The 115,343-nt window shown below is 58.5% G+C and carries 100 protein-coding genes and 1 tRNA gene (2 of these 101 running past the window's edge); 57 read left to right on the top strand and 44 right to left on the bottom strand.

From position 1 onward, the window contains the following. A protein-coding gene (locus FEZ62_RS10285) for a hypothetical protein (RefSeq protein ID WP_197737960.1) crosses the window boundary here: on the bottom strand, nucleotides 1–160 show its beginning. Its footprint begins 527 nt before the window's first position; 160 of the gene's 687 nt are visible here — the first part of the coding sequence; the start codon lies at nucleotides 158–160; the stop codon falls past the left edge of the window. A 1,048-nt stretch (nucleotides 161–1,208) separates the two neighbouring features. Here FEZ62_RS10285 and FEZ62_RS10280 point away from each other — a divergent pair. From FEZ62_RS10280 to adeC, 9 genes are all read left to right on the top strand, one after another. Next, complete coding sequence (locus FEZ62_RS10280) at nucleotides 1,209–2,405, top strand: glycine betaine/L-proline ABC transporter ATP-binding protein (protein WP_150547743.1); 1,197 nt, start codon at nucleotides 1,209–1,211, stop codon at nucleotides 2,403–2,405. Between the two features lies 1 nt (nucleotide 2,406). Beyond that, entirely contained in the window at nucleotides 2,407–3,288 is an 882-nt protein-coding gene (locus tag FEZ62_RS10275; protein WP_172927563.1) for a proline/glycine betaine ABC transporter permease, read from the top strand. Between the two features lie 29 nt (nucleotides 3,289–3,317). Beyond that, nucleotides 3,318–4,262, top strand: a complete 945-nt coding sequence (locus tag FEZ62_RS10270) for a choline ABC transporter substrate-binding protein (RefSeq protein WP_069898210.1) — start codon at nucleotides 3,318–3,320, stop codon at nucleotides 4,260–4,262. 186 nt (nucleotides 4,263–4,448) lie between these two features. Beyond that, nucleotides 4,449–5,312 (top strand): glycine betaine ABC transporter substrate-binding protein, encoded by an 864-nt coding sequence (locus tag FEZ62_RS10265; protein WP_069898211.1) that lies wholly within the window; start codon nucleotides 4,449–4,451, stop codon nucleotides 5,310–5,312. A gap of 483 nt (nucleotides 5,313–5,795) precedes the next feature. Continuing rightward, entirely contained in the window at nucleotides 5,796–6,794 is a 999-nt protein-coding gene (locus FEZ62_RS10260; RefSeq protein ID WP_090509319.1) for an HAD family hydrolase, read from the top strand. A 128-nt stretch (nucleotides 6,795–6,922) separates the two neighbouring features. Then, nucleotides 6,923–8,593 (top strand): arylsulfatase, encoded by a 1,671-nt coding sequence (locus FEZ62_RS10255; RefSeq protein ID WP_242454921.1) that lies wholly within the window; start codon nucleotides 6,923–6,925, stop codon nucleotides 8,591–8,593. A gap of 383 nt (nucleotides 8,594–8,976) precedes the next feature. Continuing rightward, the gene (locus FEZ62_RS10250; protein ID WP_172927562.1) at nucleotides 8,977–10,155 is read left to right on the top strand and encodes an efflux RND transporter periplasmic adaptor subunit; all 1,179 of its coding nucleotides are present in this window, start codon (nucleotides 8,977–8,979) and stop codon (nucleotides 10,153–10,155) included. 12 nt (nucleotides 10,156–10,167) lie between these two features. Further along, nucleotides 10,168–13,302: an efflux RND transporter permease subunit gene (locus tag FEZ62_RS10245; protein WP_172927561.1), complete on the top strand. Its 3,135-nt coding sequence runs from the start codon at nucleotides 10,168–10,170 to the stop codon at nucleotides 13,300–13,302. Then, nucleotides 13,299–14,735 (top strand): AdeC/AdeK/OprM family multidrug efflux complex outer membrane factor, encoded by a 1,437-nt coding sequence (adeC, locus tag FEZ62_RS10240; protein WP_172927560.1) that lies wholly within the window; start codon nucleotides 13,299–13,301, stop codon nucleotides 14,733–14,735. Before FEZ62_RS10245 ends, adeC begins: the two co-directional genes overlap by 4 nt. A gap of 55 nt (nucleotides 14,736–14,790) precedes the next feature. Here the strand turns inward: adeC and FEZ62_RS10235 are convergent, their stop codons facing one another. Continuing rightward, the gene (locus FEZ62_RS10235) at nucleotides 14,791–15,381 is read right to left on the bottom strand and encodes an NAD(P)H-dependent oxidoreductase (protein ID WP_172927559.1); all 591 of its coding nucleotides are present in this window, start codon (nucleotides 15,379–15,381) and stop codon (nucleotides 14,791–14,793) included. A gap of 158 nt (nucleotides 15,382–15,539) precedes the next feature. Between FEZ62_RS10235 and FEZ62_RS10230 the strand changes: the two genes are divergently transcribed. The 9 genes from FEZ62_RS10230 (at nucleotide 15,540) to FEZ62_RS10190 (ending at nucleotide 27,087) form a co-directional block, all read left to right on the top strand. Next, nucleotides 15,540–15,839 (top strand): putative quinol monooxygenase, encoded by a 300-nt coding sequence (locus tag FEZ62_RS10230; RefSeq protein ID WP_172927558.1) that lies wholly within the window; start codon nucleotides 15,540–15,542, stop codon nucleotides 15,837–15,839. 136 nt (nucleotides 15,840–15,975) lie between these two features. Next, on the top strand, nucleotides 15,976–16,578 hold the full coding sequence (gene betI, locus FEZ62_RS10225; RefSeq protein ID WP_069898218.1) for a transcriptional regulator BetI: 603 nt from the start codon (nucleotides 15,976–15,978) through the stop codon (nucleotides 16,576–16,578). Between the two features lie 207 nt (nucleotides 16,579–16,785). After that, a complete protein-coding gene (gene betB, locus FEZ62_RS10220) occupies nucleotides 16,786–18,258 on the top strand; it encodes a betaine-aldehyde dehydrogenase (RefSeq protein WP_069898219.1) in 1,473 nt (490 codons plus the stop codon). A gap of 170 nt (nucleotides 18,259–18,428) precedes the next feature. After that, nucleotides 18,429–20,111: a choline dehydrogenase gene (gene betA / locus FEZ62_RS10215; protein WP_172927557.1), complete on the top strand. Its 1,683-nt coding sequence runs from the start codon at nucleotides 18,429–18,431 to the stop codon at nucleotides 20,109–20,111. A gap of 244 nt (nucleotides 20,112–20,355) precedes the next feature. Then, complete coding sequence (gene mdtD, locus FEZ62_RS10210; RefSeq protein WP_172927556.1) at nucleotides 20,356–21,765, top strand: multidrug transporter subunit MdtD; 1,410 nt, start codon at nucleotides 20,356–20,358, stop codon at nucleotides 21,763–21,765. Nucleotides 21,766–21,895: 130 nt separating this feature from the next. Continuing rightward, nucleotides 21,896–23,275: an ATP-dependent RNA helicase DbpA gene (gene dbpA / locus FEZ62_RS10205; RefSeq protein WP_069898222.1), complete on the top strand. Its 1,380-nt coding sequence runs from the start codon at nucleotides 21,896–21,898 to the stop codon at nucleotides 23,273–23,275. Between the two features lie 111 nt (nucleotides 23,276–23,386). Next, nucleotides 23,387–23,839 carry a DUF302 domain-containing protein gene (locus FEZ62_RS10200; RefSeq protein WP_345940437.1) on the top strand — a complete coding sequence of 151 codons (453 nt, stop codon included), beginning with the start codon at nucleotides 23,387–23,389 and terminating at the stop codon, nucleotides 23,837–23,839. Nucleotides 23,840–23,963: 124 nt separating this feature from the next. Then, entirely contained in the window at nucleotides 23,964–25,148 is a 1,185-nt protein-coding gene (locus tag FEZ62_RS10195) for an aminoacetone oxidase family FAD-binding enzyme (RefSeq protein WP_172927555.1), read from the top strand. A 97-nt stretch (nucleotides 25,149–25,245) separates the two neighbouring features. Next, nucleotides 25,246–27,087: an SLC13 family permease gene (locus FEZ62_RS10190; RefSeq protein WP_172927554.1), complete on the top strand. Its 1,842-nt coding sequence runs from the start codon at nucleotides 25,246–25,248 to the stop codon at nucleotides 27,085–27,087. A gap of 18 nt (nucleotides 27,088–27,105) precedes the next feature. Here the strand turns inward: FEZ62_RS10190 and FEZ62_RS10185 are convergent, their stop codons facing one another. From FEZ62_RS10185 to FEZ62_RS10165, 5 genes are all read right to left on the bottom strand, one after another. After that, the gene (locus tag FEZ62_RS10185; RefSeq protein ID WP_172927553.1) at nucleotides 27,106–27,765 is read right to left on the bottom strand and encodes a protocatechuate 3,4-dioxygenase; all 660 of its coding nucleotides are present in this window, start codon (nucleotides 27,763–27,765) and stop codon (nucleotides 27,106–27,108) included. Between the two features lie 43 nt (nucleotides 27,766–27,808). Beyond that, nucleotides 27,809–28,930, bottom strand: a complete 1,122-nt coding sequence (ald, locus tag FEZ62_RS10180) for an alanine dehydrogenase (RefSeq protein WP_150547755.1) — start codon at nucleotides 28,928–28,930, stop codon at nucleotides 27,809–27,811. A 188-nt stretch (nucleotides 28,931–29,118) separates the two neighbouring features. After that, nucleotides 29,119–29,808: a glutathione S-transferase N-terminal domain-containing protein gene (locus FEZ62_RS10175; RefSeq protein WP_172927552.1), complete on the bottom strand. Its 690-nt coding sequence runs from the start codon at nucleotides 29,806–29,808 to the stop codon at nucleotides 29,119–29,121. A 17-nt stretch (nucleotides 29,809–29,825) separates the two neighbouring features. Then, a complete protein-coding gene (locus FEZ62_RS10170; RefSeq protein WP_172927551.1) occupies nucleotides 29,826–30,506 on the bottom strand; it encodes a glutathione S-transferase family protein in 681 nt (226 codons plus the stop codon). A gap of 30 nt (nucleotides 30,507–30,536) precedes the next feature. Beyond that, nucleotides 30,537–31,070: a TetR/AcrR family transcriptional regulator gene (locus FEZ62_RS10165; protein ID WP_172927550.1), complete on the bottom strand. Its 534-nt coding sequence runs from the start codon at nucleotides 31,068–31,070 to the stop codon at nucleotides 30,537–30,539. Nucleotides 31,071–31,276: 206 nt separating this feature from the next. On the opposite strand from FEZ62_RS10165, the gene yccS reads away from it, so the two are divergent. After that, nucleotides 31,277–33,466 (top strand): YccS family putative transporter, encoded by a 2,190-nt coding sequence (yccS, locus tag FEZ62_RS10160; protein ID WP_172927549.1) that lies wholly within the window; start codon nucleotides 31,277–31,279, stop codon nucleotides 33,464–33,466. A 10-nt stretch (nucleotides 33,467–33,476) separates the two neighbouring features. Here the strand turns inward: yccS and FEZ62_RS10155 are convergent, their stop codons facing one another. Then, nucleotides 33,477–33,707, bottom strand: a complete 231-nt coding sequence (locus tag FEZ62_RS10155) for a hypothetical protein (protein ID WP_172927548.1) — start codon at nucleotides 33,705–33,707, stop codon at nucleotides 33,477–33,479. 145 nt (nucleotides 33,708–33,852) lie between these two features. Between FEZ62_RS10155 and FEZ62_RS10150 the strand changes: the two genes are divergently transcribed. From FEZ62_RS10150 to FEZ62_RS10135, 4 genes are all read left to right on the top strand, one after another. Then, entirely contained in the window at nucleotides 33,853–34,341 is a 489-nt protein-coding gene (locus FEZ62_RS10150) for a GreA/GreB family elongation factor (protein ID WP_172927547.1), read from the top strand. 87 nt (nucleotides 34,342–34,428) lie between these two features. After that, nucleotides 34,429–34,662: a DUF2789 domain-containing protein gene (locus FEZ62_RS10145; protein WP_069898233.1), complete on the top strand. Its 234-nt coding sequence runs from the start codon at nucleotides 34,429–34,431 to the stop codon at nucleotides 34,660–34,662. Between the two features lie 107 nt (nucleotides 34,663–34,769). Continuing rightward, the gene (locus FEZ62_RS10140; protein ID WP_172927546.1) at nucleotides 34,770–35,549 is read left to right on the top strand and encodes a DUF2092 domain-containing protein; all 780 of its coding nucleotides are present in this window, start codon (nucleotides 34,770–34,772) and stop codon (nucleotides 35,547–35,549) included. Next, entirely contained in the window at nucleotides 35,546–36,124 is a 579-nt protein-coding gene (locus FEZ62_RS10135; RefSeq protein ID WP_172927545.1) for a hypothetical protein, read from the top strand. Before FEZ62_RS10140 ends, FEZ62_RS10135 begins: the two co-directional genes overlap by 4 nt. 56 nt (nucleotides 36,125–36,180) lie before the next feature. Here the strand turns inward: FEZ62_RS10135 and FEZ62_RS10130 are convergent, their stop codons facing one another. The 7 genes from FEZ62_RS10130 to FEZ62_RS10100 form a co-directional block, all read right to left on the bottom strand. Continuing rightward, nucleotides 36,181–36,687, bottom strand: coding sequence for a M48 family metallopeptidase (locus tag FEZ62_RS10130; protein ID WP_069898236.1), 507 nt, complete (start codon nucleotides 36,685–36,687; stop codon nucleotides 36,181–36,183). A gap of 46 nt (nucleotides 36,688–36,733) precedes the next feature. Then, nucleotides 36,734–37,834, bottom strand: a complete 1,101-nt coding sequence (locus FEZ62_RS10125) for a PQQ-dependent sugar dehydrogenase (protein ID WP_172927544.1) — start codon at nucleotides 37,832–37,834, stop codon at nucleotides 36,734–36,736. Further along, entirely contained in the window at nucleotides 37,818–38,297 is a 480-nt protein-coding gene (locus FEZ62_RS10120) for a hypothetical protein (RefSeq protein WP_172927543.1), read from the bottom strand. The genes FEZ62_RS10125 and FEZ62_RS10120 overlap by 17 nt, the downstream gene beginning before the upstream one ends. A gap of 146 nt (nucleotides 38,298–38,443) precedes the next feature. Next, entirely contained in the window at nucleotides 38,444–40,357 is a 1,914-nt protein-coding gene (gene speA / locus FEZ62_RS10115) for an arginine decarboxylase (protein WP_069898239.1), read from the bottom strand. Between the two features lie 139 nt (nucleotides 40,358–40,496). Then, nucleotides 40,497–40,868, bottom strand: a complete 372-nt coding sequence (locus FEZ62_RS10110; RefSeq protein WP_090509249.1) for a translation initiation factor Sui1 — start codon at nucleotides 40,866–40,868, stop codon at nucleotides 40,497–40,499. Between the two features lie 373 nt (nucleotides 40,869–41,241). After that, entirely contained in the window at nucleotides 41,242–41,781 is a 540-nt protein-coding gene (locus FEZ62_RS10105; protein ID WP_172927542.1) for an NUDIX hydrolase, read from the bottom strand. 3 nt (nucleotides 41,782–41,784) lie between these two features. Further along, nucleotides 41,785–42,858: a DUF2333 family protein gene (locus tag FEZ62_RS10100; RefSeq protein ID WP_069898555.1), complete on the bottom strand. Its 1,074-nt coding sequence runs from the start codon at nucleotides 42,856–42,858 to the stop codon at nucleotides 41,785–41,787. Between the two features lie 381 nt (nucleotides 42,859–43,239). On the opposite strand from FEZ62_RS10100, the gene FEZ62_RS10095 reads away from it, so the two are divergent. The 23 genes from FEZ62_RS10095 (at nucleotide 43,240) to ureC (ending at nucleotide 70,153) form a co-directional block, all read left to right on the top strand. Then, entirely contained in the window at nucleotides 43,240–45,204 is a 1,965-nt protein-coding gene (locus FEZ62_RS10095) for a methyl-accepting chemotaxis protein (RefSeq protein ID WP_172927541.1), read from the top strand. A gap of 223 nt (nucleotides 45,205–45,427) precedes the next feature. Next, a complete protein-coding gene (locus tag FEZ62_RS10090; RefSeq protein ID WP_172927540.1) occupies nucleotides 45,428–47,209 on the top strand; it encodes a protein-disulfide reductase DsbD in 1,782 nt (593 codons plus the stop codon). A 125-nt stretch (nucleotides 47,210–47,334) separates the two neighbouring features. Continuing rightward, nucleotides 47,335–47,784, top strand: coding sequence for a type II 3-dehydroquinate dehydratase (gene aroQ, locus FEZ62_RS10085; RefSeq protein ID WP_069898244.1), 450 nt, complete (start codon nucleotides 47,335–47,337; stop codon nucleotides 47,782–47,784). A 21-nt stretch (nucleotides 47,785–47,805) separates the two neighbouring features. Further along, nucleotides 47,806–48,270: an acetyl-CoA carboxylase biotin carboxyl carrier protein gene (gene accB, locus FEZ62_RS10080; protein WP_172927539.1), complete on the top strand. Its 465-nt coding sequence runs from the start codon at nucleotides 47,806–47,808 to the stop codon at nucleotides 48,268–48,270. A 17-nt stretch (nucleotides 48,271–48,287) separates the two neighbouring features. Next, a complete protein-coding gene (gene accC / locus FEZ62_RS10075; RefSeq protein ID WP_172927538.1) occupies nucleotides 48,288–49,637 on the top strand; it encodes an acetyl-CoA carboxylase biotin carboxylase subunit in 1,350 nt (449 codons plus the stop codon). Nucleotides 49,638–49,789: 152 nt separating this feature from the next. Then, nucleotides 49,790–50,668, top strand: coding sequence for a 50S ribosomal protein L11 methyltransferase (gene prmA / locus FEZ62_RS10070; protein ID WP_172927537.1), 879 nt, complete (start codon nucleotides 49,790–49,792; stop codon nucleotides 50,666–50,668). A gap of 67 nt (nucleotides 50,669–50,735) precedes the next feature. Further along, entirely contained in the window at nucleotides 50,736–52,010 is a 1,275-nt protein-coding gene (locus tag FEZ62_RS10065) for a DUF3426 domain-containing protein (RefSeq protein ID WP_172927536.1), read from the top strand. Nucleotides 52,011–52,189: 179 nt separating this feature from the next. After that, nucleotides 52,190–53,188 (top strand): tRNA dihydrouridine synthase DusB, encoded by a 999-nt coding sequence (gene dusB / locus FEZ62_RS10060; protein WP_069898249.1) that lies wholly within the window; start codon nucleotides 52,190–52,192, stop codon nucleotides 53,186–53,188. Beyond that, the gene (gene fis, locus FEZ62_RS10055) at nucleotides 53,185–53,505 is read left to right on the top strand and encodes a DNA-binding transcriptional regulator Fis (protein ID WP_069898250.1); all 321 of its coding nucleotides are present in this window, start codon (nucleotides 53,185–53,187) and stop codon (nucleotides 53,503–53,505) included. The genes dusB and fis overlap by 4 nt, the downstream gene beginning before the upstream one ends. A gap of 71 nt (nucleotides 53,506–53,576) precedes the next feature. Continuing rightward, the gene (purH, locus tag FEZ62_RS10050) at nucleotides 53,577–55,184 is read left to right on the top strand and encodes a bifunctional phosphoribosylaminoimidazolecarboxamide formyltransferase/IMP cyclohydrolase (RefSeq protein ID WP_069898251.1); all 1,608 of its coding nucleotides are present in this window, start codon (nucleotides 53,577–53,579) and stop codon (nucleotides 55,182–55,184) included. A gap of 278 nt (nucleotides 55,185–55,462) precedes the next feature. After that, on the top strand, nucleotides 55,463–56,752 hold the full coding sequence (gene purD / locus FEZ62_RS10045; RefSeq protein ID WP_069898252.1) for a phosphoribosylamine--glycine ligase: 1,290 nt from the start codon (nucleotides 55,463–55,465) through the stop codon (nucleotides 56,750–56,752). A gap of 197 nt (nucleotides 56,753–56,949) precedes the next feature. Further along, on the top strand, nucleotides 56,950–59,616 hold the full coding sequence (locus tag FEZ62_RS10040; protein WP_172927594.1) for a hybrid sensor histidine kinase/response regulator: 2,667 nt from the start codon (nucleotides 56,950–56,952) through the stop codon (nucleotides 59,614–59,616). A gap of 110 nt (nucleotides 59,617–59,726) precedes the next feature. Further along, on the top strand, nucleotides 59,727–60,323 hold the full coding sequence (locus FEZ62_RS10035; protein ID WP_069898254.1) for a MarC family protein: 597 nt from the start codon (nucleotides 59,727–59,729) through the stop codon (nucleotides 60,321–60,323). A gap of 221 nt (nucleotides 60,324–60,544) precedes the next feature. Beyond that, nucleotides 60,545–61,813 (top strand): urea ABC transporter substrate-binding protein, encoded by a 1,269-nt coding sequence (gene urtA / locus FEZ62_RS10030; protein WP_172927535.1) that lies wholly within the window; start codon nucleotides 60,545–60,547, stop codon nucleotides 61,811–61,813. A gap of 146 nt (nucleotides 61,814–61,959) precedes the next feature. After that, nucleotides 61,960–63,534 (top strand): urea ABC transporter permease subunit UrtB, encoded by a 1,575-nt coding sequence (gene urtB, locus FEZ62_RS10025; protein ID WP_172927534.1) that lies wholly within the window; start codon nucleotides 61,960–61,962, stop codon nucleotides 63,532–63,534. Next, nucleotides 63,534–64,625, top strand: a complete 1,092-nt coding sequence (gene urtC / locus FEZ62_RS10020) for an urea ABC transporter permease subunit UrtC (protein ID WP_069898257.1) — start codon at nucleotides 63,534–63,536, stop codon at nucleotides 64,623–64,625. The genes urtB and urtC overlap by 1 nt, the downstream gene beginning before the upstream one ends. Further along, nucleotides 64,622–65,473 (top strand): urea ABC transporter ATP-binding protein UrtD, encoded by an 852-nt coding sequence (gene urtD, locus FEZ62_RS10015; RefSeq protein ID WP_069898258.1) that lies wholly within the window; start codon nucleotides 64,622–64,624, stop codon nucleotides 65,471–65,473. The genes urtC and urtD overlap by 4 nt, the downstream gene beginning before the upstream one ends. A gap of 37 nt (nucleotides 65,474–65,510) precedes the next feature. Then, nucleotides 65,511–66,209 (top strand): urea ABC transporter ATP-binding subunit UrtE, encoded by a 699-nt coding sequence (gene urtE, locus FEZ62_RS10010; protein WP_150547768.1) that lies wholly within the window; start codon nucleotides 65,511–65,513, stop codon nucleotides 66,207–66,209. 135 nt (nucleotides 66,210–66,344) lie between these two features. Further along, nucleotides 66,345–67,196, top strand: a complete 852-nt coding sequence (locus tag FEZ62_RS10005; RefSeq protein ID WP_172927533.1) for an urease accessory protein UreD — start codon at nucleotides 66,345–66,347, stop codon at nucleotides 67,194–67,196. A gap of 48 nt (nucleotides 67,197–67,244) precedes the next feature. Continuing rightward, nucleotides 67,245–67,547 carry an urease subunit gamma gene (gene ureA / locus FEZ62_RS10000; RefSeq protein WP_172927532.1) on the top strand — a complete coding sequence of 101 codons (303 nt, stop codon included), beginning with the start codon at nucleotides 67,245–67,247 and terminating at the stop codon, nucleotides 67,545–67,547. A gap of 8 nt (nucleotides 67,548–67,555) precedes the next feature. Continuing rightward, complete coding sequence (locus FEZ62_RS09995) at nucleotides 67,556–68,056, top strand: GNAT family N-acetyltransferase (protein ID WP_069898556.1); 501 nt, start codon at nucleotides 67,556–67,558, stop codon at nucleotides 68,054–68,056. Nucleotides 68,057–68,061: 5 nt separating this feature from the next. Further along, nucleotides 68,062–68,367 carry an urease subunit beta gene (locus tag FEZ62_RS09990; protein WP_069898262.1) on the top strand — a complete coding sequence of 102 codons (306 nt, stop codon included), beginning with the start codon at nucleotides 68,062–68,064 and terminating at the stop codon, nucleotides 68,365–68,367. An 85-nt stretch (nucleotides 68,368–68,452) separates the two neighbouring features. Further along, nucleotides 68,453–70,153, top strand: coding sequence for an urease subunit alpha (gene ureC / locus FEZ62_RS09985; protein ID WP_069898263.1), 1,701 nt, complete (start codon nucleotides 68,453–68,455; stop codon nucleotides 70,151–70,153). 132 nt (nucleotides 70,154–70,285) lie between these two features. Here ureC and FEZ62_RS09980 read toward each other — a convergent pair whose 3' ends face one another. The 3 genes from FEZ62_RS09980 to FEZ62_RS09970 all read right to left on the bottom strand — a co-directional run bounded on the left by FEZ62_RS09980 (nucleotide 70,286) and on the right by FEZ62_RS09970 (nucleotide 72,351). After that, nucleotides 70,286–70,552: a DksA/TraR family C4-type zinc finger protein gene (locus FEZ62_RS09980; protein ID WP_069898264.1), complete on the bottom strand. Its 267-nt coding sequence runs from the start codon at nucleotides 70,550–70,552 to the stop codon at nucleotides 70,286–70,288. An 85-nt stretch (nucleotides 70,553–70,637) separates the two neighbouring features. Further along, nucleotides 70,638–71,501, bottom strand: coding sequence for an isocitrate lyase/phosphoenolpyruvate mutase family protein (locus FEZ62_RS09975; protein ID WP_172927593.1), 864 nt, complete (start codon nucleotides 71,499–71,501; stop codon nucleotides 70,638–70,640). 124 nt (nucleotides 71,502–71,625) lie between these two features. Then, nucleotides 71,626–72,351, bottom strand: a complete 726-nt coding sequence (locus tag FEZ62_RS09970; RefSeq protein ID WP_239655506.1) for an ABC transporter substrate-binding protein — start codon at nucleotides 72,349–72,351, stop codon at nucleotides 71,626–71,628. Nucleotides 72,352–72,612: 261 nt separating this feature from the next. Between FEZ62_RS09970 and FEZ62_RS09965 the strand changes: the two genes are divergently transcribed. The 3 genes from FEZ62_RS09965 (at nucleotide 72,613) to FEZ62_RS09955 (ending at nucleotide 75,188) form a co-directional block, all read left to right on the top strand. Continuing rightward, entirely contained in the window at nucleotides 72,613–73,335 is a 723-nt protein-coding gene (locus FEZ62_RS09965; protein WP_069898266.1) for a VC0807 family protein, read from the top strand. Between the two features lie 61 nt (nucleotides 73,336–73,396). Continuing rightward, entirely contained in the window at nucleotides 73,397–73,831 is a 435-nt protein-coding gene (locus tag FEZ62_RS09960) for a VTT domain-containing protein (RefSeq protein ID WP_172927592.1), read from the top strand. 91 nt (nucleotides 73,832–73,922) lie between these two features. Further along, complete coding sequence (locus tag FEZ62_RS09955; protein ID WP_172927531.1) at nucleotides 73,923–75,188, top strand: Hsp70 family protein; 1,266 nt, start codon at nucleotides 73,923–73,925, stop codon at nucleotides 75,186–75,188. Between the two features lie 107 nt (nucleotides 75,189–75,295). Here FEZ62_RS09955 and FEZ62_RS09950 read toward each other — a convergent pair whose 3' ends face one another. The 9 genes from FEZ62_RS09950 to rnr all read right to left on the bottom strand — a co-directional run bounded on the left by FEZ62_RS09950 (nucleotide 75,296) and on the right by rnr (nucleotide 87,693). After that, nucleotides 75,296–77,587, bottom strand: coding sequence for a YgiQ family radical SAM protein (locus FEZ62_RS09950; RefSeq protein WP_172927530.1), 2,292 nt, complete (start codon nucleotides 77,585–77,587; stop codon nucleotides 75,296–75,298). A 1,704-nt stretch (nucleotides 77,588–79,291) separates the two neighbouring features. Further along, the gene (gene alr / locus FEZ62_RS09945; RefSeq protein WP_172927529.1) at nucleotides 79,292–80,374 is read right to left on the bottom strand and encodes an alanine racemase; all 1,083 of its coding nucleotides are present in this window, start codon (nucleotides 80,372–80,374) and stop codon (nucleotides 79,292–79,294) included. A gap of 98 nt (nucleotides 80,375–80,472) precedes the next feature. Further along, nucleotides 80,473–81,867 carry a replicative DNA helicase gene (dnaB, locus tag FEZ62_RS09940; protein WP_069898269.1) on the bottom strand — a complete coding sequence of 465 codons (1,395 nt, stop codon included), beginning with the start codon at nucleotides 81,865–81,867 and terminating at the stop codon, nucleotides 80,473–80,475. Nucleotides 81,868–81,986: 119 nt separating this feature from the next. Next, a complete protein-coding gene (gene rplI, locus FEZ62_RS09935; RefSeq protein WP_069898270.1) occupies nucleotides 81,987–82,433 on the bottom strand; it encodes a 50S ribosomal protein L9 in 447 nt (148 codons plus the stop codon). A gap of 21 nt (nucleotides 82,434–82,454) precedes the next feature. Then, nucleotides 82,455–83,348, bottom strand: a complete 894-nt coding sequence (locus tag FEZ62_RS09930; protein WP_069898271.1) for a hypothetical protein — start codon at nucleotides 83,346–83,348, stop codon at nucleotides 82,455–82,457. Between the two features lie 35 nt (nucleotides 83,349–83,383). Beyond that, the gene (rpsR, locus tag FEZ62_RS09925; protein ID WP_003246847.1) at nucleotides 83,384–83,614 is read right to left on the bottom strand and encodes a 30S ribosomal protein S18; all 231 of its coding nucleotides are present in this window, start codon (nucleotides 83,612–83,614) and stop codon (nucleotides 83,384–83,386) included. A gap of 28 nt (nucleotides 83,615–83,642) precedes the next feature. Next, entirely contained in the window at nucleotides 83,643–84,065 is a 423-nt protein-coding gene (rpsF, locus tag FEZ62_RS09920) for a 30S ribosomal protein S6 (protein ID WP_069898272.1), read from the bottom strand. A 335-nt stretch (nucleotides 84,066–84,400) separates the two neighbouring features. Continuing rightward, nucleotides 84,401–85,147: a 23S rRNA (guanosine(2251)-2'-O)-methyltransferase RlmB gene (gene rlmB, locus FEZ62_RS09915; protein WP_069898273.1), complete on the bottom strand. Its 747-nt coding sequence runs from the start codon at nucleotides 85,145–85,147 to the stop codon at nucleotides 84,401–84,403. Then, the gene (rnr, locus tag FEZ62_RS09910; RefSeq protein WP_069898274.1) at nucleotides 85,144–87,693 is read right to left on the bottom strand and encodes a ribonuclease R; all 2,550 of its coding nucleotides are present in this window, start codon (nucleotides 87,691–87,693) and stop codon (nucleotides 85,144–85,146) included. The genes rlmB and rnr overlap by 4 nt, the downstream gene beginning before the upstream one ends. A 207-nt stretch (nucleotides 87,694–87,900) precedes the next feature. Here rnr and FEZ62_RS09905 point away from each other — a divergent pair. After that, nucleotides 87,901–87,987, top strand: a tRNA-Leu gene (locus FEZ62_RS09905). Nucleotides 87,988–88,159: 172 nt separating this feature from the next. Here FEZ62_RS09905 and FEZ62_RS09900 read toward each other — a convergent pair. The 13 genes from FEZ62_RS09900 to FEZ62_RS09840 form a co-directional block, all read right to left on the bottom strand. Further along, nucleotides 88,160–90,094 carry a methyl-accepting chemotaxis protein gene (locus tag FEZ62_RS09900; protein WP_172927528.1) on the bottom strand — a complete coding sequence of 645 codons (1,935 nt, stop codon included), beginning with the start codon at nucleotides 90,092–90,094 and terminating at the stop codon, nucleotides 88,160–88,162. 295 nt (nucleotides 90,095–90,389) lie between these two features. Then, nucleotides 90,390–91,685, bottom strand: a complete 1,296-nt coding sequence (locus FEZ62_RS09895; protein WP_069898276.1) for an adenylosuccinate synthase — start codon at nucleotides 91,683–91,685, stop codon at nucleotides 90,390–90,392. 91 nt (nucleotides 91,686–91,776) lie between these two features. Then, on the bottom strand, nucleotides 91,777–92,964 hold the full coding sequence (locus tag FEZ62_RS09890; RefSeq protein ID WP_069898277.1) for an ATP phosphoribosyltransferase regulatory subunit: 1,188 nt from the start codon (nucleotides 92,962–92,964) through the stop codon (nucleotides 91,777–91,779). Nucleotides 92,965–93,001: 37 nt separating this feature from the next. Then, the gene (locus FEZ62_RS09885; protein WP_069898278.1) at nucleotides 93,002–93,187 is read right to left on the bottom strand and encodes a DUF2065 domain-containing protein; all 186 of its coding nucleotides are present in this window, start codon (nucleotides 93,185–93,187) and stop codon (nucleotides 93,002–93,004) included. A gap of 107 nt (nucleotides 93,188–93,294) precedes the next feature. After that, entirely contained in the window at nucleotides 93,295–94,164 is an 870-nt protein-coding gene (gene hflC / locus FEZ62_RS09880) for a protease modulator HflC (RefSeq protein WP_069898279.1), read from the bottom strand. After that, the gene (gene hflK / locus FEZ62_RS09875) at nucleotides 94,164–95,330 is read right to left on the bottom strand and encodes an FtsH protease activity modulator HflK (RefSeq protein ID WP_069898280.1); all 1,167 of its coding nucleotides are present in this window, start codon (nucleotides 95,328–95,330) and stop codon (nucleotides 94,164–94,166) included. Before hflK ends, hflC begins: the two co-directional genes overlap by 1 nt. 97 nt (nucleotides 95,331–95,427) lie before the next feature. Next, on the bottom strand, nucleotides 95,428–96,729 hold the full coding sequence (gene hflX / locus FEZ62_RS09870; protein ID WP_069898281.1) for a ribosome rescue GTPase HflX: 1,302 nt from the start codon (nucleotides 96,727–96,729) through the stop codon (nucleotides 95,428–95,430). A gap of 14 nt (nucleotides 96,730–96,743) precedes the next feature. Further along, nucleotides 96,744–97,004 carry an RNA chaperone Hfq gene (gene hfq, locus FEZ62_RS09865; RefSeq protein WP_069898282.1) on the bottom strand — a complete coding sequence of 87 codons (261 nt, stop codon included), beginning with the start codon at nucleotides 97,002–97,004 and terminating at the stop codon, nucleotides 96,744–96,746. 98 nt (nucleotides 97,005–97,102) lie between these two features. Next, nucleotides 97,103–98,077: a tRNA (adenosine(37)-N6)-dimethylallyltransferase MiaA gene (gene miaA / locus FEZ62_RS09860; RefSeq protein ID WP_090510354.1), complete on the bottom strand. Its 975-nt coding sequence runs from the start codon at nucleotides 98,075–98,077 to the stop codon at nucleotides 97,103–97,105. A 42-nt stretch (nucleotides 98,078–98,119) separates the two neighbouring features. Further along, nucleotides 98,120–100,003: a DNA mismatch repair endonuclease MutL gene (gene mutL, locus FEZ62_RS09855; protein ID WP_090510351.1), complete on the bottom strand. Its 1,884-nt coding sequence runs from the start codon at nucleotides 100,001–100,003 to the stop codon at nucleotides 98,120–98,122. Further along, a complete protein-coding gene (locus FEZ62_RS09850; RefSeq protein WP_242454938.1) occupies nucleotides 100,000–101,370 on the bottom strand; it encodes an N-acetylmuramoyl-L-alanine amidase in 1,371 nt (456 codons plus the stop codon). The genes mutL and FEZ62_RS09850 overlap by 4 nt, the downstream gene beginning before the upstream one ends. A 61-nt stretch (nucleotides 101,371–101,431) precedes the next feature. Continuing rightward, complete coding sequence (tsaE, locus tag FEZ62_RS09845; protein ID WP_069898285.1) at nucleotides 101,432–101,905, bottom strand: tRNA (adenosine(37)-N6)-threonylcarbamoyltransferase complex ATPase subunit type 1 TsaE; 474 nt, start codon at nucleotides 101,903–101,905, stop codon at nucleotides 101,432–101,434. Then, on the bottom strand, nucleotides 101,898–103,391 hold the full coding sequence (locus FEZ62_RS09840; RefSeq protein ID WP_172927526.1) for an NAD(P)H-hydrate dehydratase: 1,494 nt from the start codon (nucleotides 103,389–103,391) through the stop codon (nucleotides 101,898–101,900). Before FEZ62_RS09840 ends, tsaE begins: the two co-directional genes overlap by 8 nt. A gap of 198 nt (nucleotides 103,392–103,589) precedes the next feature. Here FEZ62_RS09840 and queG point away from each other — a divergent pair, with 198 nt between their 5' ends. Beyond that, nucleotides 103,590–104,669: a tRNA epoxyqueuosine(34) reductase QueG gene (gene queG, locus FEZ62_RS09835; protein WP_069898287.1), complete on the top strand. Its 1,080-nt coding sequence runs from the start codon at nucleotides 103,590–103,592 to the stop codon at nucleotides 104,667–104,669. Here the strand turns inward: queG and orn are convergent. Both orn and FEZ62_RS09825 read right to left on the bottom strand, forming a co-directional pair. After that, a complete protein-coding gene (orn, locus tag FEZ62_RS09830; RefSeq protein ID WP_069898288.1) occupies nucleotides 104,659–105,201 on the bottom strand; it encodes an oligoribonuclease in 543 nt (180 codons plus the stop codon). The genes queG and orn overlap by 11 nt on opposite strands. A 28-nt stretch (nucleotides 105,202–105,229) precedes the next feature. Beyond that, nucleotides 105,230–106,033, bottom strand: a complete 804-nt coding sequence (locus FEZ62_RS09825) for a class I SAM-dependent methyltransferase (protein WP_172927525.1) — start codon at nucleotides 106,031–106,033, stop codon at nucleotides 105,230–105,232. A gap of 115 nt (nucleotides 106,034–106,148) precedes the next feature. On the opposite strand from FEZ62_RS09825, the gene rsgA reads away from it, so the two are divergent. Continuing rightward, nucleotides 106,149–107,180, top strand: a complete 1,032-nt coding sequence (gene rsgA, locus FEZ62_RS09820; protein WP_090510337.1) for a small ribosomal subunit biogenesis GTPase RsgA — start codon at nucleotides 106,149–106,151, stop codon at nucleotides 107,178–107,180. Between the two features lie 29 nt (nucleotides 107,181–107,209). On the opposite strand, the gene motB is transcribed toward rsgA, so the two are convergent. Beyond that, nucleotides 107,210–108,232, bottom strand: a complete 1,023-nt coding sequence (gene motB, locus FEZ62_RS09815; protein ID WP_172927524.1) for a flagellar motor protein MotB — start codon at nucleotides 108,230–108,232, stop codon at nucleotides 107,210–107,212. Nucleotides 108,233–108,242: 10 nt separating this feature from the next. Further along, nucleotides 108,243–109,094, bottom strand: a complete 852-nt coding sequence (motA, locus tag FEZ62_RS09810; RefSeq protein WP_172927523.1) for a flagellar motor stator protein MotA — start codon at nucleotides 109,092–109,094, stop codon at nucleotides 108,243–108,245. A 270-nt stretch (nucleotides 109,095–109,364) separates the two neighbouring features. Between motA and FEZ62_RS09805 the strand changes: the two genes are divergently transcribed. From FEZ62_RS09805 to FEZ62_RS09785, 5 genes are all read left to right on the top strand, one after another. Then, on the top strand, nucleotides 109,365–110,876 hold the full coding sequence (locus tag FEZ62_RS09805; RefSeq protein WP_172927522.1) for an HDOD domain-containing protein: 1,512 nt from the start codon (nucleotides 109,365–109,367) through the stop codon (nucleotides 110,874–110,876). 45 nt (nucleotides 110,877–110,921) lie between these two features. Beyond that, a complete protein-coding gene (locus FEZ62_RS09800; protein ID WP_172927521.1) occupies nucleotides 110,922–111,737 on the top strand; it encodes a rhodanese-like domain-containing protein in 816 nt (271 codons plus the stop codon). A 62-nt stretch (nucleotides 111,738–111,799) separates the two neighbouring features. Continuing rightward, the gene (gene asd / locus FEZ62_RS09795; RefSeq protein WP_172927520.1) at nucleotides 111,800–112,651 is read left to right on the top strand and encodes an archaetidylserine decarboxylase; all 852 of its coding nucleotides are present in this window, start codon (nucleotides 111,800–111,802) and stop codon (nucleotides 112,649–112,651) included. A gap of 171 nt (nucleotides 112,652–112,822) precedes the next feature. Beyond that, nucleotides 112,823–114,616, top strand: a complete 1,794-nt coding sequence (locus tag FEZ62_RS09790) for a molecular chaperone (protein ID WP_172927591.1) — start codon at nucleotides 112,823–112,825, stop codon at nucleotides 114,614–114,616. Nucleotides 114,617–114,677: 61 nt separating this feature from the next. Next, nucleotides 114,678–115,343: the beginning of an EAL domain-containing protein gene (locus FEZ62_RS09785; protein ID WP_172927519.1), read on the top strand. The gene runs 1,404 nt beyond the window's last position; only the first 666 of its 2,070 coding nucleotides appear in the window; its start codon is at nucleotides 114,678–114,680; the stop codon falls past the right edge of the window.

Raw genomic sequence — 115,343 nt, 5'->3', positions numbered from 1 at the left:
CGCTGGCATTGATCTTCTTCACCGGATCGAGACTCAGCGAACCGGAAATCTTCAGCTCGTCGGTGTAACCAAAGCCTATTTGAGTGACAACCTTGGTCGGGTCTTCCGCCAGCTTCTGGCTCTGCACCTCCTTGCTGTTTTGCGAGTTAGCCCAGCACACAGAGCTACTCAGCAAAAGAGCGGCCGCTGGGATTGCGCGACTACGGAAAAAATCACAGAGCATGAGTAACTGGCCTTGTACGGGTTGATCTTCTGAGGTGCAGTAACAGCGCGCATGAATAAACTAGCACTTACTCACTGTAGGCGATGATTCGCAACGAACTTGAGCATTGAGTAAACCATGCATGCTGAAATCGAGCTCAAGCGACGCCTTTTTGCTGTTCAAAAAACAACCAAACAGATAGAAATGGCTACAGCGATCTATCCGAAAAAGTCATCGGATTTTTTACCTTCAGTTGGCCTAAGCAGCAGCTATGTTTTTTGTTCGGTCATTCAATAAAAAACCCTGAAAAGTGCTGTCGAATACCCTTCGAATCGAAAAAAATTCAGTTTTTTTCGATTCCGCCGCAGCCCCCGTGAGACCTAGCCTTAGCCGTTCGCAAAGGCTGAAATCCACAGCCGGCGCGGCTTACAGCCTTAGACCCGAGCGCAAAAAGTCTGTTAAGGTTCTACCCGGCAGACATTTTGTCAGGGCCCAACACGTCGGATTTGCATGCGGGAAAACGCAGCAATTTGCAGACAATTTAGTCGAGTCAGCCGTTTTCGATCTGGTCATTTTTTATACAGCCAGACATTGGGTGTAAAAACGCCCAAATCGAAAATCAGCGAGCGCTGACCGTCCCACCGAACTCCCGTTCGGAATGTAAATGGGACGAAATTTTGAAGGTATGAACCCCAGGATGGGGTGCACATTCACCGATGGATTGAGCTTGATAATACTGCCATAGGGTTTGCATAGCGGTTTGCAAAGACACGAGATACGAATGCTGCAACTACATGTTTTCACAACGCCCATACCCCGACAGGGAGCATGGCGCAGTTCTGATGGCGTGGCTGCAGCGACGGGTATCCCGGCACTGCAAAACGCGTCGCAATCCCATGAATACAGTTAACCCAACAGACACTAACAGTCGGCATCGCTCGCAGACGCCTCGGCGTAGTGCGGGCAGCGATAACTGATTTGGATGTCTACTGAAGGGGAACCTCCCATGCAGTCTGGAAAAATCGTTGTCAAAAATCTCTACAAGGTTTTTGGCCAGAATGAACAAGAAGCAATCGAACTGCTCAAGCAAGGCTGGAGCAAAGACAAGATTCTTGCTGAAAAAGAATCAGTCATTGGTGTGAGCGATGTGTCGTTCAGCGTTGAGGAAGGCGAGATATTTGTCCTCATGGGCCTGTCAGGGTCGGGCAAATCAACCTTGATCCGCCTGATCAACCGCCTTGTTGAACCCTCTGCCGGCGATGTTTTCATCGACGGTCAGAACGTCGCAAAACTGCCCAAGGCCGATCTTATCGAGCTGCGCCGTCGCGACATGAGCATGGTCTTTCAGTCCTTTGCTTTGATGCCTTCGCGTACCGTCCTCGACAACGCCGCCTTTGGCCTCGAAGTCGCCGGTGTGGGCCGCAAGGAGCGCGAAGAGCGCGCCATGGAAGTGCTTGAGCAAGTGGGTCTGGCAACCTTTGCCAACAAGCATCCGCACGAGCTTTCCGGTGGTATGCAACAACGTGTCGGCTTGGCGCGTGCATTAACAGTCAATCCGTCGATGATCATCATGGACGAAGCCTTCTCGGCCCTCGACCCGCTCAAGCGCCGCGAGATGCAAGACGTACTGCTAGAGCTGCAAAAGACTCATCGCCGCACCATCATCTTCGTCTCGCACGACATCGAAGAGGCCATGCGCATCGGTAACCGCATCGGCATCATGGAAGGCGGCAAGCTGGTTCAGGTCGGTACGCCACAAGAGTTGGTCGACAACCCGGCCAACGAATATGTGCGTAACTTCTTCGATACGGTCGACACCAGCCGCTATCTCACAGCCGGTCAACTGATGGCTGATAACGTGCCACTGTTCGTGCATAACGGCGAAGCGCCGAACGCGCAGATGGTCAGCGAAGAGCTACAAGCGCAAGACCAGCATTACGCGTTTATCGTTGACCAAGAGAACAACTTCCAAGGTTCGATCAGCCTGGAAACCATCGCTTTGCTGGATGACCAAAACCAGCAACAACGCCTCGAAAACGATCTGCTCATGCAAATCGAGCCGCTGCAGGCCGACTTGCCACTGGAGCAGGTTATCGAGCGTCTGGTCGATAGCGACGGACCCGTGCCGGTTGTCGATGAAGACGGCCATTACTCCGGTGCAATCAGCAAGGGCAGCCTGCTGAGCCGCCTGCAAGGAGAATGACATGAGCGATAAAAAACTCGACCTGGGTAGCTGGGTAAACGATTCGGTTCAGCATTTGCTGGACAACTACAGCGGTGCGTTCGACAGCATCGGTCATATAGTGAGCAGCTTTTCCGAAGGCATTGAAGCCATTCTGATGTTCCCGCCTGCGTGGCTGCTGATCAGCATTTTTGTCGCGCTGGGCCTGTGGCGCATTGGTCTGCGTTTCGCGATTTTCACCGCGGTGGCGTTTGTACTTATCGTGCTGACCGGCTTCTGGGAGCAGACCGTGGTCACCCTCGGGCTGACCTTCTCGGCCACGCTGATCAGCCTGATTCTGGGTATTCCACTGGGTATCTGGGCGGCGCGCAGCGAGCGCGTGGCGATGGTTATCCGACCGATCCTCGACTTCATGCAGACCATGCCGGCGTTCGTCTATCTGATCCCTGCCGCCATGCTGTTCGGCCTTGGCCGTGTACCGGGCATTATCGCCACGGTGATCTTCGCCATGCCGCCTGCTGTGCGTCTCACCAGCCTGGGTATTCGTCAGGTCAACAAAGAGATTGTCGAAGCTGGGCAGTCGTTCGGCTGTAACGGCCGGCAGTTACTGTTCAAGGTGCAGCTGCCGAATGCCATGCCGTCGATCATGGCCGGTGTAAACCAAACTATCATGATGGCTCTGTCGATGGTGATTATCGCCTCGATGGTCGGCGCCGGTGGCTTGGGTAACGACGTTCTCGCCAGTATTCAGCGTCTGGATATCGGCCTTGGCTTTGAAAGCGGCATGGCCGTTGTGCTGCTGGCGATCATTCTCGACCGCATCACCGAAAGCTTTGGTACGCCACAAACCGCCAATCGCGGCCGCCTGTTCAATTGGGTAAGCGCAAAACTACAACGCCAATAAATTGCCCGACCAATACGATGGAGCACCCCATGAAAAAATTTAAAACACTCGCCGCCGTCGCTCTTATGAGCGGCGCCCTCGCCCAGAACGCAATGGCCGCCGAGCCGCAGAGCTGCGAGAAAGTCAGCTTCGCGGAAATCGGCTGGGCTGACATCTCGGCCACCACCGGCGTCGCCATGACCCTGAGCGAAGGCCTTGGCTACAAGACCCGTAAAGTAATGGCTTCGGTGCCAATCGCTTTCACCGGCGTGAAGAAGGGACAGATTGATGTGTTCCTTGGCTACTGGGCGCCCTCGATGGACGCGGTAATCGAACCGTTCCTCAAGGATGACGGCGTTAAAGTACTGCCCAAGGCCAACCTTGAAGGCGCCAAGTACACCCTTGCCGTGCCGACTTATGCGGCCGAAGCTGGCCTGAAAAGCTTTCAGGACATCGCCAAGTTCAAGGATCAGCTTAACGGCAAGATCTACGGCATTGAGCCGGGCAACGACGGCAACCTGCTGATCGAGAAAATGATCAAGAACGACCAATACGGTCTGGGAGACTTCCGCATGGTCGAGTCCAGCGAAGCGGGCATGCTGGTTCAGGTGCAACGCGCCGTGAAGAAAAAGCAGCCAGTGGTTTTCCTGGGCTGGGCACCGCACCCGATGAACACCCAATATGACCTCACCTATCTGGAAGGCGGTGATGACGTATTCGGTCCGGACTTCGGCGCAGCCAAGGTCTACACCGTTGTAGCGCCTGACTATGAAGCCCGCTGCCCGAACGTTGGCAAGCTGCTCAACAATCTGCAGTTCTCGGTCGAGATCGAAAGCCAGCTGATGGAAAAAGTGCTCGACAAGCAGGACCCGAAGAAAGTCGCCAAAGAATGGATCAAGGCCAACCCGGAAGCTCTCGACAAGTGGCTGGCGGGCGTCACCACATTTGACGGCAAAGACGGCGCTGCTGCCGTGAAGAAATACGTAGGCCTGTAAGCCTGCTTCATCACTCGGGCGCTTTCGATGCAACCATCGTCAGCGTCCGACGTGTTCGCAAACCCGCCGGGTTTGCCTGCCTGTATGGTCATTCTTTTTGCCGCCGTTGAGCCTTCAACCGGCCTGCAAACAATTCACATCGAACACCCACAACACACTGCCACTCACACTGACGGAGCATATTCCATGGGTAAACTTAAACAACTTTGCATGCAGGGCCTGGGCGTAGCAGCACTGGCCATCGGCCTAAGTGCAACAGCCTTCGCCGCAGACGAAAAGCCAGAGCTGAACATCGGCTACGTAAACGGCTGGGATGACAGCATCGCCGTGAGCAACGTGGCCGCAGAGGTACTGCGCAGCAAGCTCGGCTACGACGTTACACTCAAGGCGGTTGAGCCTGCGATTATGTGGCAGGGCGTGGCCCGTGGCGACCTCGACGTGACCCTGTCAGCCTGGCTTCCAGTCACTCACGGCGAGTACTACAAGCGCTTCAAGGACAAGGTTGAAGTGCTCGGCACCAACTATGAAGGCGCCAAGATTGGCCTGATCGTGCCGGAATACTTCGCGGCCAAAAGCATTGAAGACCTCAACGCTCACAGCGAAGAAATCAACGGCAACATCACCGGCATCGACGCAGGCGCTGGCGTAATGCGTCGCACCGAAGATGCAATCAAGGAGTACAACCTCGACCTCAACCTGCTGCCAAGCTCAGGCCCAGGCATGGCAATCGCCCTGGCCCGCGCTGAAAAGGCGCAGAAGCCTATCGTGGTCACCGGCTGGATTCCGCACTGGATGTTCGCCAAGTGGAAACTGCGCTTCCTCGAAGACCCGAAGAACGTCTTCGGCGATGCCGAGCATGTCGACACTGTTGCCAACCCCAAGCTGGCCAGCAAAGCACCTGACGCCGCAGCGTTCCTCAAGAACATCTCCTGGAGCGGCGAAGAAGTCGGCAGCGTGATGCTCGCCATCCGTGACGGCGCCAAGCCTGCCGAGGCGGCTAAAGCCTGGGTTGAAGCCAACCCGGAGCGTGTTGCCGAATGGTTGAAGTGAGTGCGCATGCGGGGTCATTCAATGGCTGATTTCCTGCTGTAATCCGCCAGAGAATCTTGCCGCCAGCGACTCAGGCAATGCCTTGCACAACGCCCCTTGATGAGGGGCGTTGTGCTGTCTGGAGAAAGTTAAATGGCGCACCTGTTCGGAAATTACGCACAACCCCGCTGACGTATAGTGCCCCGCGCAAGGCCCGCCTCTCAGCGTGTTTCGATATAGGCAGGCACATCACGCAGTGAACTCGGTTGGCGACAACATTTCTCTGCCGCATCAGCCCTTTAGCGGATAGCTAATTGAGGCTGATAACCCAGCAAATCGGCTTGCTATTCGCGGGGCAGCTACTAATGTTGTAGCAAAATGACCTGTAAAAACAGGCATCAATCGCTTGCTCATTCGCGCTTGAAAACTACTGATCGAATCTCGGCTGAGGCTGCGGTTTACACATAAACAATCCCCAAAATCGGTTACATCAGGATCGCCTATATGAATCGTTTCGCCTCTGTGTTTCAGCTTCGCTTTGTCGTGTCGCTGTTGTTGGTACTGCCGTTACTGGCTCAGGCAGCTGAGCCGTTGCCTTCCTGGAATGAGGGCCCGTCACGCAAAGCTATAGAAACCTTTGTTCAGGCGGTGACGGAAGATGGCAGCAAGGACTTTGTACCGCCAGCCGAACGCATTGCCGTGTTCGATAACGACGGCACACTATGGAGCGAACAGCCGATGTACTTCCAACTGCTGTTTGCGCTTGCCGAAGTGAAACGCATGGCGCCAGAGCACCCGGAGTGGAAGCAACAACAGCCGTTCAAGGCAGTGCTGGAGGATGACCAGAAAACGCTGGCCGCTGGCGGCATGGACAGCCTCAAGGAAATTCTGGTAACGACCCACACCGGCATCAGCACAGAGGACTTTGATAAGAATGCAAAACGCTGGCTGGCAAGTGCCAAGCATCCAAAGTCCGGCAAACCCTACAGCGAGATGGTCTACCAGCCGATGCTGGAACTGCTTGCGTACCTGCGTGACAACGGCTTCAAAACCTACATCGTTTCCGGTGGCGAGGTGGAGTTCATGCGCGCCTTCGCCGAAGAGGTTTATGGCATTCCGCCAGAGCAGATTATCGGCACCACATTCGCCACCGAGTTTCAGGACCAGGATGGCCAACTGTCGATCCTGCGTCAGCCCAAGCTATTACACAATGACGATGGCCCGGGCAAGCCGGTGAGCATCCAGTCGATTATTGGTCGCCGTCCGATTATGGCGTTCGGCAACTCCGATGGTGACCTGCAAATGCTGCAGTGGACAGCGGCTGGCACCGGCAAGCGCTTTGCTGGCTTGGTGCACCACACCGATGCTGAGCGCGAGTGGGCTTACGACCGCGACAGCAAGATTGGCAAGCTGAACAAGGCGCTGGATGAAGCCAAGGCGCACGACTGGACAGTGGTCGACATGGCCACCGAATGGAAGCGAATTTACCCGTTCGACAAGTAATCCGCAGCCTCGGTGCCAGAGCCCGTGTAAATCTCTGGCACCGCCTTGCAATGGCCCCAATGTTTACTAGATTCAACCTGCTGAAATTGCAGCAAGTATTCGACTTAGGTCATGAGGGAGTTTGGGTAATGAGTATTAAAAAACCGCAACTCGGCAGGTTCGCCTTGTCGATGATGTTGCTGGGTTCGGCATGGCTGGGCATGGTTGCGCCTTCGATGGCGGCCGATCAACCCGCTTCCGACAGTTCCCAGAAAAAGCCCAACATCGTGGTCATCTGGGGTGACGACATCGGCATGTGGAACGTGGGTGCTTACACCCACGGGATGATGGGCCACACCCCGAACATTGACTCGATTGCCAAGAACGGCATGATTTTCACCGACCATTACGGGCAGCCAAGTTGCACCGCTGGCCGCGCCGCGTTCATCACCGGGCAAATGCCCGTGCGAACTGGTATGACAACCATTGGGATTCCAGGCTCCAAGCGCGGCATTCAGGCCAGCGACCCGACCCTGGCCGAGGTCATGAAATCCCAGGGTTATGCCACCGCTCAGTTCGGCAAGAACCACTTGGGCGACCGCAACGAGTTCCTGCCGACAGTGCACGGCTTCGATGAATGGTTTGGCAACCTTTATCACCTCAATGCTGAGGAAGAACCGGAGCAACTCGATTACCCGGGCCAAAAAAACCCTGACTACCTGAAAAAATACGGCCCTCGCGGTGTTCTACACACCTGGGCAACTGATACCGATGACCCAACCGAAGACCCTAAATTCGGCCGCGTCGGCAAACAGAAAATCGAAGACACCGGTCCTCTGACTCGCAAACGGATGGAGACCATTGACCAAGAAGTGACCGACGAAACCCTCAAGTACATGGACCGGGTGGGTAAAGGCGATAAGCCGTTCTTCCTCTGGTTCAACTCCACTGCAATCCACATCTGGTCGCACCCGCGAAAGGAATTTATCCAGAGAGCGGTGGATGAAGGCCGCGCCGAAGAAGATCTGGTTCGCGCCAGAATGCTTGAACACGACGATCAGGTCGGCATGATCCTGCAAAAGATCAAAGACCTGGGCATTGAAGACAACACCATCGTGGTCTACAGCACCGATAACGGTAATGAGTTCATGTATTACCCAGATGGTGGCTACGCCCCGTTCCGTGGCGAGAAAGGCACAACATGGGAAGGTGGTGTACGGGTTCCAGCGCTGATCAAATGGCCGGGGCATATCCCAGCAGGGCGTGAAGGCAACGGTATCCAGAGCCATGAAGACCTGTTCGTTTCACTGGCAGCAGCAGCAGGCTTGCCGAAGCTGAAAGATGATCTGCTCAGCGGCTACAAAATGAACGGCACCAACTACAAGGTGCATCTCGATGGCTACAACAACCTCGACTACTGGACAGGCAAATCTGACAAGTCGGCACGCCGTGAGATCTTCTACTACGACGAAACCGATTTGATGGCCGTTCGCGTAGATGCCTGGAAGATGCACATCGGGGTCAAACATAACGGTATCTGGTTCGACGAGAAGTCTTTCCCAAGCGTGCCATATATCGTGAACCTGCTGATGGATCCGATGGAGAAGGTCACCCCGGACTCCGAGGAATTTGGTTACGCCGGCCGTAAGTTCGTTGGCCAGAAACTTTGGGCACCTACAGCCGCAGTGCCTTTCATGGCGGCGCACCTGAAGAGCCTTTCGGACTACCCGCCGAGCCAGGGTGCTGACACGCTCAGCATGAAGAAAGCCATTGATGGTGCCATGCAAAAAATGCAAAACATTCGTGGTAGCAGCAACTGATACACCTTTGAAACAATAAAAATGCCGCCGATTGGGCGGCATTTTTTATGCCTGAACACAACACACATAGGGCATGCAGGGCCCTTGGCTCGACATGAGCAAGCCCCGAAAAAGTCAGGATTCTGTAAACATGGTTGACGTAGTCAACAATATGGCCAGAATAATCGCCGATCACTAGTTGAAGACACTATTTTGGCTGGCGAATTTGCCGCCCCGGAGCATCTGAACCCATTGCGCCAACCACGAAAGCATTGATCGCGAGATCATGACGCTTGCCCTCGCCCGTTGAGAGCCGTTAACACTTGCCTTTCGCTACGTTGGAGTTCGTGACTGCGTCAGACCTTGCACCGGGCTTGCCGAACCCATGCAACGGAGAGCAGTTCATGCAGCGCACCTTCAGACCCCTTTTCCTGTTCACTCTGATTGCGCTCGGCGTGACGCTTGGTGGCTGCGACGAGACTAGCGAACCAGCGCAAAAAGGCGCCCAGCAAGTCGGCATCGTCACCCTCAAGGCGCAACCTTTCGAACAAAAGGTAGAACTGCCGGGGCGTACCGCCGCCATGCGCAGCGCTGAAGTTCGCCCGCAAGTCGATGGCATTATCCAAAAGCGTCTGTTCGAAGAAGGCCGTGATGTAAAGGCCGGTCAGGTGCTGTACCAGATCGACCCGGCCACTTATCAGGCCGCCCTGAAAAGCGCACAAGCCACGCTGGTGTCGAGCCAGGCCAAGGCCAAGCGCTACCAGTTGCTGGTCGAAAGCCAGGCGGTGAGCCGTCAGGATTACGAAGAGGCCCGCGCCGCCAGCCTTGAGGCAGAAGCGGCAGCCGAACAGGCCCGGATCAACCTGCGTTACAGCAAGATATCGGCGCCTATCAGCGGGCGCATCGGGCGCTCGGCAATCACCGAAGGCGCACTGGTCACCAACGGCCAGAGCAACAGCCTGGCGACTATCCAGCAACTCGACCCGATTTACGTCGACGTCACTCAGTCAATTAAAGACCAACTGGCGCTGCGCACGGCGCTGGCCAACGGCGAGCTGGAAAAAGCCGGCAAGAATCAGGCACAAGCTGAGCTGCTGTTGCCAGACGGCAGTGTTTACGAGCATCCGGGCACGTTGCAATTCGCCGAGGTCTCGGTGGATGAAACCACCGGTTCCGTGACCTTGCGGGCCATCTTCCCCAACCCGGACCGCCTGCTTCTGCCCGGTATGTTCGTGCACACGCGCCTGATCAGTGGTGTGCGCAAGCAAGCCATTCTGGCACCGCAACAGGGCATCACACGGGACAACAAGGGCGAGCCGGTGGCAATGCTGGTCGATGCCGACAACAAGGTCGTGCGCCGCTCCATCACCACGCACAGCACCTCCGGCAACAAGTGGCTGGTAAGTGCCGGCCTCAAGGATGGCGACCGCCTGATCACCGAGGGTTTGCAGTACATTCGCCCCGGCGACACGGTCGATCCGGTTCCCGCGCAGAACGTCAAAGAAAGCCTGCAAACGACTCCCGAGGCTGAATCTGAAGCCGAACCTGCATCCCTGCCGGCAGCTGCCGCTGACCCTCAATAAGGAGCGGCACGTATGTCTCGTTTTTTCATCGACAGGCCGATCTTTGCTTGGGTAATCGCGCTGATGATCATGCTGGTCGGCAGCCTGGCCATCCTCAATCTGCCGATCAACCAATACCCGAACATTGCCGCGCCGGCCATTGGCATCAGCGTCAACTACCCCGGCGCGTCTGCGCAAACCGTGCAGGATACGGTGGTGCAGGTGATCGAGCAGCAACTCAACGGGCTCGACAATCTGCGCTATATCTCATCGGAGAGTAACTCCGATGGCAGCATGAGCATTACCGCGACCTTCGATCAGGGCACCGATGCCGACACCGCGCAGGTGCAGGTGCAAAACAAGCTACAACTGGCTACCCCGCTGCTGCCGCAAGAAGTGCAGCAGCAAGGCATTCGGGTGACCAAGGCGGTGCGTAACTTCCTGATGATTGTGGGTGTGGTTTCGAAAGACGGCAGCATGGATCGTAACGATCTGGCCGACTATATCGTCACCAATATTCAAGACCCGCTGCTGCGCGCCAAGGGCGTGGGCGACTTCCAGATTTTCGGTGCGCAGTACGCCATGCGGATCTGGCTCAACCCGGAAAGCCTGAACAACTACCAACTGACGCCAGTCGACGTCAAAACCGCGATTCAGGCGCAGAACGTTCAGGTTTCATCGGGCCAGCTGGGCCAGTTACCGGCACAGGCCGGCCAGCAACTGAACGCCACCATCATCGGCAAAACGCGCCTGCAAACGCCTGAGCAATTCGAAAACATTCTGATCAAGGTCAACACGGACGGCTCGCAGGTTCGCCTCGGCGATGTCGCCAAGGTTGAGCTTGGCGGCGAAAACTACAGCACCTCGGCCGAATACAACGGCAAGCAGGCTGCGGGTATGGCGATCAAACTGGCGACGGGTGCCAACGCGCTGGAAACCTCGGCCGCTATTCGCAGCACCCTCAAAGACCTTGAACCGTTCTTCCCCGAAGGCCTGGAAATCGTTTACCCCAACGACACCACGCCGGTGATTGCCGGCTCCATCGAGGAAGTGATTTACACCCTCATGGAAGCCATCGTGCTGGTGTTCTGCGTGATGTACCTGTTCCTGCAGAATTTCCGCGCCACATTAATCCCGACGCTGGCAGTGCCGGTGGTGCTGCTGGGCACGTTTGCGGTGCTCGATGCATTCGGTTTCAGCATCAATACCCTGACCATGTTCGGCATGGTGCTGGCGATTGGCTTGTTGGTGGACGATGCCATCGTGGTGGTAGAAAACGTCGAGCGGGTAATGGCAGAAGACAAGCTCTCGCCACTCGAAGCAACGCGCAAATCGATGGGTCAGATTCAGGGCGCTCTGGTCGGCATTGCGCTGGTGTTGTCGGCGGTGTTCTTGCCAATGGCATTCTTCGGCGGCTCCACCGGGGTTATCTACCGCCAGTTCTCGATCACCATTGTCGCCGCCATGACCCTTTCAGTGCTGGTGGCGCTGATCTTCACGCCAGCGCTGTGCGCCACAATGCTCAAGCCGATAAACGGCGAGGTTCATACCAAGCGCGGTTTCTTTGGCTGGTTCAACCGCACCTTCGAGCGCGGCGTGAGCGGCTATGAGCGCAGCGTGGGCGGGATTCTCAAGCACAAGCTGCCATACCTGATTCTGTACGGCCTGATCCTGTGCATCATGGCCTGGATGTTCAGCCGCATCCCGACCGCGTTCCTGCCAGAAGAAGATCAGGGTTCGTTCTACGCGCAGGTGCAAACACCGTCCGGTTCAAGTACCGCGCGCACCAAGGAAATTGTCGATCAGGTGCGTGATTACCTGCTAGATGAGGAAGGCGATATTGTCGAGTCGGTGTTCAGCGTTACCGGCTTCAACTTCGCCGGTCGCGGGCAAAGCTCGGGCATGGCGTTTGTCACCTTGAAGCCTTGGGATGAACGGCCGGGCGAGGTGAACAGCGTATTCAGCCTGGTCGACCGTGCGCAGCAGCGCTTCCGCACGATCACCGATGCGATGGTTTTCGCCTTTGCACCGCCCGCGATCCGCGAGTTGGGCAACGCCAGTGGTTTTGACATGTACCTGCAAGACCGCGCAGGTGTCGGCCATGAAGTGATGAACGAGGCCCGCGATCAGCTACTCAAAATGGCCCGGGAAAACCCCAAGCTGAGCGGTGTGCGGGCCAACGGCCTGCGCGATGAGCCGCAGTATCAATTGCTCATCGACGACGAGCGCGCCCGCGCTCTGGGCCTGAGCCTGAGTGACATCAACGACACGTTGTCGATTGCCTGGGGCTCCAGCTACGTGAACGACTTTATCGACAAAGGCCGGGTGAAAAAGGTCTACCTGCAAGGCGAAGCTGCGGCGCGGATGGCCCCCGAAGACCTGAACAAATGGTACGTGCGCAACAGCGAGGGCAAGATGGTGCCGTTCAGCGCATTCGCCGGCGGCACATGGATTTCCGGCTCACCGAAACTGCAACGCTACAACGGGGTTTCGGCGATGGAAATCCTCGGCTCACCCGCCGAGGGCTACAGCACCGGCGATGCGATGCAGGCAATGGAAGAAATGGCCGCAGAACTGCCCAAAGGCGTCGGTTATTCATGGACCGGCATCTCCTTCGAGGAACGTCTTTCGGGCTCGCAAGCGCCCGCGCTGTATGCCTTGTCGATGATATTCGTGTTCCTCTGCCTCGCGGCGCTCTACGAGAGCTGGACAATTCCGCTGGCGGTGTTGCTGGTGGTGCCACTGGGGATTGTCGGCGCACTGCTGGCCACCAGCATGCGCGGGCTGTCTAACGATGTTTTCTTCCAGGTGGGCCTGCTCACCACAATTGGTCTGGCAGCCAAGAACGCGATTCTGATTATCGAGTTCGCCAAAGAGCTGCACGACAGCGGCAAAAGCCTGGTCGACTCTGCACTTGAAGCCTGCCGGATGCGTTTACGCCCGATCATCATGACCTCGCTGGCCTTCATTCTCGGCGTGGTGCCTTTGGCCATCTCTTCCGGCGCAGGCGCTGGCAGCCAGCATGCCATCGGTACCGGGGTTATTGGCGGGATGCTCAGCGCAACCGTGCTGGCGATTTTCTGGGTGCCGTTGTTCTTCGTGTTGATCACCTCGTGGTTCAAACCGAAAGAAAAACCCGCGCCTGTGCAAACCGAGGTGCAGCCATGAACAAGTTTGCCTTGAGCGTGCTGACACTGGCGTTGATCAGCGGTTGCTCGATGAACCCTGAATACAGCCAGCCGGCGGCGCCGGTAGATAACGCCTGGCCAGCGGCAGACAGCTATCCGTCGGGCACATCGACTCAGGCGGCGGAATTGGGCGACTGGCGCGGATTTTTCAAGGACCCGGCGCTGGTCAAACTGATTGATAACGCGCTGAACAATAACCGCGACCTGCGCGTGGCAGCGCTGAATGTCGAGTCTTATCAGGCGCAGTACCGGATTCAGCGCTCGCAGCTGTATCCGCAGCTCGACGCCAACGGCTCAGGCACGCGCCAGCGTTTGCCGGACGGAATCAACCAGTCGGGCGAGAGTTCGATCAGCAGCCAGTACAGCGCCACGCTGGGTGTGAGTGCATGGGAACTGGACTTCTTCGGTCGCCTGCGCAGCCTCAATCAGGCCGCGCTGGAGCAGTACTTTGCGACTATTGAGGCGCAACAAGGCGTACGTATCAGCCTGATCGCCAGTGTTGCCAACGCCTGGTTCACGCTTGAGGCCGACCGCCTCCAGCTTGATCTGACCGAGCAGACGCTGACTGCGTATCAGCGCAGCTATGACCTGACCAAACGCAGTGTCGACGCCGGAGCCGCCTCGGCAATCGACTTGAGCCAGGCGAAAACCGCGCTCGACGGCGCCAAGGTTGCGCGCGCGCAATATCGGCGTTTAGTGGCGCAGGATCAAAACGCCCTCGCGGTATTACTCGGCGGCCCGATCCCGCAAGACTTGCCAGCCAGCTTGCCGCTCACCGACTCCCTGCTCACCGAAGTGCCTGCCGGGCTGCCCTCGCAATTGCTGCAACGACGTCCGGATATTCTCCAGACCGAGCACCAGCTAAAGGCCGCCAATGCCAACATCGGCGCGGCGCGGGCCGCATTCTTCCCGAGCATCAGCCTGACCGCCAATGCCGGCAGCATGAGTTCGTCGCTGTCCGATTTGCTCCAGAGCGGCACCGGCACCTGGTTGTTCCAACCTGAAATCAACCTGCCGATCTTCACCGCCGGGCGCTTGCAAGCGTCGCTGGATGTCGCGGAGATCGAGAAGAACAGCCAAATTGCGCAGTACGAAAAGGCCATTCAGCAGGCCTTTCAGGAAGTCTCGGATGGGCTCACCGCGCGTCAGACCTATCGCGAACAACTCGATGCCCAGCAACAATTGCTGAGCACCACCGAGCAGTATTACACCTTGGCCGAGCGACGTTATCGCGGCGGCGTAGACAGTTATCTGGTCCTGCTCGACGCTCAGCGACAGTTGTTTCAGGTGCGCCAAGACCTGATCAACGACCGGCTCGCGCAACTTTCGAGCGAGGTCAATCTGTACAAGGCGCTCGGCGGTGGCTGGCAACCGGGCAGCGAACAGGCGGACGGTTCAAGGCCGGGCGACTGATTCCCGCGCAACCAAAAAACGCAGCCTCGGCTGCGTTTTTTGGTTTAACCACTGTTTATGCGTTTAGCGCAAAAACGTCCAGCAGGTGCTGGGTGTAGCGCGCGCAATCGGCTTCGATGGCGGGCACTTTCATCACATCGTTGCAGATGAAAGTCGGCAGTGCGCTCATGCCGAGAAACTCGTTGGCCTTGTGAAACGGCAAGTACACCGCGTCCACCCCGGCACCGGCAAAGAAGTCCGACGGGTCATCGAATGCTTGCGCCGGTGCATTCCAGGTCAGCGACAACATGTATTGTTTGCCTTGCAACAAACCACCGCTGCCGTACTTCTGCGAGCTGTCGGAACGCGTGCGGCCGTCGTTGGCGTAGAGGCTGCCGTGGCCTGCAGTGAACACTTCATCGACGTACTTTTTCACGGTCCAGGGTGCGCCCATCCACCAGCCCGGCATTTGGTAGACGATGACGTCGGCCCAGAGAAATTTCTCAACTTCCGCCTGAACATCGTAACCGTCGTCTATGCGCGTGGTTTTCACGTCGAAACCGGCATGGTCGAGCACTTGCAAGGCGGTCTCATGCAGCGTGGCGTTATAACGACCATCGGAGTGGGCGAACTGCTTGCCGCCGTCGAGCAGGAGTATTTTTTTCATGACTGTGCATCCTTGAATTTTCAATGGTGCGCAGCCTATCGCCCGCAACAGGCTCGAAACAGCCCATGACCGGCAAATGATATTTGCTTAAAAATCACGAATACACACCAAACTATTGCCTTATTGTTGCCTCCCCGCTAACCAACCCGAGGCTCGACATGATCTTTACCGCCACTGCCTATACCCGCCCTGAACGCGCCGACGACTTCGCCGAACTGTTTGGCGCCTTCGTTCAACCCAGCCGCGAAGAGCCTGGCTGCATCGAATATCACATGCTCCGCGATCAAGCCGACCCGAGCATTTTCACCTTCTTCGAAATCTGGCGATCGGAGGCCGATCTTGAGGTACACAAGGCCTTGGCGCACATGCAGGCATTTCATGAAAAACGCATGGAATACCTGCTTCGCGACTTTGAGATCCGCCAGTTCGATGCGGTCGTCAAAAGCCCGCATCGTTGATGTTCAGGGCGCTTGCGTAGCGCTGGGAGTCGGGTAATTTGCTCACCCGGCGGATAATATTGATTGATCGTTCAACAATAATCGGCCTAGACTTTGAGCTTTACCCGCCGCCCTGTTCAATACATCCGGAGTGATAATGCCCAAGGTTGGAATGCAGCCAATACGCCGCTCACAATTGATCAACGCCACGCTCAAGGCGGTTGATCAAGTTGGCATGAGCGATGCCAGTATTGCCTATATCGCCAGGTTAGCCGGTGTTTCCAACGGCATTATCAGCCACTACTTTCAGGACAAGAATGGCCTGCTCGAAGCCACCATGCGTCACCTGATGCTGGCCCTGAGCGATGGCGTTCGCGAGCGCCGCGCTGCGCTCAAGGACAGCAGCCCGCGCGCTCATTTGCGCGCCATCATAGACGGTAACTTTGATGAGACGCAGGTGAACGGCCCGGCCATGAAAACCTGGCTGGCATTCTGGGCATTCAGCATGCACCAACCCTCGTTGCAGCGCTTGCAGCGGGTCAATGACCGGCGCCTCTACTCCAATCTCTGCGGCCAGTTCCGTCGCGTGCTGCCGCAAGACCGTGCCCGCGTCGCGGCCCGTGGCATGGCTGCTTTGATTGATGGCCTGTGGCTGCGCGGTGCATTGTCTGGTGCCCGGTTCGACATCAAATTAGCCCTGAAAATCGCCTACGACTACCTCGACACACAAATCGGTTTTATCGAGCCGGCCAAGGTTTAACCCGTCGCAAACGGCTTTTCTGACCAACGCGAGCAAATTCCTCAACCCCCCATTCCCACTGGCTTCGTGGCGGGATTAGGCATGTCCGGGTCTTTTTATTGATTGATCGTTCAATATAAATCCCGTAGTCTGGGTGGACCTTTCCGGCACCAGCGGCTTAGCTAAACCTCCATTAAGCCCCCGCCACCGCGACAAGAGGACAACTCCATGGCCCGATTCGAAGAACAGCAACTCTACATAGGCGGCGAATATGTCGCAGCCAGCAGCGGCGCTACTTTCGAGAGCATCAACCCGGCAAACGGAGAAGTTCTGGCGAACGTGCAATGCGCCAACAGCGCCGATGTCGAGCGCGCCGTTGAGTCGGCCAAGGCCGGGCAAAAGGTCTGGGCGGCGATGACCGCCATGCAGCGTTCGCGCATTTTGCGCCGCGCTGTGGATATTCTGCGTGAGCGCAACGATGAGCTGGCAGCGCTGGAAACCCTCGACACCGGCAAGCCGCTTTCAGAAACCCTTTACGTCGATATCGTCACCGGTGCCGATGTACTCGAATACTACGCCGGCCTGATCCCGGCGATTGAAGGCGAGCAGATTCCACTGCGCGACACTTCATTCGTTTACACCCGCCGCGAGCCACTCGGGGTTGTGGCCGGTATTGGCGCGTGGAACTACCCGATCCAGATTGCCCTGTGGAAATCCGCACCGGCGCTGGCTGCCGGTAACGCGATGATCTTCAAGCCCAGCGAAGTGACCTCGCTAACCGCGCTTAAACTGGCTGAAATCTACACCGAAGCCGGTGTACCCGCTGGCGTGTTCAACGTGGTGACCGGCACGGGCGCCGAGGTTGGCCAGTTACTCACCGAGCATCCGGGCATTGAAAAGGTTTCCTTCACCGGCGGCACCGCCACCGGCAAGAAAGTGATGGCCAGCGCGTCCAGCTCCTCCATGAAAGAAGTGACCATGGAATTGGGCGGCAAGTCGCCGCTGATTATCTTTGCCGACGCCGACCTCGAACGCGCGGCCGACATCGCCATGATGGCCAACTTTTACAGCTCCGGTCAGGTCTGCACCAACGGCACCCGCGTGTTCATCCCGCGTGAACTGCAGGGCCGCTTCGAGGCGCTGATCAGCGAGCGCGTGCAGCGCATTCGCATCGGCAGCCCGGAAGATGAGAACACCAACTTCGGCCCGCTGGTCAGCTTCGCCCATATGCAACGCGTACTCGGCTACATCGAGCTGGGCCGCGAGCAAGGCGCGCGCTTGCTGTGCGGCGGTGGGCGCATCACCGAAGCTGAATTCGCCAACGGTGCCTACGTCGCGCCGACCGTGTTCACCGATTGCAGCGACGACATGACCATCACCCAGGATGAGATCTTCGGCCCGGTCATGAGCATTCTGGTTTATGACACGGAAGAGGAAGTAATCCGCCGCGCCAATGCCACCCATTACGGTTTGGCAGCAGGCGTGGTAACAAGCGATTTGAACCGCGCGCACCGGGTTATTCATCAACTCGAAGCCGGTATCTGCTGGATCAATACCTGGGGCGAGTCCGCCGCCGAGATGCCGGTTGGCGGCTACAAGCAGTCCGGAGTCGGCCGTGAGAACGGCTTGAGCACGCTGGCTCATTACACTCGAATCAAATCGGTACAGGTTGAGTTGGGCGACTACGCCTCGGTGTTCTAGAACGCTGCGCCAAGGGCTGCATCCGAACCTGCCGGGCCACTCGCGCACTGACGCGCTTGGCCGCGCAGGCTGCCTTTGGATTTATCGCCAGTAGCTGCGTGCGACGCAAGACGCAGCCGAATTGATATCGCCAGAGCCCGGCTGTGAGTTGGGCCAAAGCAGGTCAAAACATGATTGAGAAATACGATTACATCATCATCGGTGCCGGCTCTGCCGGTAACGTGCTCGCCACCCGCCTGACCGAAGACAGCGACGTTAACGTGCTGCTGCTCGAAGCCGGTGGCCCGGATTATCGCTTCGATTTCCGCACCCAAATGCCCGCCGCGCTGGCGTATCCATTGCAAGGCCGTCGCTACAACTGGGCTTACGAGACCGACCCGGAACCGTACATGAACAACCGCCGCATGGAATGCGGGCGCGGCAAAGGCCTCGGCGGCTCGTCGCTGATCAACGGCATGTGCTACATCCGTGGCAATGCTATGGACTACGACGGCTGGGCCAAAGCGCCAGGCCTTGAGGACTGGAGTTATCTGGATTGCCTGCCGTATTTTCGCAAGGCTGAAACCCGCGATATCGGCGCCAACAATTACCACGGCGGCGATGGCCCGGTCAGCGTAACCACGCCCAAGGCCGGCAATAACCCGCTGTTTCACGCCATGATCGAGGCCGGCATGCAAGCCGGGTATCCGCGCACCGATGACCTCAACGGTTATCAGCAGGAAGGCTTTGGCCCGATGGACCGCACCGTAACGCCGAAAGGCCGGCGCGCCAGCACCGCACGCGGTTATCTCGATCAGGCACGCGGGCGCAGCAATCTGACCATCGTCACGCACGCCCTTACCGACCGGATATTATTCAACGCTAAACGCGCGGTCGGTGTGGCGTATCTGCAAGGCGACAGCAATGAGCCCACCATCGTGCATGCGCGGCGCGAAGTGCTGTTGTGCAGTGGCGCGATTGCTTCACCGCAAATACTTCAGCGTTCCGGTGTGGGCGCGGCCGAGCTGATTCGCGAGCTTGATGTCGAGTTGGTGCACGACCTGCCGGGTGTCGGTGAAAACCTGCAGGACCACCTTGAGATGTACCTGCAATACGCCTGCAAGCAGCCGGTGTCGCTGTATCCGGCGCTGCAATGGTGGAACCAGCCGAAGATCGGCGCTGAGTGGATGTTCCTCGGCAAAGGCGTCGGCGCCAGCAATCAGTTCGAGGCCGGCGGTTTCATCCGCTCGCGTCCCGAGTTTGAGTGGCCGAATATTCAGTACCACTTCTTGCCGGTGGCGATTAATTACAACGGCAGCAATGCAGTCAAGGAACACGGTTTTCAGGCGCACGTCGGTTCCATGCGTTCGCCGAGCAGGGGTCGCGTGCGGGCCAAGTCGAAAGACCCGCGCCAGCACCCGAGCATTCTCTTCAATTACATGTCGCACGAACAGGATTGGCAGGAGTTTCGCGACGGTATCCGCATCACCCGCGAGATCATGTCGCAAGTGGCGCTCGATCCGTATCGCGGCCGCGAGCTGAGCCCTGGCGTGAACGTGAACAGCGACGCTGAACTGGACGAATTTGTCCGTCAGCATGCCGAAACCGCATTTCACCCTTCATGCACCTGCAAGATGGGCACAGACGACATGGCCGTGGTCGACGGCGAAGGCCGCGTGCATGGTCTGGACGGTTTGCGCGTGATCGATGCCTCGATCATGCCGCTGATCACCACCGGCAACCTCAACGCGCCAACGATCATGATCGCCGAGAAAATCGCCGACAAGATCCGTGGTCGTGCGCCCCTGCCGCGCAGCACCGCGCCGTATTACGTGGCCAACGGCGCCGCCGTACGCGGCCCGTCAATGCGCTAGTCGGCCTGGCGAAACGCATTGTTCGCCCGCCAAAGCTGCGGACTCCACCCCATTAAAAGGTGGAATCCGCAACGCAGTTTGCCCATGAAACCGGTCAAACCAAGGCGCCTTGAATGCCCTACCCGGTTGGCAGCCACGGCGCGTAACGGGCTCTGGCACGCAGTTTTATGGGGCCAGCCGCAGGCAAAAAACACCATGATGGATTAAAGTTGCTGGCACGCCCTCGCCAGTAATCGACCCCATCATGCTTGATGCCCGCACCGCCAAGATGCTGCCCTGGATCGTCGCGATTGCATTCTTCATGCAAACCCTCGACGGTACGATTCTCAATACTGCACTGCCAAGCATGGCGGCGGATCTGCAAGAGAATCCGCTGCGCATGCAATCGGTGGTGATTGCCTACATGCTCACCGTGGCGGTACTGATTCCGGCCTCGGGCTGGATCGCCGACCGCTTCGGCACACGGCGCATCTTCTTCGGCGCAATCCTGCTGTTCACCCTCGGTTCCCTGCTCTGCGCGCTCTCGCCATCGCTGAATATGCTGGTCGGCGCGCGGGTGATTCAGGGCCTTGGCGGCGCCTTGATGATGCCCGTCGGGCGCTTAGTGGTGTTGCGTGCCTATCCGCGCACAGAGCTGGTGCGGATCATGAGTTTCATTACCGTGCCGGCGCTGCTCGGCCCACTGATTGGCCCGACACTGGGCGGCTGGCTGGTTGAATACACCAGCTGGCACTGGATATTTCTCATCAACATCCCGGTCGGCATATTGGGTTGCTGGGCGGCGTGGAAGGTCATGCCGGATCTGCGCGGCGCCGAGCGTACCCGTTTCGACCTGCCGGGCTTTTGCCTGTTTGGCGCGGCCATGTTGCTGATCAGCATTGCTCTCGAAGGCCTCGGTGAGATGCACCTGCCACACGTTCGCGTGTTGATGTTGCTGCTCGGCGGCATCGCGTGCCTGGCCGTGTATTGGTTACGTGCCGGGCATACCGAGAACGCCTTGTTCCACCCGCGCCTGTTCAACACCCGCTCGTTTGCCGTGGGCATTCTCGGCAATCTGTTTGCCCGCCTGGGCAGCGGCGCGTTGCCGTTCCTCACGCCTTTGCTGCTGCAGGTAGCGATGGGTTACTCACCGGCGCAGGCCGGCATGAGCATGATCCCGCTGGCATTGGCGGCGATGCTGGTCAAACCGCTGGCCAATCCACTGATCAACCGCCTCGGTTATCGCCGCGTACTCACCACCAACACCTTGCTGCTGGGTTTGCTGATTGCCAGCATGGCGTTGATTGATAACGACAGCTCGCGGATTCAGCTTCTGGTGCAACTGTTTCTGATTGGCGCGGTGAACTCGCTGCAATTCACCGCCATGAATGCTGTGACCCTGATTGATCTGCCCGACGCCGACGCCAGCAGCGGCAATGGCCTGCTCTCGGTAGTGGCGCAGTTGTCGATGAGTTTCGGGGTGGCGGCGGCGGCCGCATTGCTGGGCGGTTTCACGCTGGACAATGAGGACAGCGCAGACGGCGTACTCAGGGCTTTCCATGCCACGTATCTGTGTATCGGCGGTTTGTCGATGCTCGCCGCGGCGCTGTTTCTGCAACTGCCACGGCGCGGCAGCCGTCATCGCAAGAAGGACATACCGGACGTAGACGACTGAGCAGCGGCGAGGCGCTGTCGGATTACGGCCACTTTTAGCGATCAAAGGCGCCCATTACCCCACAGGTTGGCGCAAGTTACGCCGCGCCACCTGCTACACTGCGCGCCATTCCGTTCTGCAGGTCTTTACCGTGACTAACACCGCTTTTTCTTCACTGCCGCTGTCTGATGCCATGCTGGCCAACCTTGAATCCCTCGGCTACGCCGAAATGACCCCGATTCAGGCGCAAAGCCTGCCGGTGATCCTCAAGGGTATGGACCTGATCGCTCAGGCCAAGACCGGCAGTGGTAAAACGGCCGCCTTTGGTATTGGCCTGCTCAACCCGCTCAACCCGCGCTTTTTCGGCTGTCAGGCACTGGTCATGTGCCCGACCCGCGAATTGGCCGATCAGGTTGCCAAGGAAATCCGCCGGCTGGCGCGCAGTGCCGACAACATCAAGGTGCTGACCCTGTGCGGCGGCGTGCCCTTTGGCCCGCAGATCGGCTCGCTGGAGCACGGCGCGCAGATCATCGTCGGCACGCCGGGGCGCATCCAGCAGCATCTGGCCAAAGGCACACTGAAACTCGACGGTCTGAATACTCTGGTTCTCGACGAAGCCGATCGCATGCTCGACATGGGTTTCTACGACAGCATCGCCGAAATCATCAGCCACACCCCGGACCGCCGTCAGACGTTGCTGTTCTCGGCCACCTACCCGAGCAGCATCAAGCAGCTTTCGGCATCGTTCATGCGCGACCCGCAGCGAGTTAAAGCCGAGGCCATGCACGACGACACGCAAATCGAACAGCGCTTCTACGAAATTTCCCCGGAAGAGCGCATGGACGCCGTGGTCAAAGTGCTTGCCAGCGCTCGCCCGGAGTCTGCGGTGGCGTTCTGCTTCACCAAGCAACAGTGCCAGGAAGTGGTCGAGCACCTGACCGCCAACGGCATTTCTGCCGGCGCGTTGAACGGCGACCTTGAGCAGAAAGACCGCGACCAGATTCTGGCGATGTTTGCCAACCGCAGCCTGTCGGTTCTGGTGGCCACCGATGTGGCGGCGCGAGGTCTGGATATCGACGCACTCGACATGGTGATCAACGTCGAGCTGGCGCGTGACTCGGAAACCCACATTCACCGCGTAGGCCGTACCGGTCGTGCGGGCGCCAAAGGGGTTGCCGTCAGCCTGGTAGCGCCGCCAGAAGCGCATCGCGCTCAGGCGGTGGAAAAGCTCCAGCAGGGTGCGCTGACCTGGCATCCGCTGAGCAGCCTCAAGCCGATGGCAGGCGAGCCGTTGCAGCCGCCGATGATCACCCTGTGCATTGGCGCCGGGCGCAAAGACAAACTGCGCCCCGGTGACATTCTCGGCGCCCTGACTGGCGATGCCGGAATTCCGGGCTCGGCCGTCGGCAAGATTGCGATCTTCGACTTCCAGGCCTATGTCGCGGTCGAACGCAGCGCTGCCAAGCAAGCGCTCAGCCGCCTCAACAGCGGCAAGATCAAAGGCCGCACGTTGCGCGTTCGCGCCCTCTGAGCGCTAACCGCTCCGGCCGATTGTTTGATCCAGCCTATGCGCTGAAACAATCGGCCGCTTTACGGCTCTACTAAGCTAATGGCCTTGCCATATCAACCTTAGGAGCCAAACGTGAATCTGATTAAAACCCTCTCAACTGTTGCACTGTTGGCGCTCGCCTCCTTGAGCTACGCCGCAGACGGCCTGACGGCCCTGAAAAGCCCACACAGTGTCGACGAGACCCTGCAACGCATCGAGCAATCACTCGCCAAGCGCGAGCTGAAAGTGTTCGCCAATATCGACCACAGCGCCGGCGCAAAAAGCATCGGGCAAACCTTGCGGCCAACCCGCCTGCTGATATTCGGCAACCCCAAGGGCGGTACGCCGCTGATGCAGTGTGCGCAAACCAGCGGGATCGATCTGCCGCTGAAAATGCTGGTCTGGGAGGATGAGGCAAAACAGGTTTGGGTGGGTTACAACGACCCGGCCTATATCGGCAAGCGCCATGATGCGGGCGATTGCGCCGTGATTCCCAAACTGGAGAAAGCCCTGCAGGGCATCGCCGCTGAAGCCACTGCATCCTGATAATCGCAATCGCGACTGCGCACACACAGCGCGCAGCAGTTTTGCAGAGGATTACCTAACCTTCGGGTAAACTGCGCGCTTGTGCGCCGGCGATTCGGCGCTGCGTCGTGTTGAGGGAAATGCTGTGCTCGCTGCAAATGTCGTGATCATCGGTGCCGGTGCTGCCGGTTTAATGTGCGCCCTGACAGCCGCTGGCCGTGGCCGCAGCGTGCTGCTGCTGGATCACGCCAACAAGGCCGGCAAGAAAATCCTCATGTCCGGCGGCGGTCGCTGCAACTTCACCAACATGTATTGCGAGCCAGAGAACTTTCTCTCCACCAATCCGCACTTCTGCAAATCTGCTCTGGCGCGTTATACCCAGTGGGATTTCATCGGTTTGGTCGGCAAGCACGGCGTGCCGTATCACGAGAAAAAACTCGGCCAGCTGTTTTGCGACAACAAATCGAGTGACATTCTCGCCATGCTCCTCGCCGAGTGCGATGAAGCCGGCGTGGACCTGCGTCTTGAAACCTCGGTCGAACAAATCGACAAAACCGACGCGGGCTACACATTGCTCACCAGCGCTGGCAAAGTCAGTTGCGAGTCACTGGTGATTGCCACGGGCGGCCTGTCGATTCCAACACTGGGCGCCACCGGCTTCGGTTATCAGGTGGCCCGCCAGTTCGGCCACAGCATACTGCCGACCCGCGCCGGCCTGGTGCCGTTCACGATTACCGACCCGCAGCTGAAAACCCTGTGCACGGAATTATCCGGCACCTCGGTTGAAGATTGTCTGGTGAGCTGCAACGGCACCACGTTCCGCGAGAACATCCTGTTTACTCACCGCGGCCTGAGTGGCCCGGCGATTTTGCAGATTTCATCGTTCTGGCAGCCGGGCGATACCGTACACATCGACCTGCTGCCGCACATTGACCTGCCCGAATGGCTGGTCACCCAGCAGCAGGAACGCCCCAACAGCGAATTGAAAACCCTGCTCAGCGAATTGCTGACCAAGAAGATGGTCACCCTGCTGGCAGACAACTGGTTCAGCAACAAACCCATGAAGCAGTACACGCCTGCCGAGCTGAAACAGATCGCCAGCAAGTTCTCGGACTGGCAACTGGTGCCTGCAGGCACGGAAGGCTATCGCACCGCCGAAGTAACGCTGGGCGGGGTTGATAGCCACGAAATCTCGTCAAAAACTATGGAGTCGCTAAAGTCTCCGGGGCTGTATTTCATCGGTGAAGTACTGGATGTTACCGGCCATCTTGGCGGGTTCAACTTCCAATGGGCCTGGGCTTCCGGATACGCCGCTGCGCAATACGCGTGAGGCGTCTCGGAACCAACTCACACATTTAGGTTACTTAAGCAGTAGGACTACTGTGTTTGCATCAATGATGTTTCCTCAGACAAGGAAAGCAACCTGAATGACCCAAGACCAAGGCCTGATTTTCGCCATTTTGGCGGCCACAATCGGATTGTTTATATGGGGCCGCTGGCGACATGACATTGTCGCACTCGCCTCCTTGCTCGCCTGCGTAATCACCGGCCTGGTCCCAGAACAGGATGCGTTCGCAGGCTTTGGCCATCCCGCCGTGATTACCGTAGCCTGCGTGTTGGTGCTCAGCTACGGCCTGCAAACAACCGGCGCCATTGATGCTCTGGCGCAGCGCGTGCTGCCGAAAAATCTCGGCCCGGTGATGGCCATCGCCTCACTCACGGCGCTTGGTGCGCTGCTCTCGGCGTTCATGAACAACGTCGGTGCGCTGGCGTTACTCATGCCCATTGCGCTGCAAATCGCCAAGAAGCAAGACCTGCCGCCCGGACGCATCCTCATGCCGCTGGCCTTCGGTACCATTCTCGGCGGCATGACCACGCTGATCGGTACGCCGCCCAACCTGATTGTTTCAAGCTTTCGGGCCAAGACCGATGCCGGCCACTTTGCCATGTTTGATTTCAGCCCGGTTGGGGTCACCGTGGCGCTCAGCGGCGTGCTGTTCATCGCCCTGATCGGCTGGCGACTGGTGCCGAAACGTCAGGTCGGCAACGCCGCCAGTTTCGACACCGGCACCTACCTCACCGAAGCGCGGGTCAAGGAAGGCGGCAAAGCCGATGGCAAAACCCTGCGCGAAATAGAACAGTTGCTTGAGGAGGCCGATGCACAGGTGGTCGCCATGGTGCGCAATGCCTTGCGCCTGTCCGCGCCCAACCCCCGGCGCATCCTGCAAGCCGATGACGTTCTGGTAATCGAGGCAGACCCCGAGGCTCTTGGCTCGGTGCTGAGCAATCTCGGTTTGGGGCTGGAAGCCAAGATTGAAGCCGAGGCCAAGGCCGAAGAAGACGAAAAAGCCAAAAAGACCGAACCGAAAAAAACCGAGAAAGACGACAGCGAGAAGAAAGACAGCAACGGCGATGAGAGCAGCATGCTCGAAATGCTGGTTCGCCCCGACTCAACCCTGATCGGCCGCTCGGCACAAAGCATTCACCTGCGCAGCCGTCACTCACTTAACCTGCTGGCGATCTCCAGAGAAAGCCATCGTTCGGTCAAACGTTTGCGTTCAACCCTGATTCAAAGTGGCGACGTGCTGCTGATTCAAGGCCTGGCAGAGGACGCCGCCGAGTTCGCCAGTGAATACTCCTGCGTGCCGCTGGCCGATCGCTCAATCAGCATTCCCGACCCCGGCAAGGCCACACTGGCGCTTTGCGTCATGCTGTTGTCGATTATTGCGGCAGCATTCGGCCTGCTCTCTGCGGCCGTGGCATTCGCGCTTGGCGTGCTGGTTTACATGGTGATGCGGGTCATTCCGCTGCGCTCGCTGTACACCTCAATCGACTGGCCAGTGATTGTTTTGCTCGCGGCAATGATTCCGGTCGCAGGCGCCATGTCCGCAACGGGTGCGGCCGACCTGATCGCCAGAGAGTTGATGGAAACAGTCGCCCGGGGCCAACCGATTGCGGTGCTGGCACTGATTCTGGTGATCAGCATGACGCTCTCGGATTTCATGAACAACGCAGCTACTGCGGCGGTGATGTGCCAGATTGCCCTGAGTGCGGCCAATCAGCTGGGGGTTAATCCGGACTCGATGCTGATGGCGGTGGCGATTGGCGCGTCATGCTCATTCCTGACGCCGATTGGCCACCAGAACAACACGCTGATTCTCAGTCCCGGTGGCTTTCGCTTTGGCGATTACTGGCGGCTGGGTTTACCAATGGAGATACTTGTGGCGCTGATTAGCATACCCATGCTGCTGTGGGTTTGGCCGCTGTAAGCCGGCGTAACGTCTGGGCTAGGATCGATGCGCAGCCAGCGCGGTTGGCGGCGCATTGAGGCCAAGCACGATATCGAACCTGGCGACTTGCTTCTCAACTTTGGCGCCCGCGACCGGCACAAAAGGCACGATCAGTTTTTCGCGCCGGGCAGGACTGCTCAGTGCATTAAGTTGCGGGTCGCTGGCATTGTGCCGTTCACCGCGGATATAGCATTGCGTCACGAAACGTGGCTTGCCGGCCACACTCACGGCGATATTAATGTGCGGCGCACGCGTGCCGACTGCACCGGGGCGCACGGTTACAAAACTGTATTGGCCGTTGCTGTCGGTAATGGCCTGCCCGTAGCCCTGAAAATTTTCATCGCGTCCATGATGCTCATTGAAGTAATGGCCGCCGGCATCGGCCTGCCAGATTTCGACCTGAGCGCCCGCAACTGGCTCGCCCTGCGCATCGACAATTTGCCCGAATAGCTCGACCACAACACCGCTGGCCGCTTGCGTGTGCATGCGCACCTGGGTGAGATCATTGTCGCGGTCTTCGGGTAACTGCACCGGATAAAACGCCACGGATGCCTGCGCGGGGGTTGGCGCGCTGACCGCCCAAGCGGCAGGCGCCAGCAGAAAGCAGCTGCTGGCGATGGCAGTAACCCACAAGCGCTGGCGACCGAGGCACGGCATACAAAGCTCCCTGAGCAAGACGTACCTTCAGTTTAGCCACAGATCAAAGATGCTCCAGCACACTGGTTGCAGACTTATAGGCAAGGCCATGCGCCTGCGCAACGCTGTCGCAGGTGATAACGCCCCGGGCCACGTTCAAGCCGTTGCACAGATGGGCGTCGCTCTCCAGCGCTGAGCGGGTGCCCTTCTCGGCCAGGGCAATGACAAATGGCAGCGTTGCATTATTCAACGCCAGCGTTGAAGTCCGCGCCACAGCGCCCGGCATGTTGGCGACGCAATAGTGCACCACCTCATCCACCACGTAAGTCGGTTTGTCGTGAGTGGTGGCCTTGGAGGTTTCGGCACAGCCGCCCTGATCAATCGCCACATCCACCAACACCGAACCTGGCAACATGCTGCTGACCATCTCCGCCGTCACCAGTTTTGGCGCCGCGGCGCCAGGAATCAATACACCGCCGATTACCAGATCGGCTGCCAATACTTGCTGGCGCACCACGCTGCGTGTTGAGTAGAGCGTGGTGATGCGATTGCCATACAGCGAATCCAGCCGGCGCAGTGCATCGACGCTCTTATCCAGCACCGTGACATCAGCGCCGAGGCCGACGGCCATCGCCAGTGCATGACTGCCAACCACTCCACCGCCCAGTATCACCACCTTGCCCGGCGCGACGCCTGGCACGCCACCGAGCAACACGCCGCGCCCGCCTTTGGCTTTTTCCAGACAACTGGCACCGGCCTGAATCGACATGCGCCCGGCAACCTCAGACATCGGCGCCAGCAAGGGCAACCGTCCGTGATTGTCGGTGACCGTTTCGTAGGCAATGCAGGTGGCGCCGCTGGCGATCAGGTCATCGGTTTGCGCCCGGTCCGGTGCCAGATGCAGGTAGGTAAACAGGGTGTGATCGGGCCGGAGCATGGCGCGTTCAGCGGCTAACGGTTCCTTGACCTTAACCACCAGAGAGGCCGATTCGAACACAGCCTGAGCGCTGCTGGATATTTGCGCGCCTGCCGCAATGTAATCCTCATCGCTGAAACCTATCTCGGCACCGGCGCGGGTTTCGATAAAAACCTCATGGCCCAATGCAGTGAGTTCGGCTACCGAATGCGGCGTGAGGCCGACACGGTATTCATGGTTTTTTATTTCTTTGGGTACGCCGATGCGCATAGCCACCTCCAAGCAGTCAGGGAGAACGGGTTGCCATCCATTCAGTCTAGAAAACCCGCTGCCTGTACCAACCTGAATAGTCGGACTTTTTCAGGGATATCACCTGAATCGAACGAATTTTCGCCAATCCAGAAACAAAAAAGGCGCCGAGCACTGTGTCTCGACGCCTTGATCGTATCGCGTAGGGCTTAGCTGCCTTGCCCGAACAGTAACTTGCGCGCCTCGGGAGTGAGCAGCGCCTGCGCATCCGGATTAACTTCCAGCGCCATCGCGTAAGCGCGTTGAACCGCAGGGCGTGCAGCCATGCGTTCAAGCCAAAGCGCCATGTTCGGGAAGTCTTCAATGCGCTGTTTTTGCCCTTCCCAGACTCGCGCCCACGGATAAATAGCCATGTCGGCGATTGAATAATCACCGGCAACATACTCGCGGCCATCCAACTGGCGATCCAGTACGCCGTATAAACGCGCCGTTTCCTTCACGTAGCGCTCAATAGCATACGGCACGGGCTCGGGCGCATAGCGATTGAAATGGTGATTCTGCCCGGCCATGGGGCCTAAACCGCCCATTTGCCAATGCAGCCATTGCAACACCTGCATCCGCGAACGCACAGCCGTTGGCAGAAACTGCCCCGACTTATCGGCAAGGTACTCAAGGATCGCGCCCGACTCGAACAGCGCAAGCGGCTCGCCGCCATCAGCGGGCTGGTGGTCGACAATCGCCGGGATGCGGTTGTTCGGGGCAATCTTCAAGAACTCTGGCGCAAACTGCTCGCCCTTGCCGATATGAATCGGGCATACCCGATAGTCGAGCCCTGCCTCCTCAAGGAAAATACTCACCTTGTGGCCGTTTGGCGTCGTCCAATAATAAAGGTCGATCATCGCAGGGCTCCGTTGTATCAGGCGGCGCGGACAACCGGGCCATGTTGAGTTTCATAATCCTTGAGGATGCGCTGGAACCAGGCGTCCACGGCCGAGCCAGACTCCCAGGGCTGCTCGCCCAAACACCAGGCCCAGAAGAACAGGCCGGCAATCAGGTAATCAGTGCCCGCTGGCGTTTCGCCATCCAGATACGGCTGGTCTTTAAGCCACCCTTCAAGCGGTGCAGCGGCTTTGCCGAATGCGTCAATTCCAGCTTCGCGGTCGGCAAAATCTTCCAATGTAGTGCCCAGGGCCTTTTCACGGCTGGTGCGGAAATATTCTTTGTCGGCTTCGTCGATGCAGGCGAATACACGCGGCACCAGAATCTTCAGCAACGGCATGCGCAGTGCGCCGAAAATCAGGCGCTCCAGAAGACGTGCCCGGTTGGCTGAAACAGCATCACCGAGCAGCGGCTTTTGCGGATACTGCGCATCGAGGTAGCTGAAAATTGCCATGCTGTCGTTCACAGCGGTTTCGCCGTCACGGATGACCGGCACCGCTTTCTGACCGGAAAACTCAATCGGCTGTTTATCGGTAAAGCGCAGCGGCTGGCTGGTGAAAGGCAGGTCCTTGTGCGCCAGCGCCAATCTCACTCGCCAGCAGTACGGTGAAAACAAATGCTCGGGGTTGGCACCGCGTAGTTCGAATAACTCAATCATCATCGTTCCCTGTAATGGTTCAAGGTGGTATTAGCGCAAGGTGCTCATGACCGTTGCGACGGTGGACTCGATGCTCGCGGCCGGTAACCCTGACTTGACCTGGGTACGTAAACCGCTCATCACGCATTGCAAATAGCGCCCAAGGGCGCGGGTGTCGGCGCCCGGAGCCAACTCGCCAGCGGCTTGAGCGCGCTCCAGTGCAGCACTGAATACCTGACAAAAGCCTTCGGTGGCCGCTTGCACCTGGCTCAAGACCTGTGGCTCGCTGAGCGAGAACTCATTGGCCACATTAACCAGCATGCAGCCACGCGGGACGCCATCAAGGCCTTCGTCATCAAGCACACCGAGCAGGCGACTGCGGATGTACTCAAGTGGCGAATCCGCCTCCTCCAGCAACGTCAGCAACATTTGCTGGCGTTGGCCGCAGTAATGGCTGAACGCAGCCTCAAACCAGGCCAGCTTGCTGGGGTAGGTTTGATAGAGACTGCTTTTCGACAAGCCGGTCGCGCTAAGCAGGTCTTGCAGGGAAGTGGCTTCATAGCCACGCTGCCAAAAGACCTGCATGGCACTCTCAAGGGCCTGCTCGGGGCAAAATGATTTGGGGCGTCCACGGTTCATGGATCTATTTATGAACCGAGCGGTTCCAAATTGCAACCCCCGAACAAACAGCGCGCCCTCAAACAATTGTTTTCAATCACCGGCAACAGGTCGTAGCACCGCGCCTAGCTGATCCGCTAATCTTTAACGACTCATGTCTGCAAGGCCAGTCGATGCCCAGCACCTCACTTCGTCATTCGCTTCGCCGCCTCTGGGCACTGGAAAAATTTGGCTACAGCTTGCGGGTGTTCATTGCCCTCGCCGGCGGCTTGATCCTTTGCTGGAGTCAGGGCTGGATGGAGGCGCTGATCCCGGTTTTTCTCGGGGTGATCGCCAGCGCGCTGGCAGAAACCGATGACAGCTGGAGTGGCCGCCTGCGGGCGCTGCTGGTCACCCTCGCCTGCTTCACGGCCGCGGCCTACGCGATAGAACTGTTATTTCCCTACCCTTGGTTATTTGTCAGTGCGCTGGCGGTTTCCGCCTTCTGCCTGACCATGCTCGGCGCTCTGGGCGAGCGCTATGCAACGCTGGGCCAGGCCACGTTGATTCTCTCGGTTTACAGCATGATCAGCGTCGAGCAGCGCGGCGTGTCTGATCACTTCAGCTTGCAGCCGCTGATTCTGGTGGCCGCCGCCGCGTGGTACGGCTTGCTCTCGGTTCTCTGGCATGCCCTGTTTGCCAATCAGCCCGTGCAGCAGAGCCTTGCCCGGTTGTTCCGCGAGCTGGGCCAGTACCTCAAGCTCAAGGCCGCGCTGTTCGAGCCATTACGCCAGCTCGATGTCGAAGAGCGCAGGCTGGCACTGGCCAAGCAGAACGGCAAGGTTGTCGCCGCACTGAATGCGACCAAGGAAATAATCCTACACCGCGTTGGCAGCGGTCGGCCCGGCGTTAAAGTCAGCCGCTACCTGAAGCTGTATTTCCTGGCGCAGGATATTCACGAGCGCGCCAGCTCATCGCACTACCCGTACACCCAACTGGCCGACGCATTTTTTCACAGCGACGTACTGTTTCGCTGTCAGCGCCTGCTGCGTTTGCATGGCGAAGCGTGCCAGCGGCTGGCTCAGGCCATTGAGCTGCGCCAGCCTTACGAGTTTCGCGCGCTGTGCTCCGAGGCGCTGGAAGACCTGCATCAGTCGCTCGACTACCTGCGCCAGCAGAACAACCCGCAGTGGCGGCACCTGCTGCGCTCACTTAAGGCGCTCACAGGCAACCTCGGCACGCTGGACCAACTGCTGAGCAACGCCAGCAATCCCGATGCACTGGCCGAAGAGCAGGACAGCAGCCTGTTCGACCGCGAGCCGCAATCGTTCAAGGATGTCTGGGAGCGACTGCGCCAACAACTCACCCCGACCGCCCTGCTGTTTCGCCATGCGCTGCGCTTATCCATTGCACTGGCGGTGGGTTACGGCATTCTGCAATGGATTCACCCGACCAAGGGCTACTGGATTCTTCTGACCACGCTGTTCGTCTGCCAACCCAACTACGGAGCAACCCGACGCAAACTGGTGCAGCGTGTGTGGGGCACCGTGTTGGGCCTGGTCATTGGATGGGCGCTGTTCGACCTGTTCCCTTCGCAGGAAGTACAGGCCCTGTTTGCAGTGGTCGCCGGTGTGGCCTTCTTCGCCACACGAAGCACGCGTTACACGATGGCCACAGCGGCGATCACATTACTGGTGCTGTTCTGCTTCAACCAGACCGGCGACAGCTACGGGCTGTTCGTTCCACGATTGGTGGACACACTGATCGGCGGTTTGATTGCCGGCCTGGCGGTGATGCTGATTCTGCCCGACTGGCAAGGCAGGCGTTTGAGCAGCGTGGTGGCTAACACGCTGACCTGCAACAGCGTGTACCTGCGCCAGATTATTACCCAGTACGCACAGGGCAAACGCGACGACCTGAATTACCGGCTGGCCCGGCGCAATGCGCACAACGCCGATGCGGCGCTGTCCACAACGCTGGCCAATATGCTGATGGAGCCGGGGCATTTTCGTAAGGATGCCGACATCGGCTTCCGCTTTCTGGTGCTGTCGCACACCCTGCTCAGTTATCTCTCCGGGCTCGGCGCGCATCGTGGCGAATCGTTACTGGCACCCGAACAGACTCACCTGCTTGATGACGCCTCAAGCATTGCCGATTCGCTTGAGGAGATTGCCGGTCACTTGCGCGCCAAGACCCGCGTGCCGATCCACAGCGATAGCGAGGAGCAATTGGCGCAAAGCCTTGAGCAGGTCAGCGAAGACCTCGATGACCAACAGCGTCTGGTGCAAACCCAGCTGGCCTTGATCTGCCGTCAGCTCGGGCCGCTGCGCACCCTGGCCGCGCATTTGCTCAAGCCCCCCAAGAATCAAGCTGCCGAAACCTGAGCCGCTGGGCTCAGGCCTGTTCTGCAGCAGGCAGTTGGTGCCGGCGGCGAATGGTCAGGTCGATTTTCAGGCAGATGCCGGTGAGCAGCAAAAAAGCCACAGCTAGATTGCCGCGTGTAAATTCGATACCCAATGTGCTGCCGATCCACCGCGCAAACGCATCCGGATTGCTTGCCAGCAAAGCACCAACCGGCACCACCACACACAGAAACATGAATCCAATGGCGCGAAGAAATGACATGGGAACCCTCATTGTTGTTTTCTGCCAGCATGCGATGCCTGGCCAATCAGGCAAACTAGACCTTGGTACAAAGCGCAGCCTCCACAGCGCAGCGAGCCGCCACACTTTCAGTTAACCTGCGCGCCTGCCCAGCCGATACGAAATCATGACCTTCAACAAGAGCACTCTGCAAGACCTGGTAATCAGCCACCTTGGCGCTGAACTGCAACGCGCCGAACAGGCCGCCGTGACTGCGCACGAAACCGCCACGCATGAAGAAAACAAAGCCGAAAACAAGTACGACACCCTCGGTCTGGAGGCAGCGTATCTGGCCAGTGGGCAAGCACGACGGGTGGCCGAAATACGCCAGAACATTCTCACCTGGCGCCAACTGAAACCCCGCGATTTCAGCGATGCGCGCGGCGTCGAGCTTGGCTCAATAGTGTGTCTGGCCAATATGGATGACGTACACACGCTACTGTTCATCGGCCCCGATGGCGCCAGCATGAAGTTGCACCATGAAGGCCACAGCGTGCAGGTCATCAGCGCCAATGCGCCGCTGGCCAAGGCCGCACTGGGCAAACTGCCGGGCACTGAAATCAGCATCAATCTGGGCGGCAAACTGCAGCAGTTCGAGCTGCTGTGGGTGCAATAAATCGGGTGCTTGCCACTGTATCAGGGAACTTGCGCTAGGGTGATAACACCAATATAGGTATTACCCCACATTGCAAAGGAATCTCTCATGGACGCGCCCACCCACGATCTCTCCTCCCTGTTCAAACAACTGGGCCTCGATGATGACCCCGCCAGCATTGATGCTTTTGTTAAAGCGCACGCCCCGCTGGCAGACGACACCGAACTGGCCGATGCCAGTTTCTGGAGCGCCTCCCAAGCTGCATTTTTACGCGAGGAAATCCGCGAAGACGCCGACTGGGCCGAAGTGGTTGACCAGTTGAACTTGATGCTGCGCAGTTGATTGCGCGCCAGTCGGTGTTTCTGCTGGTTGCAACACAGTGCCATCACGCTGCCTGCACTCCTGGTCTAAGCTGTTAGCGATTACCCATCGCCACAGTTGGAGCTGCTATGAAACACCCTCTACGGACAGGCATCTGCCTGTTTCTGGCGCTACCTGCCTTTGTCTCGCTGGTTCATGCAGCCGAAGACGCCGACGCTGAAGGGCCTGCGGTAACCCCGGAGGCCAAAGCTGTATACGATCGCATGAGCGCAACGCTGAAAGGGCTCAAGCAGTACTCGGTCACCGTGCAGTCGAGTCAGGATGAAGTGCTCAACTATGGCTACAAGTTGCAGCACAACGCCAATTCACGACTGGATGTCGAGCCACCCAACCATCTGTTCGCAGAAGTCGGCGGCAGCGTGCCCAAGCGCTATGTGTACGACGGCAAGACCCTGACCCTGATGAACGTTGCGCAAGATTACTATGCGCAAACCCAAGCGCCAGACTCACTCGGCGGCCTGGTCGATGCGTTGATCAACCATGATGTCGAAGTACCGCTCATGGACTTTCTCAGCCAGAGCTTGCAAGACAGCCTGCTCGATGGCGTCAAGCGTGGCCGCCTGATAGGTACCTCGCAGCTCGACGGCAAAACCTGTGATCACCTGGCATTTCGCGAACCCGATGTCGACTGGCAACTCTGGGTCAGTCAGGGCAAGGAAGCATTGCCCTGCAAGATAGTCATCACCACGCGCTACACCCTTGGCGACCCGCAATATCAAGCCGTCCTGAAGTGGAACACCAGCCCGGGCTTTAAAACCGATCACTTCACGTTTGTTCCCGGCAAAGACGCCACGCGGATTCCGTTCACCGCAAACAACCTGCCTGCCAGCCAGGAGGAACAGCCATGATTGCGAAAATCCCGTTTAACGCCTACTGCGCCAGTCTGGCGCTGGCAGTGGCTGTCGCGGCAGCGCCGATTGTTGCCGAAGCCGGTCGACTGGCCGGACATGGTGGTGGCGGCGGAGGTGGCGCGCGGGCGCATAGCTCGGTGCATCAGGCACGTTCTGCAAGCCGGCCAAATGTGCAAAGGCAGCGGCCAAATGTTCAACGCCCAAGCAAACCACAACACTCAAGTCCTTTGATCAACAGCAAGCCGGACAAGAACATCAACATCAGCAATAACAACGTCAATATCAACGGTGGCCACAACAACTGGAATAACGACCACCACGACGACCATTACGATCACCATGATGATCACCACCATCACCATAATGACTGGGATATCGACTATCACCCGATCGCAACGGCGGCGATTGTCACCGGCACGGTGCTGGCCATCGGCTCGATCGTGAACAGCATTCCACCGGACTGCTCGCAGGTTTATCGCAACGGCACCGAGTATTACTACTGCAACAACCAGTACTACCAGCCGCAATGGCAAGGCGACAACGTGGTGTATGTGGTGGTGAATAACCCCTAGCGTGCAAGCGCTGCCTGACTCTGAGGTTTGGCCGCAGGCTGTATTTCAGAGCAGGCTCAGCCTTGTGACTGGCGCTCAAGCTCCTGCCAAGTGAGGTACAGGCGCAAATCAAATTCGACCTGCTGATAGCCTGGCAGCATGTGCTCGCAGAGTTTGTAGAACGCCTTGTTGTGGTCGGCTTCCTTGAAGTGGGCCAGCTCGTGCACCACGATCATCTGCAAAAACTCCGGCGCAGCATCCTTGAACAAAGAGGCCACACGGATCTCTTTTTTCGCTTTCAGCTTGCCGCCCTGCACCCGTGAAACAGTGGTGTGCAAACCCAGCGCCCGATGAGTGAGATCGAGACGGTTGTCGTAAAGGACTTTGTCGATTGCCGGGGCATTGCGCAGATGCGCCTGCTTGAGATCCACAGTGAAGGCATACAGCGCCTTGTCGCTCTGAATCCCGTGCTTGCCCGGATAGCGCTGGCTCAGATACGCGCCCAGACGGTCTTCGGCGATCAGGCGGTTAACCTGATCGTGCAAGTGTGCGGGATAACCCTGAAGGTACTTGAGCGGTTTCATGCAATTGGCCAGAACGTGAAGCGGTCATTATGCCACGCGCAGGCGCTTATTCGGCCGGCAGGACTTTGAGCACGCGGCCGTCACTGCTGTCCGTCAGCAAATACAGCGCACCATCCGGCCCGCCGCGCACGTCACGAATACGCTCGTCCAACTCCTCGAACAGCACCTCTTCACCCGCCAGCATCGAACCCTTCATGCGGATTCGCCGCACACTGCGCTCGGCCAGCGTCGAAACAAACAGATCACCGCGCCATTGCTCAAACTTCGAACCGTTGTAAACCGTCAGGCTTGAGGGAGCGACTGATGGCGTCCAGTGCAACAAAGGAGGTTCATAGCCAGGCAGCTCGGTGTAGGGCGAGATTTGCGCGCCGTTGTAATCGACGCCAAACGTGGCCAATGGCCAACCGTAGTTCTTGCCCGGCTCGAGCATGTTCAGTTCATCGCCACCCTTGGGCCCATGCTCGGTGCTGTACAGCCGGTTCAACTGCGAGTCATAGACAATGCCCTGCACGTTGCGGTGGCCAAGGCTGTAGATTTCGGGGGCGGCATCTGGCTGATTGATCACCGGGTTATTCACCGGAACACTGCCGTCGCGATTAAGTCGCACAATTTTGCCGAGGTGATTGGCGGCGTTTTGCGCCTCTTCGCGGTAGTCAAAACCATCGCCCAGTGTCAGCAACAGGGTCTTGTCCGGCAGAAACGCGATACGCCCGCCGTAATGCGAAGTCCCGGCCTTGGCTGGCAGCGCCGAGAAAATCACCGTCAGATCTTGCAACGCGCCATCAACCAGACGCGCCCGCGCAAGGCGGGTGTTATTGGCACCTCGATCGCCATAGGCGTAACTCAGGTAAATCTGCTGATTACTGGCAAAGTCCGGGTCCAGCGCGACTTCCATCAAACCGGCCTGGGAGCTGACGAATGCCTCGGGCACCCCGCTTACCGGCGTCTCGCGCAACGTGCCGTCCGCCTCAATGATGCGCAACCGGCCAACGCGCTCGGTAACCAGCATCCTGCCATCAGGCAAGAACGCCATCGACCACGGATGATCCAGCCCTTCGGTGTAGGTACTGACTTTGTAGTCCATTGCCTGCAGCGAGCTGCTGAGCAAAACCGTCGCCAGCAAAAGGCCGCTACGCAGATTTTTCATGAGTAATTCCTTGGCTCGCATGGACTGGGGCACAGCGAAGTTTGTCATACAACAAACCTCCGAGCGCACCGCACAACATTAAACCCAAGGTGCCATCCAGGCTGCGATTGGCACCAATAAACGTAGGCATGGGCAACGCCGCATTGACGGCACAAAGCGCAGTGAAGATTGCCAAAGCGCCTGCCAGGGCAAAAACAAGCCAGTGCAAGGCTGGCAGAAGCTTGCTCACCAGCGTGGCCAACGGCAATGCCAGAGCAAATCCAAAGGTCACCAGAATGGCAAAGACCGGCGCAAAACCAAGCAGGTCAAGCCCGGTGGTTTGCAGGCGAACCTCCAGCGGTACGGGCGCTCCAAGCGCCTCGAGCATGGCCAGGTTGTATTGAGTTTGCAGCACAGCGCCGATCAACGCGACCAGCACCACCGCCATCACGAACGACCAGAGGGTGCGCGAAAGTCCAGACATCTTGAGCGTATCCCTTGGGGTAATACGCTCAATTATGAACCAGGCCCCGCCGCTGAGGGGCAGGGCTTTCGAGGGGGAGTTTTACCCAATATTTCAGGGCCGTTGCGCCGCCTGCCGGATTGCCCGAAACAGACGGCGTCGGGGACTCAAGATGAGAGGTAGGATGAGCGTGTCAGGCCCAGACGCAGCGCGTCGAGGAACTGGGTGCGCTCACGTGCGCTGATCTTGGCGCTGGCGACTTTATCGCGGTAGTGAGTCATCAATTCCTCCGGCGACAAGTGCACGTAACGCAGCATGTCTTCGATGGTGTCATGGGTCTCGATACCGGCGTGATACACACTGCCGTCCTGATTCTGGTAGATATTCACCGAGTCGGTATCACCGAACAGGTTGTGCATGTCGCCAAGAATCTCCTGATACGCGCCAACCAGGAATATCCCCAGCAGGTAATCCTCGCCTTCGCGCACTTCGTGAACCGGCAAGCTGCTTTCAATGCTCTGCTCATCAACGTACTGGCGAATCTTGCCATCGGAATCGCAGGTCAGGTCTTGCAGCACGGCGCGGCGCAGCGGCTCTTCATCAAGACGATTGAGCGGCAGAATCGGCAATACCTGGCCAATTGCCCAGGTGTCCGGCAGGCTCTGGAAAACCGAGAAGTTGCAGATGTACTTGTCGGCCAGCTTGTCGTTGAGTTCGTCGAGCACCTGACGATGCGAGCGCTGGCGCGCCTTCATCGAGTTGTACAGGCGACGGCACACGGCAAAGTAACACTGCTCAGCCAAAGCCTTTTCAACCAGACCGATCTTACCTTCGGCATATTGGCTGGCCACATCACTCATGTAGTGCGTCGCGCGCCAGTAGGTTTCGGTGGCCATCTCGTAATCGGTAGGCGCCAGCAAGTCGGCCAGATAACCGACAGTTTCCGGCAGGCTCTCGCGATCTTCGATCTTCGGGATTTCGTCGTTGTGCTTCTCAACGTCGGTCACCTGAACCACCAGCATGGCGTGGTGTGCAGTCAGCGAGCGGCCACTTTCGGAGAAAATGTTCGGGTGTGGCAATTCCTGCGCATCGCAGAACTCTTTGAGCATGCCGACAACAACACCGGCGTAGTCGTCCATGTCGTAGTTGATCGAGCTGGCGTTACGCGAGTGAGTGCCGTCGTAATCGACGCCCAGACCGCCGCCAACGTCGATGTGGTCGACAGGCAGACCAAGACCGCGCAGCTCGCCGTAGTAGCGAATCGCTTCCTTGAAGCCATGCTGATAGTCCGCCAGGTTGGCGATTTGCGAACCCATGTGAAAGTGCAGCAAGCGGATGCCCTGATCCAGCTTGGCTTCGCGGAAACGCTCAACCACCGAAAGCAGTTGCGCTGCCGACAAACCAAACTTGGATTTCTCGCCACCCGTATCTGCCCACTTCGACGACGCCAAAGACGACAAACGCACACGCAGGCCAATCTGTGGCGCCACCTTGAGTTCGGCCGCCTCATCAATCACCAGCTGTACTTCGGATTCCTTCTCGATAACGATGAATACGTTATGCCCAAGCTTTTGCCCCATCAGGGCCAGCTTGATGAATTCGCGGTCTTTGTAGCCGTTGCAGACAATCGTGCCGCCCTTCGGCGCCAGCGCCAACACCGCCATCAGCTCGGGCTTGGAACCGGCCTCCAGACCAATCGACACATCCTTGGTGGCGATAATGTTCTCGACGACCGCCTCCTGCTGGTTGACCTTGATCGGGTACAACGCCATGTACTTGCTCTGATATTCGAGGCGCTCAATGTTCGCATCGAATGCGCCGGTCAGTTGGCGTACGCGGTCTTGCAGAATATCCGGGAAACGCACCAGCAGCGGCAGGCTCAGGCCGGTCTTGCGCAGCTCCTCGACCTCCTCGAACAGATCAATTGGCGTGCTATCCGGGCCATTCGGACGCACTTCAACGCGGCCGCTGTCATTGATCGCGAAATAACCCGCGCCCCAATGGCGAATACCGTAAACGCTGCGGCTGTCCGCAACTGTCCATTGGCTGCCGTCATCTTTACGTGTGCGTCGTGCAGACATTGATGTCTCCCTTGCTTGCGATAAATAGCGTTGGCCGTGCCAGCGCCGATACAGATTAAAGTCAGGAAATGACGATTACCCGGTAGTTGATACCCGAACTACCGGGAAAGTTTAGAGGCATTAACGGCGAGTACCGGACTCAGCCGCCGGATTTCTTGGCTTTGAAGCCGCGCTTGAGCAATTCATCAAGCAGCAGCTGGACGTGGTCGCCCTGAATCTCGATCACGCCATCCTTCAACGAGCCACCGCAGCCACAGCGTTTCTTCAACGCGCTGGCGAGGTCTTTCAAAGGATCTTCAGCCAAAGGCACACCGCTGATCGTGGTAACGGTTTTACCGCCACGACCCTTGGTTTCACGGCGCACACGGGCAATGCCGTCGCCTTCTGGAATTTGCGTTTTCTTGCAGATGCAGGCGTCCACCGGCTGACTACAGTCCGGGCAATGCCGGCCTGTATCGGTGGAATACACCAGGCCGCTCAGGGCGGCGAATGACGAAGCTTTCTTGACCACCGGTTTTCCTCTTGGGGCAGGTCAGAAACGTATTGCTGGTTCGTTCAACTGAACGCAACGCCACGTTTGAAAGCGACTGGCTGATAAGTATCAGCCGCGAAGCCCCACTCAGGCAGGGGCAGCGCACCCAAACCAAATGATCTGGGCTGACAGGCCGTTGAAAAACCAGAAGCTTTTCGACGATCTGTACAAGGGCGCGCAGTGTAACGACAAATAAACCGACTGCTAAGCACAAATATGCGCCATTAATCAGCAAATTCGCGACTGTTTGCGCCCATCGTGCAACATCATGGACAGCGTGTGCGCAGATCCTGCACAAAAGCGTAACTTACACAGGTGCTGCGCTTATGAGTCGCGCGCAGCTGAGCAAAGGTCACAGTGATTGGGATGCCAGATAATTGCGCAGCGCTTGCAATGAGTCCGGGCAATAGTCGCGCACGGTTGCTTCCCGCAGAGCCTGTTCGGGGCTCATGAAACAGGCTTCCAGAACCTCTTCCGGCTGAAGGATCAACGGCGCATCGGACACGGCGGAAAACACTGCACACCACAGACGGTTGTCGCGCTGATCGAAGTAGAAGCGCTGATGTTCGCGTAACTCGACACCTGAAATGCCCAGCTCCTCTTCAAGCTCACGCGCCGCAGACTCGGCGTAGCTTTCGTGCGCCTGCACCATACCGCCGGCCGCTACATCCCAGAAGCCGGGATACAGCGCCTTGCTCAAGGTGCGCCGGTGCACGCAAAGCTGGCCAGCCGAGTTGAACAGCAGAATAAAGGTGCCACGACCGATCAGCTGACGCTCACGCAATTGCGCGCGGGGCAAACTGCCGAGTAGCTGATCCTGCTCATCCACCCATGCAATCAGCTCGGCATCAGAGGCTGCACGGTGCGCAGCCTCAAGGTTCGATACTGGCATCTATCAGCCCGACGACAGCAGTTGGCGCAGATCGATGATCCCGGCACTGGCGCGCGAAATGTAGTTGGCCATGACCAGCGAGTGGTTTGCCAGCAGACCATAACCGCTGCCGTTGAGAATCATCGGGCTCCACATTGGCTCTTGCGCCGCTTCCAGCTCACGAATGATCTGGCGCACGCTAACCGTGGCGTTCTTCTTCTCCAGCACATCGGCGAAGTCGACTTCAATCGCCCGCAGAATATGCGAAAGCGCCCATGCCTGACCGCGTGCTTCATAGAACACGTTGTCGATCTGCATCCACGGCGTCTCGTAAGTGCCCTCAACAGTCGGCTTGATGCCGGAGGCAACCAGCGCCGGATCCTTGACCATATTGGTATTGATCTGAACCCGCCCGATGCTGGCAGACAAACGCTGCGACAACGAACCCAGACGCGTGGCCGCATCACCCAGCCAGTTGTTCAGGTTGTCGGCGCGCGCATAGAACTGCGCAGCAGGCTGCTTCTGACCGGACAGACGAGCAAGGTAGCGATCCAGCGCCTTGATGCCTTCCTGATACTCCGACTCGGAAGCGGGCAGAGCCCAGCTCTTGTTGTCGAAGTTGAAACGCGGCTCGGCCTTGGTCAAGTCAACATCTTCGGTCGACTGCGACTGGGAACGGGCGAAATCCTTACGCAGCGCACGCGACAGATCGCGCACCTGAATCAACACACCGTATTCCCAGCTCGGCATGTTATCGAGCCACAGGCCCGGCGGTGCCAAGTCGTTGGAAAGGTAGCCGCCCGGTTTGCTGAGCAGCGTGCCCGCAACCTGTTTAAGGGTTTCCACCGTGGTGTAACCGTTGACGACTTTACGCTGGGCGCTTTCAGCAGCGGCCTGAGCGCGCTGCTGCACCGGGAACGTTTCCGGCTCCTGGCTCCAGTACCAACCGACAATAACGGTTACCAATAAATAGAGTGCGAGCAGCCCACCGATAACACGGGTGAACCAGCCTCCGGCGATTTTACGATTACGCGTACTGCCGACGGACTCGTCGGCGTTGTCACGCACGCCAGAAGCGCGATTTTTCCAATCAAGCATGGCAATGTCCTTCTTCCACAGCATCTGGGTTGTTCGACCACAACCCCGTGCAAGGGTTGCGTAATATTTATCCACTATAAGGGATAGGCGCAGCAAAGCGCAGCCTGCGGGGCAAACTAAAGCCCTTAAGAATGGGCGTGCAGGCAAAAAACTGCGGCGCAATTAGCCCTTATGCCGCGTGAATAGGCCGGCGTCGCTTTCATTCTAGCGACGCAACCTGGATTGCGCAGGACAGCGAAGCCAGGCAGCCAGAATACCCAGCGTAGCCCCGACCTTGCTGAGCGCGCCCGCAGTCACTCTACTGTCATAAAAAATTAATAACTTCAGGTGCTTAGCGGCAGTATCAAACTGCCATAACCGTTCTGCAGTCGGTTGAATCTCATGCGCCAGAAATCGCTTACCAATCTCAACACCCTGCTGTTAATCAGCGCCTGCCTGATCCTGGTCGCCACGCTATGGTGGTCACAGCGGGCGCTCGAACGCCCCTACCAATTGATGGAAAGCTACATGAGCTTGTCGCAGCAACTGCAACAAGACGTGGTACGCAACATCAACACCTACCTCGACAGCGGCGACGCCTTGCGCAACAACAGCGCATTGCAGGCAATTGATCAGCTTGATGCAGAGCTGGCGGAACTGCCTGCTGGCCTCACCGCAGACTTGCGCCCAAGGCTTAAGCAACTGCGCGGCTTTACCGCTGGCAAATTGCTCGCAGCCGGCAAACTGGCCGGCGATCCGCAAGGGTTGTTAGCGCAATCTGAGCGCGAGTTGAACAGTACGGTGCAGCAACTCTGGCAGTACGCCGATCAATCGCAGAGCAGCCAGGCCAATGCCTATCGCCCGCCCCTGTTTGCAATTGCCGAACATCTGGCGCGCCTGACCCACGCCCGTAACAAGCTGGTGAGCAGCGGCAAAGCGGCGCTGGCAGACGATGTCAGCCGCGAAGTGAGCGCAATCAATCAGCAGGTCGAACAACTCCAAGGCCTGCAACTGCTCGGTGTCGAATCATCAGCCCAAAGCGCCGAAGATGACTTTTCGGCGTTGCTGGGTCTGGATACCGAGCAAAGCAGCACAACCGCAGAAGATCAGGGCGTCGCCCTCAAGCGCACGCTGGCCAGCTTGATTGGCCGCTACCCCGCTGAGTTACAACGCACGCTGGGGCTGATCGAGCAGCGCAATCAGCTAAGCTTGGCCACAGCTGAACAGATTGCCAGCGTGCAGCAGGCACTGGCCGAGATGGAGCCGATCGTGCGCGCCGAGCATGGCAAGCTGCAGGCCGAAATCCGCTTGGTTCAGGGCGCGGTAATCGCCCTGATCGTGTTGATTGCCCTGATCAGCGACACCCTGCAGCGCCGCCTGACCCGCGTACTCAATCAGTTGGTGCCAGCCCTTTCAGTCTGGGCCAGCGGCGACTTTGCCGAACCGGTGAAGCTGGCGACCCGCACCCGCGAACTCAAAGACATCGAGAGCTCGCTCAATCATTTGCGCAGTTATCTGGTGGATCTGGTCGACACCATTCGCCAGCACACGGACCAAGTGTCGGGCGCCAGCCAGACGCTGGCCAATCTCAGCGGCAACCTGCATTCAGGGGTAGAGCGTCAGGCCGGCGACACTGCGCAGATCCGCGACTCGCTCGGCGAACTTGAGTCGAGCATCCAGCAGGTGGCCAGCGAGGCCAGCCAGGCGGCAGACGCCAGCCGTGGCGCCGATCAGGCACTGGAACAGGGGCAACAGGTTATCGGTCAGAGCCTGAACGGCCTGCATGCGTTGGTCAGTGAAGTGCAGGAGAACGCTCAGGCGATTGAACAACTGGGCACGGAAACCGCAGCTATCGGCAACGTACTGACGGTTATCCACAGCATCGCCGAACAAACCAACCTGCTGGCCTTGAACGCCGCCATCGAAGCTGCACGCGCCGGCGAGTCCGGGCGCGGCTTTGCGGTTGTCGCCGAAGAAGTGCGCTCATTGTCGCAGCGCACCAGTGGCGCCACGACAGAAATTCAGGCGCTGATCAGCCGCCTGCAACAAGCCGCGCAGGACTCGGTAACGGCCATGCGCCGGCAGGTCGAGCATGCGCAAACCACGGCTGATCAGGCGGCCGCCGCCGATGGCGCGTTGCAGCAGATGGTCAGCGCGATCAGCACCATTGCCGCGATTGCCGGACGCATTGCCGAGGCAACCGCGCATCAGAGTGACGCGGTTAGCGAGATTCGCGACCACAGCGAGCGTATCCATCAGCTGGGCGGCAACAATCTGTCACGCATTGGCGAAGGTCGCCAACAAGGCGAGCAATTGCTGCAACTCGGTGGCGAACTGAGCACCGCAGTGAAGGCGTTCCGGCTCTAGCACGGGCCTTGCGATGCAACTAAGGCTAGGCCGTGCGGTCATAAGCGCTCGACCGGGCTTATACAGGGCGGGCGTGGACACTTTGCCAAGCGCGTCCAAGGCTGTATTTTGGCGTTTGCTGGCGGTCCATTCATCGCTGTGAAAAAACCGCTTACAGCCTTAACTGTGCTCCAGCCATAGATGCTCCGCTATCATGCGGGGACTCCTGCATCTCGAGACCCCAATGCGCCGTATACTCAGCTTGCTTTTGCTACTCGTCATTCTGCCGGTCAATGCCGGCCTGCTGGATAATCGCCCCAGCGGAAACCTTCTTGGCGGCGCGCTGAATAACAGTGCTGAATTTCTGCCGGTTCACCAAGCCTTTCAGCTCAACCTGATCAGCAGCAGCGCCGACTCGATCAAGCTGCAATTCGTCGCCACCGATGGCTACTACCTCTACAAACACCGCTTCAAGTTCAGCAGTGAACCGGCGGATATCGGCCTGGGCGAGGCCAAACTGCCGGCAGGCGAGCAGAAAACCGATGAGTATTTTGGCGAGGTCGAGGTTTACCACGGCACTCTTGATGTCGAAATCCCGGTAAATAACCCGCAAAACCGCCCATTTACGCTCAACGTCACCTATCAAGGCTGCGCTGACAAAGGCCTTTGCTACCCGCCGGAAACCGAGCAACTGAATATCGGCCAGGGCAAGCCGGCCGGTGCAGCTTCTGCAAGCAACGGCAGCAGCGAAGCCAACTGGAGTTGGAGCGATCTGGCGCTGTTCTTCCTTGCAGGCCTGGGGCTGACCTTCACCCCGTGCGTGCTGCCAATGCTGCCGATTTTGTCCGGCGTAGTGCTGCGCGGTCGCCCGAGCAATCGTCGCGGCCTGGTATTGTCCCTCGCCTACGTATTACCGATGGCTGCTTGCTACGCCGCACTCGGCGCGCTGATGGGCCTGTTCGGCGCCAGCCTCAACCTGCAAGCCATGCTGCAATCGCCCTGGGTATTGATCCCGTTCGCGCTGTTCTTCAGCCTGTTTGCGCTGGCCATGTTCGGCCTGTTTGAACTGCGCCTGCCGCGTTTTATCAGTGAACGACTCGACCGCAAAGCAGCACAAACCCAAGGCGGCTCGATTGCCGGCGCGGCGACGCTGGGCGTGCTTTCCAGCCTTATAGTCTCACCCTGCGTCACCGCCCCGCTTACCGGCCTGCTGCTGTATATAAGCAGCACCGGCGATGCGCTGGGCGGCGGTCTGCAGTTGTTCGCCCTCGGTTTGGGCATGGGCGCACCACTTGTGCTTATCGGTGCAGGTGGCGGCGCTTTGCTGCCCAAGACCGGCGCCTGGATGAATGCTGTGCGCAATCTGTTCGGCGTCATGCTGCTGGCCGTATCGCTGTGGCTGCTTGACCGCATTCTTCCGGAATCACTGACCCTGGCGCTGTGGGGCTTACTCGCCGCTGGTTGCGCCCTGTTTCTCGGCGCGCTTGAGTTTGGCCCCAAGACCAGCCGCCAGAAGCTTGCCCAACTGCTCGGCTTGGCATTGCTGGTTTACGCATTCGCCGCCTGGACCGGCGCTTTGCAAGGCCAGACCGACCCCATGCGCCCATTAGGCAGAATGCAGGCACAAGGGGTCGCGGCGACGGGCGCAAGCCAACACAGCGGCTGGCAGACCATTACCACTGGCGCCGAATTGACCGCAGCGCTGGCCAACGCCAAGCAGAACGGCCAGCCGTTGATGCTCGACTGGTATGCCGACTGGTGCATCAGTTGCAAAGTAATCGAGCGCGAAGTGCTGACCGATCCAACGGTGGGCGCTCAGCTGAAAGATTACCAACTGGTGCGCTTCGATATGACCGACAGCAATCCGGCGCAGCGCGCACTGCTCGACAGCTACAAACTGTTCGGCCCTCCGGCCATCCTGCTCTTCGACAAACAGGGCGCCGAAATCAGAGATTTGCGCGTAGTTGGCGAGATCGATGCTGAAACCTTTGCCGCCCGTCTGACTCAGGCGCGGGAACGATTTTAGTGCTTATAGTCATATAATTGCCGCAAATAGCCGTCATCGTGTCGGCTATTGCAGAGAACTGGACAGTCACGCGTTGACTCCGGCATAGTCGCACCGTCGCAATAAAAACAAGGACCACATTTTTCATGGCCACCCTTCTGGTCCTCAACGGACCTAACCTGAATTTGCTGGGCACACGCGAGCCCGGCGTCTATGGCGCTACCACGCTTGAGCAGATCAACCTCGATCTGGAGCGCCGCGCGCGTGATGCTGGCCATCATCTGATGTATCTGCAAAGCAATGCAGAATACGAGTTGATCGAGCGTATTCACGCCGCAAAGGGCGAAGGTGTCGACTTTATCCTGATAAATCCCGCCGCTTTTACACATACAAGCGTCGCTATACGTGACGCATTGCTGGCGGTGAGCATCCCATTCATCGAAGTGCATTTATCTAACGTGCACAAACGTGAACCTTTTCGCCATCACTCCTACTTTTCCGATGTTGCGGTAGGTGTGATCTGCGGCCTTGGCGCCAGTGGTTACCGACTGGCCCTGGAGGCGGCACTTGAACAACTTGAACTTGAACGACCCTGACCCAACTGGGAGTTGAAAGCTATGGATATCCGTAAAGTCAAAAAACTGATCGAGCTGCTGGAAGAGTCTGGCATCGACGAGCTGGAAATTCGTGAAGGCGAAGAATCGGTTCGCATCAGCCGCAGCAGCAAACAGCCTGCTTACGCTCAGCCAATGTACGCTCAAGCGCCTGCACCGGCTCCAGCACCTGCCTCTGCTGCTCCTGCTGCCGCACCTGCAGCCGACGCAGCGCCTGCTGCACCGAAGCTGAACGGCACCGTTGTTCGCTCGCCGATGGTCGGTACCTTCTACCGCGCTTCTTCGCCGACTTCCGGCAACTTCGTTGAAGTTGGCCAGACCGTGAAGAAAGGCGACATTCTGTGCATCGTTGAAGCGATGAAAATGATGAACCACATCGAAGCTGAAACCAGCGGTGTGATTGAATCCATTCTTGGAGAGAACGGCCAGCCGGTTGAATACGACCAGCCCCTGTTCACCATCGTTTGATCAACGGGGAGCCAGCGATGTTGGAAAAAGTTCTGATCGCCAACCGCGGCGAAATCGCTCTTCGCGTGTTGCGTGCCTGCAAGGAACTGGGCATCAAGACCGTCGCCGTGCACTCCACGGCAGACCGCGAATTGATGCACCTGGGCCTGGCGGACGAATCCGTATGTATCGGCCCTGCCGCCGGTACCCAGTCTTACCTGAACATTCCGGCGATCATCAGCGCAGCTGAAGTAACCGGCGCCACCGCCATTCACCCGGGTTACGGTTTCCTTGCGGAAAACGCCGACTTTGCTGAACAAGTGGAAAACTCAGGCTTCGCCTTCATCGGCCCGCGCGCCGAAACCATTCGCCTGATGGGCGACAAGGTTTCAGCCAAGGAAGCCATGATCAAAGCAGGCGTGCCAGTGGTTCCAGGCTCCGACGGCCCATTGCCGGAAGACGAAGAAACCGCACTGGCGATTGCCCGCGAAGTGGGTTATCCGGTGATCATCAAAGCCGCTGGCGGCGGCGGTGGTCGCGGCATGCGCGTGGTTTACGACGAAGAAGACCTGATCAAGTCGGCCCGCCTGACTCGCAGCGAAGCGGGTTCAGTGTTCGGCAACTCGATGGTTTACCTCGAAAAATTCCTCGGCAACCCGCGCCACGTTGAAGTTCAGGTGCTGTCGGACGGCCAGGGCAACGCGATTCACCTCGGTGACCGTGACTGCTCGCTGCAACGCCGCCACCAGAAAGTTCTGGAAGAAGCGCCAGCGCCGTACATCAACGAAAAAGCCCGCGCTGAAGTTCTCAAGCGCTGCGTCGATGCCTGCATCGAGATCGGCTACCGCGGTGCCGGTACGTTTGAGTTCCTCTATGAAAATGACAGCTTCTATTTCATCGAAATGAACACCCGCGTACAGGTAGAGCACCCGGTAACTGAAATGGTGACCGGCGTCGATATCGTCAAGGAAATGCTCAGCATCGCCGCTGGCAACAAGCTGTCGATCAAGCAGGAAGATGTGGTTATCCGCGGGCACGCCCTCGAATGCCGGATCAACGCTGAAGATCCAGACAACTTCATGCCATGCCCGGGCAAAGTGAAAACTTTCCACGCGCCAGGCGGTTTCGGCGTTCGCGTCGACTCGCACCTGTACAGCGGCTACACCGTGCCACCGCACTACGACTCGTTGATCGGCAAGCTGATCACCTACGGCGAAACCCGCGACGAAGCACTGGCGCGCATGCGCAACGCGCTGGACGAGATCGTGGTTGACGGCATCAAGACCAACGTCCCGCTGCACCGCATGCTGGTCCGTGACAAGGGCTTCTGCAAAGGTGGTATCAATATCCATTATCTGGAAAAGAAACTGGGTATGGATAAGCACTAATACAGTGCCTGCACGTCAACAAGGGCTACCATTTTGGTGGCCCTTGTTGTTTCTGGCATCGGCCAAACTGGCCAACGCTGGCAGCCGCAACGCCGCTCAAGTAAGCTTGCCGGCTATTCACGCCTAACCGCCCTTCGCTTTCGAGGTATCCCATGCCCTGGTTACAAGTCCGTCTCGCCATTACTCCGGAACAGGCCGAGACCTATGAGGATGCCTTGCTTGAGATCGGCGCGGTTTCGGTGACGTTCATGGATGCCGAAGACCAGCCAATCTTCGAGCCGGAGCTGAACACCACGCCGCTGTGGTCGCACACTCATCTGCTCGCCTTGTTCGAAGCCGATACCGACGCAACTGCGCTGATGCCTCACCTGCAATTGCTCACCGGCGCCGAATTGCCCGAGCACCATATCGAGCGCATTGAAGATCAGGACTGGGAACGCAGCTGGATGGAGAACTTCCAGCCGATGCGCTTCGGCAAGCGCCTGTGGATTGTGCCGAGCTGGCACGCCGCTCCCGAGCCGGACGCCGTCAACCTGTTACTCGATCCGGGCCTGGCATTTGGCACCGGCACCCACCCGACGACCGACCTGTGCCTGCAATGGCTCGACGGCCAGCCACTGGAAAACTGCTCGGTGCTCGACTTCGGTTGCGGCTCGGGCATTCTGGCGATTGCCGCCCTCCTGCTTGGCGCCCCTAACGCCGTGGGCACCGATATCGACCCGCAAGCGCTTGAAGCGTCACGCGACAACGCCGGTCGCAACGGCATCGACCCGCAACGCTTCCCGGTTTACTTGCCGGCAGATCTGCCACAAGTACAGGCAGACGTTGTAGTCGCCAACATTCTGGCCGGCCCGCTGGTTGCACTGGCGCCGCAAATCACCAGCCTGGTCAAGCCCGGCGGTCGTCTGGCGCTGTCCGGTATTCTCGCCGAACAGGCTGAAGATGTTCGCGCCGCTTACGCTGATAATTTTGACCTGGACCCAACCGCGACGCTCGAAGGCTGGGTGCGCATCAGCGGCGTTCGCCGCTAATTATGGAGACCTGCAGGACGCAGGTTTCTTGCGTTAGACTAATTGCTTCGATTCACCGGACAGTCGCATGACCGAAAGTTTCGTCACCCAGTGCCCGCACTGCAGTACCCGCTTCAAGGTTACCGCGCCTCAGCTTCGTGCTGCGCGCGGCGCCGTGCGTTGCGGCTCTTGCCTGCAGGTATTCAACGCCGCCCAGCAACTTCAGGAACAAGGCCTCTACACCCCCGAGCCGGTGCAACCGACGCCTGCGCTGAAGCCTGAGCCCGAACCGGCGAATGAGCCGAGCGCGCCAGTAACTAGGCCAAGCGATGACACCCTGTGGATTCATGACGACCTCGACCTGGATCTCGATCACCTGGACCTGGACCAGGAACTGGCGCGTCTGGAGCAACAACAAAGCGAGGAAAGTGCCGCCAGCAAGCAACCGGCCGCACAACCGCTACTCCCCGAAATAGAACCCAGCGAATACGAAAAAGCCGATGAAAGCTGGGCAGAGGAATTGCTCAAGGCCGAACAGGCTGCAAGCGAGCGTGCCGCGCAACAGGCGCGTGCGAGCGATGACGACAAAGAGCTGCGTCGCCCACAAGGCCCGATTCAGCCACTGACCCTGATCGAGCGTAAAGAGCCCAGACTCACCGCCGACGAGGCGCTGTACGACACCACGGCGGAACCCGAAGAAGAGCCAGAAGAAGACTTCGGGATCAATGCCAGCCGCCACGACGACAACGATGACGGCCAGCTGCTGCAAGGTTTCAGCGCCACCCATAAAGGCGGCAAGCTAAACCCGCAACTGGATGACAAGCGCCTGATTGAGCTGGATGACGAGCCACTCAGCCTCGACTATGAGCCCGTCAAAAAGGGCGGCGGCATGCGCGTGCTCTGGACGTTTTTGGCACTGATAGCCGCGCTCGCGCTGGCGGGCCAGTATGTGGCTTATCACTTTGAGGAACTGGCCAGACAGGACCGCTATCGTCCCTGGTTTGAAAAGGCATGCCCGATCGTCGGCTGCACTCTGCCGAGCAAGGTTGATATCAGTCAGATCAAAAGCAGCAATCTGGTGGTGCGCAGCCACCCGGATTTCAGCGGCGCGTTGGTGGTCGATGCGATCATTTACAACCGTGCGCCGTTCAGCCAGCCCTTCCCCCTGCTGGAGATGCGCTTTGCCGACATCAACGGCAAATTACTCGCCAGCCGTCGTTTCAAGCCCAGTGAATACCTGGCCGGAGAGCTTGCCGGGCAAACTGAAATGCCCTCGCAAATCCCCATCCATATTGCCCTGGACATCCTTGATCCGGGGACCAAGGCCGTCAACTACAGCCTGAGTTTTCACTCGCCGGAGTAGTTGCCCGGTGCCCGACAGAGAATCGTCGGGCACAACCAAACCCACGGGAATAAGAACACCACTGTTCAGATTTTGTTCAAAACAGCCTTTATCCGGTCATCCAGAGCGGGTATGATTCCCACCCTTTTTCGCAGTCTCCTATTGGTCTCAACAGCTTGTCTCTTGAGCAGGGAAGCCCTATGTCGACGCTACGCATCGGCCCATACACATTGCCTAACCGGCTGATCCTCGCGCCTATGGCCGGAGTCACCGACAGGCCATTTCGCCAACTCTGCCAGCGCATGGGTGCCGGCATGGTGGTATCCGAAATGGTCACGAGCGATGTGCGGTTGTGGAATACCCGCAAATCAAGCCTACGCTTGATTCACCAAGGTGATCCCGAACCGCGCTCCGTGCAGATAGCCGGAGGCGATGCGCAAATGATGGCTGAAGCGGCTAAGCGCAACGTCGAATTGGGCGCCCAGATCATCGATATTAATATGGGCTGCCCGGCCAAGAAGGTCTGTAACAAGGCCGCAGGCTCGGCGTTACTGAAAGATGAAGCACTGGTCAGTGAGATATTGCAGGCGGTAGTGGACGCGGTCGATGTACCGGTCACCCTGAAGATTCGCACTGGCTGGGACAGACAGAACAAGAATGGCGTAACAGTGGCAAAGATTGCGGAGCAATCCGGAATTGTTGCACTCGCCGTACATGGCCGCACACGTGCGGACTTGTACACCGGCGATGCCGAATACGAAACGATCGCTGCGATCAAACAAGCAGTGTCGATTCCGGTGCTGGCCAATGGCGATATTACTTCGCCAGAGAAGGCCGCCGAGGTATTCGCAGCCACAGGCGTTGATGGATTACTGATAGGCCGGGCGGCACAAGGTCGCCCTTGGATCTTCCGTGAAATCGAGCACTACTTGCGCACCGGTGAAAAGCTCGCCGCGCCAAGCTTGATGGAAGTTGAAAGTATTTTGCTGGAGCACCTGGCAGCACTTCATGCCTTTTACGGTGAAGTGATGGGTGCGCGTATTGCCCGTAAGCATGTCGGGTGGTACATGGCAACCTTGCCACGGGCCAAGGAGTTTCGTGCCCAGTTTAATCGTCTGGATTGTACGGACGCACAGTGCGCCAGCATTCGCGAATTTTTCCGCGAACGTTATAACGATGGAGATGGGGTGGCTGCATGACGATGTTGACCGAGACTTTAGGAAGTGGAATTACACCCGTGAGTGACAGCACCAGTTTGAAGCAGCACCTCAACACGCCGAGCGAAGAAGGGCAAACCCTGCGCGGCAGTGTCGAAAAAGCCCTGCACAATTATTTCGCCCACCTTGAGGGCGCCGATGTCACCGATGTTTACAACCTGGTACTCACCGAGGTGGAAGCCCCGTTGCTGGAGACCGTGATGAACTACGTCAAAGGTAACCAGACCAAAGCCTCCGAGCTGCTTGGCCTGAACCGTGGCACGCTGCGCAAGAAGCTCAAGCAGTACGACTTGTTGTAACCCCCTCTTCTCAAAAAGGGCGACCTAAACAGTCGCCTTTTTGTTTTTTCCCTGCTCTGATGGACTCTGAAATGACCGACCAGACCACCCGCCTTCCAGTACGCCGCGCCTTGATCAGCGTTTCCGACAAGACCGGCATTCTTGAATTTGCCCGCGAGCTTGTTGCCCTCAACGTGGAAATCCTCTCCACGGGCGGCACCTACAAGCTGCTCAAGGACAACGGCATCGCAGCAGTTGAAGTTGCTGATTACACCGGCTTCCCGGAAATGATGGACGGCCGCGTCAAGACCCTGCACCCGAAGATTCACGGTGGCATTCTGGGCCGTCGCGCCATCGACGGCGCGGTCATGGACGAGCACGGCATCAAGCCGATTGATCTGGTTGCGGTCAACCTGTATCCGTTTGAAGCCACCGTCGCCAAGCCGAACTGCGATCTTGCAGACGCCATCGAGAACATCGATATTGGCGGCCCGACCATGGTTCGCAGCGCCGCCAAGAACCACAAAGACGTGGCGATTGTGGTCAACACCAGCGACTACGCCAGCGTCGTCGAAAACCTCAAAGCCGGCGGCCTGAGCTACGCCCAGCGCTTCGACCTGGCCCTTAAGGCATTCGAGCACACCGCAGCATACGACGGCATGATCGCCAACTACCTGGGCACCATTGATCAGGCCGCTGAAACCCTCAGCACCGAAGCCCGCGGCGACTTCCCGCGCACCTTCAACAGCCAGTTCATCAAGACGCAGGAAATGCGCTACGGCGAGAACCCGCACCAGAAAGCGGCGTTCTACGTTGAAGCCAAGAAGGGCGAAGCCAGCATCGCCAGCGCCGTGCAGTTGCAGGGCAAAGAACTGTCTTACAACAACGTAGCCGACACCGACGCTGCACTTGAGTGCGTGAAAAGCTTCGTCAAGCCGGCCTGCGTTATCGTCAAGCACGCCAACCCATGCGGCGTTGCCGTGGTACCGGAAGACGAAGGCGGCATCCGCAAGGCCTACGATCTGGCCTACGCCACAGACACCGAATCGGCCTTTGGCGGCATCATCGCCTTCAACCGTGAGCTGGACGGCGAAACAGCCCAAGCCATCGTTGATCGCCAGTTTGTTGAAGTTATCATCGCCCCGCGCATCAGCGCTGCAGCCCGTGAAGTAGTGGCTGCCAAAGCCAACGTGCGCCTGCTCGAGTGCGGCGAATGGCCAGCCGAGCGTGCTGCCGGCTGGGACTTCAAGCGCGTTAACGGCGGCCTGCTGGTACAGAGCCGTGACATCGGCATGATCACCGCCGACGACCTGAAAATCGTCACCCAGCGTGCGCCGAGCGAGCAAGAAATTCACGACCTGATCTTCGCCTGGAAAGTCGCCAAGTTCGTTAAGTCCAACGCCATTGTCTACGCCAAGAACCGCCAGACCGTAGGTGTTGGCGCCGGCCAGATGAGCCGCGTCAACTCCGCCCGCATTGCCGGTATCAAAGCCGAGCACGCTGGCTTGCCAGTACCGGGCGCCGTGATGGCCAGCGACGCGTTCTTCCCGTTCCGCGATGGCATCGACAACGCAGCCAAGGCCGGGATTACTGCGGTAATCCAGCCAGGCGGCTCGATGCGCGACAACGAAGTGATTGCTGCAGCTGACGAAGCCGGCATTGCCATGGTCTTTACCGGCATGCGCCATTTTCGGCACTGAGGTCGGTCGCGCTGAAGTGAGCGTCTGCGGCGTTGCGGACAGTTTCGATAATGCTCATTGCCACTCGGCAACTGCGCTTCTCGAAACAGCCCGCGCCTTGCAGCCACTCGCTTGATCGCAACCTTGATGGTGTTGAATGTGATTGTTGAAGCTCCGCAGGGTGGATGACGCTTCTGTCATCCACCGAAAGCTGCAGCCAACTTGAAGTTTCTTAGTGTGGATAACGCTTTATTTATCCGCCATTCGGGCCAAAGGCCCGCCTCCTTGAGGAGACTGACATGAACGTATTGATTATCGGCAGCGGCGGTCGTGAACACGCGCTGGCCTGGAAAGTGGCGCAAGACGCGCGCGTAGAAAAAGTTTTCGTCGCGCCGGGCAACGCCGGTACCGCGACCGAAGCCAAGTGCGAGAACGTGGCGATTGATGTATTGGCGCTGGAGCAACTGGCCGACTTCGCCGAGAAGAACGTGCAGATGACCATCGTTGGCCCGGAAGCGCCGCTGGTGGCGGGCGTGGTTGACCTGTTCAACAAGCGCGGCTTGCACTGCTTCGGTCCGACCGCAGGCGCTGCTCAGCTTGAAGGTTCGAAAGCCTTCACCAAGGATTTCCTGGCCCGTCACAAGATCCCGACGGCGGACTACCAGAACTTCACCGAGGTTGAGCCGGCACTGGCCTACCTGCGCGAAAAAGGCGCGCCTATCGTCATCAAGGCCGACGGCCTGGCGGCAGGCAAAGGCGTTATCGTCGCCATGACTCTGGCTGAAGCTGAAGATGCCGTGCGCGACATGCTCGCGGGCAACGCTTTCGGTGACGCCGGTTCGCGCGTGGTTATCGAGGAATTCCTCGATGGCGAAGAAGCCAGCTTCATCGTCATGGTCGACGGCAAGAACGTATTGCCGATGGCCACCAGCCAGGACCACAAGCGTGTTGGCGACAAGGACACTGGCCCGAATACGGGCGGCATGGGCGCTTACTCGCCGGCTCCGGTTGTGACCGACGCCGTGCACCAGCGCGTAATGGACGAGGTCATCTGGCCGACCGTTAACGGCATGGCTGAAGAAGGCAATGTCTACACCGGCTTCCTGTATGCCGGCCTGATGATCGACAAATCCGGCGCACCGAAAGTCATCGAGTTCAATTGCCGTTTTGGTGATCCGGAAACTCAACCGATCATGGTCCGCCTGCAATCAAGCCTGCTGTTGCTGCTCGAAGCGGCTCAAGCGCAAGCGCTGAACATTGTCGAAGCACAATGGGACCCGCGCCCGAGCCTGGGCGTTGTCATGGCAGCAGGCGGTTATCCGGCGGATTACGCCAAGGGTGATGAAATCAACGGCCTTGATGCCGCGAGCCAGGCGCCAGGCAAGGTTTTCCACGCCGGCACCACGCTCAAAGACGGCAAGGTTGTGACATCCGGTGGTCGCGTACTGTGCGCAACCGCGATGGGCGACACCGTTCTGGATGCTCAGCAAAACGCTTATGCGCTGGCCCGCAAGGTTGACTGGAACGGCTGCTTCTACCGCAGCGATATCGGTTACCGTGCAATTGCCCGCGAGCAAGGCGACAACTAAGCTGGATTTGCGCCGGGGCTGAGCTGAATAGACATTGTCCGTTTTAGTCAGTCCCGAGCCGAATTTGCTTAGCTATAATTGTACAATTGACCGTATGAAGGGATTCCATAGTGTGTCGGCCCTGGATTGCCATCGGACTACTCATCAGCCTTTTTCTGTCGGCTTTGCCGCAGGCTGCCTCGGCGGTGGGCTGGTCGATGCTCGAAGATCCCAGCGCAGCACTGACACTCGACGAAATCCGCACCCCGCAATATAGCGCGCAGTTTCACCCGGTCGACCTCAACAAGCTCTATATCAAGGGCGGCGCTGACGTTTCCTGGCTGCATTACCAACTGCCGGCCAAGTCCGACACGCGCCTGCTGAAGATTTTCTCGCCTTACTTATCGTACCTCGACTTTTACGTCTTCAGTGGCCCTGAGCTACTGTCGCATGTGCGCACGGGCAACAAACTGCCGTTGTCTACGCGACCGCTGCAGAGCATCGACTTTCTGCTGCCCGTCCCGCATTCGGACAGCGCAGTGGATATCTACCTGCGCCTTGAGTCCGAAGATGCCCTGCGCCCGGTCATCCGTCTCAAGAGTTCGGAGCAAGCCGCCACCGAGTTCTCGCAACCATTGCTGATAGGCCTGCTAATCGGCTGCATGCTGATGCTGGGGCTATACAACATCATCCGCTATGCCTATTCGCGCAGCGTCAGCTGCCTCTGGCTGGCCGGTTGCCAGCTCTGCCTGATCATCATGAGCACCAGCTTGCTGGGGATTACCACGCCTATTCTCGGACCGTTTCAGGGCATGCAAGCGGATATCGCCAGTGCCGCGATCATTGCGGCGATTGCCTGCATGCTCGGTTTCACCATCAGCTTTTTTCGCCCCGCCCACTCCGCGACCAAGGTAAGCAAACTTTTGCGCTGGGAGATGCTGGTTTTGCTGCTGCTCTGCGGCGCGCTGTTTTTTGTCGCGCAGATGCCCTACAACCAGCTGACCTATCTGCTCACGGGCGCCGCTTCGCTGAGCATTCTGGCGGTTGGCCTGTTCTTCTGGCATCAGGGCTATACCCCGGCTCGTCCGTTCAGCATTGCGTTGATGCTGTTTTGCCTGTGTCTGATTTTCGCCCTGCCTGTGCTGTATGGCGTGTGGGCGGTTCGCCCGGACTGGATGGCGTACACCTTGCTGATTGCCTGCGTGATCTGCGCGTTCATTCTCAGCATTGCCCTGAGCGCACGCGAACGACGGATAACCCAGGAGCAATTCAGCATCAGTCGGGCACTGGCAGCTAGCTCCGCCGAACTCAAGGCCAAAGGCGACTTTTTAGCCAAGATCAGCCACGAAATCCGCACGCCCATGAACGGCGTATTGGGCATGACCGAGCTGCTGCTGGGCACGCCACTTTCGACCAAACAACGCGATTACGTGCAGACCATTCACAGCTCGGGCAACGAGCTGCTGACCCTGATTAACGAAATTCTCGACATCTCCAAGCTCGAATCCGGCCAGATTGAACTTGATGACGTGCAGTTCGATATCAACGCGCTGGTCGAAGACTGCCTGACGATTTTCCGCGCACGCGCCGAGCAGCAGCAGATTGAGCTGATCAGCTTCATCCAGCCGCAAGTGCCACGCATTGTCAGCGGTGACCCGACACGTTTACGCCAGACCGTATCGAGCCTGCTCGACAACGCCTTCAAGCAGACCGAGGAAGGTGAAATCCTGCTCGTGGTGGCGCTGGATAACAACCTGCTCAAACCGCGCCTGCGCATTGCTGTACAGGACAGTGGCCGCCCGCTTGAGGAAGAAGAGCGTGAAGCACTGCTGCACGCCGAATTGCACAGCCGCGACTTCCTTACAGCCAGCCGCCTTGGTGGACGCCTCGGGCTGATTATTGCGCGCCAATTGGTACGCCTGATGGACGGCGAATTTGGTATTCAGAGCAGTAGCGGGCAAGGCTCGACCCTGTGGCTGACCCTGCCCCTCGACCCGGACCGCATCGAGCAGCCCGCCACGGACCTCGACAACACGCTGCAGGGCGTACGCCTGCTGGTGGTGGATGACAACAACACCTGCCGCAAAGTGCTCCTGCAACAATGCAGCGCCTGGGGCATGTATGTCAGTGCGGTGCCGTCGGCCAAAGAAGCGCTGGCGCTGCTGCGCACCAAATCGCACCTGCGCGAATATTTCGACGTGGTCCTGCTCGATCAGGAAATGCCGGGCATGACCGGCCTGCAACTGGCCACACGGATCAAGGAAGACCCGAGCCTGAGCAACGACATTCTGTTGATCATGCTCACGGGTATCAGCAACGCGCCGAGCAAGGTGATTGCGCGCAATGCCGGTATCAAGCGAATTCTCGCCAAGCCGGTTGCCGGTTACACCCTCAAAGCCACGCTGGCGGATGAGCTCGCCCAACGCCAGAGCGGTGTCGCCCGCGCGATACCGGCAGCGACAGCGCCTGGCCCGCAAGAGGTGCCAAGTGATTTTCGCGTGCTGGTCGCCGAAGACAACAGCATCTCCACCAAAGTCATCCGCGGCATGTTGGGCAAGCTCAACGTCCAGCCCGACACCGCCAGCAATGGTTTGGAAGCACTTGAGGCCATGCAAGCACAGCACTACGATCTGGTGCTGATGGATTGCGAAATGCCGGTGCTCGACGGTTTCAGTGCAACCCGACAACTGCGCGAATGGGAGCGTGCCGGTAATCATCCACACACTCCGGTGGTGGCCCTGACCGCGCATATTCTCAGCGAGCACAAAGAGCGGGCACTTCACTCGGGAATGGATGGTCACATGGCCAAACCGGTCGAGTTATCGCAACTGCGCGAGTTGGTCGGCTACTGGGTCAACCATCGCCAGACCACTGAGAATCACTAACCCGCAAGCCGGCTAACGCTCAACCCGCAATCATCTGTGACTGCCAGTGAGCATTGGCGCTGTCGGTGCTAGCCTTGCTATCAAACCTTTTGACGTAAACGAGTCGCGACATGGCATCTGAGTTGTTCAGTGTGTATTTGAAACTGTTGGTGCTCTACGGCCCATTCTTTGTGCTGTCCTGTTTTATCGGCATGAGCCGGGGGTACACGCTTAAAGAGCGTAAGCGGCTGGCCTGGAAAGTTGCCACCGGCGCATTCATTGCCAGCGTATTGCTGTACCTGTTCGGCAAATACATTTTCAGCGTGTTCGGCATCACCATCGACGCCTTCCGCATCGGTGCCGGCAGCGTCTTGTTCATCTCTGCGCTGGGCATGGCTCAGGGCAAAACAGCCATGCAGCCAGACAACGTGCAGCAGGATGTGGCCATTGTGCCACTGACGATTCCGCTCACCGTCGGCCCGGGCACCATTGGTGCAATGCTGCTGATGGGTGCAGGCCAGCCGCTGTGGAGTGACAAACTGGTCACCGTATTTGCCATCGCCCTCGCCTGCCTCACCGTTGGCTTGGTGCTGTATTTATCCAATCAGTTCGAGCGTTTGCTGGGTGAGCAAGGGCTGCAAATTGTCAGCCGTCTGATGGGCCTGTTCGTCTGCGCTCTGGCAGCGCAAATCATCTTTACGGGCATCAAAAACTACCTGGTGCCCTGATACAGGGCATCGCACCCGCAAAGTGCAGATAGAGCAAACTCACTGCACCAGCACAGCGCACAGGGCGTTTCGCTAACGCCCAAAATCTGACCACATTCTCAAGAAAAACAGGCACTTGCGCTAATTGGCACGGATGCTGCCAATGGTTATTGGACCCCGGCTTTTAAAGCCCCGGTATTTCAACCCGGTCTAATCCAACCGTTGCGCATGGAGCCATAATAATGAAACGCCGTCCTCTCCTGAAATCGACCCTAGCCGCCAGCGCCCTGCTGCTGACCGGTTTGTTCCCATTCAGCGCGCATGCCGCCGACACCATCAAGGTCGGTATTCTCCACTCGCTGTCCGGCACCATGGCTATCTCTGAAACCTCATTGAAAGACATGGCGCTGATGACCATCGACGAGATCAACGCCAAAGGCGGTGTTCTCGGCAAGCAATTGGAACCGGTTGTAGTTGACCCGGCTTCGAACTGGCCACTGTTCGCCGAAAAAGGCCGTCAGTTGCTCAGCCAGGACAAAGTGGCCGTAACCTTCGGCTGCTGGACGTCGGTATCGCGTAAATCGGTACTGCCGGTTTACGAAGAACTCAATGGCCTGTTGTTCTACCCGGTTCAGTATGAAGGCGAAGAGCTGTCGCCCAACGTGTTCTACACCGGCGCGGCGCCAAACCAGCAGGCCATCCCGGCGGTTGAATACCTGATGAGCGAAGACGGCGGCGCAGCCAAGCGCTTCTTCCTGCTCGGCACCGACTACGTCTATCCGCGTACCACCAACAAGATTCTGCGGGCATTCCTGCACAGCAAAGGTGTCGCCGACAAAGACATCGAAGAGGTTTACACCCCGTTTGGTCACAGCGATTACCAAACCATCGTAGCCAACATCAAGAAGTTCTCGGCAGGCGGCAAAACCGCAGTGATCTCGACCGTGAACGGCGATTCCAACGTACCGTTTTACAAAGAGTTGGCGAATCAGGGCATCGAAGCCACCGACGTTCCGGTTGTAGCCTTCTCGGTGGGCGAAGAGGAATTGCGCGGCATCGACACCAAGCCACTGGTTGGCCAGTTGGCCGCCTGGAACTACTTCGAGTCGGTTGAAAACCCGGTCAACACCGAGTTCGTCAACAAGTGGAAAGCCTACGCCAAGGCCAAGAACCTGCCTGGCGCCGACAAAGCCGTGACCAACGACCCGATGGAAGCCACTTACGTCGGTATCAACATGTGGGCGCAGGCTGTGACCAAAGCCGGCACCACCGATGTCGACAAAGTGCGTGAAGCCATGGCCGGCCAGACCTTCGCCGCGCCGTCCGGTTTCACCCTGACTATGGACAAGACCAACCATCACCTGCACAAGCCGGTCATGATCGGTGAAATTCAGGAAGACGGTCAGTTTGATGTGGTCTGGGAAACCGACAGCCCGATCCGCGCCCAGCCTTGGAGCCCTTACATCGAGGGTAACGACAAGAAGCCGGATTACGCAGTGAAGTCCAACTAAACGCATGGACTGCCAGCCGGGCAGCCACACGGCTGTCTCGCTGGCATCGCTATTGGTTGCTGAGCGTCGGACCAGATCCGGCTGCAAGCTCACCGGAAAGCTCCGACAAGAGAGTTGCCGGAGTTTTCAAAGGGAATCTCACCATCATGATCACTGCCCTCTACCGGCTTTCATTCGCCCTGCTGCTGTGCCTCGTCTGGAGCACCAGCCATGCAGGTGACGCGGCAGATTTCAGCGCCGCCAATTCTTCAAAGCAAGCGAAATTGCTCCAGGCTTGGGCTGCCGAGCCCGATCCAACTCGCTTGCCATTGCTCGATGCGCTGCAAAACGGCCGCGTCGCAGCTGACAGCAACAAAACCCCGTTTTACAAGACCGACAGCGGTTACCAGAGCGCTGAAGGTGAAACGCTTCCCGTAGGCAAACTGCGTAAATTGCGCCTGAACAATCGCCTGCGCGGCCTGATTGCCACCACCGTTGCCAGCCACCAGTTGCTTTCGAGCGATCCGGCGGTGCGTCTGCAAGGTGCCACGCTGCTGCAGAAAAGCGCCAAGCCTGCACAGTTACCGCTGCTCAATGAACGCCTGAGCAATGAAAGCGACGATGATGTTCACGAAGCGCTGGCCCTCGCGCTGGCCAGCCTGCAACTGGTCGACACTGATCCGGCGGTGCGGCTGGCGGCAGTACGCCTGCTCGGTGAAACCGGCCAGCCGCTGGCCCGTGTGCGTCTCGAACGACTGCTCGAAGAAGGCGTAGAAACTGACGCTGCCGTGCGCACCGCTGCTGAAACCAGCCTGGCGCAGGTGAAGCGCCGGCTGCTGATAGGCGAGTTACTCGGCCAGGCTTTCAGCGGCATGAGCCTCGGCTCGATTCTGCTACTTGCCGCGCTGGGCCTGGCAATTACCTTTGGCCTGCTTGGCGTGATCAACATGGCGCACGGCGAAATGCTGATGCTCGGCGCCTATTCGACGTACATGGTTCAGGTGATGTTCCAGCGCTATGCGCCCGAGGCGATTGCCCTGTATCCGCTGATCGCTCTGCCCGTCGCGTTCTGCGTAACCGCCGCTATTGGCATGGCGCTGGAGCGCACGGTGATTCGCCACCTCTATGGCCGCCCGCTGGAAACACTGCTGGCCACCTGGGGCATCAGCCTGATGCTGATTCAACTGGTGCGGGTGATCTTCGGCGCGCAAAACGTCGAAGTCGCCAACCCTTACTGGCTCTCCGGCGGCATTCAGTTGCTGCCTAATCTGGTGCTGCCGTACAACCGCATCGTCATCATCGCCTTCGCCCTGTTCGTGGTCGTGCTGACCTGGCTGCTGCTGAACAAAACGCGTCTGGGCCTCAACGTCCGCGCCGTCACCCAGAACCGCAACATGGCGGCCTGCTGCGGCGTCCCGACCGGGCGTATCGACATGCTCGCCTTTGGCCTCGGTTCAGGCATCGCAGGCTTGGGCGGCGTGGCCCTGAGCCAGATCGGCAACGTCGGCCCGGACCTTGGCCAGAGCTACATCATCGACTCGTTCCTGGTGGTCGTACTCGGTGGTGTCGGCCAGTTGGCCGGTAGCGTAATGGCGGCCTTCGGGCTGGGCATCGCCAACAAAATTCTCGAACCGCAGATTGGTGCGGTGCTCGGCAAGATCCTGATTCTGGCGCTGATCATTCTGTTCATTCAGAAACGCCCGCAAGGCTTGTTTGCACTCAAAGGACGGGTGATCGACTAATGACTATGCCTCTAAATCAAACCGTACTGGCGCGCACCAGCGCCAGACTCGGCCCGCGCGTTTCAATAGCGCTTGGCGGCCTGATTCTGCTGATACTGATCGCCATGCCATTGCTGCACATGCTGCCGGCAGACAACAGCCTGCACCTGAGCGCTTACACCCTGACGCTGGTCGGCAAGATTCTCTGCTACGCCGTGGTCGCGTTGGCGCTGGATCTGGTCTGGGGTTACGCCGGCCTGCTATCGCTCGGCCACGGCCTGTTCTTCGCACTCGGCGGCTATGCCATGGGCATGTACCTGATGCGCGAAACAGCTGGCGATGGCCTGCCCGCGTTCATGAGCTTTCTGGCCTGGAATGAGCTGCCTTGGTATTGGTACGGCACCAGCAACTTCCTTTGGGCCATGTGTCTGGTGGTATTGGCGCCCGGTTTGCTCGCGCTGGTGTTTGGCTTCTTTGCCTTCCGCTCGCGGATCAAGGGCGTGTATTTCTCGATCATGACCCAGGCGCTGACGTTCGCCGGCATGTTGCTGTTCTTTCGCAACGAAACCGGCTTTGGCGGCAACAATGGCTTCACCGATTTCAAGCGCATTCTCGGTTTCGATATCACCGCTCCAGCCACGCGTGCGGCACTGTTTCTGGCGACTGTAGCGCTACTGGTCGGCAGCTTGCTGCTGGGCTGGAAACTGGCGCGCAGCAAGTTCGGCCGGGTACTCACGGCGCTGCGTGACGCGGAAAACCGCCTGATGTTCTGCGGCTACGATCCACGCGGCTACAAGTTGTTTATCTGGGTGTTGTCCGCTGTGCTCTGCGGATTGGCCGGTGCGCTGTATGTGCCGCAGGTCGGCATCATCAACCCCAGCGAAATGTCGCCCACCAACTCGATTGAGGCTGCTGTTTGGGTCGCACTCGGCGGTCGCGGCACGCTTATCGGGCCGATTCTCGGCGCTGGAATGGTCAACGGCATGAAGAGCTGGTTCACCGTCGCATTCCCCGAATACTGGCTGTTTGCGCTGGGCGCACTGTTTATTCTGGTCACCCTGTATCTGCCCAAAGGCGTGGTGGGCCTGCTCAAGCGAGGTGAAAAATCATGAGAGCCGTTCCAATCCCGGAAGCCATGCTGGAGCCGGCCTTTGACCCGGCAGGCGCTGCGCGCGATGCAATCGGTGCTGGCCTGCGTGCCGAAAAAGGCCTGAATGTTCGCCACGGCACCATTCTCACGCTCGAAGGCATCAACGTCAGCTTTGACGGTTTCAAAGCCCTGACCGATCTCAACCTGTACATTGGCGTCGGCGAATTGCGTTGCATCATCGGCCCCAACGGTGCCGGCAAAACCACCATGATGGATGTGATTACCGGCAAGACCCGACCCGACAGCGGCATGGCCTACTTCGGTGAAACCCTCGACCTGACGCACATGAGCGAAGTGCAAATCGCCCAGTCAGGCATCGGTCGAAAGTTTCAGAAACCCACCGTATTCGAGGCGTTGAGCGTGTTCGAGAACCTCGAACTGGCGCAAAAGACCAACAAGTCGGTGTGGGCCAGCTTGCGCGCAAAGATGACCGGCGAGCAGCGCGACCGCATCGACGAAGTACTGACCACCATTCGCCTGGAAACCGCACGGCAACGCCCCGCCGGTTTGCTCTCGCACGGCCAGAAGCAGTTCCTCGAGATCGGCATGTTGCTCATGCAAGACCCGCAACTGTTGTTGCTCGACGAGCCGGTAGCGGGCATGACCGACGCTGAAACCGAGTTCACCGCGCAGTTGTTCAAGTCACTCGCACGCAAGCATTCGCTGATGGTGGTCGAGCACGACATGGGCTTTGTCGGCTCGATTGCCGACCACGTCACCGTACTCCATCAGGGCAGCGTGCTGGCCGAAGGCTCACTCAATGAAGTGCAGGCCGACGAACGTGTGATCGAAGTTTATCTCGGTCGCTGACAGCCCCGCTCTCAGCGCACCAACAAGGAATACCAATATGCTGCACGTTGAACAACTGCATCAATATTACGGCGGAAGCCATATCCTGCGCGGCCTGTCTTTCGAGGCCAGGGTCGGCGAAGTCACCTGCTTGCTGGGGCGCAATGGCGTGGGGAAAACCACGCTGTTGAAATGCCTGATGGGCCTGATTCCCGCCAAAGAAGGCGCGGTGAAATGGGAAAACCAGACCATTACCGGCTTCAAGCCGCACCAGCGCGTGCACGCCGGAATCGCCTATGTACCGCAGGGACGGGAAATATTTGGCAGGCTCACGGTTGAAGAAAACCTGTTGATGGGACTCTCGCGCTTCCCGGCCAGCCAGGCCAAAGAAGTGCCCGCGTTCATCTACGAGTTATTCCCGGTGCTGCAAGAGATGAAACACCGCCGTGGCGGTGATTTGTCCGGCGGTCAGCAGCAACAATTGGCGATTGGCCGCGCACTGGCCAGCCAACCACGGCTGTTGATTCTGGATGAGCCTACCGAAGGCATTCAGCCCTCGGTGATCAAGGAAATCGGCGTGGTGATCAAGAAACTCGCGGCACGAGGCGACATGGCGATCTTGTTGGTCGAGCAGTTCTATGACTTCGCCGCCGAACTCGCCGATCAGTATCTGGTGATGTCGCGTGGCGAGATCATCCAGCAAGGCCGCGGTGAGCAAATGGAAGCCGATGGCGTCAGGGGGCTGGTTGCAATCTGATCCAGCCGGTAATGTGCACAATGCCATCAAGCGTTGCACAACCGCATTCGGCGCTCCGCCGCGTTACCTGTGTAGCGCGGCGTTAATGCCGCAACTTGCCACCTACGCTCTGCCACAGACATAACGAACCAACGCATGAACGCACCGATTACCCCTGCCCTGTTCACACCCAGCTGGCACGCCGAGCTGGAGTTGGGCTACGCCCGAAATGGCGACACCACACGCCCGGTTATGCGCCGTCATAAAGGTCCGCTGCGGGTGCAAAGGCATCTGTACGCGGAAGGCCCCGAGGTGTGTCAGCACATCATTGTCCACCCGCCAGGCGGTATTGCCGGTGGCGACCGGCTGGACATCAGCGCCAATGTTGCAACCGGCGCCTGGGCGCAACTGACCAGCCCCGGCGCGGCCAAGTGGTATCGCGCCGCCGGCCCGGCTTTTCAGCAGCTGAATTTACGCGTTGAAGCGGGCGCGACGCTGGAATGGCTGCCGCAGGAAACCATCGTCTACTCGGCAGCGCAGGCCGAACTGAGCACCTCGATTGAGCTTGAAGGTGATGCGCGGCTGTTTTACTGGGACATCATCGCCCTCGGCCGCCCTGCCAGTGGCGAGCGTTTCGATCAGGGCCATTTCCAGTCGGCGCTGGATATTCGCCGTGATGGCGAACTAATCTGGCACGAGCGCCAACGCGTTTGCGGTAATGATGGCCTGCTCGACTCACCCATTGGTTTAGACGGTAAGCCGGTGTTTGCGACGCTGCTGGTCAGCGCCAAGATTGACCCGCAATTACTCGAACATTGCCGCGAGCAGCTGGGCGTTACCAGCGGCCAGGTGCGTGGCGATCTCAGCCAGTTGCCTGGCATGCTGGTTGCCCGTTGTCTGGCTAGTGAAGCCTTGCACGCACGCGCCTGGCTGATTGAATTGTGGCGCTTGCTGCGCCCTGCCGCGCTGGGCCGCGAAGCCGTGCCTCCGCGTATCTGGAACACCTGAATTGTTTATCCCACAGCATTTTGAAGTATCCGAGCTGGAGAAGCCGAGATGGATTTAAGTCCACGCGAAAAAGACAAATTACTGATATTCACTGCCGGGCTGGTAGCCGAACGCCGTTTGGCTCGCGGGGTGAAACTCAATTACCCGGAAGCGATGGCGTATATTTCTGCCGCGCTGCTGGAAGGTGCCCGCGACGGTCAGACCGTGGCCGATCTGATGCATTACGGCACCACCCTGCTGAGCCGTAATCAAGTGATGCCAGGCATCCCCGAAATGATCCCGGAAATTCAGGTCGAAGCCACGTTCCCGGATGGCACGAAGCTTGTCACCGTGCATCAACCCATCGTTTGAAAGGTGCCTTGATGATATTGATCAACGATGCCAGCGAGGCCGACGCCCCGCACATTCTGGCGATTTACAACGATGCAGTGCGCAACACCACGGCGATCTGGAACGAGACAGAAGTCGACCTCGACAATCGTCTGGCCTGGCTCAATGACCGCCAGCGCGCAGGCTTTCCGGTTCTGGTTGCCCATGACGCTAATGGCCGTCTGGTCGGCTATGCCACCTACGGGACCTGGCGCAGCATTGAAGGCTTCCGCCATACCGTCGAGCACTCGGTGTATGTCTGTGGCGACCAGCGCGGTCTTGGTATCGGCGCCCAGTTGATGGAAGCACTTATCGAGCGCGCGCGTGCAGACAAACTGCATGTGATGGTGGCGGCGGTCGAGAGTGAAAACCGCGCCTCGATCCGACTGCACAAGCGCCTCGGCTTTGAAGTGACCGGGGTCATGCCGCAAGTCGGGCGCAAGTTCGACCGCTGGCTGGACCTGACCTTTTTGCAATTGATTCTGGAGTGAGCGCAATGATCCCCGGTGAATACCAAATCAAGGACGGCGAGATCGAACTCAACGCCGGCCGCCGCACCCTCAGCATGACGGTTGCAAACAGCGGTGACCGGCCGATTCAAGTCGGCTCCCACTTTCACTTTTTCGAAACCAACGATGCGCTGACCTTCGACCGCCCGGCTAGCCGTGGCATGCGTCTGAATATTCCAGCCGGCACCGCCGTGCGTTTCGAGCCGGGTCAGTCACGTGAAGTCGAGCTGGTTGATCTGGCCGGCCATCGCCGCGTGTTCGGCTTTGCCGGACGGATCATGGGCGACCTGTAACGGGTGGCTGCAAACGCTTTGTGAAATCGATATTTCGACCTCGGACACGTAACGCCGGGGCAGCCTGAAACAGGATTAGCACACCATGAAAATCAGCAGACAAGCCTACGCTGACATGTTCGGCCCAACCGTTGGCGACAAGGTTCGCCTGGCCGATACCGAGCTTTGGGTCGAGGTCGAGAAGGACTTCACCACCTACGGCGAAGAGGTCAAGTTCGGCGGCGGCAAAGTCATCCGTGACGGCATGGGCCAAGGCCAGTTGTGCGCCAAAGATGTGGTCGATACGCTGATCACCAACGCGCTGATCATCGATCACTGGGGCATCGTCAAAGCCGATGTGGGCCTCAAGGACGGGCGCATTGCGGCAATCGGCAAAGGTGGCAACGCCGACATCCAGCCCGATGTCACTATCGCAGTTGGCGCAGGCACCGAAGTTATTGCCGGTGAAGGCATGATCCTCACCGCTGGCGGGATCGACTCGCATATTCACTTCATTTGCCCGCAGCAGATCGAAGAAGCACTGATGAGCGGCGTGACCACCATGATCGGTGGCGGCACCGGCCCAGCAACCGGCACCAACGCCACGACCTGCACTTCCGGCCCGTGGCACATGGCGCGCATGCTGCAAGCGGCCGACTCTTTCGCGATGAATATTGGCTTTACCGGCAAGGGCAACGCCAGTTTGCCGGAGCCGCTGATAGAGCAGGTCAAAGCCGGCGCTATCGGCCTCAAGCTGCACGAAGACTGGGGCACGACGCCTGCCGCCATCGACAACTGCCTGAGCGTGGCCGACGAGTACGACGTACAGGTGGCGATTCACACCGACACACTCAACGAGTCGGGTTTTGTTGAAACCACCCTGGGCGCATTCAAGGGCCGCACCATTCACACCTATCACACCGAAGGTGCCGGTGGCGGCCATGCGCCGGACATCATCAAGGCGTGTGGCTTTACGAACGTGCTGCCAAGCTCGACCAATCCGACCCGGCCGTTCACCAAGAACACCATTGATGAGCACCTCGACATGCTCATGGTTTGCCACCACCTCGACCCGAGCATTGCCGAAGACGTGGCTTTCGCCGAGAGCCGTATTCGCCGCGAAACCATCGCCGCCGAGGACATTTTGCATGACCTCGGCGCCTTCTCGATGATCAGCTCCGACAGTCAGGCCATGGGCCGCGTCGGCGAGGTGATTACCCGCACATGGCAAACCGCCGACAAGATGAAGCAACAGCGCGGTGCATTGCCGGGCGATGGTGAAGGCAACGATAACTTTCGCATCAAACGCTACATCGCCAAGTACACCATCAACCCGGCGATTACCCATGGCATCAGCCATGAAGTGGGCTCAATCGAGGTCGGTAAGTGGGCAGATCTGGTGCTCTGGCGTCCGGCGTTCTTCGGCGTCAAACCGACCCTGATTCTCAAGGGCGGAGCCATTGCGGCCAGCCTGATGGGAGATGCCAACGCGTCGATCCCGACACCGCAGCCGGTGCACTATCGTCCGATGTTCGCCAGCTACGGCGGCTCGCGCCACGCCACCAGCCTGACCTTTATCAGTCAGGCGGCCAAGGATGCCGGCGTGCCCGAGCAATTGGGTTTGAAGAAGCAGATTGGCGTGGTCAAAGGTTGCCGCGATGTGAAGAAGACCGATCTTATCCACAACGACTACCTGCCCAACATCGAAGTCGATGCGCAGAATTATCAGGTCAAGGCAGACGGTCAACTGCTCTGGTGTGAACCGGCAGAAGTGCTGCCAATGGCGCAGCGCTACTTCCTGTTCTGACCGCTCAGCTCGGTATCCGTTGTAAACGCAAACAGGGCCCGACATGGGCCCTGTTTGCGCTGAGCAGGCTGATCGCCGGTTGATATTCTGCGTTTGGATTCAAGCATGCGGCGAATCGGCGCCAGTCATGCGTCAGCGCAACTGGCTGTCTTTACTCGCGCGCCGGTTGTAACCGGCACCTGCGGCATTGGCTTTATCGTCTTCGGCCTGACAGGTTATGCACAAGCGCACCCCGCGAACGGCTTCTCGCCGCGCTTGCGGGATGGGCGCATCACACTGCTCGCAATGCGTCAGGCTCTGCCCTGTATGCAACTGGCTGCGGGCACGCTGAATCGCATCGTCGATGCTGCTGTCGATTTGCTCTTGTACCGCACCATCACTTGCCCAACCACCGGCCATGATCGACTCCTGAGTTGTTTACCAACACGGGATAGATATGCGCGCTCAGCGCAAAAAATTCAAGATCTGCCGGGCGCGGAGCACTCTACTCTTTAACGTCCATGAACTCTTCGGCCCATGCCACATACTCTTCGGGCATGGTGTACTTGTGCGCCAGTTGCGAGGCGCTGAGGTCACTGCCCAGTGCTTCACGCTGCTCACGCAGGCAGTCGTAAGTCGCCTTGATCGCCGCAAAGTAGGCCGCGTGGCCGTTAACCACGATACGCACACCCAGGCTGGCCAGACGCGCGTTATCGCGCAGCTTGGGGTTGCCGTAAGTGACCAGCATCAGCGGCACGGAAAGCGCCGCCGAGACCTGCTCCAGATGCTCGAAGTCTTCAATGCCGACGATGCAAATGCCGTCGGCGCCAGCGGCCTGATAAGCCTGAGTACGGCGGATCACCTCATCAATACCCAGTACGCCTGCATGCGTTCGGGCGATGATGGCGAGGTCCGGATCAACCCGCGCTTCAAGCGCAGCGCGGATCTTGCCGACGCCTTCTTCGACGCTGATCAGGTCGGTTGATTTGCGCCCGAACTGAGCTGGCAGAAGGGTGTCTTCAATGGTCAGCGCCGCGACGCCTGCGCGCTCAAGCTCAACCACCGTGCGCATTACGTTCAGGGCGTTGCCGTAGCCGTGGTCGGCGTCAGCAATCACCGGCAGGCGGCTGACACGGCCAATGCGCGTGGCCTGTTCGACAAACTCGCTGAGGGTGATCAGGGCAAAATCCGGAGCGGCCAAAACCTGCAACGAGGAGACCGAGCCACCCAGAATACCCACCTCAAAACCCAGATCGGCAGCAATGCGCGCCGACATCGGATCAAACACCGACGCCGTGTGGTAACACTCGCTGGACGCAAGCAGCTGCTGGAAAGCACTGCGCAACTGGTGATGCGAGGCGCGTTGAATAATGGGCATATGACGGCTCCAAAAAGTTAATCCGGCCAGCCGCAAAAGTCGGGCTGGCCTAGCGAATATTGGGTGTAAGACGCACGCTGCAAAGATCGGGTGACAGCCCGCCGGGGGCCGTCTGTCACTCGGCGCTGGTGTTAACGTCTACGTGGGGCAGCCACTTGTGAACAATCTTTTCGTAGCTGCCATCTGCGCGCATGTCGTCAAGCGCGCTTTGCCAAAGGGCAACCTTGGCCGGGCTGGTCGCCGGTGAAAAGGCGATATAGTAAGCCGACTTCATGAAGCTCATATGAGCACGAACGTCAGCCGGTACCAGCCCGCCAGTGGCAAGCTCCTGCTCCAGCGTCAGGTCCTGAGTGGCAATCAGGTTGACCCTTCCGCGCTTGAGCATTCTGACCATGATCTTCGCGCTGTCGACACCATAGAGGTTGGATAACCCCATATGTTGCAAACTTTCGTAGCTGTACCATTTTTTCGGTAGAGCCAAGGGGCCGCTGGCCGCTGCATCTTGCAGGCTGTTGACCTCAATGGGGTTACTTTTGAGCGAGTAGAAACGGCTGCTGCCCACCAGAATCGGCCCAACCCACTGGAAGCTGGCTTCGCGCTCGGGTGTGCGCACGGTAGAAAACAGCGCCGTGTCCGGCTCACGCTGAGCCAGATAATAGCCACGTGTCCAGGGCACTATTTCGACAGTTGAAGGCTCGCCGGTACGGGCGATAAGCGCGTTGACCAGCTCCGCCGACATGCCGCGCATTTCGCCGTCTTGCATAAAAGCCAACGGCGCTGCCTCTTCAGTGTAGAAACGCATAGCCGCCGAGGCTTGAACCCCGAGCAAACTCAACAACACGGCACAACTCAGTTTCTTTGCAAAACACCCCACTCAGCCTTACCCCTGTCGCCAATTCTTGGTACTAACAATGTGCCACCATGATGCGCGAATACACGATCATAACTCACTGAAACGCACCCGCCATCTACGCCTTTTGGTTACCGATAATTCAGCTGGCAGTAAATTTTGACAAATTCTTCAAGCTACAACCGACAATCGGACTAGCCGCCAAGCCTCAAGCAGGCGATGATCGCACCTCAACTCTGCTATTTGATAGACATGACTGACATAACGCATACGCCGACAGAAACGCACAAGCCTCGCCCGCTGATCGATATGCTGGTGAGCATTGTTATTCCCTCGCTCATTCTGATGAAACTCAGCGGCGAAACGCGTCTTGGCGCTGATGGCGCACTGATCCTCGCACTGGCATTCCCGCTGGGCTGGGGCGCTTTCGAGCTGATCAAATACCGCAAGTTCAACTTTATCGCGCTGCTGGGTCTGGTAAGCGTATTGCTTACCGGCGGCATCGGCCTGCTGAAACTCGACAACCAGTGGCTGGCCATCAAGGAAGCTGCCGTTCCGGGGCTTATCGGCATCGCCGTGATTATCTCGACCCGCACCCGCTACCCGTTGATCCGCACCATGCTGTTCAACAAAGCGGTGCTCAATGTCGACAAGATCCAGGAACGGCTCGAACAAGGCGGCAACACCGAGCAATTCGAGCAACGCCTGCTTAAAGCCACTTACTGGCTGAGCGGCACGTTCTTTTTCTCCTCGGTAATGAACTACGTGTTGGCCAAGTGGATTGTCACAAGTCCGGGGGGCTCCGAGGCCTTTAACGAAGAGCTGGGTCGCCTGACCTTGCTCAGCTACCCGATGATCGCCATCCCGTCGATGATCATGATGATGGCCATTTTCTACTACCTGTGGAAAACCATTCATGGCCTCACCGGGCTCAAGCTCGAAGAGATCATGCACAACACCGGTCAAGACGACTGACCCGCCGGCTGGCTGACGCCCTTGTGCCTGGGCGTCAGCAGACCTTAACGCCTTGCTGACAATCTCGGTCTACCTCGGCCTGTTCCTCTCGGCCTTCGGCGCCGCCACGCTGCTGCCCCTGCAGTCAGAGGCGGTGCTGGTCGCGTTGCTGCTCAGTGGTGACTACAGCCCTTGGTGGCTGGTTGTCATCGCCAGTTGCGGCAATGTTCTGGGCTCGCTGGTGAACTGGCTGCTGGGACGCGCCGTCGAGCGTTTCAGAGATCGCCGCTGGTTTCCGGTCTCCGCACAGCATTTACAACGCGCGCAAACGCAGTATCAGCGCTACGGCCACTGGAGCCTGCTGCTCAGTTGGATGCCGGTAATCGGTGACCCGCTGACCCTTATCGCCGGCGTTATGCGCGAGCCGTTGTGGCGCTTCATGCTGATCGTCACGCTGGCCAAATCAGCCCGTTATGCGATTCTCGCCGCCATAACCCTTGGCATAACCCAGCCCTGAATAAAATCCCCGACAAACTTACCAGTGGGGGCAGCAATGCGCGGCCAGCTCGCTTAGAATGCGCGGCCGTTTTTTTGGAACAGCGCGCCGCATGTCATTTACTACTCCCGCCCGCGCCGTCGGCATAGATTTTGGTACCTCAAACTCCACCGTCGGCTGGCAACGCCCCGACACGCAGGCCTTGATCGAGCTCGAAGACGGCAAGATCACCCTGCCCTCGGTAATTTTCTTCAACTTCGAAGAACGCCGCCCGGTATACGGCCGTCTGGCCCTGCACGAATACCTCGAAGGTTACGAGGGACGCCTGATGCGCTCCCTGAAAAGCCTGCTGGGCTCGAAACTGCTGAAAAGCGAAACCACCGTCCTCGGCAGTGCACTGCCCTTCAAGGACCTGCTGGGCTTCTTTATCGGCGAGCTGAAAAACCGCGCCGAAGCCGTGGCAGAACGCAGCTTTGAAGAGGTGGTACTGGGCCGCCCGGTGTTCTTTGTCGATGACGATCCGGTCGCCGACATGGAAGCACAAAACACCCTGGTCAGCGTTGCCCACAAGCTCGGCTTCAAGGATGTGTCGTTCCAGTTCGAGCCGATTGCCGCGGCCTTCGACTACGAAAGCACCATCACCGGCGAAGAGCTGGTACTGATCGTCGATATCGGCGGCGGTACTTCGGACTTCTCACTGGTGCGTCTATCACCCGAGCGGCGCGCAGTTGCAGAGCGCCAGGACGATATTCTGGCCACTGGCGGCGTGCACATCGGCGGTACCGACTTCGACAAGCAACTCAGCCTGCAAGGGGTGATGCCACTGTTCGGATACGGCAGCCGGATGAAAAGCTCGGCGCTGATGCCCACCAGCTCGCACCTCAATCTCGCAACCTGGCACACCATTAACGCGGTGTACGCGCAGAAATCGCAGCTGGCGTTGCAGAACATGCGCTACGACATCGTCGACCCGACTGGCATCGACCGCCTGTTCAAGTTGATTGACCAGCGCGCTGGCCACTGGCTGGCGATGCAGGTGGAAGACAGCAAAATCGAGCTGACTGAAACCGATAATCGCGAAATCGACCTCAAGCGCATCGAGCCGGGCCTGGTCGCTGAACTGACTCGCGAGCTGTTCGACAGCTCGATTGATTCGCTGCTGGAGAAGATTCGCGCCAGCGTTACCGAATTGATGACCCGCGCCAATGTCAGCGTCGATCAGGTCAATACGGTGTTCTTCACCGGCGGTTCAAGCAGCATCCCGGCGCTACGCCAAAGCGTTGCCGCCATGCTGCCGAATGCCCGTCATGTCGAAGGCAACAACTTCGGCAGTATTGGCAATGGCCTGGCGATTGAGGCGCAGAAGCGCTACGGCTGAGTAAACAAGCTGGATGAGATGCAGGCTTGGCGCGGCATCTCATCCGCGCCCAAGGCAGGAGCTTTGGGCGCGGGCTGCACAAGCAGCGCCGGCACCCGCAACATCATTTAGCGCGGCACAGCGGCCGGTTTGGAAGGCTTCTTGCCTTTGCCCTTCTTGGCATTGGCACGCTCACGCGCCGCTTCCTGATTCTTGGCGAACGCGGCTGCTTTGGCCTGCTCACGCTTGTCCCAAGGATTCCCGCCATCACTGGCGCGCGGCGGCAAGCCGGTGTGCTGGGTAAGCATGGCCTTGCCGACCTTCTTGCTACCGGCTGGCGTCGAGTTCTTGCGACGTGCGCTCTGGTAGCTGTCGGTGGCAGGCTGGTGCGCCGGAATCAGCTGGTGCTTACCGTTACCAATCAGGTCGCTGCGGCCCATGCGCTCAAGTGCTTCACGCAACAGCGGCCAGCCACGCGGGTCGTGATAACGCAGGAATGCCTTGTGCAGACGGCGCTGGGTTTCGCTCTTGACGATGTTCACCCCGTCGCTCTTGTACGTCACCTTGCGCAGCGGGTTCTTGCCTGAGTAGTACATCGCGGTGGCGGTGGCCATTGGCGACGGATAGAACGCCTGCACCTGATCCGCACGGAAGTCGTTACTCTTCAGCCACAGCGCCAGATTCATCATGTCTTCATCGGTGGTGCCCGGGTGAGCGGCGATGAAGTAAGGAATCAGGTACTGCTCTTTGCCGGCCTCTTTCGAGTACTTCTCGAACATGCGCTTGAACTTGTCATAGCTGCCAATGCCCGGCTTCATCATCTTGTTCAGCGGGCCTTCCTCGGTATGTTCCGGGGCAATCTTCAGATAGCCGCCAACATGATGGGTCACCAACTCTTTAACGTACTCTGGCGACTCGACCGCGAGGTCGTAACGCAAGCCCGAGGCAATCAGAATCTTCTTCACGCCCGGCAAATCACGCGCCGAGCGATAAAGCTGAATCAAGGACGAGTGGTCGGTATTCAGGTTCTCGCAAATCCCGGGGAATACACAGGACGGCTTGCGGCACGCGGCTTCAATTTCCGGGCTCTTGCAGGCGATACGATACATGTTCGCGGTCGGGCCACCCAAGTCGGAGATAACGCCGGTAAAGCCGGGAACCTTGTCGCGAATTTCTTCGATCTCGTTGAGAATCGACTCATGCGAACGGTTCTGGATAATCCGCCCTTCGTGCTCGGTAATCGAGCAGAACGTACAGCCACCGAAGCAGCCGCGCATAATATTCACCGAGAAGCGGATCATGTCGTAGGCCGGGATTTTCTCCTTGCCATACGCCGGGTGCGGGATGCGCGCATAAGGCATGCCGAACACGTAGTCCATCTCTTCGGTGGTCATCGGGATCGGTGGTGGGTTGAACCACACATCGACCTCTCCGTGCTTTTGCACGAGCGCACGGGCGTTGCCGGGGTTGGTCTCAAGGTGCAACACGCGGTTGGCGTGCGCATAGAGCACGGCATCGGAACGGACTTTCTCGAACGATGGCAGGCGGATAACCGTCTTGTCACGCTCCAGACGCGGGTGCGGCAGCAGTTGCACGACCTTGGCTTCGTTCGGGTCATCAACCGGGCCTTTTTCTTGCTCGATCGCGCAGGCCTGAGTGTCCTGAGTATTCACATACGGGTTGATGATCTTGTCGACCTTACCGGGACGATCAATACGTGTGGAGTCGATCTCCATCCACTCTTTCGGCGTGTCACGGCGAATGAACGCGGTGCCGCGAATATCAGTGATGTCTTCGATTTTATGACCGAAGGCCAAACGCTGGGCCACTTCAACGATGGCGCGCTCGGCGTTGCCGTACAACAGGATGTCGGCACAGGCATCGATCAGAATCGAATGACGCACCTTGTCCTGCCAGTAATCGTAATGCGCAATACGACGCAGCGAGGCTTCGATACCGCCCAGCACAATCGGCACATGCTTGTAGGCTTCTTTACAGCGCTGGCTATACACCAGGCTGGCCCGATCCGGACGCTTCCCGGCCAAACCGCCTGGCGTGTAGGCGTCGTCCGAGCGGATTTTCTTGTCGGCGGTGTAGCGGTTGATCATCGAGTCCATGTTGCCAGCAGCCACCCCGAAGAACAGGTTGGGCTCGCCGAGCTTCATGAAGTCATCTTTCGATTTCCAGTCAGGCTGCGCAATGATGCCGACACGAAAACCCTGCGCTTCCAGCAAACGGCCGATAATGGCCATGCCGAACGACGGATGGTCAACATACGCATCGCCGGTCACGATGATGATGTCACACGAATCCCAGCCAAGCTGATCCATCTCTTCCCGGCTCATCGGCAAGAAAGGCGCTGGACCGAAGCACTCGGCCCAGTATTTTGGATAATCGAATAACGGCTTGGCTGCGTGCATGACAATGACCGGGTGAAGGATTTTAACGGGCGCGGAGAATAGCACAAATTTTAACCAATTCCGACCTCCCCGCTGGGTTTATCTGCCGCATGGGCAGGCAGCCGGGTATTGGTTAAATTTTCCGCCTATCGGCCTCGCGTTCATTCAACCAACGCTAGCACCGCGCCCAGCTCAGAGTAGTCGCCCCGACAACACACGCCGGCCTTGCCCCATTATCACCATGTCGGAAGCCGCAATGCGGATTCCAACCTCCATAAAGCCACACCGATCACGGAGGATGGATTAGCCGCAACGCGGCGTAATCCGTCATGGCATTTCGTCGATGGAATGCATAACCGAACACCCAAAAAACCCGCCAACGATCAAAAGCCGACCGCGCACAGCAGGCCATCCGCCATGTCGGAAGCCGCGATGCGGATTCCAACCTCCATAAAGCCACACAGATCACGGAGGATGGATTAGCCGCAACGCGGCGTAATCCGTCATGACATTGCATCGGTGGAATGCATAACCGGATACCCAAAAACCCGGCAACGATCAAAAGCAGACCGCGCACAGCAGGTCATCCGCCATGTCGGAAGCCGCGATGCGGATTCCAACCTCCATAAAGCCACACAGATCACGGAGGATGGATTAGCCGCAACGCGGCGTAATCCGTCATGACATTGCATCGGTGGAATGCATAAACCAGCACCCCAAAACCCACCAACGATCAAAAGCAAACCGCGCACAGCAAGCCATCCGCCATGTCGGAAGCCGCGACGCGGATTCCAACCTCCAGGCCGCACGGATCACGGAGGATGGATTAGTCGCAACGCGGCGAAATCCGTCATGGCATTGCGTCGATGGAATGCATAACCGGACACCCAAAAATAACCCGGCAACGATCAAAGCAGACCGCGCACAGCAGGCCATCCGCCATGTCGGAAGCCGCGTTGCGGATTCCAACCTCCATAAAGCCATACAGATCACGGAGGATGGATTAGCCGCAATGCGGCGTAATCCGTCACGGCATTGCGTCGGTGTAATGCATAAACCAACACCCGAAATTAATCCGGCAAAAATCCTCAACCGACCGCATCAAGCCCAGACACCGCAAACGCCCCATTCCAGCCGGCCAAATGCAATCGTTGCGTAGTGGGTTGAGCCGCATGGATGCGGCGAGAGTTGCGTTGGGCCAAGGACGGCCCATCGCGGCGTGCCCACGGAACAACGATGGAATGCGGGAAGCCGAGCAAAGCGAGGCCCAATGGAGGGGCATAGACCTTTGGGTTACTTTTGTGTCGACTGACAAAAGTGACTCGCCGTAAGGGCGAAAAGGTGGCGCAAGAACAATACAAATTCAGGCTTAGCGCCAGCGTTCAAAAACCAAAAACCAAAAGCCAATCAAGAGCAGACCGCGCACAGCAGGCCATCCGCCATGTCGGAAGCCGCGTTGCGGATTCCAACCTCCAGTTCGCGCGGTTCGCTGAGGATGGATTAGCCGCCACGCGGCGTAATCCGTCATGGCATTACGTCGGGTGGAACGCATATCCGGATACCCAAAACCCCGGCAACGATCAAAGCCGACCGCGCACAGCAGGTCATCCGCCATGTCGGAAGCCGCGATGCGGATTCCAACCTCCAGGCCACACGGTTCGCGGGGGATGGATTTGCTGATACACAGCAAATCACGGAGATTAGACTCCGCGTCTTACCCCAACCTCACTCCTCCTGCACATACCGCCGCGGCACCCGCGAGGTCACCTTGGTCAACAACTCATAACCAATCGTCCCCGCCGCACTGGCGACCTCATCAACGGGCAACTGCTCGCCCCACAGCTGCACCGCATCGCCGACCTCGGCTTGCGGCAAATCAGTCAGATCAACCGTGAGCATGTCCATCGACACTCGCCCTACCAAGGGCACACGCTGCCCGCGAACAACCAACGGCGTACCGGCCGGCGCATGACGCGGATAACCATCCGCATAGCCGCAACTCACCGTACCAATCCGGCTCACCCGCAGCGCCTCCCAGCCAGCGCCGTACCCCACGGTCTCACCCACCTCGACGGTACGAATCGCAATCAGCTCGGCATCCAGTTGCATCGCCGGTTTAAGGCCCAGCTCAGCCGCGCCGAGATCAGCAAACGGCGTGGCGCCATACAACATGATCCCCGGCCGCAACCAATCCATATGCGCTGCCGGGATGGTCAGAATCGCCGCCGAGTTAGCCAGTGAGCGCTGATCAAAATCCAGATCCAGCACCTCAAGAAAACGTTCGAGCTGATCTTCAGTCAGCGTATGCCCGCGCTCATCTGCACAGGCAAAATGGCTCATCAGATTCAGTTCGCCGACCTGTTTCGCGCCTCTCAGTCGGGCATAGTTTTCGCGCAGCAGATGATCATCAAAGCCCAGCCGGTGCATGCCGCTGTCGAGCTTCATCCACACATTCAGCGGCTGCTCGATGTCCAACGCCAACAGCTGGACCACCTGACGCTGGCTTTGCACCACGACATCGAGATGCAACTGCGCCGCCAACTGCAACTCGACAGCCTCAAAGCAGCCCTCAAGCAGCAACACCCGGGCGTTTGCATGCAGCGCCCGAACCTCACAGGCCTCCTCAAGACAGGCCACGGCGAATCCATCGGCCTCGTCATGCAGCGCAGTCACCACTTCGCGCACGCCATGCCCGTAAGCATTGGCTTTGACCACGGCAAATGCTTCGCGGCCCGGCGCACAGCGCTTGGCAACGGCATAGTTGTGGCGGATGGCAGACAGATTGATGGTGGCGACGAGCGGGCGCATGAATACGGCATCCTCAAACAAAACAGGCGCTCAGTTTAACCACTGAACGCCTGTTTTAATCATGCTGCGGCATTTAAACCGCTGAGAGCCGCTACGCCTTAGTCGTCATCGAACTGGTAGCTGCCCGGCGCAAGGTTCTCGAAGCGCGAGTATTTGCCGAGGAACGCCAGACGCGTGGTGCCGATTGGACCGTTACGCTGCTTACCAATGATGATTTCCGCCACGCCCTTGTACTCGGTTTCGGGGTGATAAACCTCATCGCGGTAGACGAACATGATGATGTCGGCGTCCTGCTCGATCGCACCCGATTCACGCAAGTCAGAGTTGATCGGGCGTTTGTTGGGGCGCTGCTCAAGGCCACGGTTAAGCTGCGAGAGCGCAATAACCGGGCAGTTGAATTCCTTGGCCAGGGCTTTTAGCGAGCGGGAGATTTCAGAAATCTCATTCACCCGGCTTTCGCTGCTGGAGCCGGGGATCTGCATGAGCTGCAGGTAGTCGACCATGATCATGCCGATCTCGCCATGCTCACGCGCCAGACGCCGCGTGCGCGCGCGCATTTCAGACGGTGAAATACCGGCGGTATCGTCGATGAACAGTTTGCGGTCGTTGAGCAGGTTGACCGCCGAGGTCAGGCGCGGCCAATCGTCATCATCGAGACGCCCGGCACGCACCTTGGTCTGATCGATGCGCCCCAGTGATGCGAGCATACGCATAACGATCGAGTCGGATGGCATCTCCAGCGAGTAAACGATAATCGCCTTGTCGCTGCGCAACACGGCGTTCTCGACGAGGTTCATGGCGAAGGTGGTCTTACCCATCGACGGACGACCGGCAACGATCACCAGATCCGCTGGCTGCAAGCCGCTGGTCTGTGCATCCAGATCAGTAAAGCCGGTGGACAGGCCGGTAATGTCGTCACCGCTGTTGAACAGGGTGTCGATGCGGTCGATGGCCTTGACCAGAATATCGTTGATCGCCATCGGCCCGCCGGTTTTCGGCCGTGCCTCGGCAATCTGGAAAATCAGCCGCTCGGCTTCATCGAGGATTTCCTCGCCAGTGCGACCTTCCGGTGAGTAGGCACTGTCGGCGATCTCGCCGCTAATGCCGATCAGCTGACGCAAGGTGGCGCGCTCACGGATGATCTGCGCGTAGGCCTTGATGTTGGCAACCGACGGGGTGTTTTTCGCCAGCTCGCCCAGATACGCGAGACCGCCGGTTTGCGAGAGCTGGCCTTCTTTATCCAGCTGCTCGGACAAGGTGACCACGTCAAACGGCTGATTGCGCTCGGCCAGCTTGTAGATTGCACGGAAGATCAACCGGTGATCGTGGCGATAAAAGTCGCCATCAGACACCTGATCAAGCACCCGCTCCCAGGCGTTGTTGTCGAGCATCAGGCCGCCAAGCACAGCCTGCTCAGCCTCGATTGAGTGCGGCGGCACCTTGAGGGCAGAGGTTTGCAGGTCGTATTGCTCGGGAATGCTGATCTCGTTCATAAGCTCTGAGAAAAATGAGTGGCAATAAAAAACAAAAGGCACGACATCGCTTGCGCAATGACGTGCCTAATTGTCAGCAGACCTGCACCGAAGTGCAAGACCGCTATGTCGCATACTGCTTACGCAGCAACAACAATCAGCTTAACAGTCGCTTCAACGTCAGTGTGCAGGTGCACAGCAACGTCGTATTCGCCAACTTGACGAATAGTGCCGTTCGGCAGACGAACTTCAGCTTTAGCTACTTCAACGCCAGAGGCGGTCAGTGCGTCAGCGATGTCGTGAGTACCGATCGAACCGAACAGCTTGCCTTCGTCACCCGCAGTAGCGGTGATGGTGACTTCCAGTTCGCCCAGTTGAGCAGCGCGAGCTTCAGCCGAAGCTTTCTTCTCAGCAGCCAGCTTTTCCAGCTCGGCGCGGCGTGCTTCAAAAGCAGCAACGTTAGCAGCGGTAGCAGCAGTTGCTTTGCCTTTCGGCAGCAGGAAGTTACGGCCGTAACCAGCCTTAACATTCACTTTGTCGCCCAGGTTGCCCAGGTTGGCGATTTTTTCCAGAAGGATGACTTCCATTTGGGTCTTACCTCTTAACTTTTAACCTTCACCGTTCGTGGGGCCAGTGCCGTTTTTGCGCACGTAACGACCACGAAAATCAAACAGACTATCGACTATGGCCAAGACCACGAGTAACGGATAAGTCAGCTGCATAAACAGCAACAGCGTGATGTACAGCCCAACCAGCCAGAACTTCGCCAGCCGCCCTTGCGCCACCAGCCCATGAATCAGGGCGATGCCCGCAAACGCCAACGGTACGCTACACAACGGTGTCAGCATTGCCAGTTGCAGGCCCAGATTAGGACCGACCAGCATGCCTACCAGTAGCAACATCGCCAACGGCGGCGGCAATCTCAGTGCGCGAAACTCGCGCCCAAAACCACCCGGGTTGTACAGCAACGCCTGCCAATAACGCCCAAGAACCAGGCTTAACAGGCTGACTATCTGCAACAATGCTGCTATCAATCCGGTCAAGACCGGTGCAATCAGGCTACCCAAGCGAGCTTGCTCGTCTACCGACATCTGCTGGTAGACCCCATCTAGCATTTGCGGCATGAGCTTTTGGATCTCACCCGCCATTGCATCGATGGGTTCGCGAAATTGCGCACCCAGAACCAACCCATACACCAGGCCCAATGCCACGCTGCAAAGCAGCACACGGTTCCAGGACTCGCTGGCGCGCAACAACAACGCCAGCCCTAATGCACCGAACAACACCAAAAGGGTGCGCGGCTCACCAAAATACCACCAGCCAATGGCCGGTAATAAAGCCCAGATCAGAATGCTTAACGCATCCCTCAAACCGCGCCGCAGGAGCACCAGGCAACCTGCAGCAGCACTTAACCAGAACAACAGCGGCAATGCCGCCGAAATGACCACTACCAGAGTGGCCTGCACACGGCCGCGCATAATGAATTCAGCGATGGCACGCATGCGTATATCCCTTACTACTTGTCGAACATCCGGTCTTAGCGGCCGTGGCTGTCGGTGTAGGGCAGCAGGGCCAGGAAGCGGGCGCGCTTGATAGCGGTAGCCAGCTGACGCTGATAACGAGCCTTAGTACCGGTGATACGGCTAGGAACGATTTTGCCGGTTTCCGAGATGTAAGCTTTCAGCGTGTTGAGATCTTTGAAATCGATCTCTTTCACGTCTTCAGCGGTGAAACGGCAGAATTTACGACGACGGAAGAAACGTGCCATTTGATAGGCTCCTCAATAGATCCGTGGATTACTCGTCAGCGTTGTCGCTGTCGTTGTTGTCGCTGTCATTGCTGTCATTGCTGTCAGAATGCTCAGGACGGTCACGACGCTCACGGCGCTCACTGCGGTTTTCTTCGGCCTTCAGCATCTCGGACTGCTCAACAACAGCTTCGTCGCGACGGATGACAAGGTTACGGATCACAGCATCGTTGTAGCGGAAGTTGTCTTCCAGCTCAGCCAAAGCTTTGCCAGTGCACTCAACGTTCAGCATCACGTAGTGTGCTTTGTGGACGTTGTTGATGGCGTAAGCCAGCTGACGACGGCCCCAATCTTCCAGACGGTGGATTTTGCCGCCGTCTTCTTCGATCAGCTTGGTGTAACGCTCAACCATGCCGCCGACTTGCTCGCTCTGGTCCGGGTGAACCAGAAAGATGATTTCGTAATGACGCATAAATGCTCCTTACGGGTTGTAGCCTGCCGCCAAACGCGGTCAGGCAAGGAGTGAATATCACTTGTTTGTCTTGCCAGTTAACGGCGCGCGCAAGCGCCTGCCGCAACAGCAAGGGCCAACATTCTAGAGAAGCCCCCTGCTCCACGCAAGATTAATTGGTGAATATTTGAACAATCAGGCAACAGACTGCCACCGCAGCCAAAGATAACGCCCAATCCTTACAAGCCGCTGCAGGCGGCGGATGCGTAAAGCGCAGGGCAGCCCGCAGACTGCAAATGAACCCTCAAAGCAACGCTGCAACTGCGCCATCTCTGACACAGTTGCAGACGAGAGGCTTACTTGGGCTTGCGGCGCTGACGCAATGCCTCGAAAAGACACACGCCGGTGGCGACCGAAACGTTCAGGCTGCTGACGCTGCCTGCCATCGGCAGCTTGACCAGATAATCGCAGTGCTCACGCGTCAGACGGCGCATGCCTTTGCCTTCTGCGCCCATGATCAGCACGGTTGGGCCGGTCATGTCCTGATCATAAACCTCAACTTCGGCTTCACCTGCCGTGCCGACCACCCACAGACCACGCTGCTGGAGCTTCTCCAGACTGCGCGCCAAGTTGGTAACAGCCACCAGCGGCACGACTTCAGCGGCGCCGCAGGCCACTTTACGCACCACCGGCGTCAGCGTTGCCGATTTGTCTTTGGTGACGATTACAGCCAGCGCGCCGGCCGCATCGGCGGTGCGCAAGCAAGCGCCAAGGTTGTGCGGGTCGGTTACGCCATCAAGCACCAGCAACAACGGCGGGCCTTCGCAACGATCGAGCAATTCCTCAAGCATCGCCTCGCCCCAGACCTGACTCGGGCTGACTTCCGCAACGACGCCCTGATGCACGCCCTCGACCCAGGAGTCCATCTCGCGGCGCTCGCACTGGCCGATGGTCACGCGCGATTGCGTGGCCAGTTCGACCAATGTTTGCACGCGCGGATCACTGCGCCCATCCGCCAGCCACACGTGCTTGACGCGCTTGGGATGGTGACGCAACAACGCTTCCACGGCATGCACGCCGTAGATTTTTTCCAGTTGACTCATGACTTCGCCTTACGTTTACGCGGCGCGCCAGACTTGCCTTCCGCACCGGCCTTTGGCGGCCCCTTGCGGTGCTTGCTAGGCTTCGCCGCCTTGCTGTCGGACTTGGCCGGCGCGGCTTTGCTGCCGCTACGGCTCTTACCCGACTTAGATTTCGACTCGGCCAGCAATGCCTTCTTCACATCGCGGCTCTTTTGCACATCGGTATTACCCGGCTTGGCGCGATCACCGCGTGAGCTGCGCGGCGCACGGCCGTCATCGCCACGCTTACGGCCGACTGCCGCATTGGCAGCGCCTTCGGACATTTCGAAGTCGATTTTGCGTTCATCGAGATCGACGCGCATGACGCGCACTTCAACCGTATCGCCCAGACGGAAGTTACGTCCGCTGCGCTCGCCAGCCAAACGGTGATGAACCGGATCGAAGTGATAGTAATCGCCCGGCAACGCCGTGACGTGCACCAGACCTTCGACGAAGATATCGGTCAGTTCGACGAACAGACCAAAGCCTGTGACCGCCGTGATCACGCCCGGGAAAACCTCGCCGACGCGGTCTTTCATGAACTCGCACTTGAGCCAGTTGACCACATCACGCGTCGCTTCATCGGCGCGGCGCTCGGACATCGAGCACTGCTCGCCCAGCTCTTCAAGCATGGCCTCGTCGTACGGATAAATCCGCGCTTTAGGCATGCTCGTCGCACCGGCACGCTTGACGTGCGGCGTGTCGATACGCGAACGGATAACGCTGCGGATCGCGCGGTGAATCAACAGATCCGGGTAGCGACGAATCGGCGAGGTAAAGTGCGCGTAAGCATCGTAATTGAGACCGAAGTGGCCCTGATTATCGGCGCTGTACACCGCCTGGCTCAACGAACGCAGCATCACGGTCTGGATCAGGTGGTAATCCGGACGATCTTTGATGGTTTCAAGCAACGCCTGATAGTCCTTCGGCGACGGGCCATCCTTGGATTTGCCGCGCTGCAATGACAAGCCAAGCTCACCCAGAAATGCCTTGAGCTTTTCCAGACGCTCTGGCGGCGGGCCATCGTGCACCCGGTACAGCGCAGGAATTTCATGCTTCTGCATGAACGCAGCCGTCGCCACGTTGGCCGCCAGCATGCACTCCTCAATCAGCTTGTGAGCATCGTTGCGCTGGGTCGGCAGGATTTCGGCAATTTTGCGCCCGGAACCGAAGATGATCCGGGTTTCCTGGGTTTCAAAATCAATCGCACCACGCTCGTGACGCGCCGACAACAGTACCTGATACAGCGAATAGAGCTGCTTGAGATCCGGCAGCACTTCTTTGTACTCGCTGCGCAGCTGTTTGCCTTCAGTGCTCTTTGGCTGCTCAAGCATGGCGCTGACCTTGTTGTAGGTCAGGCGGGCATGCGAGTGAATCACTGCCTCGTAGAACTGATAATCGGTCATCTGGCCGGTTTTCGAGATGGTCATTTCACAAACCATCGCCAAACGGTCGACATGCGGATTCAACGAGCACAGGCCGTTGGACAACTCTTCCGGCAGCATCGGGATAACCCGTTCCGGGAAATACACCGAGTTGCCACGCACCTGCGCTTCAGCGTCCAACGCCGAACCGACTTTTACGTAATGCGAAACGTCGGCAATGGCCACATAAAGCTTCCAGCCACCGGAGAACAAGCGCCAGCTGCCGCCACTCTTCTCGCAATACACGGCGTCGTCGAAGTCGCGGGCATCTTCACCGTCAATCGTGACGAATGGCAGATGGCGCAGATCAACACGCTTCTCTTTGTCTTTCTCTTCGACTTCCGGCTTGAGCTTGTGGGCTTCCTTGATCACGGCATCCGGCCACACGTGCGGAATGTCGTAGGTGCGCAAGGCCACATCGATTTCCATGCCCGGCGCCATGTAGTTGCCCACCACTTCGGTGACATCACCTTGCGGCTGGAAGCGCTGAGTCGGCCAATGGGTGATCGTTACCTGAACGAACTGCCCTTGCTTGGCACCGCCATTGCGGCCCTGAGTGACCAGCACTTCCTGCTGGATTTTCGGGTTATCCGGAATAACGAAGCCAATGCCGCTCTCTTCGTAGTAGCGACCGACGATGGTTTCATGGCCACGCGAGATCACTTCGACCACGGCGCCCTCACGACGCCCACGACGGTCGAGGCCCGCAACGCGAGCCAGCGCACGGTCACCATCGAACACCAGGCGCATTTGCGCCGGGCTCAGGAACAGGTCGTCGCTGCCGTCATCCGGCACCAGAAAACCGAAGCCGTCACGGTGGCCACTGATCCGGCCCAATACCAGATCCAGCTTGTCGACCGGCGCGTACGTACCACGGCGGGTGTAAATAAGCTGACCGTCACGCTCCATAGCGCGCAGTCGGCGACGCAGGGCTTCTACCTGCTCATCTGTTGTCAGCCCGAACTCTTCGAGCAGTTGTTCACGGTTCGCAGGCGAGCCACGTTCGGCGAGATGCGAAAGAATCAACTCCCGACTTGGGATAGGGTTTTCATATTTTTCCGCTTCACGAGCGGCCTCGGGATCGAGGGATTGCCAATCGGCCATTAGAGGGGTTTCACCTTTTCTATATAAATTCGGTTTGCCATGTGCCTATTGAAGCGCGAAAACGGGGTCTAGGTCAGCCGCGATGTGCTCAATAAAAAAAATTTACTCTAGGGCTTTACAAGTAAAAACCTGATCCGTATTATGCGCGCCACAACGACGGCAAACGTAGTTGTAGTTGATAGTAAATGAGCGATCATTGCAATCAATGCCCAGGTGGTGAAATTGGTAGACACGCCAGCTTCAGGTGCTGGTGACCTTACGGTCGTGGAAGTTCGAGTCTTCTCCTGGGCACCAATTCAAAAAAACCGAGCCAAGCGCTCGGTTTTTTATTGCCTGCAATTTGGCATTCCCTGCACCGATTCGCTCACTCACGCTCTCAAGTCTAGGCGCTCAAAGCCGGAAAGGAAATTTCCAGCCTTGAGAACACCTGCGGCAACTATAGCCTAACGCCTGTTGCCGATTCTTTTCAGACCCGGAACTGCCCCAGGCTTGCACGCAATTGCGCCGCCAGCCCATCAAGCACACGACCACTGGTGGCTGTCGCCGCCACTACTTCTTCGGCGCGACGCGCTTCGGTGTGAATCACCTCTACCCGCCCCCGCACAGCATTTGCACCTTGCGCTTGTTGTTCAGCAGCCACGGCAGCAGCGTTGATTACCTCATGCACCTGCTCGACTGCATCACGAACCGCCTGCTGCAAGCGATCGCTTTCACGCAAGGCTGAAAGCCCCTGCTCGGCATGCCGGCCAGCCTGACCAATCGCACTGACGGCCTCCCGCGCACCTTGCTGCAACGCCGTGATGTGCGCCTGAATACTGCCGGTGGACTGCTGGGTCTTGCTGGCCAGCGCCCGCACCTCATCAGCAACCACGGCAAAACCGCGACCCGTCTCACCTGCACGCGCCGCTTCAATGGCAGCATTCAACGCCAGTAGATTGGTTTGCTCGGCGATGCCGTGAATAACGGTCAGCACCTCTTCGATTTGCTCGCTCTGTTTTGCCAGCTTCTCGATAACCGCCGAACCCGTGCCGACGCTCTCGACCAGCTCGGCAATAGAGTTACCCACGTCACGCGCCAATGCGGCGTTATCCTCGGTCGCCTGACGAATAGAGGTGACGCGCTGCTGCGCCTCCTGCATGGAATGGCTTTCGTGCTGCGCTTCCACCGCCATCTGCTGCAAGGCCGCCAGACTGCCCGCGACCTCATCGCGCTGGCGACCTGCCGCCGACTCGGCCGCGGCACTGTGCTGCGCCAAGCCCTGAATTTCCTGACCGGTGCGCACGGCAACTTCACCCGCCTCGCGCACGATTGGCTGCAACTTGGCGACAAAGCGGTTCACCGCAGCCGCCATATCAACGATTTCGTCGTCGCCCCTGATCCGCACCCGACGCGTTAGATCGCCCTCACCGGCCGCCCAGTCGTCCAGCGCCGCGATCAGCGTATGCAATTTGCTGACAACACGCCGCCCCAACACCACCGCCAACAACAGCAATACACCCAGCCCGACCAGCGCCAGACCGACCGTAATATTCCAGCGCAAGCCGGCAGCGGCAGACTCGACTGCCTGACGGCTGTTATCCGACATATTCTTGGCCGCTTGCTGGGCACTGCTCAAACGCGCCGACAACGCTGCACTGCTATCGCTGGCCGCACCGCTCAATCCCTCGGAAACCAACTTACCACTGCTGTCGATCAGGTCATCAAAGCGCTGATCCAGCGCCGCCAGCTCATCACTGACACCGGCTGTGGATACCCCGAGAATAACCTTGCCGATCTCGCTGCCCATCGGACTGATAGACGCCTCGACGCGATACACACCAGGATCATCGCTGGCCGCATTGATCAGCTTATCCAGCGCACCGCGCCCCTCGCCTTTGGCAATCAGCGCCTTGATGCGCGGATCAGCGCGATTGACGTGACGAGTCAGGCGCTCGCCCTGTGCATCCAGATACACCACAAACAACACGCTCGGGTTGCGCTGCGCCATGCGCACCAACTCGGTCAGCGCCGGCACATCGTTATCCCAGATAGCTTTTGGCGATACCGCCGCCAGCAGTTGCGCCAGATCATTGGCCGACTGCTGCAAGTTACGCTCAAGAACGCCGCGCAACTGCTCCTGCTCGCCACTGAGCTTCTGCGAGAGGCCTTGCGCAAGTTTTTCCTGCGTGCGCGCCGACAAGCCCTCAAGGCCGCCAGTCACCTCGCGCCCCGCCTCTTGCAGCTCGGTAGACAGCTGCTGGCTGTCCGCACCCAACCGCTGAGCCAGTTCATCCACCAGCGAAGTCACCGTTGCACTGGTCAACAGCACCGCCACCAACACTTGCACCAACAACGCCAGAATCAGCGCAATAAACACCGGGCGCAGCAAACGACTGCGCAACAACGAAGAAATGGCAAACACGGGGGCAGCTCCTCATAAACCGTATCGACTGTAACGGCGACTTCAGGGATTTATTGAGGGCAGGCAAGCTCCGTACCAAGGTTTATTTTGCAGATGAGACGTAGTCCCGGGGAATGTCTCGGCATGGGGATGTGAACGCGGGTATTGGCATTAAGGATCGCGGCGCGAGTGGTGTGAATATGGGTATTGCCTTGACGGATCGCGGCGGGCGCCGCCATCCATCCTCCGGGAATGGTGCTTCAGAAACAACAAAGGGCCGCCATTGGCGACCCTTCGTGGTGCAGCTGCCTGGCTATCAGGCGAACGGGTGACGCAGAACGATGGTCTCGTTGCGGTCAGGGCCGGTCGATACGATATCAATCGGCGCACCCACCAGCTCTTCAACACGCTTGATGTAAGCACGTGCATTGGCTGGCAGCTCGTCCAGAGACTTGGCACCCACTGTCGACTCACTCCAGCCCGGCACGGTTTCGTACACTGGCTGCAGGCCGATGTAGCTGTCGGCGTCAGTTGGCGCGTCAACCAGCACTTCACCATTCTGGTCTTTGTAGCCGACGCAGATGTTGATGTTTTCCAGGCCGTCAAGAACGTCCAGCTTGGTCAGGCACAGGCCCGAGATGCTGTTGATTTCGATAGCGCGACGCAGGATCACGGCATCGAACCAGCCGCAACGACGGGCACGGCCGGTGGTCGCACCAAACTCGTGGCCACGCTTGGCGAGGAATGCACCGGTCTCATCGAACAGCTCAGTCGGGAAAGGACCCGAACCCACGCGCGTGGTGTAAGCCTTGGTGATACCCAGAATGTAGTCGAGGTACATCGGGCCAAAACCAGAACCGGTGGCGATGCCGCCAGCAGTGGTGTTGGAGCTGGTCACGTACGGATAAGTACCGTGGTCGATATCCAGCAGAGAGCCCTGAGCGCCTTCAAACATGATGTCTTTCGAGTCACGGCGCATTTCATGCAGCACAGCTGTGACATCAGTCATCATCGGCTTCAGCAGCTCAGCGTATTCCATGCACTCGTCGAGTGTTTTCTGGAAGTCGATTGCCGGCTCTTTGTAGTAATTCTGCAGTACAAAGTTGTGGTAATCGAGCAGCTCGCCGAGTTTGGAAGCAAAACGCTCACGGTGGAACAGGTCACCGATGCGCAGGCCGCGACGGGCTACTTTGTCTTCGTAAGCCGGGCCAATGCCGCGACCGGTAGTGCCGATCTTGGCGTCGCCACGAGCCTTCTCACGCGCCTGATCCAGCGCTACGTGATAAGACAGGATCAGCGGGCACGAAGGGCTGATGCGCAGGCGCTCACGCACCGGTACGCCTTTCTCTTCGAGCTTGTTGATTTCGCGCAGCAGCGCGTCGGGCGCAACCACCACACCGTTACCGATGAGGCACTGCACGCCATCACGCAGGATGCCCGACGGGATCAGGTGCAGGACGGTTTTCTCGCCGTCGATGACCAGCGTGTGGCCCGCGTTGTGGCCACCCTGGTAGCGCACAACAGCAGCAGCCTGCTCAGTCAGCAGGTCAACAATCTTACCCTTGCCCTCATCACCCCATTGGGTGCCCAGGACTACGACATTCTTACCCATAACACTTGTCCTCTTAGCGCAAGCTGGTTACCGGAGTCATCCGGCATAACAAATCGTGATGGCCGGTCGAACAGCACATCAGTATGGCCGGTTATGACGCCAGCGGTACTACCTGCCATCGTCCATCAAGCAATTGCAGCTGACTGCCACAGCCAGCTTCCAGTGCATCAGCCATTGTCTGCTCGGGCAGCGCCTGAATCACGCGCGCACCCTGCTGACGAAGCTTTTGCACGGCTTGCCACAGGTAAACATCATGGTTATCCGGAGCCCAGATACCGGGCTCCACTTCATCAAGCTGCATCTGACCCAGGGTGACCAGTGTTTTCAGGTCAGTCGAGAAGCCAGTCGCCGGGCGGGCGCGACCGAAGTCGGCGCCGATGTCATCGTAACGACCGCCCTGAGCAATGGCCGAACCTTCGCCCGGCACGAACGCGGCAAACACTACACCGGTGTGGTAGTGATAGCCGCGTAGCTCACCCAGATCAAAGTACAGCGGTAATTCCGGATAGCGCAGGCTCAGCGCATCAGCAATCGCCAGCAGTTCGTCGAGCGCTGCATGCACATCATCCGGCGCCTCAACCAGACAGGCCTGAGCCAGGTCCAGCACCTCACGGCCACCGCACAATTCAGCCAGCGAGCGCAGCATCTTGCTCAGCTGAGCCGGCAAGTCTTCGGTCAGCGCAGCAATTTCGTCCATCGCCTTGCGCTGCAATGCATCGAACAACTGCTGCTCGACTGCGCCCGACAACTTGGCAGCACGGGCCAGGCCGCGGTAGATCCCGACATGGCCGAGGTCCATATGCACGTCCGGCACTGCAGCCAGCTCAAGGGTGTTCACCAGCAAGCTGATGACCTCGACATCGCTGGCCGGGCTGGCATCGCCATACAACTCTGCGCCCAACTGGATCGGGCTACGCGAGGTGGTCAGCGCACGCGGTTGTGCATGCAGCACGCTACCGGCGTAGCACAGGCGGCTCGGCCCTTCACGACGCAAGGTATGCGCATCAATGCGCGCAACCTGCGGGGTGATATCGGCACGGAAGCCCATTTGGCGACCCGAAAGCGGATCGACCACTTTAAACGTGCGCAGGTCGAGATCCTGGCCAGCGCCGGTCAACAGCGATTCCAAATACTCGATATGCGGCGTTACTACGAATTCATAACCCCAGCGCTGAAACAGATCCAGCACCTGACGCCGCGCCACTTCGATGCGCGCAGCTTCTGGAGGCAGTACTTCTTCAATGCCATCTGGCAGGAGCCAGCGGTCTACCGTCGCCATTTCGCCATTCCCCTCTTGAACCGGGCGGCACAAGCCTTTAGTGAAGCAGATAAAGGAGCGCTGTTCCCAGCAGCATGCTGGCCAGCCCCATGAGACGTAGATTGCGATCCGACAGCTGAGTCAATTGCACAGCCGCACCACGCCAACCGCGCGGATAGAGGAAGGGCAGGATGCCTTCTAGCACCAGCACAAAACACAACGCTATGCCTATTTCCTGCCACATGATTCCCACAGACGCAAAAAAGCCGGGATTTTCCCGGCTGCTGCATCATACCACGTTTTCAACAACGGTCACCCCGAAGCACGCATTGCATGCTTCGGGGATCAGTCTTACGGCTTGGACTTTTCCAGATAACGGAAGAAGTCGCTGCTCGGATCAAGCACCATCACATCGCGCTTATCAGCAAAGCTTTCGCGGTAGGCGCGAAGGCTGCGATAGAACGAATAGAACTCCTGGTCCTGACCGTAGGCCTTGGCGTAAATCGCAGCAGCCTGGGCGTCACCTTCACCGCGCAGCTCTTCAGCTTGACGATAGGCTTCTGCCAGCAGTACGCGCTTCTGACGATCGGCGTCGGCACGAATACCTTCGGCCAATTCCTTACCTTTAGCGCGGTGCTCACGGGCTTCACGCTCACGCTCGGAACCCATCCGGTCGAATACGCTGCGGTTAACTTCTTTCGGCAGGTCGATACCTTTGACCCGCACGTCAACCACTTCAATGCCCAACTCTTTCTGCGCCGCTCTGTTCAGCGATGCCGTTACGTCAGCCATCAGTGCGTCACGCTCACCCGACACCGACTCGTGCAGCGTGCGCTTACCGAACTGGTCACGCAGCGATGCTTCAAGACGACGCGACAGACGCTCATCGGCGATCTGCTTGACGCCAGAGGTCGCGGTATAGAAACGCTCGGCATCCAGCACACGCCACTTGGCGTACGCATCAACCATCAGCGCTTTCTTTTCCAGGGTCAGGAAACGCGAGCTGGAGGAATCCAGGGTCATCAGACGCGCATCAAAAATACGCACCTGGTTAACGTAAGGAATCTTCACATGCAGGCCAGGCTTAACGTCTGGCTCAACGATACGACCGAATTGCAGGAGCACTGCGCGCTCGGTTTGGGCGACGATGTAGAAGCTGTTCCAGGCAACCAGTGCCAGAACCACAGCCACAATCAGGCCAACCAGTGATTTATTACTCATCAGCGGCTCTCCCTAGTGCGCACTTCAGGCATCTGCGGCGGCCTTACCGAGCTTGTGCTTGCATCGTTGCTGCTGCCGGAAATTGAACTGGCAGCCGCACCACTGCGACCATCAATCATTTTGTCCAGCGGCAGATAGAGCAGATTGTTCTGGCCCTTGTCACCGGTGACCATGACCTTGCTGGTGTTACTCATGACTTCCTGCATGGTATCCAGATACAGACGCTCACGCGTCACTTCCGGCGCCTTGCGATATTCCGCTACCAACGCAGTGAAACGATCCGCCTCACCCTGAGCGCGGGAAACCACTTCGTCACGGTAACCGCTGGCATCTTCGATCAGACGCTGAGCCTGACCACGCGCTTCCGGCACGACGCCGTTGGCATAGGTCTCAGCCTTGTTCTTTTCGCGCTGCTCGTCTTCACGCGCACGAATCACGTCATCGAATGCTTCCTGAACTTCACGCGGCGCTGCGGCGCTCTGCAAGTTGACAGTCGTCACGACGATACCGGTCTTGTAGGTATCGAGGAAACGCTGCAGGCGCTCCTTGACTTCGCTGGCCATCAGCTCACGACCTTCGGTCAGCACCTGATCCATCTCGGTCGAACCCACTACGTGGCGGACCGCACTGTCAGTTGCGTGCTGCAAGCTGATTTCCGGCTGATCAACGTTCAACACAAAATCCTGCAGGTTGCTGATTTTGTACTGCACGGTGAGCGGCACTTCGATGATGTTCTCGTCCTCAGTCAACATCTGACCCTGCTTGCTGTAAGCACGCTCACGGGTGACGTTTTCCTGAAACTTGCGATCAATCGGCGGGAAATAGATATTCAGGCCCGGCCCTACGGTTTCGTAATACTTACCGAAACGCAGCACCACCGCCTGTTCTTGTTCGTCGACAACATAGATCGCGCTGTACAACCAAATGGCTGCAAGCACTGCCAGGCCGCCCAGCAGCAGGCCGAAGCCGCCACCGCCTTTACTGCCGCCGCTGTCATTGTCATTGCCACGATTCTTATTACCGCCAAAAAGCCCGTTCAGGCTCTCTTGCAGCTTGCGGAAGGCTTCGTCGAGATCTGGCGGCCCTTTACGATCGCCGCCGTTGTTACGACGACCACCCCATGGGTCCTGATTATTCCCGTTGCCACCCGGCTCATTCCAAGCCATAGCGCTCTCCATCTGATAAAGCGAATACGCGCCAAGCGGCGCGCCTGCCAATGCTATCGAATGCCCGCCCTAATCGGCATATTTAGTAACACGGGCTTTATTGCAAAGTGTGTTGCTCAATAAATTCGACAGGTTGCAAACCCGCCCGACTTACTAATCGATTCAGCTCTGTACGCGGCACGCGAACAGCCAACAAACTGCTGCCATCTTCCGCATGCGCTTCACTCTGTACAACCCCCAAAGCAAAGAACTGGGCACGTAAACTGGCCAATTTGAACGGCAGTTGCAAGGTTCCGACAAATAAATCGTCACCCAGCAGCTCGGCAATGGCCTGTTTCAGCAGCGGCAAACCGCGGCCATCACGCGCCGACAACCAGACCCGCTGGGGTTTACCGTCTTCGCCACGCTGAATCTGCGGCTCTACACCTTCGAGCAAATCGAGCTTGTTGTAGACCTCGAGTATCGGCAATTCCTGCGCGCCAATTTCGCCCAGCACGTGCATTACCTGCTCAACCTGCGCCATGCGTTCCGGCTCATGAGAGTCGATTACATGCAGCAGCAAATCGGAATTGCTCGATTCTTCCAGAGTAGCGCGAAATGCTTCGACCAACTTGTGCGGCAAGTGGCGAATAAAGCCCACAGTATCGGCCAACACAATCGGCCCCAGATCTTCAAGATCGAGACGCCGCAGCGTTGGGTCGAGTGTTGCAAACAACTGGTCTGCAGCGTAGACCTCAGATTCGGTCAGCGCATTGAACAGGGTCGATTTGCCGGCGTTGGTGTAGCCCACCAGTGACACCGAAGGAATATCGGCACGCTTACGCCCGCGCCGCGCCTGATCTCGCTGGCTGCGCACTTTGGTAAGCTTTTGCTTGATCTGGCGAATACGAACGCGCAGCAGGCGGCGGTCTGTTTCCAGCTGGGTTTCACCCGGGCCGCGCAGACCAATACCGCCTTTCTGCCGCTCAAGGTGAGTCCAGCCACGAACCAGACGCGTGCTCATATGATCGAGCTGTGCCAGCTCAACCTGCAACTTGCCTTCGTGGGTGCGCGCGCGCTGCGCGAAGATATCGAGAATCAGGCCGGTACGATCCAGCACCCGACACTCAAAAACACGCTCAAGGTTACGTTCCTGACTGGGCGTAAGAATGTGATTGAAGATAACCAGGTCGGCCTCATGGGCTTTGACCTGGTCACGCAACTCTTCAACTTTACCGCTACCAATCAAGTATTTTGCGGTCAGCCGACCGCTTGGCACACTGAGGAAGGCCACCGCATCAGCGCCCGCTGACATCGCGAGCTCCTGAAACTCCTGCGGATCTTCACGCGCCTCTGAGTCTTGGCTATCCAGATGCACAAGGATTGCCCGCTCACCACCTTCATGACGCTCGAAGAACAATACAGCCCCCTATATCAGGCGTTGCCAGGTTCTGCTTCAGCTGCTTCGGTTTCGCTAGCAGTTGGCAGACGAACAGGACGGCTTGGCACGACAGTCGAAATTGCGTGCTTGTAGACCATCTGGCTGACAGTGTTTTTCAGCAAAATCACGAACTGGTCGAAAGATTCGATCTGTCCCTGAAGTTTGATGCCGTTTACCAGGTAAATGGAAACGGGTACGCGTTCCTTACGCAGGGTGTTCAGGTAAGGGTCTTGTAGCGAATGCCCTTTTGACATGTGCCGCACTCCTTTTGGGATAATTTCAAATAATTTAAGTAAGCAATAAATAGCTGGAGTCGCCATACCCCCAAGGATAGACGGCTATCGGCAGGATCTCATTTCAATATGGAGACCGAAGCCAGATATTTCAAGGCACGTGACAGATTGTCGCAAGATAAACTGTCGAGCCAGTGCAGATTCTCCCAGCTTCTCAGCCAGGTGAACTGTCGCTTGGCCAACTGGCGAGTCGCAACAATCCCGCGTTTCTGCATTTCTTCTTTTGTAGCAGTGCCATCAAGGTATTCCCAAACCTGGCGATACCCCACTGCACGTATAGACGGTAAACCGGCGTGCAGGTCACTTCTCTGATGCAGCCGTTCGACCTCATCAATCAGCCCCTGTTCCAGCATCTGCACAAATCGTTGCTCGATACGGGCGTGCAACACACTTCGCTCAGCTGGCGCAATGGCAATATTGGCCACAGTATAGGGGAAACCGTGGCCTGCGGTCGTGCTCGAATCAATATTATGTTGCGCCTGGCGTTGCCGATGTTCGGTCATGCTGAGACCGCTCACCCGGTACACTTCCAGCGCCCGAATCAAGCGCTGCGGGTCATTCGGGTGAATCCGCGCAGCGGACTCGGGATCAACTGCCTGCAGCTCGGCATGCAGCGACTCCAACCCTTGCTCCTGAGCCTGTTGCTCAAGCACGGCGCGAACTTCGGCATCAGCGGCCGGCATGTCGGCCAGCCCTTCACGCAATGCTTTGTAATAAAGCATTGTTCCGCCGACCAGCAACGGGATCCGTCCACGCGCGGTAATTTCGGCCATTTCGGCCAGCGCATCGCTGCGAAACTCGGCCGCCGAGTAGCTTTCTGCCGGATCACGGATATCAATAAGCCGGTGCGGAAACTCGGCCAGCGTGGCTTTGTCCGGTTTGGCGGTGCCTATGTCCATGTCGCGGTAGATCAGCGCCGAGTCGACACTGATCAAGTCACACGGCAACACGCGGGCAAGCTCCAGCGCCAGGTCGGTTTTACCGGCAGCTGTCGGGCCCATCAGGAAAATTGCCGGCGGCAGGCGCTCAGACATGTTTATAAGGTCTCTTAAAAGTCGGCGAGGTGCCGGGCGCGATCAACGACCGCGCAGGAACAGCTTATCCAAATCATCCATGGCCAGCTGCGTCCATGTAGGACGACCATGGTTGCATTGACCGCTGCGCTCAGTATGTTCCATGTCACGCAGCAAGGCGTTCATCTCCGGCAACGTGAGGCGGCGGTTGGCGCGAACCGAGCCGTGACACGCCATGGTGCCGAGCAACTCGTTGAGGTGCGCCTGAATCCGGTCACTGGTGCCGTATTCGAGCAAGTCCGCCAGTACATCATGCACCAGCCGTGTGGCTTCAGCCTGCTTGAGCAAGGCCGGAATCTGACGGATAGCCAGTGTTTCCGGGCCCAGACGCTGCAACTCGAAACCCAGCCGCTGGAACCAGTCGGCATGCTCTTCTGCGCAATCGGCTTCTCGCTGGCTCAGGGCAATCGACTCCGGCACCAGCAACGGCTGCCCGCGCAGCCCTTCGCTGGCCATCGCGACTTTCAGCCGCTCATAGGTGATGCGTTCATGCGCCGCATGCATATCCACCAACACCATGCCCTGCACGTTTTCAGCGAGGATATACACGCCTTTGAGCTGCGCAATGGCATACCCCAACGGCGGCACGTCGCCCTGCTCGGCAGGCAAACCCATGGCCGGGGAAGACGGCATCGGCGCGAAAAACTCGCGATAGGCACTCTGCGCCTCGGCAGCCGGAACGGCCGCGGCGGGAGAGCCACCCGAATATTGCTGATAGCCAGCGCCCGGCGAGCGCCAGACATTGGTTGCCGGCTGTGTTTCAAGCGTGCTCGCGGCCAGGCCGATTTCACCTTGCGGGCCAAATTCGCCGGCGGCCGCGCCAGTCGGGCGCACCATCTGCTCGACCGCAGCGGGCGCTGCCAGTTGGTCTTCGGGACGAACTTCGCCGAGCGCACGGTGCAGCGTGCCGTAGAGGAAATCGTGAACCATGCGCCCGTCACGGAAGCGCACTTCGTGTTTGGTCGGGTGCACGTTGACGTCAACCACAGCCGGATCGACTTCGAGGAACAACACAAATGTCGGGTGACGGCCGTTGAACAACACATCGCGGTAAGCCTGACGCACCGCGTGCGCCACCAGCTTGTCGCGCACGGTACGACCGTTCACGTAGAAGTATTGCAGGTCAGCCTGACTGCGCGAGAAGGTCGGCAAACCCACCCAACCCCATAAATGCAGGCCATTGCGCTCAATCTCAATCGGCAGCGCCTGCTCAAGGAATGCCGGACCGCAAACTGACGCCACGCGCCGCCCACGGCTGGTTTGATCATTGGCTTCATGCAGCGAAAGCACGGTTTTACCGTTGTGACGCAGATGAAACGCGACATCAAAACGAGCCAATGCCAGGCGCTTGATGACTTCTTGCAGATGATCGAATTCGGTTTTTTCAGTGCGCAGAAACTTGCGCCGCGCAGGCGTATTGAAGAACAGGTCGCGAACCTCAACCGAGGTGCCAACCGGATGCGCGGCAGGCTGCACACGCGGCTGCATGTCGCGACCTTCGGTTTCAACCTGCCAGGCCTGCTCGGCCTCGGCGGTGCGCGATGTCATGGTCAGGCGTGATACGGAACTGATCGAGGCCAGCGCTTCACCGCGAAAGCCCAGACTCATGACTTGTTCAAGGTCTTCGAGCTCGCGGATCTTGCTGGTGGCGTGACGCGCCAGCGCCAGCGGCAGGTCGTCTTCGGCAATTCCACTGCCATCATCACGCACCCGCAGCAGCTTGACGCCGCCCTGCTCGACATCGACATCAATGCGTTTGGCACCCGAGTCGAGGCTGTTTTCGAGCAACTCCTTAATCACCGAAGCCGGACGTTCAACCACTTCACCGGCGGCAATCTGGTTCGCCAGCCGCGGACTTAGCAGCTGGATGCGTGCAGCGTCACTCATGGCTGTGACGCCAACGAAGTCGCCGGGATGTGCAGGGTCTGACCGACCTTGATCACATTCGAACTCAGGGAGTTGGCACTCTTCAATGCCGCCAGGCTGATTTGGTAGCGCTCGGCAATCATCGCCAGGCTCTCGCCGGAGCTCACCCGATGCTCGCGCGCGCTCGGCGCAATCTTGCCGTTGTCACGCTGCCAGGCAATGTAACTGCCGGGTGGCGGGTTCTGCTGGAAGAACTGCTTCACACCCGAAGTAATCGAGCGTGCCAGCGATTGCTGATGCTTGGATGAGAACAGCTTGTTGGCCTCATTCGGGTTAGAGATAAACCCGGTCTCGACCAGAATCGACGGAATATCCGGCGACTTCAACACCATGAAGCCGGCCTGTTCGACCCGACGCTTGTGCAGCGGGGTGATCTGGCCGATGTTGCTGAGGACTTTCTGGCCGACGTTCAGGCTCGACGAAAGCGACGCAGTCATCGACAGGTCAAGCAATACGCCTGCAAGCATGCGGTCCTTATCATCCAGGCTGACGTTGCCTGCCCCACCGATCAGGTCGGACTGGTTTTCGGCATCGGCCAGCCAGCGGGCGGTCTCCGAGGTGGCGCCGCGATCAGACAGCGCATACACCGAGGCGCCAAACGCGGAGCGGCGCGGGGCTGCGTCGGCATGGATCGAGACGAACAGGTCGGCGCCCTTCTTGCGGGCAATTTCAGTACGCCGGCGCAGCGGAATGAAGTAGTCACCGGTACGCACCAGCTCGCCACGAAAACCTTTTTCCGCATTGATCTGGCGCTGCAATTCCTTGGCGATCATAAGCGTAACTTGTTTCTCGACCTTGCCTTTAACCGGCGACAGCGCGCCCGGATCTTCACCGCCGTGGCCCGCATCAATCGCGATCACGATGTCGCGTTTACCACTTGGCGCTGGCACGATCTTGGGCGGCGCCTGGGTTGGGGTGACAGGAACGGTCGGCGTGCTGGCAACCTGAGTTGAAGGCAATGCAGAAGGCGTGTCGGCACCCTGATCAAACAGGTCGACAACCAGACGATCACCATATTGCTGGTTAGGCGCCAGCGTGAAGCTCTTCGGGGTCACGACAGCTGAAAGGTCAATCACCACGCGCAAGTCATCGGCCGAGCGCTGGGCAGAACGCACCGAGGTAATCGGCGTGCCTTTAAGTGCAAGCGATTTGAAGTTGGTGGCCAACTTGGCGCCATTGATGTCGATAACAATGCGATTGGGCGCCGTCAGGGTAAAGACACTGTGCTTCACCGGGCCGGACAGGTCGAACACCAGACGGGTGTTGTCGGGGGCTCGCCACAACCGCACGCTGCGTACATCCGAAGCGGCAAAAGCCTCAGCGGCCATAACCGCCAACACCACCCCAACTGCAATAAAACGCGCGCCTATGCGCATAGCCAACCCCATTTTATGATTTCACTCCGATGGCCAATGCGGCACACCAGGATTTGCCACGTGCACTTTTCGCGTGCATTTGTAAGAGACGCCCTGCACCTTGGGGTGTAATGGTAATGTCCATGTCGGCCTTTGGCAAAACGCCGGCGCCTCTTTGCGGCCACTCAACCAGGCATAAAGCATCGCCAGCGAAGTAATCGCGGATACCTAAATACTCTAGCTCTTCTGGATCGACCAACCTATACAAATCAAAGTGATAGGCCTGCAACTTACCAATTACATAAGGTTCGACCAACGTGAAGGTCGGGCTCTTCACCGCCCCGGTGTGGCCAAAGCCGCGGATTATCCCGCGTGACAAGGTGGTTTTGCCCGCCCCGAGATCACCGTGCAAATAAATGATGCCGACACCCTGAGTGACTTCGGCAATGCGCGCACCCAGTGCCAGCATTGCCTCTTCATCGGCGGCAAACAACTCGAAATCAGACACCTGAAAGCTCCTGCATTAACTGACGAATGGCTGCGCACAAATCACTGGCAGCCAGACCGCGCCCCTCTACAGCCAACATCTCCCCCGCACACGCATGCAGCCACACCGCCAGACTCGCCGCCTCGAAAGGCGTCAGCCCTTGCGCGAGCAATGCCCCCGTCAAACCGGCAAGCACATCGCCAAGGCCTGCACCTGCCATCACCGGATGACCGCGATCACACACCCGCAAGCGACCATCCGCCGCACCGACAAGAGTTCCGGCGCCCTTGAGCACACAGACACAAGCAAAGCGCTTGGCCAAAGCCAGCGTGGCCTTCGCGCGATCCGCCTGAACCTCGCCGATACTGATACCCAACAGGCGTGCGGCTTCACCCGGATGCGGGGTTATTATCGCCCCGGCAGGCAGTTTGACGCTGCCTGTTGCGAGCATATTTAGTGCATCTGCATCCCAAACCTGAGCATCCGGGCCACTCGCGGCAAGCGAGAGCATGCTGCGACTCCAGGCGCTCTGCCCCAAACCGGGCCCAACGACCATCACGCTGGCTTGCTTGACCAGTGCCATCAATTGATTGGCGGATGCTACGCCCAGCGTCATCACCTCTGGAATCCGCGACTGAGCCGGCGCGACATGCTCGCTACGGGTTGCCAGCGAAACCAGCCCCGCGCCCGAGCGCAAGGCCGACTGCGCGGCCAGCAATGCGGCGCCGGCGAAGCCGCGATCACCGCCCACCACCAGTACATGGCCCAACTGACCTTTATGCACATTCTTCGGCCGCGCGCCCAACAGCGGCACGTTGCTCGCTGCCAGCCGCTGCGCTCGCGCCGGATGCGCTGCCACAATGCGTTCATCGGCCTGCAAGTCATCGAATAACAACTCACCCACATAATCCAGCGCCGCGCCGGTGAGCAAGCCCAGCTTGAGGCCGATCAACGTCACGCCTACATCTGCGCGCACCGCACAGCCCAGAACCTGCCCGGTGTCTGCGCTCACGCCGGAGGGCAGATCCACCGCCAAAACCGGCAACTGCGCTTGATTAATCTGCGCGATTGCGTCGGCATAAGGCGCACGCACGTTGTCACGCAAGCCGGTGCCGAGCATGGCATCGACCACGACGCCGTGCAGCACCGATTGCGCCGACCACGGCTCAATGCGGACGCCAGCCGCAACCGCTTCATCGCGCGCCAGTGCGGCATCGCCCTGCAATTGGCTGGCATCGCCCACCGCCAATACCGATACTTGCCAGCCGCTGCGCAACGCCAGCGCCGCGATCAGGTAACCGTCGCCGCCATTGTTACCGTGACCGGCCAAGACGGTGATCGCGCCAGCATCTGGCCAGCGTCGGCGCAGCACTCGCCAGATCGCATGCGCCGCGCGACTCATCAATTCAAACCCCGGGGTTCCGGCAGCAATTAACTTGGCGTCCAACTCACGCACTTGCTGTGCGCTGTAGAGAGCCAGTGGCAGATTCTCGCAATCGCGCGTCATGTCAGTAGCCCTCCCTCGATACCAATGCCGCCTGGGCACGGTAAAAGCCTTAGCGCAGGCACCCAGTTTACTGATGCACAGGCTGATTATCGGCAGATTTTATCAGCCCGGATGTCGCACCAAGGCGTTTTTGTGCGGTTGCGATGTGTGTTTGTCTGGCAAAATTGTAGCGACTCTCGTCCAGGCCCGTTGCTTCGCATGAATTCGTCCGCGCTCGACCCCGTTACGCTGGCTCAATCGATCAAGGATTGGGGCCGCGAACTGGGCTTCCAACAAGTTGGCATCGCCAGCGTCGACCTCGGCGAACATGAGGCGCACCTGCAACGCTGGCTGGACGCCGGGTATCAGGGCGAAATGGACTATATGGCGGCTCACGGCAGCAAGCGTTCGCACCCCGAGCAACTGGTGCCGGGCACGTTGCGGGTGATTACGCTGCGCATGGATTACCTGCCGGGTGATACGCGCATGGCCGAGCAACTGGCCAACCCTGAAAAAGCCTATGTATCGCGCTATGCGCTGGGCCGCGATTATCACAAGCTGATTCGCAAACGCCTGCAGCAACTGGCAGAGCGCATTCAGAAGGAGATTGGCCCGTTCGGTTTTCGCGCCTTTGTCGACAGCGCGCCGGTGCTGGAAAAGGCCATTGCCGAGAACGCCGGGCTCGGCTGGATCGGCAAGAACACTTTGGTGCTCAACCGCAAAGCCGGCAGCTACTTCTTTCTTGGCGAGTTGTTCATCGACTTCGAATTGCCGATTGATCCACCGCACGCCAGCGAACATTGCGGCCGCTGCACCGCGTGCCTGGACATATGCCCGACAGCCGCCTTTGTCGACCCGTATGTACTGGATGCGCGCAAGTGCATTTCCTACCTGACCATCGAGCTCAAGGGCGCGATCCCGGTAGAACTGCGGGCGCCAATCGGCAACCGGGTGTTTGGCTGCGATGACTGCCAGATGGTCTGCCCGTGGAACCGCTTCGCCAAAGCCACTGACAAAGGCGATTTCAAGCCGCGTCACGACCTCGACAACGCCGAACTGGCCGGGCTGTTTATGTGGACTGAGGATGAGTTCTTGAGCCGCACCGAAGGTTCGCCGTTGCGCCGCACCGGTTACCTCAACTGGTTGCGCAATCTGGCCGTCGGGCTGGGCAATGCGCCCTCAACCATCCCCGTACTGGAGGCGTTGAAGGCGCGCCGCGAGCACCCGTCTGAACTGGTGCGTGAGCATGTCGAATGGGCGCTGGAGCAACATCACCAGCGCGCCGCGATCACACCTTGAGGAAGGTTTCGCGGTAGTACTTGAGTTCAGCAATCGACTCGCGGATATCGTCCAGCGCCAGATGGCTGCCTTTCTTCTGGAAGCCTTCCTTGAGTTGCGGCGCCCAGCGCTCGGCCAGAATCTTCAGGGTCGAGACGTCCAGATAGCGGTAGTGAAAGTAATTCTCCAGCGCCGGCATGTAGCGATACAGGAAGCGCCGATCCTGACCAATGCTGTTGCCACAAATCGGTGACTTGCCCTGCGGTACCCACTCCTGCAGGAACGCGATGGTTTGGGCCTCGGCTTCGGCCGGGCTGATCTTGCTTTCACGTACGCGCTGAGTCAGGCCGCTCTGGCCGTGCGTACGGGTATTCCATTCATCCATGCCCGCCAGTAATTCATCGGACTGATGCACGGCGATCACCGGCCCTTCGGCCAATACATTGAGATCGCTGTCGGTGACGATTGTGGCCATCTCGATGATCACATCTTTTTCTGGATCGAGACCGGTCATTTCAAGATCGATCCAAATCAGGTTTTGCGAATTTTGCATGGTCCGCTCCTCGGCTAGAACCGCCAGTTTAGCGGATATCGTCTGCCTGCATGTGCCACAGCAACAGATTTGATTGACGCCAGTCAGCCATTTCGATGCACTCATCAGCCTCGACTCCCGGCACCGCAAAGGTGTTGCTGATCAGCCAGGCGCCTGGCGGCATTTGTGCCTTGGCCTTGAGCCACAGCGCAGGCATCGGCACGGGCGAGAGAAAACAGTAGACCACGTTGAATTCAGCCAGATCGGTGCGCCACAAGCTCTGGTAACGAATCGTGCAATTGGGCTGCAACATGCAACGCAGCCAGGCGATGGCGAAACTCAACGGCGCGGTTTCAACCCCGACAAACTGGCCACGCGGAAAAGCTTTGGCCAGCGCCAGCAAAGTACCGGCCGGGCCGCAGCCCAAGTCAACAAACCGCAGCTCGTCACTGCGTCGCTCAAGCAGCGTCGCCAACTGCTCGCGGGTTTGCTTGCCGGTCAGGTACAAAGGCACGCGCTCGGTGGCGCTGTTCCAGTTGAGCAACAGCACCAGCACAAAACCCACGGCAAACACCCAGGCAGGCAGTTGCGCCTGATTAGCCAGCAACACCGCTGGCACAAACAACAAGCCCAACACTTGCCACCATACGCCCAGACCAAACCAGCGACTTAATCCGGCGGCGAGAACGCCCTGTACGCCTGCTGCCAACAGCAAGCCGGGTCGCCACGGGCTGACTTGGGCCAATAGCATCAGCAGCAATCCAATCAGCAATAACGCCGCCACTTGCGCAAGCAGCGCGCCCAACCAGGGCGCGCGTGCAAACCGTGACTGCAATGCCTGTACGTAGCCCATCAATGAACTGCCTCTGAATAATCGCGGCACCAGTGTAGCGCTTCAGCGTAAGTCCTGGCGCTGCGCATGCTAGACTCGCGAACGTAATTTATTGCTTTTCAACCTCGGAATACTCATGGCCAAACGCCAACTCAATCGCCGGCAAAACTGGCGGATCGAAAAAATTCAGGGTGAGCGCGCAGCGCGTGCCGCCAAGCGCGAATCTCAAGCGCTGGAAACCCTTGAAGGGGGCGACCTTGGCCCGGAGCAAACCGGGCTGGTTATCGCCCACTTCGGGGTGCAGGTTGAAGTCGAGGCGCTCGAAGGCGAACTCGCCGGCCAAGTGTTCCGCTGCCACTTGCGCGCCAATTTGCCCGCACTGGTTACCGGCGACCAGGTTGTCTGGCGTCCGGGCAATCAGGGCATCGGGGTTATCGTGGCGCAACTGCCACGCAGCACAGAGCTTTGCCGCCCCGACACCCGTGGCCAACTCAAGCCGGTAGCCGCCAACGTCGATCTGATCGTGATTGTGTTTGCGCCGCTGCCCGAGCCGCACGCCAATTTGATCGACCGTTATCTGGTTGCGGCAGAACATGCCGGCATCCACCCGCTGTTGCTGCTGAACAAAGCTGATTTGATCGACGAGCAAAACAGCGTCGCATTGAATGCGCTGCTGGCGGTGTATCGGCAGCTGGGTTATCCGGTACTCGAAGTGTCAGCCCACGAAGGCGACGGCATGGAGCAGCTCAAAAAGCAGCTTGATGGTCACGTCAGCGTGTTCGTCGGCCAATCTGGCGTCGGCAAGTCTTCACTGGTCAACAGCCTGCTGCCCGGTATCGAAACCCGTGTCGGCCCGCTCTCGGAGCTAACCGGCAAAGGCACGCACACCACCACAACCGCGCGCTTGTTCCACTTCCCCGGTGGCGGCGAGTTGATCGACTCACCCGGCATCCGTGAATTTGGCCTGGTGCACGTCAGCCGTGAGGATGTCGAGGCGGGCTTTATCGAGTTTCAGGAGCTGCTCGGCCACTGCCGCTTCCGCGACTGCAAACATGACCGTGAGCCGGGTTGCGCGCTACTCAACGCACTGGAAGACGGGCGTATTCAGCCGCAGCGGATGGCCAGCTACCGGCACATTCTGGCCAGCCTGCCGCAAGACGAATATTGAGTTCCGGGCCGTGCAGTCGTGCGGCCCGTCTACTCCGGCTTGACCTGATCGAACTGCAAAACCCCATCCTCGAAGATATTCAGCCGCTGCTTGAGCTGCTCGGGCGGCGCCGGCTCGCCCGCAACACCTGAAGCGGGAGCAGCGGAATCACTCTGCGGCTGGGTGCTGGGTTCAGGCGCTTGCGCGTCCGGCGCGGTCGAGTCGCCACTGGCGCCTTCGATGTCACGCTGGGCCTTTTTGGTCAGCACGATGATATCGATACGCCGATTAATCGGGCTTAAGGGATCGGCGCGATCAAACAGGGCCGATGAGGCATAGCCGACAACACGGGCAATCTTGTCTTCGTCATAACCACCCTCGACCAGCACCCGCCGCGCCGCATTCGCACGATTGGCCGACAACTCCCAGTTACCAAACCCGGCATTGCCGGCAAAGGGTTTGGCATCGGTGTGGCCGCTAATGCTGATCTTGTTGGGCACCGAATTGATCGTGTCGGTCAGGGCCAACAAGATATCTTCAAAATACGGTTGGATACGCGCGCTGCCCAGATCGAACATCGGCCGGTTTTCCGCATCGGTGATCTGGATCCGCAAGCCATCCTGAGTGATCTCGAAAAGAATCTGATCCTTGAAGTTCCTCAGCTGCGGATCTTCATCAACCTTGGTCTGCAACTCCTTGAGCAACAACTCGAGGCGCTCACGCTCCATCTCCTCGGCGATCGACTGCGCCCGCTCTTCGCTGATATCGACGCTGGTGGACTCGGGCGTAACACTCGGCTCAGGGTTGAGCGTGCGATCCGGCGCCGGCGTTGGCGAGCCACCCAGATCAATCACATACGGGCTGGCACTTTCAGAAAAGCCCACGGGGTCCTGAAAGTAACCGGAAATCAGCTTCTTCTGTTCCGGCGTCGCCGAGGACATCAGCCACATCACCATGAAAAACGCCATCATCGCGATGGCAAAGTCGGCGAAGGCGATTTTCCAGGCGCCCCCGTGGCCGACACCGGCAATTTTCTTGACGCGTTTGACGATAATCGGCTGAGTGTTTTCCATGATTCAGCCTTTAGTTTCCACGCATCGCCTGCTCAAGCTCGGTAAAGCTTGGGCGGTGAGCGGGATACAGAACTTTACGGGCAAACTCGACAGCCAGCGACGGCGGCATGCCCGAGGCAGACGCAACCAGACCGGCCTTGATGGCTTCGTAAACGTTCAGTTCTTCCAGCGAGTCGTGCTCAAGCGAGCTGGCCAACGGGCCGAAAAAGCCGTACGAGGCGAGAATACCCATAAAGGTACCGGCCAACGCCGTACCGACCTTCTCACCGATCTCGGCGTTATCCGCCTCGGCCAGCACCGACATGGTGATGACGATACCCAGTACCGCCGCCACAATACCCATCGCAGGCAGGCCGTCGGCAATTCGTGCAACCGCGTGCGAAGGATGGTCAAGCTCAACCTTGAGACTGGTAATTTCCATGTCGAAGAGGTTTTCGAGCTCATGCGGCGCCATGTTGCCAGATGACATGATGCGCAGGTAATCGCAGATAAACGCGCACATGCGCTCATCTTTCAGAACCACCGGGTATTTGCTGAAAATCGGACTCGCTGCCGGGTCTTCAACATCGGCCTCAATGGCCATCATGCCTTCGCGGCGGCTCTTGTTGAGAATCTCGTAGAGCAGGCGCAGCACATCAAGGTAGTAGCTGTGCTTGTAGCGCGAGCTGAACATCTTCAAGGATTTCTTGAAGACCTGCATGAACGTGCTGCCGGGGTTGGCCTGTAAAAAAGCCCCCAGCGCCGCACCGCCAATGATCAATACTTCAAAGGGGTGAACCAGCGCCATGATATGGCCGCCAGAGAGCATAAAGCCCCCAAGCACGCTGGCAAACACCACAATTATGCCGATTATTTTTGCCATAATTTTAAAACTTGAAGACCTGAAATAAGGATTCTTTTAAACAATCCTTCTCTGTATCGGAAGATTTGCGCGAGACTGTAGGCAGAATTTATTTCGGCGCAAAACCAGCGCGACTCAAGAACCGACTGGCGGAGCCGACAAAGAGCTAACCACAACGTGGCGCAGTTTACAGGCTGGTGCGAAGCGTTCTAACTATTTTTATCAGAGCGCCGGTGCAAGCCAACAGCACCCGTTGACGCTCCACCCTCTTAAATCAGTCTGGTTGAAGTGATGCCCTTACCCAGCCCAAAAACGCGCGCGCAGTGGCTTGAGCTTCTCGACAAACAACCACTGCCGGTCACACCGCAAGCGTTGCAGCAAGTAACGCGTGCACTCGGCGACAGCCGCCGCTCGCTGCGCGACATTGGCGAGATAATGCAACGCACGCCAACGCTGGCACTGTGCATCATGCGCGAGGCCAATCGCAGCGCCTCCGCCTTGGGCGAGCCTTGCGCGCATCTGGAAACCGCATTGAGCCGACTGGGCCTGGAGCGCAGTGCACAGCTGATCAGTCGTCAGTCAACTCTGCCCGTCGAGCAGATTCCGCGGCAACTGCGCCAAATCCTGTTGATCAGCCAGCACGCGGCGCAGCAGGCGAATGGCTTGTTCGCCGGGCGACTGGCGCGGCTTTGGCAGGAAATAAACTGGGGCAGCATTCTGTTCCTGGCACCGTTGTGGCCGCTGGTTGCCGCCCACCCCGAGTTCTTTGATGAGTGGGAACAACGCGTTCTGCTCAATGGCGAGCAAGCGTGCAAGGTCGAGAAGCAACTCCTTGGCATCTCCCTGCCCAGCCTGTGCCTCGCACTGGCCGAGCACTGGCGCTTGCCCGAGTGGATAATCCAGGCCTATCGCCTGCTGCTTACCGACCGACGTCTGCTGGTGCGGGCGCTGCACATTGCCCGGGACAACGAACACCCGTTGCAGCAACAACAATGCCTGGATCAAGACAACAACCTGAGCCGCTGGCTGACGCATCCGGCCAACAGCGTTTTGCTTGCCAATGCCATTGCCTTGTCCGCGCACCACTGCTGGAGCGGATCGCACAGCCTGCGCTGGCAACAATTAACCGGGCTTTATTTGCAGGCATCGATTGGCGAGTTGCAGCAGCAAATCCACCAGCAAGCCGCAGTAAGCGCGAGACGTTGCGATACCGAACAGCTCTGGCATCCGGCGCAGGCGCTGCTGTGGCCGTGGGACGCCGTCCATTTGCGGCCGAATGTGGCCAGCGCCCCCGCCAAAACCGATGCGCAGCAATGGCGCCAGTTATGCGCGCAATTGCTGCAAAGCCCGAGCGCCTTCAGCAACACCATGCAGCTCAGTTCATGTGCGATTCAGGCATTGCAAGCCGCGGGTATGCAGCGCCTGTTACTGCTGCGTATCGATCAAAAGCTCAGTGCTTTGAAGGTACAGGAGCTGGCAGGCTTGCCCGCAGAGGCCGCCGACATAACGCTGCTGCCTCAGCAAAGCCAGGTGCTGCGCAGCTTGCTGGCCAAACCCGGCCAACTGCACCTGACGCCCGTCAATATCGCGCAATTTTCGGCGTTGCTACCCGGACCGCTGAAAGCACTGTTCGCCGGCGAGAACTTGCTTTTGCGTTCAGTCACAAACGAGGGCCGGGTGGTGATGTTGCTGGTGGCTGACATCAACGGGCAACCGCTCAGCGAGACTCAACTGAAAATATTTGGCAAAACCGCTCAATGCATTGATCGCGCACTGACAAGCTTTGCTAACCGCGCAGGCTAGGGTTTCCGTTACAATTGGGGTTTTTAATCCCATGTGAGGCCTAGCATGTCCGCCTTTGCTGAGTTGCCGCTGGTTATAGAACCCGCCCAATTGGCGCAATGCCTGAATGCGCCCGAGTTGATTCTGGTCGATCTGACCAGCAGCGCACGCTACGCAGCCGGGCACATTCCTGGCGCGCATTTTGTCGACCCCAAGCGCACCCAGCTAGGCCAGCCACCTGCGCCCGGACTAACGCCCGACAAGGCGCAACTCGAGCAACTGTTCAGCGAGCTGGGGCATAACCCGGACGCGGTGTATGTGGTTTATGACGACGAAGGCGGCGGCTGGGCCGGACGTTTCATCTGGTTACTTGATGTTATCGGCCATAACCAGTATCACTACCTCAACGGTGGTCTGTTGTCCTGGCAGGCCGAACAACTGCCACTGAGCGACGAAACACCAGCTGCTCACAGCGAGCCCGTCAGCCTGACACTGAGCGACGGCCCGACGGCCACGCGTGAATATGTGCAGAGCCGATTGGGCGCCGCCGACCTGGCGATCTGGGATGCGCGCGGACCTACCGAGTTTTCCGGCGAAAAAGTACTTGCAGCCAAAGGCGGACACATCCCCGGCGCGGTGAATTTCGAGTGGACCGCGGGCATGGATAAAGATCGGGCACTGCGTATCCGTACAGACATGCAGGCAATCCTTGAGCAACTGGGTATCACGCCCGACAAAGAGATCATCACCCACTGCCAGACGCATCACCGTTCGGGCTTTACCTATCTGGTCGCCAAAGCACTGGGCTACCCGAACGTAAAAGCCTACGCCGGCTCCTGGGGCGAATGGGGCAACCACCCTGACACCCCCGTCGAGCAGTAGTCACGCATTGCCATTTATTACGGCCCGCATTGGCGGGCCTCGATAGCCTTCAAGGGAATCCCATGAAACAACGTTTGTTCATCATCAGCCAGTACTTGCTGCCGCACCACCTGCTCTCGCGCCTGATTGGTTTTGCCGCCGAGTGCAAGACAGCCTGGTTTAAAAATCGACTGATCGGCTGGTTCATCAAACAGTACAACGTCGACATGAGCGAAGCGCAGATTGAAGACCCAACCGCCTTCGAACATTTCAACGCATTCTTCACCCGCGCCCTGAAAGCCGATGCCCGCCCTCTGGACGCCACGCCGAACGCGGTGCTTTGCCCGGCCGACGGTGCAATCAGCCAACTGGGCAAAATCGAACACGGCCGCATTTTTCAGGCCAAAGGCCACAGCTTCAGCGTGACCGAGCTGCTGGGCGGCGACACTGAAATAGCCAAGCCATTCATGGGCGGCGACTTTGCCACCGTCTACCTGTCGCCCAAGGACTATCACCGCGTACACATGCCGCTGGCTGGCACCCTGACCAAGATGGTTTATGTGCCAGGTCGCCTGTTCTCGGTGAACCAAACCACGGCTGAAAACGTGCCGGAGCTGTTTGCCCGTAATGAGCGCGTGGTCTGCCTGTTCGATACCGAACGCGGCCCGATGGCTGTGGTGCTGGTCGGCGCAATGATCGTGGCCTCGGTTGAAACCGTTTGGGCCGGTCTGGTAACCCCGCCGAAGCGTGAGCTGAAAACCTTCAATTACGACGAGGCCGCTCGCGCGCCTGTAAGCCTGGCAACAGGCGCAGAGATGGGTCGATTCAAACTCGGCTCGACCGCCGTCGTGCTATTTGGCCCGCAAGTTGTTGAGTGGGATCAGCAGCTCAACGCTGGGAGCGAAGTGCGCATGGGCCAACTTCTGGCTAGGTAATTCAGGTAAAAGGTTGAAATCGGCCCGGATCGCTTATGATTGATTTAGGTTCTGTAGGAATTTTCCTGCCTGATCTATGCTCTAAGTAATACAAGGTCCGGCCACAGCTCACGGATGATCTGGACGACTCAATACACCAACTGATGTTGGAGCACCTGCTTGACCGATAAAATGAGCCCCTACTTACTGCTGCGAGTTCCGGTTCCCAGCAAAGCCAGCCTGACGTTCAGCGAGGCCTCCCCACGCGAGGTCAAGCGCTGGATAGCCGGGCTGCCAAAGGCCAATATTGGCGAGACGGCGCGTCAACTTTATCAAGCGTTGGCTGAGCTCAATCAGCTGCAAACCCCAGCCGACAATCGCCTGCAACTGCTGGAGCTGATTCGCCCGGAGGTGTACTTCGTCTGCGAGCATCTGCAGCGTCACTTTCTGAACAAGGCGATTGTGCTCGAAGAGCGTCCGCGCAAAGTCGCCAACCTGTGTCAGGCCCTGCAAAATCATCTGGCAATGGGCTACAAGCTGATTGTTGTCGATATCTGCAAGCAGCCAAGCAAGGAGCTGGCAACGACCTTCACGGTCGCTTTGCAGCGCGCCATCAGCAGCCTTTGCGCGCCTCTGGTGCGCGCCACGCAACTCTACTGCCCGGTGCCTGAAAGGATTTGGCTTGAGCTGCATTTGCTCTATCAAATTGCCCGCTCAAAGCGCCTGCATAGCACGCCGGTGCCAGACAAACTGAACACCAATCAGAGCAGCAGCAGTGAACAAAGCTATCTGGTAGCGTTGCTGATCGGCTGCGCCCGCTGCAACCAGTTGCGCCAGAGCAGCATTGCCCATGTCGCGCAGGCGCTGGAAAGCTGGAGTCATCTGGCACATTTAAAGGACAAGGCAACGCCAACCAGCCTGTTCACCGTAGCGGTCGATCACGACAGCCCGCCCCGCTATACCTCGCTGCTCACCGATCAGGCGCTGCAACACACACTGGGCCTTGATACCCACGCGCTGGTAGACATGCTCAAGGAATACCTGCTGCTCGAACCCGAGCAGCGCAAAGTCTCACGGCTGAATATTCCAACGGGCATGAGCCTCGAAACCCTGCACCATTTAAGCGCCGCGTGGGGTGATTTATCCGAGCGCACATTCAACCGGCTCACAGGTCAGGGCAAATTAACCGTGTGCCTGGGCATGAGCGCCGTGCACTTCTTTCTCAGTGGCGAGCGTTCGTTCGGCCAGTGCCTGAAAGCTAAAGCCGTTACTCGCGAAGCTGTATTCAATACCTCAAGCCTGTCGAAAGACAGCTGGTCGCAAGCTTATGACGTCGATAAAAGTCCCGACTGGGAGAACGGCTTGCAGTACGACGAGATTGGCTATTACAAAGAGCCATCGACGATGCTTGAGGACGATGAAACTAGCGGTGAGACTTATCCAAGCTACCCGTTGGCAATCATCAACCACAGCCCCGGCGGCTACTGCCTGACTTGGCCCGGCGAGGTGCCAAGCCAGCTTCAGGCGGGCGAGTTGGTCGGTGTTCGCGATCTGCCCGAGCTTGGCTGGAGCATCGCCGTAGTGCGCTGGATTCGTCAGGCACGCGCAGGCGGCACCCAAATGGGCATCGAGCTTATCGCGCCCAGCGCACAAGCCTGCGGCTTGCAACTGGTGCGCACCAGCGAGCAGAACAGTGAATACCTGCGCGCATTGGTGCTCCCGGAAATGAGTGCCATCTCGCGGCCAGCAAGCCTGCTAACACCGCGCCTGCCGTTTCAGGAAGGCAGCAAAGTGAGGCTCAACATCAATGGTCTCGAACACCGTGCGGTCCTGCTACGCCGTAAGACCAGCACCGGCAGTTTCAGCCAGTTTGAGTACCGTCAAATGGACCAGCCACCGCCTGAGCAAGGGAAGCCCGTCACAGCTGGGACAACCCATAAGCTGAGTACCGAGGAAGACTTTGACTCACTTTGGAAGTCGCTGTAGATTGCCAAATCATCAATTTTGACGTCTTTTCACCCTCTATCGGCGTAGCCTCGACCCCATAATGGCCATCGAAAAAAAAACTATACGGCTACTTATTCTCGAAGACTCGCAAAACGAGGCCGAACGCCTCGTTAGTCTTTTCCGAAATTCCGGAAGCGCAACCCGCGTCCACCGCCTGACCTCAAGCGACGATCTCACAGAGACGCTCCAGCAAAGCTGGGACTTGCTCATTTGCGCACCGCAAAGCCAGGCGCTTGCGCCAACCGAGGCGATCAGTGTTATTCGGCGGCTGGCCAAGGACATCCCGATCATTCAGTTGCTCGCCGATAACGAGTCCGACAGCCTGACCGAAGCCCTCAACATGGGCGCGCAGGATGCCGTGCCGCAAGGTGACGACGAGCGTCTGGTATTGGTCGCAAAACGCGAGCTGAGCAATCTTGAAGAGCGACGCGCGCGCCGCAGCGCTGAAATAGCCCTGCGCGAAGCCGAAAAACGCTGCCATTCGCTACTCGAAAGCTCGGTCGATGCCATCACTTATGTGCACGACGGCATGCATATTTATGCCAACCGTGCCTACCTTGAGTTGTTCGAGTACGAGGATGCCGACGAACTCGAAGGCATGCCGATGATCGACTTGATCGCCAGTGACGATCAGGCAGGCTTCAAAGAATTCCTCAAGAATTATCAGAACGCCGACGGCGAAACCGAACTGACTTGCACAGGCGTT

Source organism: Pseudomonas sp. MS19 (genome assembly GCF_013277615.1).
GTDB lineage: Bacteria > Pseudomonadota > Gammaproteobacteria > Pseudomonadales > Pseudomonadaceae > Aquipseudomonas > Aquipseudomonas marincola.
The sequence above is the reverse complement of the archived record's forward strand: the minus strand, read 5'-3'. Positions and strand labels throughout refer to the sequence as shown.

Bases quoted from the DNA above. Each gene is read 5' to 3' on its own strand.
- FEZ62_RS10120 (WP_172927543.1), bottom strand. From the start codon at position 38,297: ATGTCTGGACTTTCGCGCACCCTCTGGTCGTTCGTGATGGCGGTGGTG.
- FEZ62_RS10235 (WP_172927559.1), bottom strand. From the start codon at position 15,381: ATGAAAAAAATACTCCTGCTCGACGGCGGCAAGCAGTTCGCCCACTCC.
- FEZ62_RS10095 (WP_172927541.1), top strand. From the start codon at position 43,240: ATGCGCCAGAAATCGCTTACCAATCTCAACACCCTGCTGTTAATCAGC.
- FEZ62_RS10135 (WP_172927545.1), top strand. From the start codon at position 35,546: ATGATTGCGAAAATCCCGTTTAACGCCTACTGCGCCAGTCTGGCGCTG.
- yccS (WP_172927549.1), top strand. From the start codon at position 31,277: ATGCCCAGCACCTCACTTCGTCATTCGCTTCGCCGCCTCTGGGCACTG.
- accC (WP_172927538.1), top strand. From the start codon at position 48,288: ATGTTGGAAAAAGTTCTGATCGCCAACCGCGGCGAAATCGCTCTTCGC.
- FEZ62_RS09980 (WP_069898264.1), bottom strand. From the start codon at position 70,552: ATGGCCGGTGGTTGGGCAAGTGATGGTGCGGTACAAGAGCAAATCGAC.
- FEZ62_RS10270 (WP_069898210.1), top strand. From the start codon at position 3,318: ATGAAAAAATTTAAAACACTCGCCGCCGTCGCTCTTATGAGCGGCGCC.
- FEZ62_RS10005 (WP_172927533.1), top strand. From the start codon at position 66,345: ATGAACGCACCGATTACCCCTGCCCTGTTCACACCCAGCTGGCACGCC.
- rpsR (WP_003246847.1), bottom strand. From the start codon at position 83,614: ATGGCACGTTTCTTCCGTCGTCGTAAATTCTGCCGTTTCACCGCTGAA.
- FEZ62_RS10230 (WP_172927558.1), top strand. From the start codon at position 15,540: ATGATCTTTACCGCCACTGCCTATACCCGCCCTGAACGCGCCGACGAC.
- FEZ62_RS10130 (WP_069898236.1), bottom strand. From the start codon at position 36,687: ATGAAACCGCTCAAGTACCTTCAGGGTTATCCCGCACACTTGCACGAT.
- FEZ62_RS09890 (WP_069898277.1), bottom strand. From the start codon at position 92,964: ATGGCGACGGTAGACCGCTGGCTCCTGCCAGATGGCATTGAAGAAGTA.
- dusB (WP_069898249.1), top strand. From the start codon at position 52,190: ATGTCGACGCTACGCATCGGCCCATACACATTGCCTAACCGGCTGATC.
- FEZ62_RS09825 (WP_172927525.1), bottom strand. From the start codon at position 106,033: ATGGGCTACGTACAGGCATTGCAGTCACGGTTTGCACGCGCGCCCTGG.
- betI (WP_069898218.1), top strand. From the start codon at position 15,976: ATGCCCAAGGTTGGAATGCAGCCAATACGCCGCTCACAATTGATCAAC.
- urtD (WP_069898258.1), top strand. From the start codon at position 64,622: ATGAGAGCCGTTCCAATCCCGGAAGCCATGCTGGAGCCGGCCTTTGAC.
- FEZ62_RS09790 (WP_172927591.1), top strand. From the start codon at position 112,823: ATGAGCCCCTACTTACTGCTGCGAGTTCCGGTTCCCAGCAAAGCCAGC.
- hflK (WP_069898280.1), bottom strand. From the start codon at position 95,330: ATGGCTTGGAATGAGCCGGGTGGCAACGGGAATAATCAGGACCCATGG.
- ald (WP_150547755.1), bottom strand. From the start codon at position 28,930: ATGCGCATCGGCGTACCCAAAGAAATAAAAAACCATGAATACCGTGTC.
- FEZ62_RS10280 (WP_150547743.1), top strand. From the start codon at position 1,209: ATGCAGTCTGGAAAAATCGTTGTCAAAAATCTCTACAAGGTTTTTGGC.
- ureA (WP_172927532.1), top strand. From the start codon at position 67,245: ATGGATTTAAGTCCACGCGAAAAAGACAAATTACTGATATTCACTGCC.
- FEZ62_RS09930 (WP_069898271.1), bottom strand. From the start codon at position 83,348: ATGCGTGCCATCGCTGAATTCATTATGCGCGGCCGTGTGCAGGCCACT.
- purD (WP_069898252.1), top strand. From the start codon at position 55,463: ATGAACGTATTGATTATCGGCAGCGGCGGTCGTGAACACGCGCTGGCC.
- FEZ62_RS09955 (WP_172927531.1), top strand. From the start codon at position 73,923: ATGTCATTTACTACTCCCGCCCGCGCCGTCGGCATAGATTTTGGTACC.
- fis (WP_069898250.1), top strand. From the start codon at position 53,185: ATGACGATGTTGACCGAGACTTTAGGAAGTGGAATTACACCCGTGAGT.
- FEZ62_RS10255 (WP_242454921.1), top strand. From the start codon at position 6,923: ATGAGTATTAAAAAACCGCAACTCGGCAGGTTCGCCTTGTCGATGATG.
- rnr (WP_069898274.1), bottom strand. From the start codon at position 87,693: ATGGCCGATTGGCAATCCCTCGATCCCGAGGCCGCTCGTGAAGCGGAA.
- FEZ62_RS10105 (WP_172927542.1), bottom strand. From the start codon at position 41,781: ATGCCAGTATCGAACCTTGAGGCTGCGCACCGTGCAGCCTCTGATGCC.
- FEZ62_RS10065 (WP_172927536.1), top strand. From the start codon at position 50,736: ATGACCGAAAGTTTCGTCACCCAGTGCCCGCACTGCAGTACCCGCTTC.
- prmA (WP_172927537.1), top strand. From the start codon at position 49,790: ATGCCCTGGTTACAAGTCCGTCTCGCCATTACTCCGGAACAGGCCGAG.
- rplI (WP_069898270.1), bottom strand. From the start codon at position 82,433: ATGGAAGTCATCCTTCTGGAAAAAATCGCCAACCTGGGCAACCTGGGC.
- FEZ62_RS10175 (WP_172927552.1), bottom strand. From the start codon at position 29,808: ATGATCGACCTTTATTATTGGACGACGCCAAACGGCCACAAGGTGAGT.
- ureC (WP_069898263.1), top strand. From the start codon at position 68,453: ATGAAAATCAGCAGACAAGCCTACGCTGACATGTTCGGCCCAACCGTT.
- urtC (WP_069898257.1), top strand. From the start codon at position 63,534: ATGACTATGCCTCTAAATCAAACCGTACTGGCGCGCACCAGCGCCAGA.
- FEZ62_RS09840 (WP_172927526.1), bottom strand. From the start codon at position 103,391: ATGACGCGCGATTGCGAGAATCTGCCACTGGCTCTCTACAGCGCACAG.
- urtE (WP_150547768.1), top strand. From the start codon at position 65,511: ATGCTGCACGTTGAACAACTGCATCAATATTACGGCGGAAGCCATATC.
- urtA (WP_172927535.1), top strand. From the start codon at position 60,545: ATGAAACGCCGTCCTCTCCTGAAATCGACCCTAGCCGCCAGCGCCCTG.
- rpsF (WP_069898272.1), bottom strand. From the start codon at position 84,065: ATGCGTCATTACGAAATCATCTTTCTGGTTCACCCGGACCAGAGCGAG.
- FEZ62_RS10245 (WP_172927561.1), top strand. From the start codon at position 10,168: ATGTCTCGTTTTTTCATCGACAGGCCGATCTTTGCTTGGGTAATCGCG.
- FEZ62_RS10100 (WP_069898555.1), bottom strand. From the start codon at position 42,858: ATGCTTGATTGGAAAAATCGCGCTTCTGGCGTGCGTGACAACGCCGAC.
- FEZ62_RS10265 (WP_069898211.1), top strand. From the start codon at position 4,449: ATGGGTAAACTTAAACAACTTTGCATGCAGGGCCTGGGCGTAGCAGCA.
- FEZ62_RS10165 (WP_172927550.1), bottom strand. From the start codon at position 31,070: ATGCAGGTCTTTTGGCAGCGTGGCTATGAAGCCACTTCCCTGCAAGAC.
- orn (WP_069898288.1), bottom strand. From the start codon at position 105,201: ATGCAAAATTCGCAAAACCTGATTTGGATCGATCTTGAAATGACCGGT.
- rsgA (WP_090510337.1), top strand. From the start codon at position 106,149: ATGGCCAAACGCCAACTCAATCGCCGGCAAAACTGGCGGATCGAAAAA.
- FEZ62_RS10250 (WP_172927562.1), top strand. From the start codon at position 8,977: ATGCAGCGCACCTTCAGACCCCTTTTCCTGTTCACTCTGATTGCGCTC.
- dnaB (WP_069898269.1), bottom strand. From the start codon at position 81,867: ATGAACGAGATCAGCATTCCCGAGCAATACGACCTGCAAACCTCTGCC.
- speA (WP_069898239.1), bottom strand. From the start codon at position 40,357: ATGTCTGCACGACGCACACGTAAAGATGACGGCAGCCAATGGACAGTT.
- adeC (WP_172927560.1), top strand. From the start codon at position 13,299: ATGAACAAGTTTGCCTTGAGCGTGCTGACACTGGCGTTGATCAGCGGT.
- FEZ62_RS09850 (WP_242454938.1), bottom strand. From the start codon at position 101,370: ATGGCCGCTGAGGCTTTTGCCGCTTCGGATGTACGCAGCGTGCGGTTG.
- mutL (WP_090510351.1), bottom strand. From the start codon at position 100,003: ATGAGTGACGCTGCACGCATCCAGCTGCTAAGTCCGCGGCTGGCGAAC.
- hfq (WP_069898282.1), bottom strand. From the start codon at position 97,004: ATGTCAAAAGGGCATTCGCTACAAGACCCTTACCTGAACACCCTGCGT.
- queG (WP_069898287.1), top strand. From the start codon at position 103,590: ATGAATTCGTCCGCGCTCGACCCCGTTACGCTGGCTCAATCGATCAAG.
- rlmB (WP_069898273.1), bottom strand. From the start codon at position 85,147: ATGAGTCAACTGGAAAAAATCTACGGCGTGCATGCCGTGGAAGCGTTG.
- motA (WP_172927523.1), bottom strand. From the start codon at position 109,094: ATGGCAAAAATAATCGGCATAATTGTGGTGTTTGCCAGCGTGCTTGGG.
- betA (WP_172927557.1), top strand. From the start codon at position 18,429: ATGATTGAGAAATACGATTACATCATCATCGGTGCCGGCTCTGCCGGT.
- purH (WP_069898251.1), top strand. From the start codon at position 53,577: ATGACCGACCAGACCACCCGCCTTCCAGTACGCCGCGCCTTGATCAGC.
- FEZ62_RS10155 (WP_172927548.1), bottom strand. From the start codon at position 33,707: ATGTCATTTCTTCGCGCCATTGGATTCATGTTTCTGTGTGTGGTGGTG.
- mdtD (WP_172927556.1), top strand. From the start codon at position 20,356: ATGCTTGATGCCCGCACCGCCAAGATGCTGCCCTGGATCGTCGCGATT.
- FEZ62_RS09805 (WP_172927522.1), top strand. From the start codon at position 109,365: ATGCCCTTACCCAGCCCAAAAACGCGCGCGCAGTGGCTTGAGCTTCTC.
- alr (WP_172927529.1), bottom strand. From the start codon at position 80,374: ATGCGCCCGCTCGTCGCCACCATCAATCTGTCTGCCATCCGCCACAAC.
- FEZ62_RS10150 (WP_172927547.1), top strand. From the start codon at position 33,853: ATGACCTTCAACAAGAGCACTCTGCAAGACCTGGTAATCAGCCACCTT.
- FEZ62_RS09965 (WP_069898266.1), top strand. From the start codon at position 72,613: ATGACTGACATAACGCATACGCCGACAGAAACGCACAAGCCTCGCCCG.
- FEZ62_RS10090 (WP_172927540.1), top strand. From the start codon at position 45,428: ATGCGCCGTATACTCAGCTTGCTTTTGCTACTCGTCATTCTGCCGGTC.
- FEZ62_RS10190 (WP_172927554.1), top strand. From the start codon at position 25,246: ATGACCCAAGACCAAGGCCTGATTTTCGCCATTTTGGCGGCCACAATC.
- urtB (WP_172927534.1), top strand. From the start codon at position 61,960: ATGATCACTGCCCTCTACCGGCTTTCATTCGCCCTGCTGCTGTGCCTC.
- FEZ62_RS09885 (WP_069898278.1), bottom strand. From the start codon at position 93,187: ATGTGGCAGGAAATAGGCATAGCGTTGTGTTTTGTGCTGGTGCTAGAA.
- aroQ (WP_069898244.1), top strand. From the start codon at position 47,335: ATGGCCACCCTTCTGGTCCTCAACGGACCTAACCTGAATTTGCTGGGC.
- FEZ62_RS10275 (WP_172927563.1), top strand. From the start codon at position 2,407: ATGAGCGATAAAAAACTCGACCTGGGTAGCTGGGTAAACGATTCGGTT.
- hflC (WP_069898279.1), bottom strand. From the start codon at position 94,164: ATGAGTAATAAATCACTGGTTGGCCTGATTGTGGCTGTGGTTCTGGCA.
- FEZ62_RS09990 (WP_069898262.1), top strand. From the start codon at position 68,062: ATGATCCCCGGTGAATACCAAATCAAGGACGGCGAGATCGAACTCAAC.
- FEZ62_RS10170 (WP_172927551.1), bottom strand. From the start codon at position 30,506: ATGATTGAGTTATTCGAACTACGCGGTGCCAACCCCGAGCATTTGTTT.
- miaA (WP_090510354.1), bottom strand. From the start codon at position 98,077: ATGTCTGAGCGCCTGCCGCCGGCAATTTTCCTGATGGGCCCGACAGCT.
- motB (WP_172927524.1), bottom strand. From the start codon at position 108,232: ATGGAAAACACTCAGCCGATTATCGTCAAACGCGTCAAGAAAATTGCC.
- FEZ62_RS09950 (WP_172927530.1), bottom strand. From the start codon at position 77,587: ATGCACGCAGCCAAGCCGTTATTCGATTATCCAAAATACTGGGCCGAG.
- FEZ62_RS10035 (WP_069898254.1), top strand. From the start codon at position 59,727: ATGGCATCTGAGTTGTTCAGTGTGTATTTGAAACTGTTGGTGCTCTAC.
- FEZ62_RS10185 (WP_172927553.1), bottom strand. From the start codon at position 27,765: ATGCCGTGCCTCGGTCGCCAGCGCTTGTGGGTTACTGCCATCGCCAGC.
- asd (WP_172927520.1), top strand. From the start codon at position 111,800: ATGAAACAACGTTTGTTCATCATCAGCCAGTACTTGCTGCCGCACCAC.
- betB (WP_069898219.1), top strand. From the start codon at position 16,786: ATGGCCCGATTCGAAGAACAGCAACTCTACATAGGCGGCGAATATGTC.
- FEZ62_RS10125 (WP_172927544.1), bottom strand. From the start codon at position 37,834: ATGAAAAATCTGCGTAGCGGCCTTTTGCTGGCGACGGTTTTGCTCAGC.
- FEZ62_RS10145 (WP_069898233.1), top strand. From the start codon at position 34,429: ATGGACGCGCCCACCCACGATCTCTCCTCCCTGTTCAAACAACTGGGC.
- FEZ62_RS09800 (WP_172927521.1), top strand. From the start codon at position 110,922: ATGTCCGCCTTTGCTGAGTTGCCGCTGGTTATAGAACCCGCCCAATTG.
- FEZ62_RS10040 (WP_172927594.1), top strand. From the start codon at position 56,950: ATGCTCGAAGATCCCAGCGCAGCACTGACACTCGACGAAATCCGCACC.
- FEZ62_RS10140 (WP_172927546.1), top strand. From the start codon at position 34,770: ATGAAACACCCTCTACGGACAGGCATCTGCCTGTTTCTGGCGCTACCT.
- FEZ62_RS10260 (WP_090509319.1), top strand. From the start codon at position 5,796: ATGAATCGTTTCGCCTCTGTGTTTCAGCTTCGCTTTGTCGTGTCGCTG.
- accB (WP_172927539.1), top strand. From the start codon at position 47,806: ATGGATATCCGTAAAGTCAAAAAACTGATCGAGCTGCTGGAAGAGTCT.
- FEZ62_RS09895 (WP_069898276.1), bottom strand. From the start codon at position 91,685: ATGGGTAAGAATGTCGTAGTCCTGGGCACCCAATGGGGTGATGAGGGC.